Here is a 115,343-nt window from a genome sequence, read left to right on the forward strand (position 1 = left end):
ACCCATCACCTGAACACCAGCCTGCTGGAGGGCGTCAACAATCGCATCAAGGTCATCAAACGCATGGCCTACGGTTACCGGGATAACAGCTACTTCTTTTTGAAGATCAAAGCCGCTTTTCCCGGTATTCCGCGATGAACCTTTTTTTTGTGGTGCGCCAGGCATGGCGCGTAGCGCCTTGACGGGCGCTGTTCCGGTACAGGTGGTGCTGGCCGGATGACTTGGGGGTGCAAGTCCCCTGTGGACCCGGCAAGGGGAACCACTAGCCGAACGGCAAGGGTGTCCACCGCGAGGTGGAATCTGAAGGAAGCCGCAGGCAAAACACTGGCCCGACGAACAGAAATCGCATATGAGGCGGTCACACCGGGTAAGGCGGCCACTATCGCCAAAGCCCAGTACTTGCACGGAAGGTGTGGACGTAGATGCGGCGGGTATAAGTGTGAAGGTCACGCGTCTTACCCTGGGAAGTCTGGCACTCTGCCTCTGTGCTACCCACCTCGCGAGGGGTGGGGATGGGGGGCCAGAACTCAGCCGAAGTCATAGTAGGTACGTTACCGCGTACTGAAGGACTGAACATGGTTGGCCGCTAGTAGGCGGTAAGTTCTCGCAGTGTGCTTATGAAGACAGAAGTGACCCGGATGGGTCAGGGCATTCAGGAAGGGGCCGGGCGGAACCCGGCAGGTACTGAAGTCCGTGTCGAAGCAGACGCGGGGGCTCACTCGTGGACGAACGCGGAGCCGAACACGCAGATGGAACAGGTGCTGGAGCGCCCGAACCTGATGCGTGCGTATCAGCGGGTGGTTTCCAATAAAGGCGCGGCTGGTGTCGATCGGATGCCGGTGACCGCTTTGAAGAGCCACCTGCAACAGCATTGGCCAACGTTGCGTGACCGATTGTTGGCCGGAGACTACCATCCTCAGCCGGTACGCCGGGTCAGTATCCCTAAGCCGCAAGGCGGCGAACGGATACTGGGTATCCCCACGGTACAGGATCGTCTGATCCAACAAGCCCTTCACCAAGTGTTGAGCCCGATACTGGAACCGACCTTCTCGGACCACAGCTACGGGTTCCGTCCCGGTCGAAGCGCCCATCAGGCGGTCAAGGTGATGCAGCAGTTCATCAACGACGGCCACCGCTGGGTGGTCGATCTGGATCTGGCCCAGTTCTTTGACCGGGTCAATCACGATGTGCTGATGAGCCTGCTGGCCCGTCGCATCACCGACCGACGGATACTCACTCTGATCCGACGCTACCTGCGAGCCGGTATGCTCGACGGTGGGCTGGTCAGCCCGAGACGGGAAGGCACGCCGCAAGGTGGGCCCCTGTCGCCCTTGCTCTCTAATGTGCTTCTGACCGAACTGGATCGGGAGTTGGAACGGAGGGGGCACCGGTTCTGCCGCTATGCGGACGACTGCAATATCTACGTTCGCAGCAGAAGAGCCGGTGAACGGGTGATGACCAGCGTCACCCACTTCCTGGAAAGAGAACTGCGCCTGAAAGTGAACACAGACAAGAGCGCTGTGGATCGCCCTTGGCGCCGAAGCTTCCTGGGATACAGCGTGACCTGGCACAAGCAGGCACGGTTGAGGGTTGCACCGAAGAGCCTGAAGGCTTTTATGGCCAAGCTGCGACCATTGCTCAAACGATCAAGGGGGCAGTCACTGAATGCCACCATCCGATCCCTGAATCCGGTGCTGCGGGGCTGGGCGAATTACTATCGCCTGACGGCCTCGAAGCGCTCGGTGGAAGCATTGGATGGCTGGATACGGCGGCGACTGCGACTGATCCTGTGGCAGCAATGGAAGCGCCCCTATACGCGGGCGCGCAACCTGATGCGGCTGGGTCTGACAGAGCAGAGGGCTTGGATGAGTGCGACGAATGGTCGTGGTCCGTGGTGGAACAGCGGCGCGTCTCATATGAACGCGGCGCTGCCCAAGCGGGTGTTCAATGGCCTGTCTCTGGTAAGCTTGCTGGATACGATGGTTCGGCTTCAGTGCCGGCCGTGAACCGCCGTGGTACGGAACCGTATGCCCGGTGGTGTGAGAGGACGGGGGAGGTAACTCCCCCTCCTACTCGATTCTTTGGTTTGAGAACACAGACCAGACAGGCCGCCGGGGCGGCCTCGGGCAGAGAGATCAGTTGGCGTAGAACAGCAACGGCACAAAGGCAACCAGTATCAGGGAAATACCCATGGCAATCAGTGGCATGATGATGCGTTCGTGGCGCTGGTAGAAGGTTCCACCTTCCTGCTGGGCCGCCAGCACCTCAGCCTCGCCCACCACCTGGCGGGTGAGCAGATGATTCAGGGCTACAGGCGGGCTCAGGTAGCCAAGCTCGAAGGCTACCAGCGTCACCATCCAGAAATGCACCGGGTGAATACCGCTGGAGTAGGCTATGGTCGCCACCGTTGCGGTTACCAGAATCACCGCCCCGAAGGCGTCCATGATCATCCCCAGAATCACCAGGATCACTACCATCAGCAGCATGGCAGACCAGGGACTGTCGAACGCCTGAGGGAAAGTTTCCATGATGTGGGAGCGCTCGATCACACCACCAATGCTCACCGACAGCCCCAGCAGCAACAAAAGGGCGCCAATCTCAGCGGTGGTATCGTTGGTGGCCCCACGAACGCTGCGCTCCAGCCCCTGGTGATTGATCTCACCGGACGCCCGGCCCCGGCCATTTTTCAGGCTGATATGCTCATATACCAGAATGGCCAGCATGATCACCGGCAGCAACCGGGGTGCCGAAAATTCGTCCATCTTCACATCCAGGGCAAGCCGGTAGAACAGCACTACGGCAGCGATCACGATCACATAGGGAATCAATGGCCGCAAAGCCTGAATGGACGCCGGAAAGGCATCGGCCGCCGGGGCAAGGTCAAACTGGCTCTGCCGGTTCACCGTGAGAGCCACCATCGCAAACAGGGTGGCGGTCAGTACGAATACCCAGATGCCCCAGCCAAACAACTCATCGGTCGTCACCTCTCGGTTCAGGTAGGCAATCACCACCACCAGCAGACACGGCCGCAATACCACACCCAGGGAGCCCGACATGGCCGTGGCCGCCAGGGCCAGATGTCTGCGCGCGCCCGCCGCTCGGAGCTCACTGTAGATAACAGCACCGGCAGCAATCACAAAAATACCGGAAGCACCGGTATAGGCGGTAGGCACCGCCGCCACCAGAACAGCCACCACCGCCAGCATCTCCGGCGGCATACGCCAGGGCCGGAAAATATTGAAAACCAGTGTCGCCAGGCGCGTCTGCTTCAGCATCATGCCCACCCACACGTACAGCCCGACATTCAGGAACATGTCGGCCAGCTCCATCATCTTGCCCAGATAGATCCCGATACCGGAGGAATGACCGATCAGCGCGAAGTAAGTACCTGAAATCAGACACATCACGGTATAGAGCGGAACCGACAGAAACGCCTGGTTCAGATTGCCCCCCGGCGCCAGATTGTCGGACACGCGGAACAGGCGATAGAGGCTCGCCAGTGTCAGGCAGGCAAAGCCGACAATCCAGAAATTGTGCAGGAGCAGCTCCTCACCAGATACTGTGGTGCTGCTGGCCAGGCTGGATTGCCGGAAGATCACCGACGAGCCCAGCAACATGGCGTTGGCAATGGTTTGCAGGGTATAGGAGACGGTGTAGTCCAACCGGGTCTCCATGGCTCGCATGGCAATGTGATGGCGGGTGAGTGTGGCGGTCACCGCACACAGCATTACCAGAATCACCAGAACATAGCGTTGGGCTGTGAGCCCGAACGCGATCAGGTCGGCTACAAAAAGCTCTACCGCCCGATAGGCTTTCACACCGGGAGTCAGTTTGTCCTGCAGGTCTTCGTAACTGGCGTGAGCGGCCCGGCAATCCGCCACCGAGCGCTCTATGGCAAGACGGACTTCCCGGGGGTCTTTTTCATGGGCGCCAAGCAGTGCTGCCATCGGGTCGTCTGCCGGCGCTTGCTCAGCCAGCTCCCGGGCGACCTCTGCCTCAATATCCCGGTCGAGGTCGCACTCCGGTTGTACCGGGTCCATGCGCAGCTTGTAATAACCGCTCCAGAGCTGCTCACCAGCGCGCAACATCTGATTATGAATATCACTGCTGGTGGAGAACAGAACCACAGCCAGCAACAACAGACAGGCCGGCAGCGATGAAAACCACTCCAGACCACTACGACGAAAACCACCCTGGGGCATAACGGCTTACTCGGCTTGATGATGGTTACAACAGGTCGTCCAGATCCATGGTCTCGACCGGTTCACGCTGGTCATCCCAGAAGGCACCGAACTGCCCGATGGGAGTGCGGTGGCCGGTGTTTTCCACCCACAACCGATCCGAAATCGCCACCAGCATATTGGTCGCCATGGCATCCACAAACCGCCATTCCTCGTTGGCGGGATTGGCCTCAAGGGATTCAGCATGGTCCCGGATAACCGACTTCACCAGGGCTTCATCATTCTTGTTCATGGCCGCAATGGCCTGGAACACATGGCCCAGTCGGACGCCAGCTTCCTCACCCTGCTCCGCGGCAATGGCCAGGCGCTCGAAGGCATCTTCACCCTGGGGCTGGGTTCCCGGGATCATGGCCCAGACCGTGGCACGCAGGCCCATGGGGGCGCCCCACCATTTCTTGTTATCCAGACATTGGGTAGCACGGCCCACCACGGAGCCGGTATTGAACGGAACGCCCACCGAGGAAGTGGCCTGGATCTGGGCGTTAAGCGCCTGCAGCCCGGACAGCAAACCGGCCATGTACATGAACTCGTCCATGTCATCGTCGAAATCCGGGCACTCGGTTTCATCCGGGTTGCCATAGTGGCTATTGTGATGCTGCCAGCTTTTCAGATAGCGGCGAGCGGCCAGGGTATGGGCACGCTTCTGGCGAATAAAGGCGTCTTCCGCCGCGGTCGCGTCCATGGCGTACATGGCGGCCAACCCTGCCAGCTCATGCTCCCTGGCCTGCTCTTCCGCACAACTGCCCGAAGACAGGTAGAGCATCACAGCCAGTTGATCCGGCTCGCTGGTTACCCGACCAAACGACATCAACAGCGGCGCGGTAGCCTCGCTCATGGAACAGCCCATGGCCAGATCGTCCGACTCCATGAGGTAGGGGACGGTATGGTTGCGGGAGAAGCCCTTCATGACATCCCCCGTGGTCTTGTAGATCATGTTATTGACCGCCCCGCAGCCGCTCAGCAGGAGACCGGCAGTCAATGCCGCCACCATGCCGCGAAGCCCAGATGATGTTGTCGGGGATCTCCGGAAACCCTTCATACCTTTCAACCTTTTGTTCTTGTGTTTTGTCCAGAAGATGGGGGCGGACTGCACCATTTGTTACAGTCTGTAACCGACGCTCATTATGACGAACTCCGCCCCGGGTTTATGAGACCGATCCCGCAAATGACGCCTCCGGGAACATATCGTTACCGAAGAAGGTTTGCAGATTCAGCCCAAAGCCACTATAGATTGCTTCAGCCTCCGGCCTGGCCGGGGCAATAACCAACAACAATCAGAACGAATAATCAGGAGTATCCGATGCGCAAACCTGAACTTGCTGCTGCCATTGCCGACAAAACCGGGCTTACCCGGGAAAAGGCCGGAGAGGTAATCAACGCGTTTACCGACCAGGTATCGGCGGCTGCCGCGCGGGGAGAGGACGTGACACTGATCGGTTTCGGCACCTTCAATATCCGCAGCCGGGAAGCCCGCAACGGACGCAACCCGCAAACCGGCGCAAGCATCCAGATCCCTGCCAGCAAGACCGTGGGTTTCAAGGCCGGCAAGGCCCTGAAAGACGCCATCCGCTGATCACCTGCGGCCCGCTGTATGCGGGCCGCTCAGTGCCTCAGGAGGCGCACTCCGAACGGGAGCCATCCACCCGACAGCGAATCGCCTTCATCAACTTGATGGCGCGCTCGTCATAGACCCCGTCCTCCAACAGTGAGAGACGAACCTGGCGCAGCATCTTGTCGTACTCGGCCACGTCTTCCCGGGGCGGGTGCATCCAGACGTCGGCAGGAATCCCGGACTCCGCTTCTGCAATGATCTCGTAGGCCTGATCAATCCGCTTGATGGACTCATCCCGAACCATCTGGCCGGCGTCTTCCGGGAAACGGTCCCGATGAATAATGACCTGGAAGTTCATGTACGCCAGGGCATACTTGAACACCCCACCCTTGGAATTAACGCCCTTATAGAGTTCCAGAGGCTGATAGGCCACGGCTGGTGCATAGGCCAGGTCGACACTGCCATTATTGAACTTGCCGGCAAAGTTGGCGGAGTTGGAGCCAACCACCGATGCTCCGACATGACGGACCATGCGCACCGAGGCCGAGTCGTAATCCAGCGTTGCGATGCGTTTGCCCTGGAGTTTCTCGACCGAATCAATGGCCCGGTCGCGGGTATACAGGTAAATGGCCCCGGCAGGAAAGACACCGGCAACCTCATAGGGACCGTCAACCAGGAACGGCCGGGCCTTGGGCTGGCTCAGGGTGTTGTACAACAGGCGCATTTCTTCTTCACCCGGCACTGCCCCCATGGCTTCGAGACTGCCGGTAAACTTGTTGAATTCCCGGGCACGGGTGCCGGTCAGCAACACGGCATCGCACTGGCCAGCCTTGAAGTCTTCGGCCGCTACTTTTTCATCGGTGTAGGCACGCAGTTCCAGCTTGATGCCTCGCTTGAGGGCCACCGGCTGGAACTCCTTGGTAATGGCAAACAGCGGGCCATTGGCACCAACCGGGTCAAACACACAGAAACTGCGCTCAAGGATTTCATCCTGGGCCTGAACCAGGGAGGGTGCCACCACGCTGGCACACAGGACGGCCGCCATGGCGAGCCGGCGGGAAAAGCGGATTGATTTCACGGGATGACTCCTGAGTTTTTATTGTCGGGCCGGTCACATCCGGGTGACTGGCTCTCGTATTCTATGACCTGACCGTAGAGGGTCAGGTCATAGAATACGTTGGCTCAGGTGCCTGCCATCAAGGGTTTTTCAGCAAAACCGGCGAGTTCTGTGATGATGTCGACAGAGGCGGAGCCACCCCTGCCTCATTTTCAAAGTGGGGTTCCGGGAGCCTGCCAGGCGGTGCGACCTGCCACCAGGGTGAGTTTCACCTCCCCTGGCAGGGCTCGTTCCAGAACCGGAGCGTGCCGGCCAGCCGACAGCAGCGTTGCAGCGGAAGGCTGCCAGTGGCCATCCGGGTCAAACAGACAAAGATCAGCAGCAGCCCCGGCCGTCAGAGCCACTTCCCGGCCCAGGACAGCCGCCGGCCCGGCGGTCAGTGCCCGCAGCAAATCCGGCAATTCCAACTCATGATTCTGTACCAGCTCCAGACCCAGGGACAGCACGCTTTCGATGCTCGACAGCCCGGGCTCGGTCGCGGGCAGCGGGGCCTGCTTGGCCGCGGAATCATGGGGCTGATGCTGACTCACAATTGCATCGATAACGCCGTCCCGCACACCGGCCACCAGCGCCTGACGGTCGGATTCTCCGCGCAGGGGAGGCCGGACATGAAAACGACTGTCGAAGCCGGCCAGGGCCGACTCGGTGAAGACCAACTGGTGCATGGCAACATCGGCGGTAACCTTCACGCCGCGATCCCGGGCCTGGGCCAGCATCTCGACGCTGCGGGCGCAGGACAGCTGGCTCAGGTGCAGGCGCACCCCGGTCTCTTCTGCCAGCAGTAGCATTTCCATAACCGCGGCCGTTTCGGCCACCTCGGGAATACCCAGTAGCCCCAGACGCGTGGTGACCTGGCCATCATGGGCGTAGCCATCGGCCGCCAGTGCCGTATTTTCCGGACTGAACATCACGGTCAGTCCGAAGGTCTGGGCATAGGCCATACACCGGCGCAGAATGCGGGCATTGCGCACGCCCCGGGAACCATTGCCGACCGCCACGCAACCGGCTGCTTTCAGGCCGGCCATATCACTGAGCATATCGCCATCAAGGCCACGGGTGATGGCACCGATCGGCAGCACCCGAACCACACCTCGGGAGGCCACGCTGTCGAGAATCAGATTGGTCACGGCACCGGAATCATTGACCGGCGAGGTTTCCGGCGAGGCACAGACCGTGGTGAAACCACCATGGGCGGCGGCTCGTGTTTCCGAGGCAATATTGCCCTTCTGGCCATTGCCCGGCTCCCGGAGATTACAGCAAAGGTCGATAAAACCGGGCGCGATCACCTGCCCGGCGGCGTCCAGTGTTGCCGCGCCCTCGGCTGCCTGAGCCTGCGCTCCAACCGCCTCTATGCGACCATTGCGCACCAACAGCCCCGGGTTACTGATCAACCCCTTGCCCGGCTCAAACAACTGCCCGCCGGTCAGTTTCAGGCCGCCCTCATTCCAGTTCGCTGATGCTGTCATGCCCGACCCTCCTGCTGTTCCTGCTGTCTTTGCTGACGCTCCGCCATCTGACCGCCCATGGCCATGGACATCACCGCCATCCGGATAGCAATACCGTTGGTGACCTGATTAAGAATGACCGACTGGGGCCCATCGGCCACTGCCGACTCAATCTCGACCCCGCGGTTGATCGGGCCCGGATGCATGACGATGCAATCGGGCTTTGCCAGCCCCAGCTTTTCCTGATTCAGCCCGTACAGACGGTAAAACTCACGTTCACTGGGTAGCAGGGCACCTTCCATGCGCTCCTTCTGAAGCCTCAGCATGATCACCACATCCAGGTCTTTCATGCCGCGGGCCATGTCGTATTCCACGGTACAACCAAGATCCTCGACATCTCTGGGCAGCAGCGTGCCGGGAGCAATCACCCGTACCTCTTCCGCGCCCAGCACATTCAATGCGCGAATCTGCGAGCGCGCCACCCGGGAGTGCAGCACATCCCCGACAATGGCAACTTTCAGGCCTTCAAAGCGGCCCTTGTGCTGACGGATGGTCAGCATGTCCAGCATCGCCTGGGTGGGATGGGCGTGGCGGCCGTCACCGGCATTGATGATGGCGACGCCCGGGGTCACACTCTCGGCTATGAAATGCGGCGCGCCACTCTGGGAATGACGCACTACGAACATATCCGAGGCCATGGCCTCCAGATTAAGCAGGGTATCGGACAGGGATTCACCCTTGGAGGTAGCTGAGGTAGAGATATCCAGGTTCAGGACGTCGGCAGACAGGCGCTTGGCCGCGAGTTCGAACGTACTCCTGGTCCGGGTACTGGATTCAAAGAACAGGTTGACTACGGTGCGGCCTCTGAGAAGGGGCACTTTCTTGATACTTCTCTCTCCCACCTCAATAAAGGAGTCGGCGGTGTCGAGAATATCCGTGAGCAGTGGCTGGCCCAGGCCATCCAGCGTCAGGAAATGCCGCAACTGACCATCCCGGGTCAGCTGCAAGTGGTTCGGGGAAGGGTCGTTCGCGGTCATGGCTCGCCTGTTATCAGTTGGGAAGGTTTACTGCCCGGATTCCTGTACTTCAATGCGCAGTGGCTCGGGGCCACGCAGTTTCACTCGTTGATGGGCTTCCAGCGTCAGGGCCCGTCCCACCACATCCGGCTGGATTGGTAGTTCCCTGGCGCCCATATCGATCAGCGTGGCCAGTATGATACTGGCCGGACGGCCGTAGTCGAATATTTCGTTCATGGCAGCCCGGATCGTCCGGCCACTCATGATCACGTCGTCGATCAGGATGATGTCCCGGCCTTCGGTATCAAACGGCAGACTGGACGGCATCACCCGGGGGTTCAGACCAATGCGGCTGAAGTCATCCCGGTAGAACGAGATGTCCAGCTCTCCGAAAGGCTGGGCAATACCCAGGCGCTTCCCCAACACATCCGCCAGCCAGACACCGCCGGTCCTGATTCCGATCAGCACCGGGTCATCCACGCCACGCGCCTGGAGAATCTGACGCAGGCCGGATTCCAAGGTGTCGAGCAGCTGGTCTATATCAAGCAATGCGGTCATTACAGCCTCGTTTATCAGATCAGCCGGCCTGCTCCCGGCACCAGGTTTCCAGTATCAGCACGGCGGCACGGTCATCGACGCCGTGGCGGCCGAAATCGCGGCTGCCACCACCGGCCATCACCTCGCCCTTGGCTTCGTAGCTGGTGAGTCGTTCATCCACCATTTCGACCGTGACATGGTAGCGGCCGTGCAAACGCTTGCCGAACTTGCGGGCCCGCGCGCACATCTCATTTTCGGTGTCATCCATATTCAGAGGCAGGCCAACCAGGACAATATCCGGCTGCCATTCCGCCAGCAGCGCCTCGATCTGCTGCCAGTCGGGAATCCCGTCCCTGGCCGGAAGCATGGCCAGGGGCTGGCCGGTTCCGAGCATTTCCTGCCCTGACGCCACCCCGATACGCCGGGTGCCGAAATCAAAGGCCAGTAGTCGACGGTTACCGGGATCAGGCATGACCCACCGAATCACTGAGCTGGTTCAGATCAATGCCCATCAGGCGGAGTACTGCCTGGTAACGTTGGTCTGCCGGCGTGCGGAACAGAATGTCGGTACTGGCCGGGCAGGTCAACCAGGCATTGCTGCCCAGCTCTTCCTCCAGCTGACCCTCGCCCCAGCCAGAGTAACCCAGTGCCACCAGAAACGATTCCGGCCCCTCATCCCGGCCAATGCTTTCCAGAATATCCCGGGAGGTGGTCAAGAACACCCCATCGGTGACTCGCGCGGTATTCTTCCACTGCCGGCCCGGCGAGTGCAGAACAAAGCCGCGCTCTGGCTGAACCGGCCCGCCGGTGTATACCGGCAAGTCCAGTTCCCCGCCGTGCATGTCGAGCTGCTCGAGGATCTCACCCAGGTGGATATCCAGCGGCTGATTGATCATCAGCCCCAGCGCGCCCTCCTCCGAGTGTTCGCAAAGGTAGATCACCCCACCGTGAAAGCGGGGATCAGCCAACCAGGGCGAAGCCACCAGGAAGTGGTGCCTGAGACTGCCTGTGGTGTCGTGTTCGGCCGTCATCCTGATGTAAGCCCCCGTCTCTGAAATGACCAGGTGCGTATGATTTCCAGTTCGTCCACGTCCTGACGCATTTCCTCCGGGAAAGGCGCAAACGGAGCGGCCATACGCACAATTCGGATTGCGGCATCATCCAGCACCGTGCTGCCGGAGGACTGGAGGATTGCCACTTCCTTGATTGTGCCATCTTTCTTCAGCGAAACCAGCATGCGCAGGGTGCCGTAGATGCCTGCCTGCCTGGCTTCGGTGGGATAGTTGATGTTGCCCACCCGGGTCACCTTGCTCACCCAGTTCTGCACATACCAGGCGTTGCTGGACTTCAGGGTCGAGGCTGCCGTTACCCGCATTACCCGGGGTTTGCGGGCATAGGCCCGCTGCTGTGCGTCAAACCGCGCCTCCAGGCTGGCAATCTCCAGGCTGCGCTCCATCAGGCTCTTTTTCTCGCTCTGGGGCAAGGGCTCTTCCTGGGGCTCGGTTCGCTCCTCGGGCCTTGACGCCTGGCGCTCGGTGCGAGTCTCGGTCTGGACGACCGCCCGCTCCTGTTGAGGCTGAGGCCGGGTGGTGGTCTGTGGCTCGGGTTGCACCTGGGCCAGCTCCGGCTGACTGATCTCGGAGGGATTGGGCGAGGTCATTTCCATGGCCTGCTCTTCCGAGCCACTGCCCTGTTGACTGGTCTGGGCCAGAAAATCGGCTTTCTCCGGCGCCTGCTCATCGTCGAACCGGGACAGGGTAATTTCCATGGTCTGAGCCGAAGACCGGGGCGATTCCGGGGCAAAGGTAATCCCCAACACCAACATGGCATGAACGGCCAATGCCATAAACAGGGTGAAGGAAAACCGATCGAAATCGCTAACCTGGGTTGCCATGACGGTTCCTGAGTCTCCTTGTGCGCTCAAAAGCTGTGATCGGTCTTCAGTCTCTGGCCAGACGTCGCTCGATGGCGTCCATCAGCATGCCGGCAATGTCGATGCCAAACGCCGCATCCAGCTCACGAATGCAGGTGGGGCTGGTGACGTTGATTTCCGTGAGATAGTCACCAATGACATCAAGCCCCACGAACATCAGACCCTTTTCCTTGATCACCGGCGCTACCCGGGCACAGATCTGACGGTCACGCTCGGTCAGCTCCCGGCCCTCACCACGACCTCCGGCGGCCAGGTTGCCGCGATTCTCACCGTGTGACGGAATGCGTGCAAGGGCATAGGGTACCGGCTCGCCCTCAATCAGCAGAATACGCTTGTCACCTTCGGTGATTTCGGGGATGAATTTCTGGGCCATGGCCTGATGGCTGCCGTAATTGGTGAGGGTTTCGATGATGACCCCGAGATTGGCATCGTTTTCCTTGACCCGGAATATCGAGCGGCCACCCATGCCGTCCACTGGTTTCATGATGATGTCACCATGTTCGGCATAGAATTCCCGGAAACGCTGGGCAGAGCGGGTCACGATCAGCGGCGGTGTCAGGTCTTCAAACTGGGTGGCAAACAGTTTTTCGTTGCAGTCCCGCAGAGTGGCCGCCGGATTGACCACCAGAGCGCCCTGCTGCTCCGCCGATTCCAGTATATAGGTGGCCATCAGGAATTCCCGGTCCACCGGTGGGTCCTGCCGCATCAGAATCACGTCCAGATCACCGAGCGCACGATCCTGACTGGCGCCGAAGCTGTACCAGTTGTCCGGATCCATGTGCACAGTCAGCCCACGGGTGTGAGCCCGGGCCTGGCCGCCCGCAAGATAGAGATCCGGCAGTTCCATGTACTCGATTTCCCAGCCACGTTTCTGGGCGGCATGCAGCATGGCCAGAGAACTGTCTTTCTTGAAGTGAATATCCTGAATGGGATCCATCACGATCCCCAGCCGGATTGTCATAGCGTCTCCTGGAACTGTCGGTAAGAAAACACGAACCGGTCAGCAGAGCGAACCGGTTATTAAGTGCTATGCTGAGAGGTCAAATGGTATTGTACCCGAGCCGCGAATGCATCCGGAGAAATCCGCAGATAAATCCGTGATGGCAGCGGCAGAAGTACATTTGGTCACAAACTAATACTTTTTATCCAGCCATGGATACTCTATAAATGAGCGGGGTTTATAGAACAACCTTAACGTTTGTGTTAAAACCCCCGTTCGAAAATAACGACAGTCGCTAGAGCGCAAGGCAGTTGGACAATGGATGACAACTTCGAGAACCTGAAGATCATGGTGATTGACGACAGCAAGACCATTCGTCGCACCGCGGAAACCCTTCTTAAAAAGGTTGGCTGTGAGGTTATCACTGCCACAGACGGCTTTGACGCTCTGGCCAAGATTGCCGACTCCCAGCCGGACATCATTTTTGTCGATATCATGATGCCCCGCCTGGACGGCTACCAGACCTGCGCACTGATCAAGAACAATTCCTCTTTTAAAAAGACGCCGGTTATCATGCTTTCGAGCAAGGACGGCCTGTTCGACAAGGCAAAAGGCCGAATCGTAGGCTCGGACCAGTATCTGACCAAACCGTTCAGCAAGGATGAGCTGCTTAACACCATCCGCCAATACATGCCTCAGGCGGAACAGTAACCCCTGCTGACACACAGAACCATCGAGGAAACCATGGCCCGCATTCTGATTGTTGACGACTCGCCAACTGAAGTTAAGAAGATTTCCACCATTCTGGAAAAACACAAGCACGAAGTGCTGACCGCAGATAATGGCGCCGATGGTGTGGCCAAGGCCCGCGCGGAAACTCCGGATCTGGTGCTGATGGATGTTGTCATGCCCGGCCTGAACGGCTTTCAGGCGACCCGCCAGCTGACCCGTGCGCCGGAAACCGCTTCCATCCCGGTTGTGATCGTAACCACCAAGGATCAGGAAACTGACCGGGTGTGGGGAACCCGCCAGGGTGCCAAGGGTTATCTGGTCAAGCCAGTTAACGAAGACGACCTGATCAAAACAATCAACAGCCTGATTGCCTGATCCCCAACCTTGGAGTACGCATGTCCGCCCAGGCCGCCCCTTTTGCCGTTCTGACGGATATCGCCCAGCGCAGCCGGTCCATGGCCGCCGGTCTGCCGGAACAACAGGAAGCCGTTGAACTCTGGAACGGCATCGGTTTTATTCTCTCGGGCGAGCGCTATGTTGCCCCCATGGGCGAAGTTACCGAAATCCTGCATGTACCCCGGTTCACCCATGTTCCGGGGGTTCGGTCGTTCCTGATGGGAGCGGCCAATGTTCGCGGCCGCCTGTTACCCCTGGTCGATCTCGCCACCTTTTTCGATGTGCCCCGCTCTTCCCGCAGCCTGCGTGAACGGCGGGTTCTGGTGGTTGAGCAGGGCGACGTATTCAGTGGCCTGGTCGTCGACAGCGTACTGGGCATGCAGTACTTCGCCAAAGACAGTTTCAGGGCCACCCCCGACGGGGTGCCCGACAGCGTTCGTCCGTTTGTGAGCGGCGGTTACGAGCGTAATGAGGAGGTCTGGAAAGTGTTCTCAGCCACCGATCTGGTGGAAGACGAACGCTTTCTTGATGTTGCACAGTGGTAAGGGTGATGGTACTGGCAGGAACATCACCCTGACCGTCTGAAACCCGCTACACATACTTGCCATTTCCAGAAGAAAGAGGCCGGGAGCCAGAAAATGAAAAACAGAGCCGGAAGACTCAGTATGGGACAGGGAGGCAACAAACTGGTTGCCGGCCTGATCGCAGCGCTGATTGCACTTACCGTCCTGCTCGTTGTGGTACTGTTCATCATTAACCAGGACAGTCAGCACGACCAGCAGTACATCGCCAACACCGCGGAAATGCGGGTACTCTCCCAGGAGATCGCGAAGAACGCGACCGAGGCCGCCGGTGGTACCGCCGAAGCCTTCGACCAACTCCGTCGTTCGCGGGATGAGTTCCAGCAGCTCTGGACCAACGTTACCGAGGGCAACCCGGAAACCGGCCTCCCGCCCAGTGAACTGGCCCAGCAAAGTGGCGTACAGGAACACTGGAACACCGTTCGTGAAAATGCCGACAGCATCCTGTCTACCCGTGATGCGGTACTCGGCCTGCACGAAGTAGCCCGGACCCTGAACGAAACCATTCCCCAGCTGCAGGTGGAATACGACGACATCGTTCAGATCCTGCTGGATAACGGCGCCCCTGCCGAGCAGATTTCCCTGGCCCAGCGCCAGTCGCTGCTGGCAGAGCGTATTGTCCGCTCCGTTAACAACGTACTGTCCGGTGACGAAGATGCGGTTATCGCGGCCGACCGTTTCGGCCGGGACGCCAGCCTGTTTGGCCGGGTACTTGACGGCCAGCTTAACGGCAACCCCGCCATGGGCATCTCCCGCGTAGCGGACGAAGACGCCATCTATGGTCTGGAAGCGGTTGACGAGCTGTTCCAGTTCGTTTCCCAGAACGTAGACGCGATCCTTGAGGCCTCTCCCGACCTCTTCAAGGTTCGTACCGCCGCAAGTGACATCTTCCAGAACTCCGAGAACCTGCTGGCCGAACTGTCGACTCTGGCCGACAACTTCGCTACCCAGTCCAGTTCCCGTCTGATCAGCCCGACCCTGGCCTTCGCCATCCTGGCCGCCATGGTTGCGATTGTTGTCTTTATCGGTCTTGCCCTGTACCGCGACGCCCAGGAGCGTCTGGCCACCACCCAGGAGCAGAACGAACAGAACCAGAACGCGATCCTGCGACTGCTGGACGAACTGGCCGACCTGGCCGATGGTGACCTGACCACAGAGGCCACGGTAACCGAGGACTTCACCGGTGCCATCGCCGACTCCATCAACTACGCGATCGACCAGATGCGCGGCCTGGTACAGGCCATTCGTGGTACTGCGGTACGAGTAGCTTCCGCCGCCCAGGAAACTCAGGCCACGGCCATGCACCTCGCCGATGCATCCGAGCACCAGGCCCAGGAAATTGCCGGCGCCTCTGCCGCGGTTAACGAGATGGCCGTGTCCATCGACCAGGTATCCTCGAACGCCGCCGAATCCTCCGCGGTTGCGGAGCGGTCGGTTGCGATCGCGAAGAAAGGCGCAGAAGTGGTACAGAACACCATTCGCGGCATGGATAACATCCGGGAGCAGATCCAGGAAACTTCCAAGCGGATCAAGCGTCTGGGTGAATCCTCCCAGGAAATCGGTGACATCGTATCCCTGATCAACGACATTGCCGACCAGACCAACATCCTGTCCCTGAACGCGGCAATCCAGGCCTCCATGGCCGGTGACGCGGGCCGGGGCTTCGCGGTGGTTGCGGACGAAGTTCAGCGCCTGGCGGAACGTTCCTCTGCAGCAACCAAGCAGATCGAAGCCCTGGTTAAGACGATCCAGTCGGATACCAACGAAGCGGTTATCTCCATGGAACACACCACCGCCGAGGTGGTCCGTGGTGCCCGACTGGCCCAGGACGCGGGTATCGCCCTCGAGGAAATCGAGAACGTATCCATGTCCCTCGCGGAGTTGATCCAGAACATCTCCAACGCCGCCCGTCAGCAGTCGTCCTCTGCGGCGCACATTTCCAACACCATGAACGTTATCCAGGAAATCACCTCCCAGACTTCCTCCGGTACCAACGCTACCGCGAAGTCTATCGGTAACCTGGCAGAAATGGCCTCCGAGCTGCGGTCCTCCGTTGCCGGCTTCACCCTGCCGGATGAGGAAATGGCCAATCAGGAAGAAGAGGAAAACAGCGACGTACCGGTGGTCAGCTGATCACCGGCCCGGGGCAGATGACGGTCTATGGCGCATACGCATAACCAACTGTCACCCGCCGAAGGCATCTGGTCACTGCGCCGTCTTCCGGATATGGACGACGCGCAGTTCAGCCAGTGGCAGACCTTGCTGGAGCACCGCACCGGCATAACCCTGACCACCGAACGGCGCTCATTTCTGGAAACCAATCTTGGCATCCGGATGCGCGAAATCGGTTGCAGCAGCTACCAGGCCTATTACGAGAAAATCGTCTCCGGCCCGGATGCTGTCAGGGAGTGGGCCACACTGGTAGACCGGCTCACTGTTCAGGAAACCCGGTTTTTCCGGGACCCGGACGCCTTCCGGCTGGTGGCGGATTATGTGCTTACACGTCCCCGGGAACAGTTCAGGAAGCGGGCCCTGGAGGCCTGGAGTGTTGGCTGCTCCACCGGCGAGGAGCCTTACACGCTCGCGATGATCCTGAACGAGGGCATGGCTCAGTTGGGCGTGCAACCGCTCTTCGGCGTAACCGGCTCGGACATCAGTCAGCCGGCCATCGAAAAAGCGCGCCAGGGCCGGTTTAATGCCCGCAAGTTGCTGGGAATGGAAGAAGACCTGAAAGCCAGGTATTTCCGCCCCTCGGAGCGGAATACCGTAGAAATTGTGAACAGCATCCGTGACCGGGTGTGCTTTACCAGGCTCAATGTTCTGGATCTGGATAAAGCACCCATGCACGGGATGAACATTATCTTCTGCCAGAACCTGCTGATCTACTTCCGTCGCTGGCGCCGACGGGAGATCGTCAAACGGCTCGCAGAGCGTCTGGCACCGGGGGGGTTACTGGTGCTTGGCCAGGGTGAACTGACCGACTGGCAGCCACCGGGCCTGCAGAGGGTTCCCTCGGAACATGTACTGGCGTGGATCAAGCGCCAGTCCGACGAAGAATAACCGGAGTGGTTATGGGCAATCACCATGACAGCATCGCCCTCGACTGGGTTCGGGGAGAGATACAGGACACGCTGACCCAGGGCCAGCATGCACTTGAAGCGTATGTCGAGAATCGCGACGACACTGCGCGCCTGCGCTTCTGCCTGAATTACCTTCACCAGGTACACGGTACCCTGCAAATGGTGGAACTCTACGGTGCAGCATTGCTCACCGAAGAGATGGAAAAACTGACCCAGGCCATTCTCAACGAAAGCGTGACCAGCGTTGACGATGCCGTCAACGTGCTGATGCAGGCCATTCTGCAGCTGCCACAGTATCTGGAGCACATTGGCAGCAGCAGCGATGACTTTCCCATGGTTCTGCTGCCGCTGCTCAACGATCTCCGGGCCGCCCGGGGCGAATCCCTGTTGTCCGACACCTCCCTGTTCAAGCCGGATCTCTCTGCTTCACAGATGAAGGTCAGCGGCAAGGTGTCTGAACGCCTGCACGATCCAAAAGTCCTGGGCCACCTGCGCAAGCTGCGCCAGATGTACCAGTTTGCCCTTGCTGGCGTGGTTCGCGAGGCGGACCTCGACGCCCATTTCGATTACATGCAGAAGGTAATCCAGCGGTTGGTGCGCCTGTGCCAGAAAACGCCCCGGGGCGAACTCTGGAAAGCGGCCAGTGCCTTTGTCGACACTCTGCAGGCCCGGGTCAACCCGGTGAACACCGCCGTCAAATCCCTGCTCAGAGAACTGGATTCCGAGATCCGCCGGCTCACCGACGAACATACAGACATCCTTCAGCAGCCGGTTCCGGAAGCGCTGTTCAAACACCTGTTGTATTACGTCGCCCGCGCCCGGGATCTCGATCGCCCTCAGGTTCAGGCGCTGCGTCAGGCCTATCAGTTGGACAGCGCCCTGCCCTCGGAAGACGACGTGGATGCGGCCCGCAACCGGGTATCCGGTCCAGGCCGGGACGCCATCCACTCCGTGGTCAGTGCCCTCAACGAAGAACTGGCTCGACTGAAAGATCAGCTTGACCTGTTTGTGCGGGCCGAATTTCGTCAGAACAGCGAACTGGACGAGTTACTGCCCGGCCTGCGTCAGGTTGCCAACACCCTGGCCGTTCTTGGTCTTGGCATTCCCCGGAAGGTCGTCACCGAACAGATTGAACTGGTAGAAAAACTCTGCCAGCAGGCCGAAGTGGTCGACGACGGCACCCTGATGGACATTGCCGGTGCCCTACTTTACGTGGAGGCCAGTCTGGCTGGTCTCGACAGCGAGCGACGCCCGGAGCAGTCGTCCGGCTCGGCCGAGGAAGCCTCCGCCATCAACATGGGCTCCCGTGAACTCGGAGAGGCCAGCGAAGCGCTGATCCGCGAATCCCGGAATACCCTTGAGCAGGTTAAATCCGCCATCGTTAATTTCATTGCCTCCCAGTGGGATGCCCGTGAAATCGAACACGTACCCGGACTCCTGCACAGTATCCGTGGCGGTCTGAGCCTGGTGCCACTGGATCGCGTTGCCGATATGCTCGCCTCAGCCGAGCGTTACGTCACCGACGTATTGCTCAGCAACAAACAGGTTCCGGACTGGAAACAGCTCGACACCCTGGCCGATGCCGTTACCAGTATCGAGTATTACCTTGAGAGACTGGCAGATGGCATCAGCGATAACGACGCAATCCTGCGCGTGGCCGAAGACAGCCTCGCCAGTCTCGGCTTCCCGGTCGGACAGGAGCCCACCTGGAGCCTGACGGAAGAAGCTGAAGAGGCCCCGGCTGAAGTACCCGTTGCTGAAGAACCTGAGGCAAGCGCCGAAGAGACCACCGCACCAGAGGCCAAAACCTCTGATGCCGAGCTGCTGGATGATGAGATCCTCGGCATTTTTGTTGAGGAAGCGGAAGAAGTTCTGCAGACCATCCACGAGTTCTATCCGAGGTTGCGCCAGGATCACGACGATCGCGAAGCTCTGACGGAAGTTCGCCGGGCTTTCCATACCCTCAAAGGCAGTGGCCGCCTGGTCGGCGCCACCAGCATTGGCGAACTGGCGTGGTCGGTGGAAAATCTGCTCAATCGGGTCATCGATCAGACCATCAAACCGACCGATGACATGTTCACCCTGGTGGACCAGGTCAACGCCCGTATTCCTTCCCTGATTGAGGACTTCCGGAACGGCGAGACCAGTGGCGACGTCAACGAGCTGATTGAACAGGCTGAAGCGCTGGCAACGACCCGACGCGCAGAAACCGGACCGGCTGCCGAAGAGACCACAGGCGAAGCAGAAACTGCAGACGAGGCCGCCGCCGAGCACGAAATCGAAATTCCCGAAACACCCGCTACCGCACCAACGAGCGAAGTTGAGGAAGCGGACGACAGTGACGATCTGATTGATGACGAAATCCTCGAGATCTTTATTGAGGAAGCTGGCGAGGTACTCGACACCATTCGCGAATACCTGCCTATGCTGCTACGTCAGCACGATGACCGCAGTGCCCTGGCAGAAGTTCGGCGGGCCTTCCATACCCTGAAAGGCAGTGGCCGGATGGTTGGCGCTACCGTGATCGGGGAGCTAGCGTGGTCGGTCGAGAACATGCTGAACCGGGTGATCGACGGCAGCGTGTTCATGAATGATGATATTGCCCAGCTGCTTCAGGATGTCACCGATTCGGTGCCGGCGCTGGTCACCGATTTTGAGAAACGCCAGGCGCCGAGCCTGAACACATCTGCCATGGAGGCGCGGGCCAATGCCCTGGCCAATGGCGAAATTCCCGATGCCACCGCCATGCCGCTGGTGGACACCGACACAGAGTCTGCAGAGGAAACAACGGCCGGTACCGTCACTCCGGAAGACAGCATTGAGTATGATGCCCTGCCCGGAGAAGACGAAGTGGATCCGGTGCTGCTGGATATCTTCGAGAACGAAACCGAAACCCATCTGCAGACCATCAAGGAATACCTGGAGGCTGCGGGCGACAAAGCCACCGCCGCCTACACGGACGATCTCTCTCGGGCGTTGCATACCCTGAAAGGCAGTGCCAACACCGCCGGTATCGCGCCGATTGCGGAAGTCATTACGCCGCTTGAGCGCTTTATCAAAGAATCCCGGGCTCAGAACAAACGGGCAGACCGCGACGTACTGGCGCTGATCAGTGATGCGGCGGGCTTCCTGACCCAAGGGCTTGCCCAGATTCGGGAGAATCCCCAGGCACCGCTGGCAGGCACCGACGAGTACCTTGAGCGCCTGCACCAGGTGTGTGAGCAGACACTCACCAGCCATGCCCAGGCAGACGACGAACAACCCGCCAGGAAATCGTCGTCACAGCTGGTACAGCTGTTCCTGGGTGAAGGCCTGGATATCGTTCTGGATGCCGAAAGCATTCTCGATCGCTGGTCTGAAAACCCGCAGCAGGACGAGGCACTGGCAACCCTCCGTGCCGAACTGGAGCAACTGACCCAGGGTGCGACGGACGCCAATCTGCCCGATGTTGCCGAACTGACCGCCGCTTTGACCCGCACCTACACCGCGATTTCAGAGCAGGGCCTGCCGCCGGGCGATAATGTATTCCAGACCCTGCGCGCCGGCCATGAGCAGTTGATTAACATGATGGATCAGGTGGCGGCCGGGCTGGCTACTGAACCCAGCCAGGAACTGATTCAGGAACTCGAGGCGCTGGCACAGGCAACCGCAGCCGAGCCCGCAGAACCGGATGAGTTCGAGCAGCAGTTCACCGACGACCTGGAAGAGATCGACCTCAGCCTGGAGATGGATGAACTGGAGCAGGCAACAGAAGAACCTGAGCTGACAGAAACGCCGCCACTGCCGGAAACGTCTGAAGACGATCAGGCCATGGACGACGAGCTGGCAGCAATCTTCCTGGAGGAAGCCCGCGACCTGATTGACAGCACCGCGGAAGCCCTGCACAGCTGGAGCGAGGATACATCAAACCTGGACCTCCTGCGGTTGCTCCAGCGTGACCTGCACACCCTCAAGGGTGGCGCCCGACTGGCCGACATTCCGGCCGTGGGTGATCTGTCCCACGAACTGGAAAACCTGTTTGAAGGACTGACCGAGCAGAAATTCTCGATCAATGACACTCTGTCTGACCTGTTGTTCCGCTGCCATGACCGGCTTGCCGGCATGGTCGAGGCACTTGAAGCCGGTGAGCCGCCGAGGCCCGCGCCGGATCTGATCACCGAGATTCATGCCTACATCGATGGCGCCCGTGGCACTCGCCCGGTAACCGATGTACACACCGACGACTCGACAGAACCGGAAGACGAAGAGCTGACCCTGCCGGAGCCGGAGCTCGAGGAAAGCACCGAAGAAACTGCAGGTGCAGAGGAGGAAGAGCTCCAGGCCACCGATCTGTCCCATCTGGACCCGGAACTGGTGGGCATTTTCCTGGAAGAAGCCTACGACCTGATCAACTCAACCGGCAGTGCCCTGCATACCTGGAGCGAAGACCCCTCGAACCGGGAGGTTGCTGCCGAACTGCAGCGTGATGTGCATACCCTCAAGGGTGGCGCCCGCATGGCCGGAGTCGAGGCCATCGGCGATCTCACTCACGTGCTTGAGGATCTGTTCGAAAAAGTGGCCGAAGGCCAGCTTGAAGCCAGCGGTCAGATGACCGACTTGCTGTTTGCCTGCCACGACCGCCTGGCCCAGATGGTAGAGCAGGTGGCGACCCAGAAGCCGTGCCCGCCAGCCGAAGAACTGGTGCATCAGGTTCAGGCCATTCTGCGCGGCGAATCCCTGCCTTCGGAGGCACCGCCGCAGTCAGAGCCGGGTGAGCCCGACGTTAGCGAACTGGAAGAACTGGAAATCAGTGAACAGCCGGCGACGGAATCCGAAGAATCCGCGTCCAGCCTCAGCGAGAGCCTGGAGGACGCCACCGACGACGATCTGGTTGGCATCTTCCTGGACGAAGGCCTGGAAATCCACGAGGCCATTACCGAATGCCTCGACCAGTGGCGCGAGGAGCCGGAGGAGCTGGCTGGCATTACCCGCCTCCAACAGGAACTGCACACCCTGAAGGGCGGCGCGCGACTGTCGGATGTCGACCCGATTGCGGATCTGGCCGAAGCCTGGGCCGACGCCCTGGACCAGCTGATTGCCGGCGACCGGGACCAGTCGGCCATGCTTGGCCTGAGTGACCGCGCCGCGGCCGGCCTGAAATCCATGCTTGATGCGCTGGAAGACAGCCGCAAGCCCGACGCCGACGCGGCCCTGATCAACGCGTTGCGTACTGCCGCGCCAGCAGAAGATACGTCCGGAACCGAATCACCGGAGGCTGAAACGGCGGAAGCGGACTCCGTAGACCCTGAAGTGCTCGAGATCTTCCTGGAAGAAGCTGGCGAAATCATGGACCAGCTGGAGCAGCTACTGGATGACTGGCGTCGTGAGCCGGCCAACGAGCACTTCAACCGGGAAGCTCAACGGGCACTGCATACTCTCAAAGGCGGCGCCCGTCTATCCCAGCTCTCCGAGCTTGGCGACAAGGCTCATGCTTTCGAGACCCGCCTGATTGATCTGGGCGGTAACGCGCCAACCGAGGAGCAATGGCAGGCCATCACCGGCGATCACGATGCCATCATCGCGCTGGTGGCGGATATCCGCAAACGCTTTGAATCCGGCGCACCGGCACCTGCCGCGCAGCCGGAAAAAGCACCCGAACCGGTTCGCGACGAACCCGCGCCGGTGCCAAAGGCCACCACTGCGGAGCCAGCCCCGACCAAACCGGTTCCGGCACCAGCGAAACCGGAGAAGTCCGCGGCCCAGACACGCAAGAAAGCGGCCGATGCACAAAGAGCCGCCCAGGAAACCATTCGGGTATCGGCACCGCTGCTGGATGAGCTGGTTAACCTGGCCGGTGAAACCAGTATTACCCGGGGTCGCCTGGAACAGCAGAGCAGTGATTTCAGTTACACCCTGGACGAAATGGCCGCCACCATCGAACGTCTGCGGGAACAGCTGCGGCGCATGGATATCGAAACCGAAGCGCAGATCCTGTTCCGGGCCGAGCAGGAGCACGGGCCGGATTACGGCGACGATTTCGATCCGCTGGAAATGGACCGCTACTCCTCTATCCAACAGCTGTCACGGGCCCTGAGCGAATCCACTTCGGACCTTGCTGATTTGCGTGAAACCCTGTCCGAGCGGGTTCGGGACACCGAAACCCTGCTGGTTCAGCAATCACGGATCAATACGGAACTCCAGGAAGGTCTGATGAAGACCCGGATGATTCCGTTCTCCTCCATGGTGCCCCGTCTGCGCCGCATCGTGCGCCAGATCAGTGGCGAACTCGGCAAGAAAGTCGATTTCGACGTGCGCAATGCTGAAGGGGAAATGGACCGGAACATTCTGGAGCGGATGGTCGCGCCGCTGGAGCACATGCTCCGCAACGCGCTGGACCACGGCATCGAAACGCCGGAAGACCGCACCAAGGCAGGAAAACCGGCCACAGGTGAAGTGGTTCTGTCCCTGACCCGGGAAGGCGGTGATGTGGTGTTGAGGATGATGGACGACGGTAAAGGCATTCCGTCCGACGTTATCCGCGACAAGGCCGTTCGCCAGGGCCTGATGCGCGCCGACGAAGACCTCTCGGAAAGGGAAATCCTGCAGTTCATTCTGCAGCCGGGCTTCTCCACCGCCCAGCAGGTTACCCAGATTTCCGGTCGTGGTGTGGGCATGGACGTGGTTGCCAGCGAAATCAAACAGCTCGGCGGCAGCCTAGACATCGATTCCGCCCTGGGCCGTGGCACCACCTTCACCGTACGCCTGCCGTTCACCGTGTCGGTCAACCGTGCATTGATGGTGTCCACCGGGGAAGACTTCTACGCCATCCCGCTCAACACCATCGAAGGTATTGTCCGGGTCAGCACCTACGAGCTGGAAGAGTACTACAAGCCAGATGCCCCCATGTACGAGTATGCCGGCCAGCAGTATCGCCTGCAGTACCTGGGCAGCCTGCTCAACAGTGACCACCAGCCCAAGCTTCAGGGCCAGGCCCTGCCGCTGCCGGTCATTCTGGTGCGCGGCGCCGAGCAGCCCATGGCTCTGCAGGTGGACCAGCTGATGGGTAGCCGTGAAATCGTGGTTAAATCCCTCGGGCCGCAGTTCAGTTCCGTCCGGGGCGTTTCCGGTGCCACCATTCTCGGTGACGGCAACGTGGTTGTGATCCTCGACTTGCCGGCGATGATCCGCTCCGACATCCTGTCCGAACGTCAGCGCCTGGCGAACCTGGAAAAGGCACGGGACAGCGCCCGCTACGAGGAAAAAGCCACGACGGTTATGGTGGTGGACGACTCCGTTACGGTGCGCAAGGTGACCTCCCGTCTGCTGGAGCGCAATGGCATGGAAGTGGTGACCGCCAAAGATGGTCTCGACGCCGTTGCCCAGCTTCAGGACCACCGGCCGGACATCATCCTGCTCGATATCGAAATGCCCCGTATGGATGGTTTCGAAGTGGCCAGCTTTGTGCGCCACGACGACAACCTGAAAGATACGCCGATCTGCATGATCACCTCACGGACGGGCGAGAAGCACCGGGAACGTGCTCTGGCCATCGGGGTCAACGAGTACCTTGGCAAGCCGTTCCAGGAAACCGAGCTGCTTGACACCATCAAGCGGCTGACCGGGAACCGGTGATGGCCGGCCCTAACGGCCGGCCTGGCGTCGGGATTGTGTCCGATGTGGTGCTTCAACGGCATCGGCTGCAGGCGGCGACCGGAAAATTTGGCCTGGACGTCAGCTTCTCGGGAGATCCCGAGCGGCTGATGGACTACCCGGCGTTTCCGGACGCGGCGCTCTGGCTGGTGACCCTGGAAGACGAAGCGGACCACCCGGCACTGTTCGAGCATCTGCTGGAAAATACAGAAGCACCGGTCTTATTCGGCCTGGACCAGGCTCCCAAGCCCGGCACCACGGAATACTTCCGCTGGGAACGCCGGCTGCTCGACAAGCTGGAAAAACAGCTCGGGCATCTGGAGCAGCTGGATACCGCCAATGACATTGAAGAGCTGGCCGAGACCACGCCAGATGCGGTGGACGCGCCTACGCTGCCACACTGGATAACTCCGGCGGCGCCGGGTTCGGTGGCTGAGGAAGTCTGGATTCTCGGAGCCTCGCTGGGCGGTCCTGCAGCGGTGAAGACCTTTCTCGATCACCTGCCGCCAAGGCTACCGGTCGGGTTTATCTACGCCCAACATATTGATGGCAATTTTACCGAAGTCCTCACCCGGGTTCTGGGCCGGCACGCCCACTATTCGCTGAAGCGGGCCGAGGAGGGCTATCGGGTACGCAATGGCGATGTGGTGCTGATGCCCGTAGAAAGAGAGTGGTCCTTTGATCGCCAGGGCCAGCTGACGGAACTGAATCATCCCTGGCCGGGCCCTTATGGCCCATCGATAGATCAGGTGTTGCTGAACGTGGCGGATCACTATGGCAAACACTGCCATGCCATCCTGTTTTCCGGCATGGGCAACGACGGCGCTATCGCTGCACCCATGCTGAAGGCCTATGGCAGCCGCATCTGGGTTCAGGAAAGCACCAGTTGTGGAAACAGCTCCATGCCCGATTCGGTGGCCGCCACCGGCTGCGCCAGCTTCTGTGGCACTCCGGAGCAACTGGCCAGGGAACTGGTAAAAGTCATTGAGAACAACTGCCTGCTCAAGGGCCGGCAAAAACGGGATTCCGCCTGAGGTAACAAGCAATGAGTGAAAACAGCCAATCCCTGTCCTGCGTCATGATACCGGTCTCGGACCGCCAGCTTCTGCTGCCCAACGTCTCTATTGCCGAGGTGGTGGATTTCACCAGCAACGATGCCGGGGCTAATACACCGGACTGGCTGGCCGGATTCCTGGACTGGCGCGGGCTCACACTGCCGGTCATTTCCTACGACGCCGCCAACGGCAACAAGCTCACCATCCCTGGTGACAACCGTGGCCGCATCATTATCCTCAATACCATCGGCCCGAATCACCAGAGCACCCCGTTCATGGCCCTGGTCACCCAGGGCATTCCCAGCCAGGCGCGCCTGATGGAAGACCAGATCCGACAACTGGACGGCGACCCCGGCCCTGCGGATCTGATGCAGGTGGAAGTAGACGGCGAGCCAGCCTGGATCCCGAATCTGGAATACCTGGAATCCCTGGCCGTCGACGCACATCACTGAGCCTCCGGTCGGCATGGCGTGGCCGCCTGCAAATGTTATAATGTTGCAAATTTTGCAGGATCCACGCCATGCCGGAACGCGCACTTCCCTACCGTCCCCATAACCATCAGGCCTGTGTCGCCCAGGCATTATCCGATGCCCATGCCATCTGCCGCGATGATAACGCCCGCCTGACTCCGATCCGTGAACGGGTACTGGAGTTGATCTGGCAATCCCACAAGCCGCTGGGCGCCTACGATATTCTGGCCAAACTGTCCTCGGATGGACATAACGCCGCCCCCCCCACGGTCTACCGGGCCCTGGACTTTCTGCTTCAACATGGACTGGTTCACCGGATTGCCTCGCTCAACGCCTTCGTCGGCTGTTCCCATGCCGGTGAACATCATCGCGGTACTTTTCTGATCTGCCGACAGTGCGGCACGGTGCTGGAACTGGCCATGCCGGAACTCAATCAGGCCATCGAATCCGCGGCGCGCGCGGAAGCCTTCCTTCCTGACGACGTTACCCTCGAAGTGGCTGGCCTCTGCCCCCGCTGTCAGGGGGAGCAAACGAATGACTGACCCCCTGGTCCGGCTAGAACAGGTTACGGTGGCATTTGACGACCGGCCGGTGGTTGATCGGGTCAACCTGACCGTGAGCCGGGGCGATATCGTCACCATCATCGGCCCGAACGGTGCCGGCAAAACCACGCTGATCAAAACCGTTCTGGGGATTCAGCGGGCGACCAGCGGTCAATTATCGGTGGCGCCCGGTCTGGTGATCGGTTACGTACCCCAACACCTGACTCTGGAGCCCACTCTGCCACTGAGTGTCCGGCGCTTCATGCTGCTCAGCGGACGTGCACTGTCAGACTGCAAGGCAGCGCTGGAAAGGACCGGGGTCGCGCATCTACTGGATGCGTCCGTCCACCACCTGTCCGGCGGCGAAAAACAACGACTGCTGCTCGCCCGGGCACTGGCCCGGAAACCCGATCTGCTGGTGCTGGACGAACCCGCCCAGGGGGTCGATATCAATGGCCAGGCCACACTCTACGATCTGATTCGCCAGCTTCGGGATGAGCTGCACTGCGGCATCATCATGATCTCCCATGATCTGCATCTGGTGATGGCGGCCACAGACCGGGTTATCTGCCTTAATCAGCACGTATGTTGCAGCGGATATCCGGAGGATATTTCCCAGGACCCGGCTTTTGTGGAAACCTTCGGTCATCAGGTTGCCGAGTCTCTGGCGGTCTATCACCACCATCACAACCATCGCCATAACCTCCATGGCGATGTGGTCTCTACCGCGGACGCCCACGAAGGTTGCAGCCATGACCATCATTGATGCGGTGCTGGGCGACTTCTTCTGGCGGGCGCTGCTCGGCGGCCTGGGCGTGGCTTTGGTGGCCGGTCCCCTCGGCTGCTTCGTAGTCTGGCGTCGCATGGCCTATTTTGGAGATACGCTGGCCCATTCGGCCCTGCTGGGCATCGCGCTTAGTTTTCTGATCAGCGTGCCTTTGAATCTGGGTGTGGTGATTACCTGTGTGCTCATTGCGCTGGCCCTGGTGCTGCTGTCCCGGACCCGCACCCTGGCTACCGATACCCTGCTCGGCATCCTGGCGCACAGCGCGCTGGCCATTGGCCTGGTAACACTGAGCTTCATGCCGGATGTCAGGGTGGACCTGACCGGCCTGCTGTTTGGCGATCTGCTGGCCATGACCCGACAGGATCTGGTCTGGATCTACGGTGGCGCCGCCTTTGTCCTGTCTCTGCTGGCGCTGCTCTGGCGCGGCCTGCTGATGAGCACCATTCATGAGGAACTGGCACGGGTAGAAGGGATTCCGGTGGAACGCCTGCGGCTGGCGTTGATGCTGATGTTTTCGCTGGTGATTGCGGTGGCCATGAAGATTGTCGGCGTCCTGCTGATTACCGCCCTGCTGATTATTCCGGCCGCAACCGCACGCCGACTGGCCCACAATCCCGAACACATGACCGCCCTGGCAGTGGTCTTCGGGGTGGTGGCGGTGTCCGGCGGACTGACCCTGTCCTGGTACCTGGACACGCCGGCCGGACCATCGGTGGTGGTCACTGCATTTCTGGTGTTCCTGATGGTGTATGCAGGTGCCCGCCAGAGCCGGCACTGACCGTCCGCGCCACCAGTCAGCACAGGGCGGCGCCCGAATTGCCGGGCCGGTATTGCTGGTCTAAAGTTAGGCGGTATCCGAGCAGCAAAGGCCTCGCGGGAGCACACCAGCATGGACAGCGACCTTCGTAACACACCCGGCACCCGATTCCGGCTCTGGCCGGGTCTCTGGATGCCTGGGGTTATCCTGGGTATCGGCATACTGGTGTCAGTGGCACTGGCCAACACCCTGGCGCGAACTATCGCTGACCTTGGTCTTGAGGCCTACCATGCCAGGCATCAGGCTCTGGTTGCGACGATCGCAGCCCGACTACAACACACGCCGGGGCAGCAATTGCCTGCATCGCTGACCTCAGCTTTGGCGACAGATCTGCCCGAGGGCCTGCAGCTTCGAATCGATACTCTCGCCAGACACACCAAACAGGCTGTGCTGGAGCTCGGCAACGTAGACGAGCCCCGGGATTCCGAGGCCCTGCGTACCGAGCTGACACTGCCCGGCAGGCACTGGATGGTCACCACCACGCCCAGCGCAGGGTGGATAGACCGGGCCTCGAACCAGGCGCGCTGGCAGATTCTGACAGCAGGTGCCGGTATCTCGGTACTCGCAGCCTTACTGATGCTGGTCGCCTGCCGTCGACTGGCCATCCGCAATGCCAGAATCCGGCAGCAACAGGCACAACTCGATCGCGATCAACAACAGATTACCAATCTGCAGGTGGAGAAGTCTGTGCTCCGGCATGCGCTGAACGACAGCGAAGCAAGAAGCCGGGATCTGGTTCGGCTGGGGGGAGCGGTAATCGCCGAACTGGATCACCAGGGGCGCATCGGGTTTGTGTCCGCCCAGATTGCCGACGTGCTCGGTCGCGCGCCCTCCGACCTGACCGATCAGCCGTTTGAACAACTGGTATCCGAACAAGACCGCAGCCGGTTCCGGGAAAGCCTGGACAGCGCCCGCAGCGAGGAAGACCTGACCCGAAACGACCTGGCACTGATCGGGGCCGAGGACGCCCGGCCAGTGCGGGTATGTCTGCGCCTGAAACCCATCAAGGATCCCGTCCACGGCATTACCGGCTTTCGGCTCAGTGCTACGCCGAACTAGGGCCCGCATAGACGGCCAGCGCGATCTACCAGCGACTCACAAGGGCCGAATCCGGTCCAGCAGCCGCCCACTCTCAACCAGCTCAAGAAACTCATCACCCAACCTGTCACTCTCCAAGATCGCTCGACGCCAGGCTCGTTCGCGACCGGCATCATCGCCGACGTACTTCTCGAAGTCCTTTCGATCCGGCAGTTTGCGATCCGGCAGGGTTGCCAGGTAATCCGGTGACGGCGATACCAGCACGACATCCTGCAGTCGACTGGCATCGCCCCGACGCCAGGGCAAGGTTTTATCGAACCAGCCGGGAACCACACGATCCGTAAAATGCGGATAGAGGATAATGCCAGGCTGCTGGTAAGGCAGGTCGAGGTGATAATCGAGCAGTCCGCCATCCCGGTATACACCCTCTGGCGCGCCCGGAATATTGCGGACTCCGGACATCACCAGAGGAATGGAAGCGGACGCCAGCAGGGCCGGCAACAGGTTATCCCGGCTCAGGGGCACTTCATGACTGGGGAAATCCACCAGGCTTGAGACCGGCGCGCGGCCCCGGGCATCGTGCACAATGCCACGTTCCATAAAACGACCCAGGTGCCGGCGGCTGACCATGTTGGCGCTGATAGCCCGCATCAACCCGAGGCTCAGCCTGCCACGGGTATCGTGTTGCAACAGGCCAAGACTGCGCACTACTACAATGCTCAACCGGTACCAGGGATGGCTGAGCAGAAAGTCTTCCCGGCCCCCCAGCAGCTCCTCCAGAAACAGTATGCTTTTGCGGGAGATTTCCGCAGCGCTGACGCCTTTGGCAAATCGCTGACTGGTGTACAGCTCGGCCAGGCGGGCCAACTGGGCCTTGGGATCATCTGAAGAGGCAATGGCGGCAAACCGCCAGCTGCCGATGGAAGATCCGATCAGGGCCCTTTCCTGGGGAGCCTGCGGCAACCAGTCACCAAAAATGGCCTTGTCCAGGCCACTGATTCCCAGCGCCTTCGGGCCACCGGCTGCCCCCGGAATCACGTGAACATCTTCGGGCCCCAGCGGTTTTTGCTGCAGGCGCTGCAAAGCCCGGCGTCCCGCTCGGATGGTCAGTGCCGGCATCCGGCTGTGAATGGCAGTCATTCCTTTCTCCCCTGAAGTGTCCGGCGAGTGTATCCGACCGGCTGGAGACGGCCAACTGAACAGAATTCATGACGGCTATGTATATTCTGAATAACAGGTGCCTCCGGCATAGTTTTTACGAATTACGTCGATCCGTGGTTTTTGCTTTCGCCCATCACACTCCGTGCTAGACTGGAGCCATCGATTACAAACGGAAACATGCCGGTTATGAACAGCGGGAGTAGGCTGTGAATCTTTTTGCCTCGCCAAATACCCTGGCAACCAACCCGACCCTGGCTGTTCTCGGGTTCAAGCGGCAGCTGGTCTACCATCTGCACATCTGGGCCTTTATTGCGGTCGCCCCCCTGGTCATGGTGCAGTGGCAGCATGGCAACGTGCTGCTGTCATCCCTGTTGATTCTGTTCTGCGCCAACGCGGCCCTCGTGATCGCATTCCTGCGTTTTCGAAGCACCTATTTCTTCAAAGGCCGCCTGTTCCCAATTCTGGCCGTGGTGTGCGCCGCCTATTCCACTCTCATCAATGGCCACGCCGGGCTCTACTGGGCGTATCCTGCGGCCATTGCCCTGTTTTTTCTGCTTCCCCTGCGTGAAGCCATTTTCTGCAATGTCGTGTTTGTCTCGGTCATGGCGGTGGTGTCTTTCCTCAAGTTTCCAGAGGCAGACTTCTGGCGCATTACCTTTTCACTCGGTCTCAGTTGCCTGTTTGCCATGATCTTTGCCTGGCTGGTGGGGCGCCTGCAGGCCGAGCTTACCCGCCTGGCGACAACCGATCCACTGACCGGCTGCCTGAATCGCTCGCAGCTGGCCGACATCCTGAACAGCCAGATTCAGATGCGGGAACGCTATGAACGGGTGTCCAGCCTGGTACTGATTGATCTGGATTATTTCAAGACCATCAATGACCGCTGGGGCCACCTGGCCGGAGACAAGGTGCTCAAGGAAATGGCGCTGCGGGTACGCAAGCGGTTGCGGGAGAGCGATCAGCTGTTCCGTATCGGCGGCGAAGAATTCATGGTCGTGCTCCCGGAAACCCGGCAGAAAGACGCCGACACCCTGGCGCATCAGTTGCTGACCAGCATCAGCGCCCGGCCGTTTCTGGATGACATCCGGGTTACCGCGAGTGCCAGCGTGGCGGAAGTCACCCAGGGCGAGACCTGGTCAGTATGGCTCAACCGGGCAGACCAGGCTCTGTACGAAGCGAAATCCCGTGGCCGGAATCAGGTGGTGAACGCTCCCAGGCTCGCGAGCCAGGAGGACATCCCGGATCCGGCACCAATGGCAGACCCGGCCACCGGCGGCACCACACCGGCCTGAGCTGGCTACTGCGCCTTGCGAAACTCCCTGTAGGCGCTGTAGACATCCCAGGGTTGCTCAAAGTGGGGGTAATGCCCGACATTGCGCAACATCACCACATCGGCCTGAGGGATCAGCTCCCGATAGCGCCGGGCCATGGCGGCGCCGGACACCGGGTCGGCACCGCCGGAAATCAGTCGCATGGGCTGCTCCGCCTTTTGCAACGCTCCGACCCAGCGGTTGCGGTGACAACGACGCTCCTCCATGAACTGGATCAGGCGGTGCAACACGCCCCGGCCGTTGTTGTAGTTCAGCAAATGCCAGAAGTCGTCCATGTCCTGCCTGCCCGGCGGATTACGTGACCCGAACAGACGTCGAAAGTTGCGTTCGAAGAGCGATCGGCTGAGCCCCCGGCCAATGAGGCCACCCAGGGGGCTGCGCAGAATCTTCTGGATAAACAGGGGATGGTGAACTTCCGGAAACAGACCACCGTTTAGCAGGCAGACACTGCTGATGGCAAACGACAGCTCGCCCTCCTGCTCGCGGGCCAGCAGTTCCTGGACGACGGTGGTGCCGTAGTCATGGCCGAACAGGTGGACCCGCTCCAGACCCAGCCCCTCAATCCAGCCCTGAATCAAATCCGCCTGATCTTCGATGCTGTAGGAATAATGCAAAGGTTTATCGGAAAAACCGAAACCGAGCATGTCCAAAGTCAGCAGGTTATGCTCGCGCACCAGCATGGGCCAGATCCGGCTCCAGTCCCAGCTCGCGGTTGGGAAGCCATGCAGCAGAACGAGCGGCTCACCCTGCCCTCCCATGCGGCTGAAGATGGCATGCCCCTCGTAACAGAACCATTTGCCAGCCTGTTGCCAGGCTTCCAGCGTAAATGTCTCCTGGCGACCAGATGCCGCCACTTCTGAACCCGGTATCACCTGTTCCATGTGCAATCCATGACCGTACCCGAAACTCCTCATACTTTAGTGCAAAGCTGCGGCCGGGGCCATATCGCCTTCGGCGGCCTGTGCGGTGGTCCTTTTCTACGCCACAGACGTAAACCATGGAGATACCCGGCGAATTGCCTTAAGCTTTGGCCTTTTTCAGACACCCCAAACCGGAATCGATTATGTCTCTACCCCTTGATGATCTGGCCGATCACTACCGCACTATTATCCAGGGCCTGGGCGAAGACCCGGATCGAGAAGGCCTCCAGAACACGCCCATGCGTGCAGCCAAGGCCATGCAGTTCCTCACCCGCGGCTACCAGCAGGACCTCGAAGAGCTGGTCAACAACGCCGTATTTGAATCCGCCATGGACGAAATGGTGGTGATTCAGGACATCGAGCTGTACAGCATGTGCGAACACCATATGCTGCCCTTCATCGGCAAGTGCCACATCGCCTATTTGCCCCAGGGCAAGGTGCTGGGCCTGTCCAAGTTTGCCCGCATTGTCGACATGTATGCCCGCCGGTTACAGATTCAGGAAAACCTGACCCGGCAGATCGCCGAGGCCATCGAGAGCGTTACCCAGGCCAAGGGTGTTGCGGTGGTCATTGAAGCCCAGCACATGTGCATGATGATGCGCGGCGTCGAGAAGCAGAATTCGCGCATGAAAACCTCCATGATGCTCGGGCAGTTCCGCAAATCCCAGGCAACCCGGACCGAGTTCCTGAATCTGATTTCAAGCAACCGCTAACATCCGACTGACCCCAGGGAGTTGTTATGGCAAACGCCCAGAAACCACTGGCCCGTGTCCAGATCAAGAATCTTCTGCTGCGTGCCTATATCGGCATCAAGGAAGAAGAGATCAACAACCAGCAGGATGTGGTGATTAACGTTTGCCTGACCTACGATGCCTCGGAGGCTATCGAGCGCAATGAAATCTCTGCTGCGCTCAACTACCGGACCATTACCAAGCAGATTATCGCCCATGTGGACGGCCAGCGGTTCGCCTTGCTGGAGCGCCTGACCCACGAAGTATTGACCATCGTCATGGAACATGGCGCCGTGCGTTGGGCCGAGGTAGAAATCGACAAGCCCCATGCGCTACGTTATGCAGAATCGGTTTCCGTGACTCTGGAAGCCAGTCGCGACTAGGAGAATCTGCATTATGCCCAGCAACAGCCCCGAACAGATCCGGGAGATTCTGGAATCGGTTAATACCATCGCCCTGGTGGGTGCCAGCGAGAAGACCAACCGGCCTTCCCATGAAGTGATGGAATACCTGCAGCACCAGGGCTATCGGGTGATTCCGGTTAACCCGCGCCTGGCCGGTCAGCAGGTTCTGGGCGAAACCGTCTATGCAGACCTCGCCACACTTCCAGAGCCAGTGGATATGGTGGAACTTTTCCTGGCTCCTGAGCGTACCGATGCCGTGATCGATCAGGCCATTGAGCAGAAGGTTCCGGTGCTCTGGCTGCAGATTGGTGTGATCAATGAAACCGGCGCCCAGCGTGCCGAAGCCGCCGGCCTGACGGTGGTGATGGATCGCTGCCCCAAGCAGGAAATACCGCGGCACGGCCTACGCACCCCGGCCAAACGCTGACCTGTCTTACTGTCCCTGGTGCATGACTGATATCGGTAGCCGGCATGAAAACCGGCTGCCGAAGCTGAGCTGGATCAAGAGCCAGATCACAGTTTCAGATCGTAACTGTTACCAATTGCGACAGTCTGACATACTCTCTGAACAATAATTCGAAGACTGGCAGGACCATGTGGTTCCGAAGTAAACCAGGCAAGTCCAGAGCCGCCGCTAAAGGCCGCGATGTTCAGAGCACTCCCAAGGCGTCTGCAGACGTTGTACTGGAACGGGTGCGTCTGCCCGTGGACCTGCTTCAGTCCGGCATGAAAGTGGTCAAGCTTGACCGCCCCTGGACCGAAGTGCCGGTTCTGTTCCAGGGTTTCACCCTGCAGACAGAGGCCGAAGCCCGGGTACTGCGCCAGTATTGCGCCTGGGTCGTGGTCGAGGACGAGGCCGAGAGACTGGCTCCGGTTCTGGATCAGATCCCCCACCTGAAGCAACGCACCACCGAGCCCCTAGAGGAAACCCGTACCCTCGAACAGGAACTGCCCAGGGCTGCCGATGCCTGGGGCCGAACCCAGCAGTTCGTGGAAAAGGTGATTCGCGACATCGAACAGCATAACGATCTGGAACTGGCGTCTGCCCGACCGCTGATCCGCTCCTGCGTGGACAGTATCAGAGCCAACGCCAGTGCCATGTTCTGGATGGCACGAATCAAGAACCGCGATGCCTACACCGCCGAACATTGCCTGCGCGTCGCCATTTTTACCGTAGCCTTCGCCCGTTTCCTCGGTCTGCCGGAAGACGATCTGGAAGTGGCCGGCATGTGCGGGCTGCTGCACGATATCGGCAAGTTACGGGTACCGGACGAGATCCTCAACAAACCCGGGCCTTTGTCCCCCCGGGAATATGAGTTCATGCGGAAACACACCACCCTGGGCCATGAGCTCCTGAAGCAGGACCCAAGCCTGGACCCGATCATCAGCGATGTGACCCTGCATCACCATGAACGCATCGACGGCCGGGGCTATCCACAACAGTTGCCGGAGTGGCAGATCAGCCGGTTTGCCCGCCTGATTGCCATCGTCGACGCCTACGATGCCATGACCAGCGACCGGTGTTACCGCGACGGCATGTCACCGGCCGACGCCGTAAGGATTCTGTTCAAGAACCGGGGGCAGCAATTCGACGCCGATATGGTCGAAGCCTTTATCAAAATGATGGGTATCTATCCCCCGGGCAGCCTGGTCGAACTGAGCACAGGAGAAGTCGCGTTGGTAGTAAGTACGCACCCCGGACGCAAACTCAAACCGAGCGTTGAGATACTGCTGGATCCCTCGAAAAAGCCGGTCACGCCGCGAGTCGTGGATCTCGGTGAGCAGATGGGGCTTGAGCACACCACTCGGGAAATCGCCAGGGCTTTACCTGACGGCGCTTTCGGGATATCCCTTAGGGGTCGGATCGAACAGCTAATGGCAAAGAGCGTTGCAAATCATTCATAATCAGCGCGAGCCTGCCGTTAACCCAGGTATCCCGAACCCACTCACTCCGGAGCATGATGTGGAGAAACCCGAGACATCCATCAGACTGGTCGTACGCGCGCTGATGAGCCCGGTTTTCCCGGTTCTGATCTTCCTGGTGTTTCTGGGTATTGCCTCCGGGCTCCGGGTTGGCCTGATCCAGCAGAATACCCACCAGATCCAGACCAATCTCAGCAATGAAGCCAGAGCGCTCGCCAACAACCTTGAGCGCGAATTCATGGTGCACCTCGATGCCATCGGTCGTATGGCCATGCGCATGCAGGCCAATCCATCCCAGACCGAGGCGCTCTGGCGTGAGGATGCGCGCAATTATCTGAGAGACTTCGGGGTTTACCAGGCCATTGAATGGATTGACCGCAACTACATCATCCGCTGGCTGGAACCCCTGAGCGGCAACAACGATGTCATCGGTTTCAATGTCGCCTTCAATGAACAGCGGCGAGCGGCGCTATCGCGGGCTGCAGCCTCCGGACAGTACGATATTTCCGGCATCATTGACCTCCGACAGGGCGGAGAGGGTCTGGTGATCTATCATCCTGTCGGGCGGGGTGATGCCAATAACGGTTTCATGGCTGGCGTTTTCAGAATGAATACGCTGGCAGAGCAAATGTTGACCCGGCGGGTCCTTGAACAGTTCCAGGTCACCATCACCCAGAGTGACCAGACCAGTTATCTGCTGAACACCTCGTCCGACCTTGATAACTCGCTGAACCACACCGTACCGATCAACCTGCCGTCCCTGGACTGGTCACTGACACTCACGCCTTCGAGACAGTGGGTCGAAGGCCAGCGCAGCAGCTGGCCTACCATGACCTTTACCAGCCTGCTTCTGATGGGCCTGCTCACCAGCCTTACTACCCTGCTGGTGCAACTCATCCTGAAACGCAACCAGGCTCTGCTCAAAACCCGTAAAGAACTGGAACAGGAAATCGATCAGCGAGTAGCCATGCAGGTGGACCTGGAACGGCTGGAGTCGACCGACACCCTCACGGGTCTGGCCAATCGCCGCTTCTTCATGGAAGACCTCGCGCATACCATCAACATTGCCGATCGACAGCTGCGCCAGATCGCCCTGGTGATGCTGGATCTTGACCGCTTCCAGATGCTTAACGATTCCCTCGGGCATCAGTTCGGGGATGAGCTTCTGATCAAGGTGTCTGAACGCCTGAACGGGTTGAGCAATGAGCGGGTACTGGTCGCCTACTCCGGTGGTGACGAGTTTATGGTGTGTCAGCAGCAGGTCGATGACATTGACGATGTGATTCACCTGCTGGGCCAGATCAAGCAGTGTTTCGCCGCGCCGTTCGAGGTGCAGGGCGAGGCTCACAGTATTACCGCGACCATGGGTGTGGCGGTTTACCCCCAGAGTGGTCTGGACGCGGATGCGCTGTTACGCAATGCCGATATTGCCCTGTACCGGGCCAAGGAGCAGGGCCGTAATACCTACCAGTTCTATACCGAGGGCATGCAGGACCGCGAAGTGCTGCGTCTTGAGCTGGACCGTGACCTGAGCCAGGCGCTGGCCAATGATGAATTCGTGCTTTACTTCCAGCCCCAGCTCAATCTCGACACCGGCCAGATCAACAGTGTCGAGGCGCTGATTCGCTGGCAACACCCGGTTCGCGGGCTCCTGCCTCCGGTGGAGTTTATTCCGCTGGCTGAGGAAAGCGGCCGGATTACCGAGATCGGCCGCTGGGTGGTACTGGCCGCCTGCCGTCAACTGGCACGCTGGAAAGGTACGCCCTGTGAGCACCTGAGAGTCGCGGTGAATCTGTCTGGCCGCGAACTGGATGACGATTCCCTGATTGACCATATCCGTTCAACCCTGGCATCGGAGGCGGTGGATCCGTCGAGGCTGGAGGTGGAACTGACTGAGGAAATCTTTATCCAGAACATCGAGCACAACCTCAATCAGTTATCCCAGCTGCACCAGTTGGGTGTGCATCTGGCGATTGATGACTTCGGGGTTGGTTACTCGTCGCTGGGCTATCTGAGAGATTTCCCGGTCGACCTGCTGAAGATTGACCGGTCGTTCATTACCGACGTCACTGAGCGCCACGATGATGCGGTGATTACCCGGGCGGTGATCAATCTGGCCCACAACCTGGGCATTCAGGTAGTGGCTGAAGGCGTCGAGACGGAGGAGCAACTGAACTTCCTGAAAGCGCACCGATGCAATCTGGCCCAGGGCTATCTGATCAGCCGGCCGATTCCGGCGGCCGATCTTGAGCGGGCGCTTGCGGAAGGCATTCTGATTCCGGGCCTGCCCGTCGGTTCCGGTTTGTAATTACCGGGCCAGAACTCCACACTTCACTTTCAACGGTTTGTCACGAGAGCATTATGTCGGCCAGATATCTGACTTCGGAGCAGGATGCACAGCTTCGCCGCTGGGAGCGGTGGAACCGAAATTATTTTGTGTTTGCGTTTGTGGCGTTGATTGTAGTGCTGGTGTTCAGCAGTCAGTTGGGGCTGTCGTCCGGCGATGACTGGGGGTCGCTGGGGGTGTTGCTGGCGTTGCTGGTGGCGCCGATTGTGGTTCTGCAGTTGCGGCTGAGGTGCCCTGCCTGTGGCGTGAAAATTGGCTGGCAGGCGAAGCTTATGGCGCCGGATCAGTGCAAGTCCTGTGGTGTGTTTCTGCGTTCGAAAAGCTCTTCTTCCTGATGTTCTCTCCGAAAACCTTTGACCTGTGAGTTGGTCACAGGTTTTAGTCTAATCTTCAACGTAATGAGTTTGCCGTGCCGGCACGGGGGTAGCCCTTCCGAAAACCGCTGCGAGTACATCCCTGTACGCTTGTCTCCGCCATCCATGGCTCCGAACATTTTCGGAAGGGCTACCCCCGCACCAGCACTCCGCTGACTTGATTCGTGGATTCCCGGTATCTGGTTTTCGTTTTTTGCTGGACGTTGCTTATGAAAGTCAAAGAAATCGCCACCGCCGCCGGGGTTAACCCGGATACCGTCCGGTTTTACACCCGGGAGGGTTTGTTGCGCCCTACTCGCAATCCGGACAACAACTATCAGCAGTACGATGCCGAGGATCTGCGACGGTTGCGGTTTGCCCGCAAGGCACGGCAGCTAGGCTTTTCTCTGCCGGAGATACGGCAGATTCTGGAGCAGGCGGACGATCATCATTCGCCCTGCCCGATGGTTCGGGATGTGTTCCAGCAGCGGTTAGCGGAAGTCGAGAGGGAAATTTCGGAGTTGCAGAAGTTGCGGGCGCGGATGGTGTCGGCCTTGTCCACCTGGCAGGAAATGCCCGATGGAACGCCAGATGGACATACGATTTGTCGGTTAATCGAACATTGGGATGATCCTTCGTCATCATCCTGCTGTGAGGAGTCTTGAGTGATGAGTGATGCATCGGTTCTGAAAACAGCGCTGAGTATTTCCGGCGCCTCTTGTCAGGGTTGTGCGAAAAAGATTCGTCATGCTCTGGAACCGCTGACCGGGAGCACCGAGCGGGTGGAGGTGAATCTTGAAGAACAGACCGTGGCCCTTCCAGAGGACGTGGATAGCGCCGAGGCGGCACGGATTGTGACAGAGGCTGGCTACCCGGCGGAGCCTTTGGTTCATAACGAACCCTCCGGCAGTTGCTGCGCATCCAAAAAAGGCAAGTCCGCCGCTGATAAGGCGCCGGACCCGGATACACCGGCCGCCTCGACCGACGTCGAGCCATCGGATGCCGGCGACGGGCAGATCGCGCTGGCGGTCAGTGGGGCCACCTGTGCATCCTGTGTGAATACCATTGAGAAGGCGTTGATGTCGGTCCCCGGTGTCACTCACGCTCATATGAATCTGGCGGACAGCACCGCGACCGCCAGCGGTGATGCCGATCCGCAGGCGCTGGTGCAGGCGGTGGAGAGTGCGGGTTATGGTGCCCGGGTGATTGAAGACGCGGATGCCGCCGACGACCGCAAGCAGGAAGAGGACAAGAAGCAGTACAAGGTACTGCTGGTGAAGATGGCCATTAGTCTGGGGCTGGGCCTTGGGTTGATGATCTGGGGCATGGGCTTCGGGTCGATGATGGTGACCGAGGCCAATCAGCTTACCTGGATTAATCTGGGCATTCTCACTCTGGGGGTGATGATTGCCACCGGCGGGCATTTCTACACCGGTGCCTGGAAGGCGTTCAAACATCATAACGCCAATATGGACACGCTGATTGCTCTGGGTACCGGCACCGCCTGGCTATATTCGATCGTGGTGGCCAGTGCGCCGGAGGCGCTGCCGGAGATGGCTCGCCATGTGTATTTCGAGGCTTCGGCGATGATCATTGGCCTGATCAATCTGGGCCAGGCCCTGGAGTTGCGGGCCAAGGGCAAGACCTCGGAAGCGGTGCGCCGGCTGCTCGATTTACGGGCGAAAACGGCCCGGGTGATCCGCGACGGCCAGGAGCAGGATATTCCCGTTGAAGAGGTTCAGAAAGGCGACCGCATCCGGGTGCGCCCGGGCGAGAAGCTGCCGGTGGACGGGGTGATTGCCGAAGGCACCACCCGCATCGATGAAAGCATGCTGACCGGTGAGCCCATGCCGGTGGGCAAGGGCGAAGGCGATGAGGTCTCGGCCGGTACTCTGAACACCCACGGCTCGATTATTTATGAAGCTACCCGGGTGGGCAGCGAGACCGCGCTGGCCCAGATCATCAAGCTGGTGAAAAAGGCCCAGGGCTCGAAACCCGCCATTGGCCGGCTCGCAGACAAGATCTCTTCGGTGTTCGTGCCCACGGTGATGCTGATTGCCGTGGTGTCGGCGCTGGTCTGGTACAACGTCGGGCCGGAGCCGGCGGTGGTGCACATGATGGTGGCCGCCACCACGGTACTGATCATTGCCTGCCCCTGCGCGTTGGGGCTGGCCACGCCCATGTCGGTGATGGTGGGTGTCGGCAAGGCAGCAGAGTACGGTGCGCTGATTCGCCAGGGCGATGCCTTGCAGACTGCCGGAAAAATCGATCTGGTGATTCTGGATAAAACCGGCACCATTACCGAGGGCCATCCCGCGGTAACCCGGGTGCACGCGACAAACGGCGATGAGAAACGCCTGCTGGCATTAGCCGCCGGGCTGGAGCAGCATTCCGAGCATCCGCTGGCAGAAGCCATTCTGGACCGGGCCCGCGAGAACGATATTGAGCCAGAACTGGTCTCCGGCTTTGAAGCGCTCAATGGCAAAGGTGTGCAAGGCAAGCTTGATAGCGAACCGGTACGCCTGGGCAATCGGCGCTGGCTGGAAGCCGAAGGGCTGTCTGTCGAGGCTCTGGATGATGCCGCCAAAACCATTACCCGGGAAGCCGGCACGCCGCTGTTCCTGGCGGTGGGCCAGCAAGTATTGGGTGTCATCGGCGTGGCCGATGCCATTAAACCGGATTCCGAGGCTGCCATCCGGCGCCTTCACGACGCTGGCATCAAGGTGATGATGGTCACCGGCGATGTCGATGCCACCGCCAAGGCCATTGCGGCCAAGGCCGGCATCGATGACTACCGGGCCGAGGTGTTGCCGGAGGACAAAGCCGAAGTGGTCAGCGAAATGCGGGGCAAAGGCTACACGGTGGCCATGGTGGGGGATGGCATCAACGATGCCCCGGCGCTGGCAGCTGCGGACGTCGGCTTTGCCATCGGAACCGGCACCGACGTGGCCATTGAAAGTGCGTCCATCACCCTGATGCGCGGTTCCCTGCACGGGGTGCCAGACGCCATCGAGATCTCCCGGGCAACGGTGAAGAACATTCACCAGAACCTGTTCGGGGCCTTTATCTATAACTCCTTGGGTATTCCGGTGGCCGCCGGCCTGCTCTACCCTGTGTGGGGCATCCTGATGAGTCCGATCCTGGCCGGCGCCGCCATGTCGCTGTCTTCAGTGACGGTGGTTTCCAACGCCAACCGGCTGCGGCTGTTCAAGACCAGCCAACCCCAGGTATCAGCAGAGGAGCGGAACTGATGACAACCTTTCTGGTCAATGCCGGTGGTCTCGCCCTGATGGCTGCCATTGTCTGGTGGTTCTGGCTCTCCGGCTCTAACTCGGACAACTCCGATCAACATCACTGAGGTAATCACCATGAGAAAACACACCCTTGCCCTCGGCCTGATGGCTGCCCTGGGATTCAGCACCACCGCCCTTGCCGGCGGTGCGGCCCAGAGCATTCACGTGTACAAATCCCCCACGTGCGGCTGCTGCGGCGACTGGATCGACCATCTGGAAGAAAACGGTTTTGATGTCACCGCCACCAACAGCGACGACATGGGCAGGATCAAAGCCGAAGCCGGGCTGATTCCGGGTCTGGGCAGTTGCCATACCGCCTTTGTCGACGGTTATGTGATTGAAGGCCATGTGCCGGCAGACGACATCAAGCGCCTGCTGGCGGAAGCCCCCAAGGCCACCGGCCTGAGCGTACCGGGTATGCCGGCGGGCTCTCCGGGTATGGAGATGGGCGACCGGAAAGATCACTACAAGGTTATTCTGTTCAACGACCAGGGCCAGACGCGGGTGTTCAACCAACACAACTGATGGTTCCCCTGCGGGGCTATGAAAGGGCGCAGGTTGCAGGTCTGCGCCCAAAGTCTGCCTATTTTTTCTACACGAGAGCCCCGCACTGTTCTATGATGGAAGATAGATTCGGAACACATTAGGCAAGGAAACATTTTGAGCCTCAAAACCCGCTTTCTCGGGCTGGCCGCGGTGCTGATCGTCGCGGCGGGTACCGCTTCCTGGCTGGCCTACCGGGCGTTATCGGAAGATATTATTGAACGCTGGGGCCAGCAGGTGGCCGAAATCCAGGTGCGCTATGACAGCGCCCGGCTGCTGCAGTCCCTGGAACGGGAAATCGGGCTGGCCCGGCAAATGGCCAACTCTTCTGCCTTGATTCAATGGGCCCAATCCCCCGATGACCCAACCCTGAAAACCCTTGCCATCCGCCAGATGGAGAGCTTCCGCAGCAACTTCCGGGATAACAGCTACTTTGTGGCCCTTCACGCCAACGGTCATTACTACTACAACAATGCCAATAACGAGTATGCCGGCCAGCAATTCCGCTATGTACTGAACCCCGGCAAACCCGACGATGCCTGGTTCTTCCAGCTCATTGACGAGGGCCGCGACTTTCACCTGAACGTCAATCCCGATACCGAACTTGGCGTTACCAAGCTGTGGATAGACGTGCTCATGCGCGATGCCGACAACAACATCGTCGGCATGGTGGGTACCGGCCTGAATCTGGACGACTTTCTGCAGGACATTGTCGACATCGGCCAGGACGGCATTACCACCCTGTTCGTGGACTATAACGGCGCCATCCAACTGTACCGCGATCGCAACTACATCGATTTTGCCACCATCATCAAACCCGAAGGCCAGAAAAACACCGTGGATCTGCTGTTCGACGATCCCCAGGACAAACAGCAGATTCTGGGCATGCTGCAGATGCTCAAACAGCGTGATGGCGAAGATGGCGCGGTGGAAAGCGGGTTTGTGTCGGTGGATGGCCGCAAGCATCTGGCCGGCGTGGCCTTTCTGCCCGCCATTGGCTGGTTTGAGATTACCCTGCTGGACCTGGATACGCTGATTCCCCGAAGCTACCTCTGGCCCCTGATCGCGGTGTTCCTGCTCAGCCTGCTGGTGACCCTGGTGCTGTTCCACCAGATCATACAGTCCCGCATTCTGCGCCCGGTCATCAGCCTCGAGGAAGCCGTGCATCGGCTGCGGGACGGGCGCTTTGATCTGCCCTACCTGCCAAAACCGGACAACGAGATCGGCCGCCTGGTGGATCATTTCGAAAAAATGTCCCACTCCCTGCAAGATACCACCCGCGAGCTGGAACAGAAGGTGGCCCACCGCACCGAAGAGCTGCAGCGCCTGGCCCGGGTCGATGCCCTGACCGGCCTGAAGAACCGGAGAGGCCTGGACGAGGTGATGAATGAAGAGATCCAGCGCGCGGAAAGGGAGCAGAAGGGCTTCGGGCTTCTGTGGCTGGACATAGACCACTTCAAAGCCATCAACGACAGCCAGGGCCATCAGGCCGGAGACGAGATTCTGTGCCGGGTTGCGCTCTGGCTGAAAGCGGCGGTTCGGCCCTACGACCACCCCGGTCGCTGGGGTGGCGACGAGTTTGTAGTCCTGCTCTCACCCTGCGATGCCGCCACGCTGGAGCAGATCGCCTGTCGTATTCGCGCCAGCGTCGAGCAGGAAAGCCAGCGCACCGGAACACCGGTAACCATCAGTGTTGGCGGCTATTTTTGCCAGCCCGGTGAAGATCTCGATGTCCTGCTGCGCAACGCAGACCAGGCTCTGTACGAGGCCAAGCGAAACGGCCGGAATCGGGTCTGCATCCGCACGGGCACCGGCGAGGCCATTCATCCGGCCTGACAGATCTGACTCGCACTGGCAGAACCGTTATACTCCGCTGCAACACACTTTTTTATTCAGGTTATCTCTTCATGCTCAACGCCGACGCTCTCAATCAGTTGCGCCAGCTGAAAACCGACATCAAACAGAACAAGGTGGTCTTCCCCGGTACCGTCAAGTCCACCAACGGTCGTTTCGGCTTTGTGGCCCTGGATGAAGGGCGGGATGTGTTTCTGCCTCCCGAGGAAATGCAGAAAGTCCTGCCCGGTGATCGGGTCAATGTCACCGAACACGAAGTGGAAAAAGGCAAAACCCAGGGCGTTGTCGACGAGCTGCTGGAATCGCACCTGACCACCTTCGTGGGCCGCTATCTGATCAAGGGCAAAGGCCACTTTGTGGCACCGGAAACCCCGGGCATCAACCGCTGGATTTTTATTCCGCCGAAAGAACGCAAGGGCGCCCAGCCCGATGATTTCATCTACTGCCAGATTCACCGCCATCCGATCAAGGACGGCAAGGGCCAGGCGAAGGTGCTGCGGGTGATCGGCAAGGCCGGTGAGCCGGGCATCGAACGGGCCTTCACCCTCGCCAACTTTGATTTGGCCGATGCCTGGCCGGAAGAAGTGCAGAAGCAGGCCGACACCCTTACTGAGGAATCCGTTACCTCACACCGCGAGGGCCGGGAAGACCGTACCGAACAGCCCTACGTGACCATCGACAGTCCGGGCACCCAGGATATGGACGATGCCCTGATGGCAACCCCGAATGCCACTGGCTGGACCCTGTCCATCGCCATCGCCGACCCGACCGCGATGATCGAGCCGGGCAGCCCGGCCGAAGAAGAAGCCTTTAACCGCGCCACCGCCATCTATTTCCCGGGTGAGCCACTGCCGATGTTACCGGACGCCATCAGCACCCGCCTGTGCTCGCTGATGCCAGAGGTACCCCGGTTGGCCCTGGTGTGCGACCTGCAGGTGAACAACGATGGCAGCCTGGGCGACTACAGCTTTCGCCAGGCCGTCATCCGCTCCCAGGGCAAGCTGAGCTATGAGCTGGTGTCACACCTGATTGAAGGTCGGGAAGACGATGACATCAAGGCCTTGCCCGAAGCCGTCGCCAACAGCCTGGACCAGCTGCATCAGGCCGCCACTGCCCTGCGCAAATGGCGCTCGGAGCACGCGTTACTGAGCAATGATCGCCCCGAATTCCGGTTGCGTCTGGACGAAAACAAGCGGATCCGGGTGATTGAACCGGCAGTGCAGAACGAAGCCCACCGGCTGGTGGAAGAATGCATGGTTGCGGCCAATCGTTGTGCGGCCGATTTCCTGCAAAAGCAGGGGCAAGGCCTGTTCATCCAGCATCCGGGGCTGCGGGACGACCGCGCCGACAATATCCGTAAACTGCTGGAAGGTTACGCCCCACATCTGGCCGAACTGGATGCCACCAGTGCCGAAGGCTTCAAGGCGTTGATGAAACACACCGATGGCCTGCAGGCCGATGTGCCGGTCAAGTCCATTCTCTCGCGCCAACTGGCCCGGGCCGAACTGGGCTTCGAGCCTGCTCCGCATCAGGGTATGGGACTGGCGGCCTACACCACCTTTACTTCACCGCTGCGCAAGTTCTCGGACTTCTACGTGCACCGTCTGATCAAGGCCGCACTCTGGGATCAACCCATCAAGGCCCTGAACCCGCAGCAGCTGGAGAGTCTCCAGACCACCCAGTTCCGCGCCCGCATGGCTGCCAACACCCTGGAGGCCTGGCTCAAGAGCGATTACGCCAAAGGCCTGCCGGCAGATCCGATGGAAGGCACCATTACCCGCACCATGCCGTCGGGGTTTTTCGTCCGCCTGGATTGCAACGGCCTGGAAGGCTTTGTCAGTTGCAAGGATCTGGAGGGCAAGTTCAGCTTTGATCCGGTTACGCTGCGCCTGGTGCACAACAAGAACGGCCGGATCTTCCAGCTGGACCAGCGGGTAACCGTGAGTTTTTCCGGTGTGGACGAAGAGCGTCGGCAGATCAACTTCAAACTGCTCGAGGCCGAGGACATTAATCCCGGAACCGACGACAAGGGTTGAAAACCAGCCGGGCAGACACACCGTATCTGTTCAGAGGTCTTCTGTTTTCAGGAGGTGTGTTATGCCCATCAGTCCTCAGGAATTTCTGCGAAAGTACGGCTTCGACAAGGAAGAAGAAGAGCCCGACCACAGCCTGCGCCACAATGCCATGGAGCATGCCAGGCATTTGAAACGGCCCCATGCCGGCACTCCCCATGACTGGGAAGAGTGGGAAAGGTTCAAGAAGGAACACCCGGATCAGGTCGAAGACGACGACTGACCCGGGACGGCATCAGCTAGGGTTCTGGTCCTGCCGGGCCAGCATTCGCCCCAGCCGCTCGTCTTTGGCACGCCACAGATCGCCCAACCAGTCCTTGACGTTGCGGCGGTGCTCGGCGTCCTCAGAGTAATCCCTGCCCTTGAGGTGTTCCGGAATGGTCTGGGTATCAATGCTCATCCGGATCTCCGGCACCCGCCCACAAATGAAGTCCCAGAACGTTGGAGCGCCATCGGGATAGGCAATCGTGACATCCACCAGGGTATCAATGGAATCCCCCATGGCATCCAGCACAAAGGCCACTCCACCGGCCTTGGGCACCAGCAAATGCTGGTACGGTGACTTCTGCCGGTCGTGCTTGGCCGGTGTAAAACGGGTGCCTTCGACAAAGTTCATCACACTCACCGGCGTGTAGCGGAATTTCTCACAGGCCTTACGGGTCGCCTTCAGGTCATCGCCCCGTTTTTCCGGATGCTTGATCAGGTACTCCCGGGTGTAGCGTTTCATAAACGGGAAATCCAGCCCCCACCAGGCCAGGCCGATCACCGGGACCCAGATCAGCTGTTGCTTGAGAAAGAACTTCAGAAACGGCGCCCGCCGGTTGAACACCCGCTGCATGGCGAGGATATCCACCCAGCTCTGATGATTGCTGAGCACCAGATACCAGCTCTCGCGCTTGAGCTTATCAGCGCCTTCCACGTGCCAGCGGGTATTGTGGGTGAGCTTCATCCAGCCCGTATTGCAGGCCACCCACGACTCCGAAATCCAGATGATCACGCGGGTGCACAACACCCGGAAACCCTTATGCGGAATAACCAGCTTGAGCACCGCGGGGATATAGAGCAGCAGGCACCAGAACACGGTGTTCAGGCCTAGTAGCAGGGAATTAAGCACGCCAATAACGGGGGCAGGCAGGAAACTGAGCATGGGCATCCTGTTGTGGTTGTTGTTTCCGAAGCCCGCAATCATAGCAACCTGGCAGCCGCTTGGGCAGTGGCCCGAAGTGACCAAAACGCCGACCGGATGTGACAGTCTTGCCATGGCTGGGGGAATGAATCCACTCTATTATCTGACTCCACACGCACCGCAGCTACACCGGACACCCTATGCGCAACCCCCTGAAATCCGCTATCAAGACCTCCTCCGGCCTCGCCCGCCAGAGCGCACTCTACGCTGGCAATGCCTTCGACCGGATTTTCCGGGCGGCCAGCCTGGTACAGGCAGGCCAGACCCCGTTCGAGACCTTGCACAGCAATGGGCTGGTGAGCCTGCGATACTATCCGCCGCTGGAGGAGGATTTCATTGAACTGGATGGCATGGTGATCCCGGTAGAACGCAAGACCCACCGCACGCCGATCGTCATCATTCCTCCTCTGGCCGTGAATATGCTGATCTATGATCTGTTTCCCCAGCGAAGTCTGGTGCGTTTCCTTCGAGCCAGAGGATTTGAGGTCTATCTGATCGACTGGGGTATGCCGGGCCGGGAACATACCCACTACAACATGCATACCTATGTTGCCGAATTCCTGCCGGAGTATCTGAATCGGGTCCGGGAACACAGTGGGGAACAGGAACTGTCACTGCATGGCTGGAGCATGGGCGGCATGTTCACGCTGTTCTACTCTGCCCTCAGCAAGGACCAGCACATCCGCAACGCCATCGTCCTGGGCCTGCCCATCGACAGCCATGCTTCCGGCCTGATTGGCTGGATGTATCAACGAATTGCAGACGTTGCAGAACTAGTGCGCAAGCGAACCGGTTTCCGGCTCCACGACATGAAACCGCACTGGTTCCACACCCCGGGCTGGGCCAACACCATCGGCTTCAAGTTAACCAACCCGGTTGGCAGTGTGATGGGCTACTGGGAGTTGATCGTGCGACTGGGCGACCGCGAATTCGTCACCAACCATGCCACCACCTCGGCCTTTCTGGACCGAATGGTGGCCTACCCCGGCGGTGTCATTCAGGACACCGTGGTCCGGGTCTGGATTGATAACCAGTTGGCCAAAGGCCAGATCCAGATTGGCGACGACTTCGCTCGACTGGAGAACGTAAACGCCAACTTACTGGCCATCGCCGGCCAGGAGGACACCCTCGCTACACCCGGTGCCGCCAAGCGAGTGATGGACCACGTCAGCTCCACGGATAAGACCTTCCGGGTGGCCCCCGGCGGGCACATGGGGATACTGGCCGGAAGCAAAGCGCCCCGGGCGTCCTGGCTTGAGCTGGCCGACTGGTTGGCTGCAAGGTCTGACTGATACTACTTTCACAAGCGGCAGGTGGCAGGGAGCGCTTTCCACCGCTGACTTTCCGTCTTCCCTGCTTTAAACTGCCACCCATGAAACCTGTTGATATGTTGAGCCTGGATCTGCGATCCCTGGCAACGTTTGTGGCGGTTCTGGATGAGGGCAGCGTGTCCCGGGCGGCGGTTCGCCTGGGCGTTACCCAATCGGCCGTGAGCCACACCCTCGAGCGCCTGAGACAGGCCTTCGGCGACCCCCTGTTTGTGAAATCAGGGCGCGGCATTGTACCCACCGACTACGCCCTGCGCACCGGCCCCCACATCCGCCAACTGCTGGATGATCTGCGCACCCTGCCCTCCGGGCCGCCCTTCGAACCGGCGTCGGCGGAATTCACCTTCACCATTGCCGCCAACGATTACCAGCGGGATCTGCTTCTGCCCGGGCTGCTCCGAATCCTGCGGCAGCAGGCCCCGGGCATCCGGCTACAGGTGATTCCCTCCGGCATCCCCAACGCCGACATGCTGCGCAAAGAAGCCTGCGACCTGATCATCAGCCCGCACGCACCGGAAACCACGGACATCATGCAACGGGGCCTGATGGCGGACCGCATGGTAGTGTTCTATGACCCAAACCAACGCAACGCGCCGACAGATCTGGCCGAATACCTGAAAGCCGATCACATCGCCCTGATGTTCGCCACCGGCGAACGACCCGGCTTTGAAAACACCCTGCACGCCAAGGGCCTGGACCGCCGCAACGTGGTCACCGTCTCCAACTTCTCCGGCCTGCCCGAATTCCTCCGCGGCACCGACATGCTGGCCACCGCCCCGGAACGCATGAGCGCACAACTCATGCGGGACTTCGCCTGGGTTCCACTTCCCTTCGACTACAAGCCCTTTACCCTGCTGATGCTATGGCACCGAAGGCACCAGAATGACCCGGCCCACCGCTGGGTACGCAACCAGGTGAATTCGGTTGCAGCGACCATGAACGGGCTGAACGATTAATCAATCAGTTTTGTTCATGTATTGCATGAGGCTACAAGCCGTTATCCAAACGCACCATAAACCCTAGACTTCACGTCAATCGTCGACCTAGCGCAACTCTAAAGTCAGGACAAATAGTGTTAGCACTCACAAGCATCTGGACAACCATACTGCTGGCCGCCGCCGTCGCCCTCGGGCCACTGGCCGTGGACATGTACCTGCCAGCATTGCCCCAGATCGGCGCCGACTTCGATGCCGGCACCGATCAGGTCCAGCTGACTCTGAGCGTCTACCTGGCCGGCTTCGCCATAGCACAACTCATCTGCGGGCCGCTGGCCGACCGCTTCGGCCGCAAACCCATCATGATCGGTGGCTTCCTGCTCTTTACTGTTGCGAGCATCGGCTGCGCCCTGGCCAACAACATCGAAACCCTGCAGCTGTTCCGGTTCCTGCAAGCCCTGGGCGGCTCCGCTGGCCCTGTGCTGGGTCGCGCCATCATCCGCGACATCTATACCCCTCGGGAAGCCGCCAAAATCCTCGCCCTGCTGGCCAGCATCATGGCCCTGGCACCGGCGGTGGCCCCTACCCTGGGCGGCCTGATGGTTAGTGGTCTCAGCTGGCACTGGATCTTCATCGCCATGGGCGGCTACGCCCTGGTCATGGCCGCGGTCACCGCCTTTGGCATCCCTGAGCCCCTGAAACCGGAGTATCGCCAGCCCCTGCGCCTGTGCCACCTGTTCGCCAACTACCGGCGCATCAGCACCGACGCCAGCTTCATTGGCTACACCCTGACCAACGCTGCCATCTACGGCGGGCTGTTTGCCTTCCTGTCCGGCGCGTCCTTCGTGCTGATTGACGTACTGGGGGTTCAGCCGGAGCACTTCGGCTTCTACTTCGCCGCCATCGTGGTGGGCTACATCGCTGGTAATCTGGGCTCCATCCGACTGGCGCGTTACCTGGGCCCGGATCAGATCCTGTTCTACGGCCTGGTCACCGCCCTGGCCGGCGGCGCCATCATGGCGCTCCTGGCCTACCAACAGGTTTACAGCCCGTGGGCGGTGATGATTCCCCAGGCCATCTTCATGGCCGGTACCGGCCTGGTACTGCCCCAGTGCATGGCCGGCGCCCTGGCCAACTTCCCCACCATGGCTGGCTCCGCCTCCGCGCTTTTTGGATTTATCCAGATGAGCGCCGCCGCCATCGCCGGCGCCATCGTCGGAGCCCTGCACAATGGCACCCCTCTGGTGATGGCCACCGTCATCGCCACCTGCGCCGGACTGGCCATGATCGGCTACCTGCTGCTGGTACAGCGCTACCCGGCGAAAGCCTTCGAAACCGGAAAAGCCAGCGCCTGAAAGGCTCGCACGAGCATGATCTAGCTAAAGTCGGGGATGAAAAGTCATCCAAAGTAAGCTACACAGAGTAAGTTGCAGAACATAAAGCCAAGGAACTCTCAACAAACTCAGGAGCAGCATATGAGCAACGTCACCCTCGACGGCAACCCCATTGAACTGAGCGGAAAATTCCCCCAGCCGGGCGACAACGTACCGCCCTTCACTCTGACCAGCAGCGGACTGGAAGAAGTCAAACTCGATAACTGGGCCGGCAAACGCAAAATCCTCAACATCATCCCCAGCATCGACACCGGTGTATGCGCCGCCAGCACCCGCAAGTTCAACGAAAAGGCCGGCAGCCTCGACAACACCGTAGTACTCGTTATCTCCGCCGACCTGCCCTTCGCCGCTTCCCGTTTCTGTGGCGCCGAAGGCCTGAAAAACGTGGAAACCCTGTCCACCTTCCGTAACTACAGCTTCCAGCAGGACTACGGCGTGGCCATCCAGAACGGCCCCCTCGCCGGCCTCTGCGCCCGCGCGGTGGTGGTGCTGGACGAGAACAACAAGGTAATCCACAGCGAACTGGTCAACGAGATCAAGAACGAGCCGGATTACGATGCGGCTTTGAGTGTGCTCTGATATTCATTGAACCTCCAAACCCCTGTTGATCGATAGAGTACAGGGTATTGCACCGCCGTCCGGGTGACCGGGTGGGGTGGGCTTTCCAAAAATTTGCGGAGCCAGGGATGGCGGAGCAGAAGCGCCACATGGATGTGCCGAAGGAGCGTTTTTTGGAAAGCCCACCCCGCTCGGTCGCTTGCATCTGAGCCGAGTGCATGCACCCGACACAAGAACTGCTAGAATCCCCGCCACACTCAATACCAAGGCCCTCAAGCTAACGTGCAAAACCACCTGCAAAACGCCTCCCTGGGCCGCCAGCTCTACCACATGACCTGGCCCATGCTCTTCGGCGTGCTCTCGCTGATGACCTTCCAGCTCACCGACAGCGCCTTCGTCGGCCAACTCGGCCGCGACCCGCTGGCAGCGCTGGGCTTTACCGTGCCCATGCAACAACTGGTCAGCGGCATGTACGTAGGGCTGGGCATCGCCACCACCGCCATCATCTCCCGCACACTGGGCCAGGGCGACGACATGCGCGCCCAACGCCTGGGCGGCCTGGTGGTCGCCATTGGGGCCGGCCTGGCTTTCCTTCTATGCCTGTCGGTCTGGCTCCTGCAAAACCTGATCCTGGACCTGCTCGGCGCCGAACAGGCCCTGCGGCCAGTCATCAGGGAATACTGGGCACCCTGGCTACTCTCCGCCTGGACCGGCGCCATGGTCTACTTCAGCTACGCTGTGTGCCGCGCCAATGGCGACACCCGCCTGCCGGGCTACATGATGATCATCACCAGCCTGCTCAACATCGCCCTGGACCCGCTGTACATCTTCGTCTTCGGCTGGGGTCTGCCCGGCGCCGCCTGGGCCACCATCACCGCCTTCGGCATTGGCGCGCTGATTGTCTACCCGACCCTGCTCAAACGCCAGTGGCTAAGATTCGACCTGCTCCAATTGCAACTGGCTCAGGCCGTACGCCAGCTCGGCGGCATCATGGCGCCGGCCATGGTCAGCCAACTGATGCCACCTATCTCAGCCATGCTGGCCACGGCACTGGTGGCAGGGTTCGGCTCTGCTGCGGTGGCCGCCTGGGGCCTGGGCACCCGCCTGGAGTTCTTCTCCATTGTGGTAGTGCTGGCCCTGACCATGTCCATGCCGCCGATGATCGGCCGAATGCTGGGGGCAGGAGAAGTCGAGAAGATCCGCAAGCTGGTTCGCATTGCGGTGCGCTTTATCGTGATCTGGCAGCTGGCCATCGGGCTGATCTGGCTGGCCGCCTCCGGCTTCGTCTCTGGCCTGTTCAGCCGCGATGCCGGAGTACAGGACATTCTGGTGAGCTATCTGCTGCGAGTGCCGCTGAGCTACAGCGGGCTTGGCGTGTGTATTCTGATGGTGTCAGTCAACAACGCACTGGGCATGCCCATGCGCGCACTGCTGATTTCCACTCTGCGGTTATTCGCCTGCTATCTGCCCCTGCTCTGGATTGGCGGGCAACTGGCCGGGCTGACCGGGCTGATGTCCGGCGCTCTGGTGGGCAACCTGCTGGCCGGCACCATGGCCTATAGCCTGTATCGCCAGGGTATGAGCCGGTTGCGCCAGCAGGGGTAATACTCAGGCAAACCGGGCGCGGAAGCTCTCGGGCATGGGGGTTACTTCCCGGCTCTGGTAGTTAAAGAACACGAAACCGTACTTGGCCAGCGCCACTGGTTGCCCGCTGTCGGCCTTGGTGACCCGGAACACGAAATCACCGCCGTATTTGTTGAAATCCATCAGCCCCACTTCAAAGCGCAGCAGGTCCGGGTAGAAGGACTCTCCTTGGTACATGGTAGCAAGATCCGTGACGATGATGCCCACACCATCGTGGCCCGCCTCTTCAATGCCATGCTCTACCAGGAACTGGGCGCGCGCTTCAGACAGCATGGAGATCAGCGCGTCGTTGCCCAGGTGGTTGGCGCCGTTGATGTCGGTAATGCGGACCGGCAGGCGGGTTTCGAAGGTGAAGGCGGTGTCGGGAAAGTCGAGTTTGATTCTGGCCACTTTGGGGTCCCCTGGGGTGCGCTTGGTGCGATTGAGTGATGGGGGTGCATCATACTCCGACCTTTGTCGCTTCTCATCCTGTGGGTTGTTCGGGTATCTTGCTGTAAACGTCGTAGCGCCGCGAATGCTGGTTCGGTCGGCCGTAGAGATAAGCTTTCCAAAACACGCTGTGTATACATCCCTGTACGCTCTGCTCCGCCATCCATGGCTCCGCAAGGTTTTGGAAAGCTTATCCCTACGCCCTCATCCTGGCCTTGAACGCGCACCATAAAAACAGCAAAAAGACAGAGAGCCTTATGAACATCCGCCCCGCCGCCACCCTGGTTCTGACCCGTGATACCGATAACGGTATTGAAGTCCTGCTTCTGCAACGCACCTGGGATGCGGTGTTTCTGCCGGGTTATTACGTGTTCCCGGGGGGTGCGGTGAATGCGCAGGAGCCTGAGGGGCGGGCTCATGTGGTGGGTGTGGAGGATGCCGACATCAGTCAGACCATGAGTCTGGATGAAGGCGGGGCGGATTACATGCTGGCGGCGGTTCGGGAGTGTTTTGAAGAGGCGGGGATTCTGCTGGCTCAGGATGCATCCGGTCAGTTGATTGGCGCCGATCACGGGGTGCACGGTGAGCGTCTGGCGTTGTTTCAGGAGGAGATTTCGCTGGCGCAGTTGTGCGCGAAGCATGGTTTGACGGTGCCGCTGGACCGGTTGGCGTATCTGAGCCACTGGGTGACGCCACCGGGGCCGCCGCGCCGGTTTGATACCCGGTTTTTTGTGGCCGTGGCGCCGGAGGGCCAGGTGGCGAGCCATGATGGTACGGAAACTATTGATCACGTCTGGATTGCGCCGGCTCAGGCGCTTGAGGAACATCGGGCCGGTGCCCGGTTGCTGGGGTTACCGACGATCCGGACCCTGCGGGTACTGAGTGAGTTCGGCACGACCGGCGAGCTGATGCGTTATGCCCACGCCAATCCCCCGGCGGCGTTTCCGGATCAGCCCTGGCCGGCAGTGCGCAAGGGCAAGCCGGTGATGCTGGAACCCAACGCTCCGGCCTATGACGAGGCAGTCAAGCTGGACCCGGAAGGTGAAGGGTCAACCCGTGCGGAGATTGTTCCCGGGGAGCCGGTGGAGGTTGCCGCCGGGGTGGTGCGGCTGACCGCGCCGAACCCCGGGATGATGACCGGCCCGGGCACCAACACCTATATTCTCGGCCATGAGCGCTTTACGGTGCTGGATCCGGGCCCGGCGAACGAGGCGCATATCGAGCGAATTCTGGAGTTTACCGGTGGTGTGGTGGATCAGGTGGTGGTTACCCATACCCACATGGACCACTCCCCAGCGGTGGTCCAACTCAAGGCCCGCACCGGTTGCCGGGTATTTGGCTGGCCAGCGCCGGAGGGCGCGGGGCAGGATTCGAGCTTCACACCGGATGATCAACCCGGGCACGGCGATCTGATTGTGACCGAAGCGGGCATCCTGAAGGTTTTGCATACCCCGGGCCACGCCTCGAACCACCTGTGTTATCTGTTGCTGGATCAGGAATTACTGTTTTCCGGGGATCACATCATGCAGGGGTCCACGGTGGTGATTAACCCGCCGGACGGCGATATGAAGGCCTACATTGATTCCATGTACGATCTGCTGGCCGAGCCGGTGCGCTTTATCGCACCGGCCCATGGTTTTCTGATGGGCCAGCCTGCGGCGGTGATGGATTACCTGATTACCCACCGGCTGTCCCGGGAACACAAGGTGTGGCGAGCTCTGGAGGCGCTGGCACCGGTCAGTCTGAAAGACCTGACCGCCAGGGCCTATGACGATGTCCCGGCCGCCATTCACGGACTGGCAGCCCGCTCAGCGCTGGCGCACCTGCTGAAGCTGGAAGCCGAGCACCGGGCGTTTGCCGACGACGGGCTCTGGCACGTGGTCGCGCCAAACTGAGCCTACTTCTTGGCGATCACCCACACCGCATGCACGATGCCCGGAATGTAACCCAGGATGGTCAGCAGGATGTTGATCCAGAAATGCTTGCCGATACCAACCTGTAAAAAGACGCCTAACGGCGGTAACAGAATTGCAACCAGAATTCGCAAAAGATCCATTCAGTTCTCTCCTTGACGGGCGTAAAACAGTCATATCACTGCAAGATAGCAGTGATATGACATTTCACCATATCGAACCGTGTAAATTCGGCCCGGTTTCATGAAAGAGGCATTAAACCTCTGTCACAGCCGTATTCATGATCGAGACTCGTCCCTATCCTTGGGGCCACATCGTCAGGTAGTTGAGGACTTATGCTGCGAGCAAGGCTCAGATATTCCATCACTAGCGCACTCACATCATCACTCCTGGTTTTGGCGACGCCCGCCGTGCTGGCCGAGGCAGTCAGTTCCAAGGCAGACGCCACCGCCCTGTTGGTGGCCGATCTGGCGGAAGATGAAAACGTTGAGGATGTTGAGCACTCGGAACCACGCCGGGGCTCTGCCCAGGCCCGCGCCCAGGCTGAGACAACCAGCGAACAGAGCAGCCCGCAGGACCCCCCGGTGGAGGCACCGGAGGCAGCCAACAAGCCCCGTGAAATTGCACCCAATATCGACCTGAAAGAAGTGGCCCCGCTGCCGGAGCCGGAGCCCGAGGCAAGCGATTCCGGGGATTCTGCCGCGCAGCCGGAACCTCAGGCAGAAACACAACCTGAGACGGTCGATGCGACCGGTAGCAACACCCCGGCTTCCCCGGACGATATTGCCGAGAAGGAGCCGGAACCGGCAGCACCCGTGCCCGCAGAGAGTTTCACACTGCTGGGCAAGGAAATTCTACCCGGTACTGCGACACGACTGGCCTGGTCGCCAGGCATTCAGATTGCCGGGTTGTCCCAGATTACCCCGGTACTGGTGGTCAATGGCGTTAACCAGGGCCCGACCCTGTGCCTGACCGGCGCGGTTCATGGTGACGAGCTCAACGGCATCGAGATTGTCCGTCGCAGCATGTACGACCTGAACCCGGAAAAACTCAGTGGCCGGGTTATCGGCGTGCCCATCGTGAACCTCACCGGCTTTCAGCAGGGCAGCCGCTATCTGCCGGATCGTCGCGACCTGAACCGGCATTTCCCGGGCAGCCCGGGCGGCACACTGGCAGACCGCGTTGCCCATTCCCTGTTTACCAACGTTATCCGGCACTGCGACATGCTGGTGGATATTCACACCGGGTCACTCAAGCGCACCAACCTGCCGCAACTCCGGGCCGACATGAACAATCCCGATGTCGCCGAATTCACCCGGGGCTTTGACCGGATGGCCGTGGTTCACAGTTCCGGTTCACCCGGTATGTTGCGTACCGCGGCTACCGAAGCAGGAATCCGCACCGTGACACTGGAGGCGGGTGAATCCCTGCGCATCCAGGAACACCAGATCGAAGCGGGGGTAAACAGCCTCAATAGTCTGATGGAAAAGCACGGCATGATTTCCCGCATGTTTGTCTGGGGCGATCCGGAGCCGGTGTATTACGACTCTACCTGGATCCGGGCCCAGCATGGCGGCATCCTGTTCAGCGAGATCAAGCTGGGAGCGACGGTATCCGAGGGCGAGGTACTGGGTTATGTCGCCGATCCAATCACCAACGAACAGCATCCGATTCGAGCCACCTCAGACGGCCGGGTGATCGGCATGGCGGTGGATCAGGTGGTGATGGCAGGGTTTGCCGCCTACCACATAGGTACGGAGGCACAAGTACCCGGAGAGTAGTATGCTAGGCGTTTTCCATGGGCGCGGAACCAGCAGGAGACGGTTTGTCTGACCTGAACGCCACAACGCAAAACTCCCGGCAAACCCTGGCCTACGTCGGTCTGGTGCTGACACCGCTGTTCTGGGCCGGCAACGCCGTGGTGGCCCGGGGCACGGTCGAGCACATTCCGCCCTTGTCCATGTCGTTCTGGCGCTGGGTACTGGCGCTGGCCATTATCCTGCCGTTCGGCTTACCCGGCATCTGGCGCCACCGGCAGATCATTCGTCAGCGCCTCGGGTCCATGATTGCACTGGCCACCTTCAGCGTTGCCGCCTTCAATTCCCTGCTCTACGTCGCGGCCATGACCACGACAGCCACCAACATCGCGCTGATCAACGCCACTATCCCGATTTTTGTCGCGCTGCTGGCCTGGCTGTTGTTGGGTGACCGGACCCGCCTGATTCAGATACTGGGCATTGCCATGGCCCTGGCCGGCATTCTGTGCGTGATTGCCCGGGGAGATGTGTCGGTGCTGACTGGTCTGCAGGCCCAGCCCGGAGACCTGGTAATGGTGGCGGCGGTGTTCAGCTGGGGCCTGTTCTCGGTACTGCTGCGCCGGCAGGCGGTGCCACTGCCGGCACTGACCTTCCTCACCACGCAGATCCTGCTGGGCACCCTGATTCTCGCGCCGGTTTACCTGCTGGACTTTCTGTTTTTCAGCGGCGGCTTTGCCCTGTCACAAAGTACCGCCCTTCCTCTGATCTATTTTGCGATTTTTCCGGGCATTCTCGCCTACGCCTTCTGGAATCATGGCGTACACAGTATTGGCCCTGCCCGGGCTGCCATTTTCATGTACCTTACGCCGGTTTATGCCTCTGTGCTTGCGGTGGTTTTCCTCGGGGAAAGCCTCAGCCTGTTTCATCTGGCGGGTGGACTGCTGATACTCGGAGGCCTGATACTGGCGACCCGAACCGGCCGGCGTCTGTCCCGCCCGCCTGTCACTGCACTGGATAAAGGAGAGCTGAATGACTAGGCAAACCGCCGCTGCATATTCCTGGCCGGCCATCATTACCCTGATGCTGGCCGCTCTTTCCCTGAACGTCGCGGCAGCCCCCTGCGACCCGGATGAGTCCAAATGGGCGCCATCCCGCTACTACCCGGCCGGAGCGGTAGTGCACCATGACGGCGAGTGGTACCAGTCCCGGGAGCTACACCAGGGCCTGGAGCCGGGTATTACCTTCGACTGGAAACAGCTTGATTCTGCACCCGAATGCTCCGGCGAGGCAGCGCCCCCGGCCCCGATCGACAAGTCCGATGTAGAAACCGGGCGAACTGCGCAGACAGGCACGGTCACCGGAAGCCCGGATTCACCAGCCTCGGAATCGTCCAGTGACAACGAACTGTGCGAGCAGCCCGACCAGTGGCTGTTCTCGGAGAGCTACACCGTGGGCAGCGAAGCCAGCCATGGCGGCAAGATCTGGAAGGCGATCCGCCCGACCAGCGGCGATATGCCCGGGATGAATACGCCGCCGCACTGGCAGCTGGTTGAAGATCACTGCTCCCTGGAAAATCAGCTGCCCTGAAGGGCCGCCTCAATACGGTCGAGAATCTGCGCCAGTACCGCTCTCGGGCAGCCGATGTTCAGCCGCATGAAACCGCTGCCCTGGCTGCCGAAACTTAGCCCCGGATTGAGGCCAACCCCCGCCCGTTGCACGAAGAAGCGTTTCAGGGCGGTGTCGTCCAGCTGCAGGCCCCGGCAATCGAGCCAGATCAGGTAGGTGCCTTCCGGCGCCGCGGTTCGGATGCCCGTGAGTCGGCGGTCAACCTCCTGCACCACGAAATCGCGATTGCCCTTCAGATAGGCCATCAGATCATCCCGCCAGGGACCGCCATGGCGATAGCCTGCCTCGAACCCGGCGATACTGAACGGGTTGCACTGGGGCAGGTGCAGCCTTTCAAACACCGCTTTCATGGCCTTGCGGCGCTCCGGATCCGGAATCACCAGGGCCGACAGGCCCAGCCCCGGCATATTGAAGGTCTTGCTCGGCGCAACCGCCGTTATCAGCGCATCATCCCCTTCGGCCAGGGTCGCCAACACCCGATGAGCAGGCTTGTCTGGATAGGTAAGATCGCAGTGAATCTCGTCCGACAGCACCACCAGGCCATGACGGCGCGCGATGTCCAGCACCTGAACCAGTTCCGCCTCGCGCCAGACCCGTCCCACCGGATTATGGGGCGAACACAGCAGCAATACCTTGGCCTCCGGCCGGGCGGCGCATTGCTCCAAATGCTCCAGATCCATGCGGTAGTCACCGGTTTCGTCTGCCATCAACGGATTTTCAATCACGGTCCGGCCGGTATCCCTGACCGAGCTGAAAAACGGCGGGTACACCGGCGGCTGTATAATCACGCCCTCTCCGGGTTGGGCAAAGGCCAGGCAGGCAGCGTTGAGGGACGGCACCACCCCGGGTGCCATGACAATCCAGTCTCGCTGGATGCCCCAGCCATGACGGCTTTCAAACCACTGGATCATGGCCTCATAAAGGCTGTCCGGGAAAAGGGTATAGCCATATACCGGATGCTGCGCCCGCTCGGTCAGAGCACGGGTGACCGCTTCCGGGGCCGGGAAGTCCATATCGGCGACCCACGCCGGTATCACATCGTCACGGCCGAATACTGCCTTGCGGGCGTCGAACTTGACCGAACAGGTGTGCTCTCTGGCGATGGGCTGATCGAAAACGCTGCCATTCATGGGGGCTCCGCTTGCTGTCTCCGTGAAAACGCTATTGTGGTGGCCCGGTGCCGCCGTCGCAACCGACGCTTTGGCTCCGGCTTTGGTCGAAGAGCCATGAATTTCGCTTGCCCAATCCACCCGATGCTTGCGAACCTAACGGATTAGTCACCTGCGTTGACCAAAAACAATAATCGGAGCCCTTCCATGATTGGCCAGATTCTTTCCACCATGCTGCCGGTATTCCTGATTGCCGGCAGCGGCGCCTTGTACGGGCGCTACCGGACACCGGATATTCAGGGCCTGAACGTGCTCAACATGGAATTGTTCGTGCCCATGCTGGTGTTTGCGGTACTGGCAGACCAGCAGGCACCCTTGCAGGAATACGGTTGGCTGGCGCTGGCCGCCACGGTGGTGGTTCTGGGGTCCGGTGTGATTCTGTATCCGGTGGCCAAGCTGCTGAAGTTGAACCTGAAAACCTTCCTGCCACCGATGATGTTCAACAACTCCGGCAACATGGGCATTCCAATTCTGGTGCTGGCATTCGGGGATGCGGCGCTGCCTGCGGCCATCGTGCTGTTCATCGTGGAAATGCTGCTGCACTTCTCGGTAGGCCTGTACATGCTGGACCCCCACACCTCCATTATCCGCCGGCTACGGTTGCCCATCGTTTTCGCCAGCATCGCCGGCCTGGCGGTGAACCTCAGTGGTATCCCGCTGCCGGGTTGGCTGCTGGAAACCCTGAACATGCTTGGCGGTGTGTGCATTCCACTGATGCTGTTTGCCCTGGGCGTCCGCATGCTGGATGTCGATTTCAGTGACTGGAAACTGGGGCTGATCGGCGCCATCGCCTGCCCGCTCTCCGGACTCATTCTGGCCTGGCCAATGATTGCCCTGCTGGATCTGCCGGGGCTGCAGGTTGCCAGCCTTTGGGTCTTTGCCGCCCTGCCACCGGCCGTACTGAATTACATGGTGGCCGAACAGTATCAGCAGGAACCCCACGCGGTGGCCTCTCTGGTGCTGCTGAGCAACCTGGGCAGTCTGGTGGTAATGCCCATTGTGCTGGGCTTGGTATTCGCGGCGGGCTACGTGTAAGCTTCTCCGCAATCCGGAGAGTTGATCAATGTCAGAAACCCTTGCGGTGGTCCGCGCGTCCCGCCCGAACTTTTTACTGCTTGCCCCGTTGTGTGCCGGCCTGGGCCTGGCCGTCGCCTGGCAACAGGGCCAGGCGCCCGAACTTTTACACACCTTTCTGGTTTTCCTTGGCGCCGTACTTGCCCATGCGGCGGTGAATCTGCTGAACGAATACGACGATTTTCGCTCCGGCCTCGACATGATCACCGAGCGCACCCCGTTCTCCGGTGGCAGCGGCGCCCTGCCCGAGGTGCCGTCTGCAGCCCGGCGCGTGCTCTGGGCAGGTCTGGGCACACTCGCGGTGGTGGTTACCATCGGTCTGTATTTTCTCTGGCTGCGGGGTCTGCCTCTGCTGGTGCTCGGAGCGGCCGGTGTGGTGCTGGTGCTCACCTATACCCGCTGGATTACCCGCTCCCCACTGCTGTGCCTGCTGGCACCGGGCATGGGGTTTGGTCCCATCATGGTGCTGGGCACCGTTATCGCGCTTGGGGCAAGCATCGATACCACCGCCCTGCTGGTGTCTCTGGTGGCGCTCTTGATGGTCAGTGAGCTGTTGCTGATCAACCAGATACCGGATGCAGAGGCCGATCGAGCGATTGGCCGGCGCCATTTGGTTATTACCCTTGGCCCCGAAAAAGCCGCCCATCTGGTGGCTGGCCTGTTGCTTGCCAGCTATGGCGTCATCGTGGCCGGTGTGGTCAGTGGCCACCTCGATATGACCGGACTTATCGCCCTGGCGCCGCTACCGGCAGCCCTCTGGATCAGCCTTCGACTGCCTCGGGTACTGGCGACGCCAGACCAGCTCAACCGGGTGCTTGGCGCCAACGTGGCGGTACTGCTGTCCACACTGGCGCTGCTGGTAACCGGGCTCAGCCTTTGAGCCTGAACCGCTGGGGCTCCGTAAAGAATCTGTAAATCAAGAATTCGATTCTCCCACGGGCTTTTACCTCGCTAACCGCTTGCAACTGACTGAACTTTGACCGATGGTAAGAATCAAATCTGTCTGATTTCATTCATGATATGGAGGTCTGCCCATGAGCGTTCTGCTCCTCGTTCTCAGTGCCCTGGTACTGATTTACTTCAGTATCGGTGGCAAAACTGCCGCCCTCATCATGTCCGTCGCTACCCTGATTGGTGTCGCCCAGGACGACTGGCACATTCTGAGTTTTCTGATCGGCGGCATCCTGCTGGCTTTGGCACTGATCGTAACCCTCCCTGGCGACCTGCGCCTGGATAAACTCAGCCGGCCACTGCTGGGCTGGGTTCGCAGTCGCTTACCAAAACTGTCTCCCACCGAACAGGAAGCGCTCAATTCCGGCTCAGTCGACTGGGACGGTGAGCTGTTTTCCGGCCAGCCTGAGTGGAACAAGCTGCTGGATGCCGCGCCCGCCCACCTGACCAGTGAAGAACAGGCGTTTCTTGATGGCCCGGTGGAAGAGCTGTGCAAGATGCTGGACGACTGGCAGATCACCCACGAACACTACGATCTGCCAGACAAAGTGTGGAAGTTCATTCGCAGCAAGGGCTTCTTTGGCCTGGTGATTCCCAAAGAAGACGGCGGCCTGGGTTTTTCCAACACAGCCCATTCCGAAATCGTCATGAAGATCTCCACCCGCAGCGTGTCTGCGGCGGTGACCGTGATGGTGCCCAACTCCCTCGGTCCTGGCGAACTGCTGATGCATTACGGCACCGAAGAGCAGAAACAGCACTACCTGCCCCGCTTGGCCGGGGGTGAGGAAATCCCCTGCTTTGCCCTGACCTCCCCGGTCGCCGGCTCCGATGCCGGCGCAATTCCGGACAAAGGTATCGTCTGCAAGGGCGAATGGAACGGCAAGGAAGTGCTGGGCCTGAAAGTGACCTGGAACAAGCGCTACATCACCCTGGCGCCGGTCGCTACGCTGATCGGCCTCGCCATCAAGGTTTACGACCCCGAGCACCTGCTTGGCGAGCAGGACGAGATCGGTGTCACCTGTGTGATGGTGCCGCGGGATACCGACGGCGTAAATGCCGGTGCCCGCCACCTGCCCATGAACACGGTCTTCATGAACGGCCCAACCTGGGGCACCGAAGTATTCATCCCCATGGAACAGGTGATTGGCGGCCAGGACATGCTCGGCAAGGGCTGGAAAATGCTGCTGGAATGCCTGTCCATCGGCCGATCCATCTCCCTGCCCGCTCTGGGCACCGGCGCGGGCAAACTGGCCAGCCTGGCGACCGGTTCCTACGCCTACACCCGGGAGCAGTTCGGCCGCTCCATCAGCCAGTTTGAAGGCGTACAGGAAGCCCTGGAACCGATTGCCGGCTACACTTACATGATGGACGCCGCCCGCCTGCTGACCGCCGGCATGCTGGACCGGGGGGTGCGCCCGTCGGTACCTTCCGCGGTGCTGAAATACCGCAACACCGATCTGATGCGGGAAGTGATCAACCACGCCATGGACGTGGTCGCCGGCCGGGGTGTGATCACCGGTCCCCGCAACTTCCTGGCCCGGGCCTACCAGGCCGTGCCCATCGGCATTACCGTCGAAGGCGCCAATATCCTGACCCGGAGCCTGATGGTCTTCGGCCAGGGTGCCATCCGCTGCCACCCCTTTATTGTTGAGGAAATCGAAGCGGCGGGCATGGAAGACCAGGATCAAGCCGCGAAGAAGTTCGACGGCATCTTCTACCGCCACCTGGCCCACACCACCCGCAATGCCCTGCGTGCATTCGTTCTGGGCCTGAGTAAAGGCTGGCTGGAAAGCGCACCCCGCCAGGGTGACATCCAGAAATACTACCGCCAGCTGGGCCGTTTCTCGGCCGCCTTTGCTCTGATGACCGACGTGACCCTGCTCACCGTCGGCGGTGGCCTGAAAGCTCGCCAGCGGCTGTCTGGCCGCATGGCCGACTGCCTGGTGCAGCTCTATTACGCCACCGCCGTGATCAAGCAATGGCATGAGGAAGGCTATCCGGACGACCAACGGGACCTGGTGGAATGGTGCCTACAAACCTGCCTGCACGACCTGCAGGACTCCATGAGAGAAGCCATCATCAACTTCCCGGTACCCGCCCTGCGCTGGCCGCTGCGGCTGATGGTCTTCCCGCTCGGCGCTACAGGCCTGAACGGCCCGGATGACAAGCTCGGTGCAAAAGTGGCGGCCACCATCGTGAAAGACACGCCTGTGCGCCAGCGCATCAGCCGGGGAACCTTCATCAATGCCGATCCCAGCGACCCGCTCGGACGCGTCCTCAATGCTTACCGACTGGCGAACGAAACCGAGGAATCCCGCCACAAACTGCACGAAGCGATCCGCAGCCGGGACGAAGACGAAGTGGATGGCATCGCCCTGCTGATGGGCCACCAACGCAAGGAACTGGTGGACTGGGCCTGTGCCCAGGGCATTGTCAAAGCAGAGGAGTGCCCGAAACTGGAAGAAGCCCTGACGGCACTCTATGACGTCATCCGCGTAGACGCCTTTGATGCCGGCGGATTGAAATCCCTCGCCAAAAGCGCCAAAGGCAAGCGCAAGGTGGTGGAGCGGCCATCCAAAGGCTGAGCTTCGCCACCCTCCCGTTGAGGGGCGGTCACTCGCCCCTCAAGCCACCCCGAATCGCCTCATCCACCAACCACCGGCGCAGCGTCTGAATCCCGCGCTCCCGCCGGCGGCTGGTCTTCCAGGCAAAGTAGAACTTGTCACCGGTTACCACCGAATGCGTCGGCAACCGCACGAAATCTTCAGAATCCTTCCGCGTACTCAGCATGTAGTCATTGGTCAGAGCAATCCCCTGATGAAACCGCGCCGCCTCAAGCGCCAACAGCATGTGGCTGAAGTGCTGCACGCGAGTACCCATGGGCATCAATTCACCTACCGCGCTGTACCAGGCCTCCCAGTCTCCGGCCGGTCGGTCGAAAATGCTGTGAGTGGATAGCAGCGGAAACCCCGCCATCTCACCCGGCGACACCGGTTGCTCATCCCGCCGCTCCGGCTCCACATCCCGGCCCAGTTCCCGGCGCATACGTTGCCAGTAATCCTGACTACAGACCGGAAACAGCCGCTCCTCGTACAGCAAATCGTAACTGTAGGCCCGGGAATCCCGGTGAATGGTGATGAAACAATCCGCCACCCGATCCGACAACACCGGGTTCTCGCTACTCATCTCCAGCGCCAGATCAATCTGCGGATGCAGCCGCTGCAAATCCGGCAACCGGGGCACCAGCCAGCGCACGGCGAACGAACTGAACACCGACAACCGCAACCGACTCTCCTCATGCCCCAGCAACTGCTCACTGGCCCGCTCAATCTGAAGCAGAGCCGAACCAATGGCATCGAAATACTGCCGCCCCTCATCGGTCAACGTCACCCGACGACCGGAGCGCCAGAACAACCGCTCGCCCAGATAGGTTTCCAGCTGTTTGATCTGATGGCTGACCGCGCTCTGGGTGATGGCCAGTTCTTCAGAGGCCGCTGAAAAACTGTTCAGCCGGGCGGCGGCTTCAAATACTGGGAGAGCTTTTAGAGGTGGGAGTCTCATCGTTGCTTTTTATCTAATTTTCTAATGAATGGGGAATATTGATCATTTTATCGGATAGTTAAGCACGCCTAGAATCCACATCCAAGGTCAGGGGGTGTGTCGGCGGACTTGCTTCCGAAAATGTTCGTAGCCATGGATGGCGGAGACAAGCGTACAGGGATGTACTAGCAGCGGTTTTCGGAAGCAAGTCCGCCGACACACCCGTGCACTCAAGTTAGCGGATTTCAGGAAAAGGAGCACCACAGTGTCAGGCAAAACCGTCAACAGCGCCATTCTGCTGCTGGTCATCGGCAACGCCATGGCCATACTCTCAGACGTCTTCATCAAGCTCCTGGACCCCGGTGCCCCCGTCTTCCAGTTCGCCTTCCTGCGCTGCGTCCTCACCCTGGCGTTCCTGCTCCCGCTCGCCCGCAAACTCGACCGCAACAACCTCTTCGGCGGCCTGAAAATCCACGCCATCCGCGCCCACATCCACCTGGTCGGTATCGTCTGCATGGTGGTGGCCCTCACCAACCTGCCACTGGCCACCGCCAACGCCCTGTTCTACGCCGCGCCCATCCTGGTGATGGTGCTGTCCGCCGTATTCTTCAGCGAAAAACTGACCCCGCTCAGTGTGACTGCTGTGTTCAGCGGCTTTGCCGGCATCATCGTCATCCTGCGCCCGGTGGACTTCAACTGGGCCGTCATCGCCGCCCTGGGCTCTGCCTTCGCCCTGGCCATCAACGCCGTCATGGTGCGCCAGCTACCCAAGGAGCAAACCACCGTCCACAAACTGTTTCTGAACTACCTGCTGATCGTCCCGGCGGCCGCCGCCCTGGCACTCTGGGAAGGCGCTGCCTGGAACCCGCAAATCCTGATCAGCGCCGCCGGTTCCGCCCTGTTCATCCTGGGCTACAACATCACCGTGTTGCTGGCCTACCGGCAGGTAGATGCCAACCAGGTTACCAGCGCCGAATACACCGGGCTGATCTGGGCGGTCGCCATTGGCTGGATCTGGTTTGGTGAGGTGCCAGACCTGTGGTTCCTGGCGGGCAGCCTGATGATCGTCGTGCCGCTGGTACTGATTGGCCTGCGGCACCGGAAACGGTCACCCGCCCGTGGCTTCAACCCGGCCGAGCAGGCAACAACTCAAGGGGTTGGCAATTCGTCAGCCCGGAGACAGGCCTCGATGGCAAAGGTGTGTGAACAATCATCGCCCAGCTGACGCAGCGAATCTGCCAGCCTGAGCAAATACTCCGAATTGGGGCCGCTAGGCCCCGTCGCCAGGGCAATCTGGCGCGCAATGTCCGCTTCCGGTGCCTCGCCCAGAAAGGCCTCATTGTCTTCCGTGGCGATGTACACCAGCCCCTCGGCATGGCTGCCATCGTCAAAGGTCATGGTGGTACTGAAGCGCAGATAGCCGTTCTTTTCCCGCACATCCAGGTACTCGAAGACGTTGGGTGACACCCGGTAGGCCACGCCCCTGCATACGGCACCGGGCTGCTCAATCAGCGTGACCACCCGCCCGGGCGCTTCGGGGGTGCCACGGTGATCATGAGAACCCTGCCAGAACCGCCGAGCCCAACCGCGAATGGCTGCCGGGCGTTGCTCCAGGAACGGGAAATCCACTTTGTAGATCAGCGAGCCATAGCCAAAGAGCCAGATGGCCTCGATGCCATCAAAATTGAACCGGCTGCGATTATGCTCAATGGTGTTCGCGGGCATGATTCATCCCATCCAGAAATAACGACCGGATTGTCTCAGGCGCCCGAGGTGCTGGCAATGAAGCCGGCAATACCGGTTAGCACGATTTCTGCCGCCATCGCGGAAAGAATCAGGCCACTGATCTTCGACATAATGTTCAGGCCGGTCTTGCCCAACGCTTTCTCCAGATAACCGGACAAGCGAAGCAATCCCGCCAGAATCAGCAAGCCCGACACCAGGCCCAGCAAACCGCCGGCCACTTCCGGCACCGCTTTAAGTTCGGCGCCGTAAACCATGATGGCACCAATGGTCGCCGGACCAATCATGACAGGAATGGCCAGGGGCACGACCGCAATGTCATCCCGGTCCTCTTCAGGCAAGCCGGTGGCGTGGTTGCGGGTGCCGCTGTTCACCAGGCTGATAGCAGTGAGGAACAGCAGGCTGCCAGCGCCGATGCGGAAGGAGTTCAGAGTGATGCCAATCGCGTTGAACAACAGCGGGCCGGCGAAGAACAGAATCACACCCAGAATAAAGGCCGAGACACAGGCCCGACGAATGATGGAGGTTTTCTCCGCCATCGGGAGCCCCCGGGTGAGGGCCAGGAACATGGTGACCACGAAAAACGGCGCCAGCAGGAACAGGAATCGGATGGTGCTGCTGAGATAGGTAGAGAAAAACGTTTCAAACATTCGGGCAAATCCGGCACAGGGTTAAAGCCGGTAAGCATAGCGCCCGAAAGGCTTTTTTGCCGTAAGGAAGAGAACCTATGGGTACTCAACGCTTCTTGATGGACGGCTTGCGGGGCTTGCCCGGTTTCGATGGCTTACCTTTGGATCCCGGACCACGACCACCCGGCTTTGGGCCGCCACCGGGTTTACCAGAGGGCCGTTTACCGGGCCCGGTACCAGGGCCTTTTCGCCCTTTACCAGCCGGTGGCTTCCCGCCAGATTTTGCGCCACCCCGCGCCGGTTTACCACCGGGCCCCGGGCGAGCGCCCCTCGCACCCGCAGGCTTCTTGCGGGATTTGTTGCCAGCAGGCTCCGCAGCCTCGGACGAGGAATCCCGGATGGCATCGAACAGTACCGCCAGTTCCTTCTCCGTCAGATCCCGCCAGGCGCCCACCGGCAACCCCTGCAGACTGACATTCATGATGCGCACCCGCTCCAGCCTGGTCACCTCGTAGCCAAAGTACTCCGCCATACGGCGAATCTGGCGATTCAGGCCCTGAACCAGAGTAATGCGGAACACAAACCGGGACACCTTTTCGACCTTGCAGCGCTTGGTCACGGTACCCAGAATCGGCACACCGTTACTCATTCCCTCTACGAATTCCCGGGTGACCGGCTTATCCACCGTCACCAGGTATTCTTTCTCGTGGTTATTCCCGGCGCGCAGGATCTTGTTGACCAGATCGCCATTGCTGGTCAGGAAAATCAGCCCCTGGGAATCCTTGTCGAGCCGGCCAATGGGGAAAATCCGTTCACTGTGGCCGACAAAACGCTGAATGTTGTCTTTCTCCGCCCTGTCGGTGGTGCTGACAATACCCACCGGTTTGTTCAGGGCGATGAACACCAGATCTTCTTCGTCTCTCGGCTCCACCACCTGGCCGTTGACCTTCACCACATCCCCGGGCAACACCTGATCGCCCACCTGGGCCCGGCGGCCGTTGATGTGCACGTTGCCCTGCTCGATGTACCGGTCGGCATCCCGACGGGAGCACATGCCGCTCTCGCTGATGTATTTGTTCAGTCGGGTTGAGGTTCGGTTGGCCATGACATCCTGCCGGTTTCAGATGATGGGTGAATGCGGGCCAGGCAGCACGCAATCCGCGCATCATCCCATTGCATCACCGTGACGGCAACTGCCGGTCACCGCCTGCGGAACGGATAGAACAGCTGCCCCAGATAGGAACCCGGCAGTTTCTGGGTCGTGCCATACTCCGCTGGCCAGTGCGCTTTCGGGAAATGATAGGTACCGAACAGCCGGTCAAAGAGCACCGTGTGTGCCGAGTAATTGGTATCGATGGCCGGCTTCTCTGAGCTGTGGTGCCAGTGGTGGAACTGCGGCGTTACCAACAGGTACTTGAGCGGCCCCCAGGGCACATTGAGATTGCTGTGGATAATGATGGCCTGCAGCGCGGCAAACGTGACGTAGATATCCAGCGCTTCCTTGCTGGCTCCGAGCAGATACAACGCCAGCATCACCAACCCCCGCTCAATAAAAATCTGAACCACATGCGCGCGGGAGCCCGCCAGCCAGTCCATGGTTTCCACCGAATGGTGAACCGCATGAAACAGCCACAGCCGCCGGACTTCATGGAATACCCGATGCTCCCAATACAGCACGAAGTCGGCCACCAGAATCAGCAGAACCACCTGCAGCCATAGCGGCGTGCTCTGGATAGCCGCCTGAAGACTGTCGCTGGCCACCCACTCAAAGCGCGTTACCAGGAAGTTGCCAAACAGCAGAACCGCTGAGATCAGCAGGTGATTCAGGCAGAAGTAAAAGAAATCCAGCCCCCACTGATCCCGCAAGATGACCTGCTCCCGATACTTCGGAAAGAGCTTCTCCAGGCTGGTAAAGACAATGGTGGAACCCAGAAAGGCCAGAATCAGCCAGTCCACGCCAAGAGACAGAGGTTTCGGCTCCACCGGCCCGACCGGCACGTTGTAGCCACCCAGGGCAAACGCGATCAGCGTCATGGCAATACCTGCAGCGCCAAGTCGTTTACGACGATCAAGAATGAAGGTGGTAATGCCGAAAAACAGGGAGAACCACATACCGTACTTCAGGACATCCTGAAGCGCCTCGGCATCATACGCGGCACGAAGATCGGTGGTGGTCAGGTACGAAGGGAACAGGTAGGCAAGCACCGCCGCCAGGCTCAAGCCTCCGAGAAATATCGAAAAATACCCGGGGATTCGTCCGTTCCGAAAGCGAAGTTCTTTGTCCGGGCGGGGCACTACCACCCGCTCGCGGTACTGGTAATCGGTATCCTGTTCCGTATTCATGCGTTCCCTGCTGAAATTTCAGGCTTAGCAACAAGCGCCGAATAACCAAGGGCGCCAGTTCATGATCCGTGTTCCAGTGGATCGGGGTGCTTATGGTATTTCAGGAACGCGAAAACTACCAACCACTCGTTGGGATTCCGTGTTGATCCAGGAAATCCCCATGTTGTTCCAGATACTCTTCGGTGTTTACACGGTAGATGTCGGGGTCCCGATCCAACTCGTTCGCCTGGAATCGGGCGAGCTCTACTTCATTGCCGATCTGGTTCATCATCCAAACCACCACTTCACCGCCGGGAGCGAGGCCAAACACAATGAAATTTCTTGGCTTCATTACGCCACCGTGCAGCTCGGTTTGTAATAGTGCAGGCTCTCGCATTCTGTCCTGCCAGGCTCGGGGAACCTTAATGATTCGCTGATAGAACTTTTGCTCTGCAAATGAAAACCATTGGATGGCTACATAATCAGGAAACAGATCCATTCGACCGGCTATTCCGGCTGGGCCGGACGGTCCTTTCCAGCAGCAGCTCATTGAGCCAGCTGGATGATACCAACTACGTTCACCTGATCGCTCGAACTGGAGATGCTCAACCCAGACATCGTAGTGTTTCGGTGTGGCGAGTGAGAAATACCAGGAGATGTCGTTCTCCGCGATTGGCTTATTACTGCATCCGGCTACGGAATAAATAGCCAATATAAATAGAAGTTTAAGAAAGTTGTTCCGGCTCATGCTTTTCCGATTCCCTGTTGGTAATGGACCGTTCTCTTTCTCGTTGGGGTTGGTCGCAATGGATGCCCCCAAGGCTGGAAAGGAAACTCCATCGAAACCTCCTGTTCACCAAGCATAAACCTGATAGGGTTATAGTGGCTTGAGCAGTGGGTATAGCGCTGCTTTAGCAGCATTCGTTGTTTTGGGACCAGTTGGGGAGCGTCTACTCCGTTCACTATCTGCGATTTGAGGCTATCACAGATAGCTGCAAGCTCTTCCGGATAGCTCCAAGAATCCTCATCCGGGATCGCATCAAATAGTAGTCCGGCTTCCTTGGCCATTTCATACATCAAGTTCAAACAAAGATTGGAGTATTCACCACTGACTCTTCTCCTCATCTTCAAAGCAAGATCAACCCGGCCATCGGGCGCTGGGTGCTCACTGCGTTTCTGTGTAATTTCGAGGGTGGGTGCGGTGCCATCACGCATTGGCAGGCTGTAATCCCCAATCCAGCCCTCGGACTGGATCTCGACCATGAGAGCCTCAAGGTTATCCCATTTCATGGTTTGCTCTGGTCGTTGAGTGTCGGAGCCTCTGATCTCCATAACGGGTGCAAGAAGCAACTCCTCATCCTGAAGCGAATGGTACCCTCCCCCCACATCAGAATGAGCGCCCGGCAAGCTTATCTCACGAAAGTTTTCGGGTAGTCGGCCATCAGAATCTCCAACGCTATTTAGGGCAAAATTAGCTCTTATTTCATCGCGCGCGACAAAGTGAACTACCTTCCCAATCTTGGACGAATCCAGCTTGAGTTCAACAGGATCGTTTTCTCCGTCTGAAGCGGAGAAATCTCCGGCTCTGAGATTCACAATTCCGGCAACGGTATCAAATAGTCCTAGAAAGCGAACCTCAACCTGCTCAGGCCAGCCGATCCCTTGTTTAGAGAGTGCCCTACCAAATTTTCCCGCACGACCTCGAAGAATCGAATTTGCCGCATGACGAGCCGCCGCCGCACCTCTGCTGAAGCCAAAGAGATCAATAGAGAGCTTGGTCACGGGTCGACCACGCAGTCGAAGATTCGCAATCGCTGCTGTGGAGTCGAATAGACGATTAACCTGTGAAACTACACCCGTTTTACCCAACCCTGTTGCCGAATCGAGCGTGGAGTCTTCACCCCCATTTTCAGTACCCACTCCATGGCTATACGTTTTCATCATCAGGCTTGTCATTTCGCCATCTTGTGTCTCGCCCTCCCTGTACAGATCAAACAACTTAACCACATTGGTCGGCGCATTGGCGTAGCTGTCACCTAATTCCAAAGCAAGCCGATCAGCGCACGCTTTGGCCGCCTCTGGATCCGTTTGTTCGAGAACTTCGCATTCTCTTACCTGCTCCCGAAAGAGTTCGATATTATCGATATTGTTCAATGTCCCATCGGTGAACAGCCCCATTACGAGGTGCACTCCTCGTTCCGGAGACGTGGAATTATGCTGCTCTCTCATTGGCAGAGGCGCAATGTTGGCGGAGCCCCCTATCGGAAGAGATAAGCGATGTTCATCCTGACGAGGTTGGTCTCCGCCAACGGATTCTGCGAACTGGTTCCACTGTTCAATCTCATTAAGACTGGATGCCCCGGTGGCAGACATTTTCTGAAGTGTCTGCGGCGTAATCCGGCGTCGATTCATTTCAGCGACGAGTTCCTCTAATCCAGGAATTCCCCGGCCAAAGGTCCCGGCACAGCTCCAAAGGTCCGATTCCTCCGCCTCGCTACCTGGCCTCCAGGCGACTAATGGAGCCGAAACCGACCCACTTTCGATGTCGGAATAGACAAGGCATAACTCACCGGCCTCAATCTTCGAGACCAGTTCCTGATAATGGATATCAGATCGGCTATGCGTAAAAGGGGGGGAATAATGAAAAAAGAGGGATGCTGGAATAGGGGTTCCCCTGCGGAACAACTCCCGGATTTTTTCTGCGGCAAAGAATGGACTCTCCAACCGCAACAGATCCTGCGGTTGGAGATCATAGTGATACTTAAGAAACATGACCTTCCTTGTCCTGGACAATAGCGGTAGCGCTATCTGATAAAAAGTGAGCGCAATCCCTGGCTCACGACGCCGTATAAAACTAAGTCATTGGATTTCGTTGAACAAGGTATTCTGTCTCAATTCAACTTCATAGCGACCGAAGCTTCCTGACTCGGGCGCCCGATTATCTCTCGTTTTAACTCGCCAACGCCGGCTCCGCACCCTGCTCCATCACCTCCGCCGATTCACACACATACTGCTCGGCATCAAACCGCCGGGTCTGCTGCCGGAACTGCCAGGTGAAGCCTGGCCACAAGGTGGTGTTCTTGCCGTTCTCGTTCACATACCAGCTCTTGCAACCGGTCTGCCACACGGAGTCGCCGAGTTTGGCGTGTATAGAGGCGTTGTATTGGCTGTAGGCATCCTCTTTCACTTCCACGCTCTTCCAGCCTCGGTGGTCCATCTTCTTGATGGCATCCAGCACGTACTGCACCTGGGACTCGATCATGTACACCATGGAGCTGTGGCCCAGCCCGGTGTTGGGACCCATCAGCATGAAGAAGTTTGGAAAGCCGGCCACGGTGGTGCCTTTGTAGGCTTCCGCACCCTCGCGCCAGGCGTCGAGCAGATCCTGGCCACCACGGCCGAAGATCATGCCCCGGGGGATGGGTTCCTGGGCCTTGAAGCCGGTGCCATAGACAATGCAATCCACCGGGCGCTCGGTGCCATTGTTGTCGATGATGGTGTTACCTTTCACTTCGCGAACGCCGTCTGTCAGTACGTCCACGTGTTCCTGGTCCAGGGCCGGGTAGTAGTTGTTGGAGATCAACACCCGCTTGCAGCCGAAGTGGAAATCCGGCGTCACTTTCTTGCGCAGTTCCTTGTCCTTGATCTGGTTGCGGATGTGTCGACGGGCCTGCAACTCACCGACTTTCAGAATGCGCGGGTTACCCACGAAGCCAAGCACCCGGGCTTCCAGCATCCAGTAAATGCTCTGGCGGAACGCATTCAGGGTTTGCGGGAACCGGCGGAACATGGCCCGCTCCAGTGGCCGGATTTCCCGGTCAGGCTTGGGCATGATCCAGGGCGGCGTACGCTGGTAAAGGTCCAGATGGGCGGCGTCTTTGGCAATTTCCGGCACGAACTGGATGGCCGAGGCACCGGTGCCGATAACCGCCACCCGCTTGCCACGAAAATCGTAGTCATGGTCCCAGTTCTGGGAATGGAAACTGGCCCCTGTGAACGTGTCTATGCCCTTGATCTCCGGATACGCGGGGGTGCTCAGGCCGCCCATGCCGGACACCAGAATCCCACTTCGCAGCTTGCGGATTGGCGGCAGGGCCTTGTCGCTGCGATCCAGTTCATCCCCGGGCTTCAAACCTTTCTTTTCCATGTAGTCCCAGAGTTTTGCACTGTTGCAGGTTTCCACAACCCAGCCCGAGGTGGCCTCATCCCAACGGGCACCCGCCACGTGGGTATTGAAACGAATGTGATCCATCAGGCCGTATTTCTCGGCGCAATGCCGCAGGTACGCCTGAATCTCCGGCTGGGGAGCAAACATGCGGGTCCAGTTCGGATTCTGCTCAAAAGAGAAGGAATACAGCGCAGATTGAACATCGCAGGCGCAACCCGGGTAGTGGTTATCGTGCCAGGTGCCCCCGACATTGTCGCTCTGCTCCAGAATCACGAAGTCGTCAAAGCCGGCCTCTTTCAACTTGATGGCCATGCCCAGGCCGGAAAATCCGGTGCCGATAATGGCGATCTTGGCGGTTTGTTTCATTGCTGCACTCCTGTGTGGCCTGAAGGGCCTTGCCTGTTGTTGTCGGTGTGGTCATCATGACCAGTAGACACATGTATACCGGTCAAAGTAGACACCTGTATACCCACTCGCACAGGAATGGCCCTGAGTGACAGGTTGTTGGCCCAACGCCCAAAGGAAACACGACTCGATGCAACGACTTGCCGGCGGAAAACTGAAACTGGTCCAGGCCGCTCTAAGGCTGATTACCCAAAGCCGCAGCCTGACCTCCCTGGGCCTGCGGGAACTGGCCCGGGAGGCGGGGTTAAACCCGAACACCTTTTACCGGCACTTCCGCAATCTGGACGAATTCGGTTTGCAAGTGCTGGGGTATATCGCCGAGGACATGAAAGCCGGCGTGCGGCAGTTGCGGCAGATGGCGGATTCCTCGGAACAGGCCTCCCACGACACCGTCACCTTTGTGTACCACTACTTTCTGGCCAACCCCGCGGCAACCACGGTGGCGGTCAGGGAACTGCATGGCCCGTCGCCCGTGTTACGCCGGGCTCTCGAAGCACAGCTGGACGCCAGTGCCCGGGAAATGGCCGAGGATATTCTGGAACGCGGGCTGGTGCCCGGTGTCGATGAGGTGGTGGTACAGGAGATTTCCAACATGACCATCCGCTACATCCTGTTCCGGGCCATGGACTATATCGAGAAGCCCGGGCAGCGGGAGCGGATTCAGGTGGAAACGGAGCGGTTCATCAACCGGCAGTTCCGGGGGGCATTAATTGAGGAACTGGATTCCGGGCAGATTCTGGCGCTGAAACAGGCGCCGGCCGCTGACTGAGGTCAGGCCGGCGCCCGGGAGCTTTTATTCGGTGGTGTTGTATACGTAAGAGGATACGGTGCCGTCGTTATTGAAACGGACCACCAGATCCGTGGTTTCATCGTCACCAAAGGCGGACCAACGATACTTGCCGTAAGTCCAGGTGCGCTTGCCGTCTTCAATACCGGTGCGCCAGGGCTCACCAAACATCTCCTGTATCTCGGCGCGGGTCGTCTCACCGATCGTTATCTGGTCGACATTATGAGTCGCAAAATCCCGGCCAACGCTGGCGCAACCCACCAGGGTGACCAATACCGCAGCCAGCCCAGCCAGTTTAAGATGACGCATCAAAGCCATATCCAACTCCTTGTCTGGTGAATAGCAACAATCTGCCTACAGCATAGCGTTTCTGGCGATTGCTGCGATTACGAACCGGACAGATTTCAGACCCAAAAAAGCCGCGGGCCCGAGGGCGCGCGGCAGGCACGATCGAAGGGGTAAGTTCGATCAGTAGAGTTTGGCCAGAGACTTCCTGGCGAAGGCTTCCACTTCGTTCAGGCGGCCTTCTTTCACTTTCACCAGCCACTCAGGGTCTTGCAGCAGGGCACGGCCAACGGCGATCAGATCGAATTCACCGTTGTTCATGCGCTCAACCAGCTCATCAATGCCAGACTGCTCGACCGACTCTTTCTTGCTGGCGAAGGTGCCGCTGATGAAGTCTTCGGTCAGGCCCACACTGCCAACCGACATGGTCGGTTTACCAGTGATCTTCTGGGTCCAGCCGGCCAGGTTCAGATTGGAACCTTCGAACTCCGGTTCCCAGAAGCGGCGGGTGGAAGCGTGGAAGATATCGACACCGGCCTCCGCCAGAGGCTTCAGGAAGCGCTCCAGTTCCTCGGGGCTATTCACCAGTTTTGCTTCGTAGTCCTGCTGCTTCCACTGAGAGAAGCGCAGCATGATCGGGTAATCCGGGCCCACGCGGTGGCGCACTTCCTCGACGATTTCCACCACAAAGCGCAGGCGGTTTTCCAGGCTGCCGCCGTACTCATCGTCGCGCTGGTTGGTGCCTTCCCACAGGAATTGATCCAGCAGATAGCCGTGGGCGCCGTGGATTTCCACACCGTCGAAGCCCAGAGCCTTGGCATCCTGGGCGGCATCACCGAAAGCCTTGATCACGTCCTGGATGTCTTCCCTGGTCATGGCCTTGCCGTTGGGCTTGCCAGGCGCAAACAGGCCTGAAGGGCTGTAACCGGGAACAGAGGGATCCGGCTCGATACCTTCCTTGCGTACCGCGCCCACGTGCCACAGTTGCGGGAAAATGGCGCCGCCGGCTTCGTGCACGGCATCCACCACTTTCTTCCAGCCCGCCAGGGCTTCGTCGCCATAGAAGGCCGGTACGTTCGGGTAACCGTTGGCAGCCGCGTGGTTCACGACAGTGCCTTCGGTAATGATCAGGCCAACACCGGCCTCGGCGCGGCGGCGATAGTAGTCCACCACATCCTGACCGGGTACACCCTTAGGCGAAAAATTGCGGGTCATCGGCGCCATGGCTACGCGGTTGCGCAGCTTGAGGTTATGAAGTTCAAACGGCTCGAACAAAGGACCAAGATTCATACTCATGTGATGTGCAACCTCATCAATTTGGTTTCGTAAAGCAACCCTATTAAATCCGGTTTCAAAATGCAACCCTATTCGGTACACTCCCCTACATGGCCAGAAAACGTTTTGATGACTCCAACTGCTCCGTCGCCCGCGCCCTGAATGAAGTGGGGGACTGGTGGTCGCTGCTGATTGTGCTGCACGCCATGTACGGCACCCGCCGGTTTGTGGATTTTCAGCAGCAACTGGGGATTGCCAAGAACATTCTGTGCGACCGACTGGCCAAACTGGTCGACAACGAGGTCTTGCGCAAAGTGGATGTTGGCGAGCACGGCTCACGCTTTGAGTACCGGCTCACTGAGAAAGGCCGCGACCTGTTCCCGGTGGTGGTGGCTCTGCGCCAGTGGGGCGACAAGTGGAACCCGTCTCCGGACGGCCAGCCCCTGGACCTACGGGACCGCGATAGCGGCCAGCCAATACAGCCAGTCACCGTGCAGAATACCCAGGGTCAGCCCCTGTCCATTCGGGACGTATTTGTGCCCAGCGATGAAGACAATCCCCTCGACGAAGCCCAGGGCTGACCATCCGCAATAGCCGCATTCCCACCTTTTCTTGAGTTGAATCAAGACTTATTGGCCAGTCGCGCTGCCTTCCGCCATTTCTTGCGCTAAATCAAGATTGCCTGTCCGGATGTCATTACATTTAAGCCATCGATCTTTCATGGATAAGGAGATGGCTATGTCTCGTGGTTTTAAACTCAGTGTTCTGGCTGCGGCCGTAATGGCAGTGGCTCCTGCAGCTCAGGCTTTTGAAGCGGGTGATTTTGTTCTGCGTGCGGGTGCGGTTCATGTCGCGCCGGATGACTCCAGTGATTCCATCACCGTAGGCGGCGCACCGCTGCTGGGAGCTGGCGTGGATTCCAAGGTCAGCGTTGACACCAACACCCAGCTGGGCCTGCGTGCAACATACATGGTGACCAATCACCTGGGCCTGGGCGTACTGGGTGCAACCCCGTTCAAACACAACATTAACGGTGGCGGCGACCTGCCCGGCGACCTCAAGCTTGGTGAGACCAAGCATCTGCCACCTACCCTCACGCTGCAGTATTTCCCGATGGCGAGCTCTTCCGCTTTCCAGCCGTACGCAGGCGTGGGTGTGAACTACACCGTGTTCTTCGAAGAGAAAACCAGCAGCAATCTGGATAACGCGTTGGGTGTGGCATCCAGCGAACTGGAACTGGACGACAGCGTTGGCGTCGCCGTTGAAGTAGGCATGGATTACATGCTGAGCGAGAACTTCGGTCTGAACGCCGCGATCTGGTGGGCCGACATCAACACCGACGCCAGAGTCGATGTGTTTGATGCCAACGGAACCAAACTGGCAGAAACCGATGAATTCGAAGTCGAAATCGACCCCATGGTCTACATGGTAGGTTTCACCTACAAGTTCTGATCCGCACTCCCGGTAGCTCCCACGGTCTGTCGGCTACCGGATGGTGCGTTCTCCTGCGCGGGGCTTCGGCCCCGCCTTTTTTATGTCAGGAGAAACGGTTTTCAGGCGCTCTGGCGTTGAGCCGGGCGACCACTTCTACCCTGCCCCTGGCCACGGCCCTGTCCTTCGCCCTGACCACCACGGCCACGACCGCCGCTACGACCAGTCGGCTTCGGGCCAAAGCTCTTACCATTGCCACCCTGAGGGCGACGATTCCGCGCCTTGCTCGGGTCTGCTTTGGCCTTGGGCTTCAGCGGCAGGTTGTTTTTCGGCTCGAAGCCTTCCACTTCCTTGCGCGGAAGCTGCTTCTTGATCAGCTTCTCGATACCCGCCAGCAGCTTGCCTTCGTCAGCACTGACCAGTGACAGGGCATGGCCACTTTCACCGGCACGGCCGGTACGACCAATGCGGTGCACGTAATCTTCCGGCACGTTCGGCAGTTCAAAGTTCACCACTTGCGGCAGCTGTTTGATATCCAGGCCACGGGCAGCAATGTCGGTGGCGACCAGTACGCGCACTTCACCGGCTTTGAAATCCGCCAGGGCACGGGTACGGGCACCCTGGGACTTATTGCCGTGAATGGCGGCAGCCGTGATACCGTCTTTCTCCAGCTTCTGGGTCAGGCGGTTGGCGCCGTGCTTGGTACGGGTGAAAACCAGTACCTGATCCCAGTCGTTGTCACGCACCAGCTTGCTCAGCAAGGCTGTCTTCTGGCTCTGGTCAACCGGGTAGACGGACTGCTTCACTTTCTCGGCGGTGGTGTTACGGGCCGCCACTTCCACCTGCACCGGGTTATCCAGCAGGCCCTGGGCCAGGGTACGGATTTCGTTGGAGAAGGTGGCGGAGAACAGCAGGTTCTGGCGCTTGGCCGGCAGCAACGCCAGGATCTTGCGAATATCGCGGATAAAGCCCATGTCGAGCATGCGGTCGGCTTCGTCCAGCACCAGGATTTCCACTTCGTTGAAGCGCACCGCGTTCTGCTGGTACAGGTCCATCAAACGGCCCGGTGTGGCCACCAGTACGTCCAGGCCCTTGCGCAGCTTCATCATCTGCGGGTTGATCTTTACACCACCAAAAACCACAGCGGCCTTGGTGGGTACGTATTTGCTGTAAAGGTTCACGCTATCGTGTACCTGGGCGGCCAGCTCACGGGTGGGTGTGAGAATCAGGGCGCGGGGGCCTTTGCCAGTGCGGGGATTTTCCGCCAGGCGCTGCAACAAAGGCAGGGTAAAACCAGCGGTTTTACCGGTGCCGGTCTGGGCCGCGGCCATTACATCTTTGCCAGACAGCACCGCAGGAATCGCCTGCTGCTGGATGGGAGACGGGGTTTCATAACCCTGATCGGCGGTGGCACGGACCAGCTGCTCGGACAAACCGAGAGAAGAAAAACTCATATACGATGTACTCTTGATTGATTCTGCCTCCACGAACACCGTCGTCGGCGAATGCGGGCAGATGCCATGAAAGTCATGGAATAAAAGACGACTACGGTCACTCGCCGGGTTCGGGGTGACGTCCTCTGACAGGTCGTATGAAATGGTTCGCAAGGCGGCTTTAAGCCGGAAACTGCGGAATCCCTAGAGGCAGGATGCAGGCACGGTAACAGAGCACCCGGCAAATAGCTATAGGTGGTTTTATTGGCCGGCCTTCATTTTCAGGGTGATAAATGGAACTCTGACAGGGCCCGGCGGTCATTAGCCGCCGTATGCTACTAAAAACTCACCGATTTCCGGAGATTCCATGCTCAGCGTAGGCATCGGCCCCCTCAGCCTGTCCATCGGACACCTGCTTCTCGTTCTGGCCTTCGTGGTTGCCCTGGTGGTTGGCGGCCTGATCGGCCGGAAAGAGAAAACGCCGGTGGCCGGTACCCTGGCCGATATCTTTCTAGTGGCCATGGTCAGTGCCCGCATCGGTTTTGTGGTGCGCTACTTCAGCGAGTACCAGGGCGACTGGCTGGGCATGATCGACATCCGCGACGGCGGGTTCGACCTGGTGACCGGCCTGTTTGCTGCGTTTGCCTTCACCGGTTACCTGATGTGGAAACGGGCGGCCATACGCCGGGCGCTGGGCTCGGCGGTCGCGGCTGGCCTCATCATCTGGGGCGGTATGTCTGGCATTATTGCGCTGATCAACCAGCAAACCCGGGGCCTGCCGGAAGTGGCGCTGACCGATCTGAACGAACGCCCGGTAGACCTGGCCAGCCTGGCCGGTGACAAGCCCACGGTGGTCAATCTCTGGGCCACCTGGTGCCCGCCATGTATCCGCGAGATGCCTGTGCTGGAAGACGCCCAGCAACGCTACCCGAACGTGAACTTTGTGTTCGCCAATCAGGGCGAACATCCGGCAACCATCCGCAAGTTCCTGATGGCACAGAATCTGAACCTGAGCCACGTACTGAGCGACAGACAGAACCGGTTTGGCCGGGTAGTCGGCAGCCACGGCTTGCCCACCACCCTGTTCTACAACGCCGAGGGCCAACTCGTGGATACCCATATGGGCGAACTGTCCCGCGCCAGCCTGGCCCGAAGCATCGAGCGCTTCAACCCGGCTTACCTCAGGCCAGCCACAGAGTCAGACTGAAGCCCAGAAGACTGGCGGCGCAAAGACCCGACAGCGACAATGCCAGGCTCCAGCGAAACGAGGCATCCCTTGTCCGGTATCCGGTCAGCCGTTCCATAATTAACGCATTGGCCGCAAAGGGCGTGCCGAAGGCGGTAATACCCCAGCCAGTAACCATGGCGATGGCCAGGCCGAGCTGAGCTGCGCCCGGCCACAGCGAACCCAGAATACCGCCAATGAGGGTAGCAATAATAATCGGGTTCATACCCGCCAGTCCGGCAGCAAAAAACACCCAGGGTACACCGGCCGCCAGCAGCGCCCAGAGCCACACCGGTAATTCCGGCTGACCGCTGATCTGGCCCAGTACCACACCACTGAGCACCGCCCCGATAAACGCCGAGCCACCAACAATGGCCAGCTCATTGCTGACATTGGCCATGCTGGCCAGGGGCGGATTTTCCCGCTTTAACCAACCCAGAATCCGGTACAAGAGCACCGCTGCCAGACAGCTCAAGGCCACCGCATGGGCATAACTCAACCCGAACCGGTGGCTGAGCCAGAGTACACCCACGCAGATTGCCAGAATCAGCCCACCAAAACGCAACCAGCTACCCGCGCCAGCACGGTTAACGCTCCGCTCTGTGCTTTGCAACGGTTCCGGTTCTCGCCAGTGCAGCCCCGCCAGCACCATCACCACGGAAAACGGTACCGCCAGCAACAACAGCGAAAGCAGACTCACCTGCGGCAACAGCGTCAGGGTCAGCACCACTGAAATGGACAGGGGCGAAAACATGGGGGCGACGCCAAACCCTCGCAAAACAGCCCGGGTGGCATTGCGGGTAGACTCGGAATCGCCGTTGCGACGGATGCGCTCGCCCACCAGGCTGCCCACCACCGCCACCGAACCAAAGTTCAGGGGAACAGACACCAGCGAAGTGCCAAACGCGAGGCTGAGGTATCGGGCCAACGGCTCACCACCAAACAGACTGACGGAAATCTGTTGCAGGTCCTCCGTACGGGCCAACACATTCGACAGCAGCATCACCGCCAGCATCAGGCCGGCCAGCCGGGTCATGTTGCCGGAGGCGGTCTCAATCAGCTCCGGGTCATAGCCCAGGGCGAAAACGAACATGGCCAGGGCCACCACAAACACCACCCGGGGCACATTGCGCATGTCCTGCCAGCCCAGCAAGACGGTCGCACCCGCGGCGGCAGCACCCAGATAGGTCATACCCGGCAGGCTCGCCAGAATGGCAGAGAGTAAGGCAACGTAGGCTAACGCAGAGCGAAGTGGCAGCAAGACCGTTTCCCGGACAGATCAAAGGAACCCGAATAGACCACCTATGTTAAGGAAGCTACTTTTACCGCGCCATCAGCAATTATGAGGATGGCCATCAAACCAGCCCATGCTCCCTGGCACTGGCCTCCAGGCGGGCCTGCTCCTGTTTCAATAACGCGCTGACGGCCTTCAGTTCGCGAATCCGGGCATCCACCAGAGCCCTCTTGCGGGCCATCACCGCCGCACCCTGCAGGCAATCAATCCGGTCCGAGCGAACCGCATCCAGCAACTCACGGATTTCGTTCAGCGAAAAACCCAGGCTCTTGAGTTGCCGCACCATCGCCACACGCGCGACGGCCTGCTCCGGGTAGTCCCGATAGTTGTTTCCGCTGCGGCCCACCTCCCGGATCAGCCCCTGTTTTTCGTAGTAGCGCAGGGTATCCCGGGTCACCCCGGTGCGCCTTTCCAGTTCCGATATCCTCATGCCAAGCACCCTCCCTGTTGACCTTCGAGCATACTCCATACTTTAGGCTGCGTTCGACTCAATGAACAAGGAACGCACCATGACCATCCTGATCACCGGCGCCACCGGTTTTATTGGTAAATATCTTTGCCTCACCCTGATGCAGCAGGGGCATGACGTGAAAGCACTGACCCGCTCCAAGTCCAGCCTGACACAGCTCACCGGCTTTCTCGAACAGCAGGGCGTCGCCATGGAGCGGTTTTCCGCCCTGGAAGGCGATCTGGAAAAGCCGGACCTGGGGCTGGTCACCTTACCGAGCGGCATCGAATGCATCGTGCATCTGGCCGCCCGGTTCGCCTGGAACCTGCCCGAGCACGAGGCCCGTCACACCAACGTTACCGGCAGTCTTCGGGTGGCGGAACTGGCCCGCCACCTGGACTGCCGGCTGGTGTTTATCACAGGGTTCATGCTCGCCAACGAGGCACACCTGTCACGCCAGGGCATTCAACTGAGTCACCCGGAGCAGACCGACTGGAGCCAGGTGTACCGGCAAGCCGGTGGCTATGAGGCCAGCAAACTGGAATCCGCATTCCGCTTGCGGGAATTCGTGGCAAAGCACGGGCTGGATGCGGTCGAAGTACAGCCGGCGACGGTGGCGGGCCACCGTTCAACGGGGGACCTGGACCCGGCCCAACCGCTGTACAGCTTGCTCGACAACCTTTACCACGGGCGACTGGCCATGATTCCGGGGTCGCCAGAGCACTGGTTGCCATTGATTCCGGTGGATAGCCTGGCGCAACTAATTGCAGCGGCCTGCACGGCCAATCGGGTGCCCGATACGCTGTTGGCGCTGGACCAGAACACGCCCAACCTGGCGGGACTGTTACAGGCCGCTGCGCAACTCCTGGGCAAGCCTGGTCCCCGCAGGCATCTTCCTATCGGCGTGATGAAAGCTCTGCTGGCCATACCTGGCTTGCCCGGGCTGCTGAAGGTGGCCCCGGAGTCCCTGGCGTTTATTCAGACCTGCCGTTTCGACACATCCCGTACAGAGCAGTTTCTGGCGCAGCAGAACGTGCATTTACCGCCGTTCGCTCAGTACCTGGAGGCAAGCTGCCGACACTACTGCCAACGTCTCGGTGTCGGCGGAGGAGCGGTAACAATCGGGGCCTGACTCAGGCCCCGAACAGAGCCGAACGCAGCGGGCGAAGGAAACCGGATGAACGGCCTTCGCTCGCGCGACTGGGTTGGCCATCAAACTCAAGATAGCCGTCTTCGATGGGATCGAAGCGCAGGATCTTCACATCCTGCAGATAGTTCTGGGAGGCTTTCCACGGGCCGTGGGTGCCCTGACGCGGCAACCGGTCTTCTGCCCGCTTGATGTAACCCGCGTCGAGGGAACCGAGAATGGTATCGTCTCCTTTACTGTTCTCGGTATCTCGTGCCACGGCCACCTGATGGCCGTTACGATCCATGTGGTTGATCAGCCGGCACAGGTACTCACTGGCAATATCGGCTTTCAGGGTCCAGGAAATGTTGGTGTAGCCAAAGATCATGCCCGCGTTGGGTACGCCTTCCACCATCACATTCTTGTAGATCACCTTGTCCTTGAGCGCCACCTCCTGGCCATCCACCCGGGGCGTGATGCCGCCCAGCATCTGGATGTCCAGGCCGGTAGCCGGAATGATGATGTCGGCTTCCATCTCCTCACCGGACTTCAGGCGAATGCCGGTTTTGGTGAAGCGTTCGATATGATCGGTCTTGATGGAGGCGGTGCCGGCTTTAATGGCCTCAAACAGGTCGCCATCTTTCACTACACACAGACGCTGGTCCCAGGGGTTGTAGTCCGGGCTGAAGTGGCGCATGTCGGCCTTGCCCTTGAGTTGGCGCTTGATGATTCCCAGGAACAACCGGCGCATGGCCTTCGGGCTCTTGCGCGAGCGCTCATACAGCAAACGGGAGATGGAGATATTACGGGCACGGGTCAGCCGGTAGGCGGCCTTTTCCGGCAGGACTTTCTGCAAGGCCAGGGTGACTTTATCGGTAGATGGCAGCGGCATGAGATAAGTGGGCGAACGCTGCAACATGGTAACGTGTGCGGCCTTCTCCGCCATGGTGGGCACCAGAGTAATGGCCGTGGCACCGCTGCCGATCACCACCACCTTCTTGCCCGTGTAATACAGGTTTTCCGGCCAGTGCTGGGGCTGGACAATCTGCCCCTTGAAGTCGGCCTCGCCCGGAAAATCCGGTTTGTAGCCCTGATCATAATTGTAGTAGCCGGTACAGCCCACCAAAAAGCTGGCGGTGAAGGTTTCCCGATCACCGGTCTGCTCGTTCTCGGCCGTCAGGGTCCAGCATTTGTCGGCACTGGACCAGTCCGCAGTTTTCACGGCCACGCCATAACGAATGTGGCGCTCGACATCGTTCTCTTTCGCGGTTTCCGCCACGTAGTTCTTGATCGAAGCGCCGTCCGCCAGCACCTTGCCCCCGGTCCAGGGCCGGAAGTTATAACCAAAGGTGAACATATCGGAATCCGAGCGAATACCCGGGTAACGGAACAGGTCCCAGGTGCCGCCGAGGGACTGGCGGCGCTCCAGAATGGCGAAACGCTTGCCAGGGCATTCCCGTTTCAGGTGGCAGGCCATGCCGATGCCGGATACTCCGGCGCCAATGATCAATACATCATAATGCTGTTTAGCCATATCCTGCCCTCTCGGAATCCGATCCGTTTCTTGTAATCACGTGTAGAGAATCACGATAGCGCAGGCCGACAGCTCCGGGAATTGGCCAATCTGCGCTCAGGATATGGCTGTTTGAGTCAGTCGTGGTGACCGATTGGCCCCTCTTTGAACAGGAATTCCCGAAGGTACTTGTCCATGGTCGGATCCTTCCGCCGAATCCACTCAAGCACCATGGCCGCGTGTTCTTTCTCCTCGTCGCGATTATGTTCAAGAATCGCTTTGAGTTCCGGATCCTTGCAGGCATCCACCCGCTGGTTGTACCAGTCAACGGCTTCAAACTCTTCCATCAGCGAACTGACGGCCCGGTGCATATCACGGGTGTCGTCTGTCAGTTCACCCACCGGCTCATGATAACTGTCGTTTGCCATGCATCACTCCTGATTGGCGGTTACTAGGTGCCCGTTGGCACCCTTAGACCATAGCCAAAGCCAGCGACGACGACAAACTTACCCGCGCTCTTCTCCCGACCGTGGCGCCTGCAGATCAAGCCCGGGATATTGTTTCTGCAACCGGTACAGCCGGATGATGGTAATGATGTTGGTAACCAGCACCATGCCCTCAGCCAGAGTACCGCCGACGGATCCGATCACCAGGTTATTGAGCATCCAGGCCAGCGCCGCCAGCCCCAGAACAATACGAAGGGGAATACCCCGGAGCATGAACATGCCCACGGTGCCGAGAACGGCGGCGGTGAGGGGAAACACATCGGTAGCAGACGTCCAGGTTGCCCAGGCCACCAGCAGATTGACCACCAGCATGACCGCCATGATCAACCCGTTGCCCTGGTACCGGCGCGCCAGGGCGATGCGCAGGATCACCAGTACCGTCAGGGCCGCCGCCGTCCAGCTCTGAAAGAACGCGAACATCAGGGCGAAGGCCACATTGGCCGAAATCAGCAGTACCAGGAGGCGGTCGTCGTTCTTGTTGGCAAAACCGGCAATACAGAACCCCAGGGCCACCAACCCACACAGCTGCCCCAGCCCCTGGCTGAGCGTAAGCCCGGCAACCAGTTCTGTCATAGCGGTAATCCCCTCTCCCGATGCTGCACCCCAGCCTGCCACACTTACCGGGTTTGAGCCATGCACAAACCTGTGCCAGAGTGCTTCCACGTTGATATCAAGGACCCGCGCCCTATGAAAACCGTCTTCTCCCCGTTGCACAGCCGGCGCCATGTACGCACCGAACTGGATGGCGGCCTGCTGATCGAACCCCATGAAAAACCCTCAAGAGCCGAGACCATCCTGGCCAGGGTGAAAGACCAGGCCCTGGGCGAGATTCTGGAGCCGGAAGAATTCGGGCTGGCGCCGATCCAGCGCGTGCACACACCGGATTACGTGGCGTTTCTGGAGACCTGCTGGCAGGACTGGCTGGCTGCGGGCAAGCCCGGCGAAGCCATTCCCGCGGTGTGGGCAGGCCGGGGCATGCGCCACCGGATTCCCAAGGACATTGATGGCCGCCTGGGCTATTACAGCTTTGCCGCCGAAACCTCGATCTCGGAGGGCACCTGGGAAGCCGCCCGCGCTTCCGCCAACGTGGCCCTGACCGCCCAGAAACTGGTGGCCGATGGTGAGCGCGCTGCCTTTGCCCTGTGCCGACCACCCGGGCACCACGCCCACGCCGACCTGTTCGGCGGCTACTGCTTCTTCAACAACGCAGCTATCGTGGCGCAGGCGTTCCGGGACCAGGGCTACGGCAAGGTTGCTATCCTGGATGTGGATTTCCATCACGGCAATGGCACCCAGGCCATTTTCTATGACCGGGCCGATGTCCTCACTATCAGCCTGCACGGCGACCCGGATCTGGTGTTCCCGCACTTCCTAGGGTTTGAAGACGAGCTGGGGGAAGGCACCGGCGAAGGCTACAACCTGAACATCGTCTATCCGCCGGGAACGCCCTACAGCACCTGGAGCCAGGGCCTGGAAACCGCTTGCGAGCGCATTGAAGTGTTCAAGCCCGATGCCCTGGTGGTGGCGCTGGGCGTGGACACCTTCGAGCACGACCCCATCTCGTTCTTCAAGCTGGCCTCGGAAGACTACCTCAGCCTGGGGCAGCGCCTGGCGCAGCTGGGTTTGCCCACCGTGTTTACCATGGAAGGCGGCTACGATGTGGACGCCATTGGCGTAAATGCGGTCAATGTCATGCAGGGCTTTGAGGGAAAATCCTGAGTAATACTGGCGACCGGAGGGAGCCCCTTCCTCCGGCGCGCTATCTGCCACCCTGTTTCATCAACGCCGCCGAAAAGCCGTCCATTAATCGCTCGGCACTCACAGGCACCTCGCGGAGCTGCGAATTGAACACCCGACTGAAAGCCCGGAAATCGACAGCTTTCCAGTTTTCCGGCGCAAGCATGTGGGCGATGTCGTCCACGTTGTCGGCAGTCGCAGCCTTAAACTGGTAGTGCATCGAGGCCGATTGTCCGCTATCTGCAAAATCGTATCCCCGGTGATAGTCGTGCACCAGCAATAACGCCAGCCCTCCACCCATGAAATGCCGGCCAAGACTGACATACAGATCGCCCGCGCGAATCGCCGCAAGCGCTTCCGGCTCCCAGTCAATGCCACCCACTACCAAGTCATTGCCGGGACGTAAGCCCGCGCGCCTGGCAGCATCCATGGCGCCAAGCGCCATGCCGTCGCTGGCGCTCCAGATTGCAGCCGTATTCGGATACCGCCGCAACAGCACCGATGTTTTGTCTCTCGCCTCCAGCTCGCTCCAGTCGGCACGAACAGACTGCAACAGTTCCGAGCCTGCCCCATCCGTCGCCTCAAGCAGCCCGAGACTGCGATCACGAGCTGCAGAGGAATCCAGGGTGCCAGTCAGTGCAACAACAGGTACCGGCTCATCAGACCTGACCAGGTTGAGCACCCGTGCTCGCTGGTCGAGCATCCTGGCCAGTAGTTGACCACCGGAGACATTATCGACCCCCAGATGGCCAATCCAGTTCTCCATTTTTTCTCTGGGCGCAGAACCCACCTTCTCTCGCGCGGCCTCTGGCACCGCAGTGTTAAACGAGAACACCTTAACGCTTTGCCGGCGCGCATAATCCAGGATCTGCGCGGTTACCTGCTCCTTCCACATGATGATCAGGTAATCGGGTTTCTCCTCCCGACTGAGAACTTGCTGGACCAGCTTCAGATAACTGAGCCGATGCCGCCCCTCATCGAACAGGACGTCAAACTCAACCTCCAGGTCCGCAGCCACCTGCTCCATGAAACCTGCAACCATGTGCCAGAAACGGGATGTATCCGGTGACAGGAACACCACATTCGGGAGCGTGTCCGACGCACTCGGGTTTGGGAGCGTATCCGCATCCGCCACCCGACTAACGGTGCCCAGAAACAGGCTGATCATCAGTACAACACGTAAAACCATGCAGCTCCTTAGCCGTCGGCAAATCTTGCCGGTCAGTATAACGAACAATACGGTATCCGCATCGACCTCTCCCCAGCCGATCGAACCCGGTGCCTCTGGTCACCCGGATTGGTGGAAAATGTCATTGCCTGTAGCTTGCTAATCGGGAGATCATCAGCCAACCATGCGCAAACTCTGGATGCCCGGAATGGAAAACTACCTGAGAGCCACCCCCTTCTTCGACTACGACCATCCCGCCGTCGAGGCCTGGGTTCAGCAGCACCTGGCCGGCGTAGCGGACGACCCGGTGGCACAGATCAAGGCGCTGTATCTGGCGGTGCGCGACAGCATCCAGTACAACCCCTACGTGTTCAGAACCGAGCCACGCACGCTCTCGGCCAGTTACGCGCTGGAATCGGGCGAAACCTACTGCATTCCCAAAGCCGTGCTGCTGGGTGCCGCAGCCCGCTCCATCGGCATTCCCAGCCGGCTGGGCCTGGCGGATGTACGTAACCATCTGTCCAGCCCGAAGCTGATTGAGTGGCTGCGTTCCGACATTTTCCGCATGCACGGCTTTATCGAGCTGTATCTCAATGGTCGCTGGGTGAAAGCCACACCGGCCTTCAACCGACAGTTATGCGAGCTGATGAAGGTAGAGCCCCTGCCATTTGATGGGGTGAACGACTCGGTCTTCCAGGAATTCACGGAAGACGGCCAGGCGCATATGGAATACATCAATGATCACGGCGTGTTCGACGATGTGCCCTTCGATTTCATCGTTGACGGCGTTCGCCGGGCCTATGGCCACCTGTTTGAAGCGGATGGCCAGCCCCAAACCATGACGGGCAGCCTGGAACAGGACATCTCGGACCGTTCCTGAAGCCATAAAAAAACCGGCAGCCCACTTCCCGTGGGCGCCGGTTTCAGGGGTCAGCCTGAATTCAGGCTTGTGTGAACAACTTACTCAGCAGAATTACGGATCAGGAAATCGAAGGCGCTCAGGGCAGCCTTGGAACCTTCACCCATAGAGATCACGATCTGCTTGTAGGGCACGGTGGTGGCATCGCCTGCCGCGAACACACCCGGGATCGAGGTCTCGTTACGATCATTTACGATGATCTCGCCGTGCTGGCTCAGTTCGATGTCGCCTTTCAGCCACTCGGTGTTCGGCACCAGGCCGATCTGAACAAACACGCCTTCCAGTTCAACGTGATGCGACTCACCGGTGGTACGGTCGGTGTAGTTCAGGCCGCTGACCTTGCCATCGGTACCCACCACTTCCGTGGTCTGGCCAGACGTAATGATCTTCACGTTGTTCAGGCTACGCAGTTTCTTCTGCAGCACTTCATCGGCACGCATCTGCTCGCCAAACTCGATCAGCGTCACGTGGCCGACAATACCTGCCAGGTCGATGGCCGCTTCCACGCCGGAGTTACCACCGCCAATCACCGCTACGCGCTTGCCTTTGAACAGCGGGCCGTCGCAATGCGGGCAGTAGGCCACGCCCTTGTTGCGGTACTCTTCCTCACCCGGCACACCCATCTGACGCCAGCGGGCGCCGGTGGACAGAATCACCGTGCGAGCTTTCAGAGAGCCGCCGTTGGCCAGGCGTACCTCGTGCAGGCCTCCGGTCTGCTCGGCCGGAATCAGCTTCTCGGCACGCTGCATGTTCATGATGTCGACTTCGTATTCGTTGACGTGCTGCTCCATGGCCGCCACCAGTTTCGGGCCTTCGGTGTAAGGCACAGAAATCAGGTTTTCGATGCCCATGGTGTCGGCCACCTGGCCACCAAAACGCTCAGCCGCGATACCGGTCGCAATGCCCTTTCGTGCGGCATAGATAGCCGCAGCAGAGCCTGCCGGGCCACCACCGATCACCAGAACGTCAAACGCATCTTTCTGGTTGATCTTACGAGCTTCTTTTTCAGCCGAGTTGGTGTCCAGCCTGGCCGCAATCTCTTCCAGCGTCATCCGGCCCTGGCCCCAGGGCTGGCCATTCAGGTAAACACTGGGTACCGCCATCACTTCACGCTGCTCAACTTCGTCCTGGAACAGGGCACCGTCAATGGAGGTGTGCTTGATGTTCGGGTTCAGCACGCTCATCAGGTTCAGGGCCTGAACCACGTCCGGGCAGTTCTGGCAGGACAGCGAGAAGTAGGTTTCAAACTCGAACTCACCTTCCAGCTCCTGAACCTGCTGGATCACTTCCTGAGACGCCTTGGATGGATGGCCACCCACCTGCAGCAGGGCCAGCACCAGCGAAGTGAATTCGTGGCCCATGGGAATACCGGCAAAGCGAACGCCAATGTCGGTGCCTACACGATTGATGGCGAAGGACGGACGACGCACCTCAGTCGATTCCTCGGTCCGCAGGCTGATCTTCTCGGACATCGGCTCGATTTCTTCCAGCAGCTGCTTGAGCTCCTCGGACTTCTTGCTGTCGTCATAGGCTGCCACCAGCTCAATCGGCTGCTGCAGCTTTTCCATATAGGCCTTCAACTGTCCTTTGATATTGGCATCCAACATGTTTGGTATTCCCCTTTATGTCGTGAAACTAAGTTTCTGAATTCAATAATGAATCGTTATCTGAAGTTATGATTAAGATACGGCCAGACGGTTCGTTGCTCAAATTGATTGACCCAAACCTTCTGATAGGCCATACCTATAAAATTCAGTCGTAACGATTGATAGATACAAAAAAGGCCCGCAGTGCGGGCCTTTCTGTAAGTTTCACCGAATCGGGGAAACTTAGATCTTGCCAACCAGGTCCAGAGACGGAGCCAGAGTTTCTTCGCCTTCTTTCCACTTGGCCGGGCAAACTTCGCCAGGATGGTTGCGAACGTACTGGGCGGCTTTAACCTTGCGCAGCAGGTCGTCTGCGTCACGGCCGATGCCTTCGGCAGTGATTTCAACAGCCTGGATGATACCGTCCGGATCGATCAGGAAAGTGGCGCGGTCTGCCAGGCCCTGGCCTTCACGCATAACACCGAAGTTGTTGGTGATGGTGCCAGTCTGGTCGCCAACCATGTAGTAGTTGATCTTGCCGATGGTCTCGGAAGTGTCGTGCCATGCTTTGTGGGTGAAGTGAGTATCAGTAGATACAGAGAACACTTCTACGCCCAGCTTCTGCAGCTCTTCGTACTTGTCAGCCACATCGCCCAGCTCGGTCGGGCACACGAAGGTGAAGTCGGCCGGGTAGAAGAAGAAGATGGCCCACTTGCCTTTAACGTCGGCTTCAGAAATTTCTACGAACTCGCCCTGCTTGAATGCGGTGGCGTTGAACGGTTTGATTTCGCTGTTAACGATACCCATCTCAGAATAACTCCTGTCGGTTCATTTAACTGATGGTTTGGAAACGATGCACAAGATACGGGTTTGACCATCTGAGTGAAAATTGATTATTTCCAATCTCAGCATAGGCATAGCCTATATACAGCCATCAACTTCGGCTAAACATGGCGGCCAAAAGCCTTCCGGGCCTTCAGCCACCTGCCATTGATATGGGGCCTTAACCTGCAAGTTCAATCTTGCGGAAGTCCAGAATATTTTCTTTTGGTGACGTTTGGATGGCAGCCACCTCTGAACGTTTCCTGAGCAGTATATAACCAAAGCAACCAAAGTAGAGTGCAATGACCAGCGCACCCACCCACTGAATCCGCAGGAAATCCAGCTTGAACAACATGGTCAGCCCGACCATGGCCACCAGGTTGAAGAGCACATAATTCACCCGCCCCAGGCGTTGCGCCGTCAGGTTCAGGTTATCGGTGTAGAGCCGGATCAGGGAATCCAGGGAGTTGATGACCATCAACACGCCCACCGAGATCATGGCGATGTTGGTGAAGGCGGCAATCTTCAGCCCCTCCGCGTGATAGTAATAGAGCACGCTGAACCACACGCCAATGGCAACGGACGGCACGACCAGCATGGCAATCAGCAGCTGCCAGGTTTTGATACCACTCACGAAACGCGCGGTGAACTGACCAATCATGATGCTCCAGGCAAACCACCAGAACAGATAAAACTCGTGGTAGTCGTTGATGGGCAGGACAAAGTGATGGATGTTGGCAAAGTACTCACCGAGCATGCCGGCGGTGCCAAAGAAATCTGCCGGCGAGCCTTTACCCAGAACAAATGCCCGGAACCACATACCCGCAATCAGGGTAATGAAAAGCACACTGGAACCAACACTCAGAATGCGGATGTATTTGACCTTGGAGCTGGAATACACCGCCAGCGCAATGGACAGGAACACGATGATGTAGAACGCCGGCACCACCGATTCACCATCGCCCAGTTGCGGCAGATACCAGGGCAGATTCACCAACAGCAGGTAAGCGGTGAACGCGCAGGTGCCGATAATCACCACGTTGTTGACCAGCTTCACCATCGGAATCTCGAAGAACTTCACCCGCGGCTCAATGATGGCAAAGTAAAAGCAGGTCAGGAAATAGAAGCCCCAGATCAGGAAGGCCCAGAACCCGAACTCAATGGCCAGCGGGTTGGCAAAGGCGTATTCCGGGTTTTCAGAGACATTGCCGTAACCACCGAACTCGGTGAGAGGGAACATGATCAGCCCCACATCCAGACCGGAGGTGAACAGGATGGCAATGAAGGTCAGCGTGCGAACCGGCGTAACGCCGATGCACTGCATGTCCCACCACCGATACAGAATCAGGGCGATGGCGGCGAAGGTAAAGATCAGGCCTGTGGATAACCAGAGTGTCATGCGATCTCCCTCCGGTTGTTCCTTGTCATTGTAGTGCACAGCATGGGTGTTCCTCCTCTACTTTGTAAGCGCTGCTTCTTTCGAATCGGACACAAACCCAGGACTTGCCTATCAGTCGCCCGAAAACGGCGGGATGCCGTCGCGCTGATAGGGAAATCCTGAGGGCTTGCTACCCGGGCACCTTGCGTACCCGGGCCGGGACTGCGGTCGCTAGGCCAGCGACCGTTTCGCTTGTCCCGGACGTTGGCGCGCCTGCCATTGGTCATCCATGAAGACCGGCGCGTCCGAAGGTTGCAGGGGCTCCCTGCCCCGGATAAGGTCGGCTGCCCGCTCGGCCACCATGATGGTGGGCGCGTTCAGGTTGCCATTGGGTATGGTCGGGAAGATGGACGAATCCACCACCCGCAGATTCTGGATACCGCGCACGCGGGTTTCCGGGTCTACCACCGCCAGCGCATCAGTGCCCATCTTGCAGGAACAGGACGGGTGATAAGCGCTCTCCACCGCCTGGCGCACGAAGGCATCGATCTGCTCATCGCTCTGCACATCCACACCGGGCTGGATTTCCGCACCACGGTACTCGTCCATGGCCGGCTGGTTGATGATCTCCCGGGTCAGGCGCACGCAGTCGCGGAAGCCTTCGCGGTCGGCTTCGTGTTCCAGGTAGTTGAAACGGATGCGCGGGGCCTGTTTGGGGTCGGCAGATTGCACATGCACAAAACCCCGGCTCTTCGGCTTGTTGTGACCGATGTGGAGCTGGAAACCGTCGCCATCGAACGCTTCGCGACCGTCGTAGCGCATGGCCGCCGGCAGGAAATGGTATTGCAGGTCCGGCCACTCAACGCCGGCCTTGGAGCGGATAAAACCACAGGACTCAAAATGGTTGGTGGCCCCCAGGCCATCCTTGCGCAGAATCCAGCGCACCCCGATCTTGAGCTTGTTCCACCAGTCCAGTTTGCCATTCAGGGAGACCGGCTTCTGGCAGCGGAACTGGAAGTAGAACTCCAGGTGATCCTGCAGGTTCTCACCCACGCCCGGCAGCTCATGCTTAACCTCAACACCGGCCTGCTCCAGCACTTCGCGCTTGCCAATACCCGAAAGCTGCAACAAATGTGGCGAGCCAATAGAACCGGCCGACAGAATCACTTCCTTGGCGGCTTTGGCCTCATGCACCTGACCACCCTGCTCATAACGCACGCCGGTGGCGGTTTTGCCCTCCAGAAGGACCTTATGCACCAGGGCATGGGTGACCACCGTCAGATTCGGCCGCGCCATGGCCGGGCGCAGGTAGGCGTTGGCGGTGGACCAGCGGCGACCGTTCTTCACGGTCATGTGCATGGCACCAAAACCTTCCTGGCGGGCACCGTTGTAATCATCGGTCTCCAGATAACCGGCATCGACGCCGGCCCGGATGAACGCTGTATACAGCGGGTTGCGCATGTTATTGCCGTTGTTCACACCCAGGGGGCCGGAATTCCCCCGGTAGGCATCGCCGCCGAAGGCCCAGGTTTCCGCCTTCTTGAAATAGGGCAGCACGTTACGGTAGTTCCAGCCGTCGGCACCTTCAGACTGCCACTCGTCGAAATCCCGGGCATGGCCACGGACATACACCATGCCATTGATGGATGACGAACCACCCAGCACCTTGCCCCGGGGGCAATGCATGCGGCGATTGTCCAGATACGGCTCCGGCTCGGTCTCGAACTGCCAGGCGTACTTCTTGGTGTTCATGGGAATGGACAGCGCGGTGGGCATCTGGATGAAGATGCTCTTGTCACTGCCACCGGTTTCCAGCAGCAGCACCCGGTTTTCACTGTCCTCGGTCAGACGGTTAGCCAGCACACAACCGGCTGAGCCCGCACCCACAATGATGTAGTCGTATTGGTTTTCTTTCATACGCGTTCTCCTCTGTGGCCTGCGGGGTTAAAACGGGGCGTCGATGTCTTCCATGCCCACATACACCGACTTGACCTGGGTGTAGTGCGCAATGGTTTCGCGCCCGTTCTCACGGCCGATACCGGAGAGTTTGTAGCCACCCACCGGCATTTCCGCCGGCGAAGCACCGTAGCTGTTGATCCAGCAGATGCCGGCCTGGATCTGGTGAATCACCCGGTGTGCCCGGCGGATATCATTGGTGAACACACCCGCGGCAAGTCCGGTATCGGTATTGTTGGCCCGGGCAATCACCTCGTCTTCATCGCGGAAGGTGAGCACAGACATCACCGGCCCGAAGATCTCTTCCTTCACGATGGTCATGTCGTCGGTGCAGTCGGTGAAAATGGTCGGTTCCACGAAATAGCCGCCCTGAGAATCCTCCGGCTCAAAGGCCCGACCGCCGTGGCTGAGCGTGGCGCCTTCGGCCAGCCCTTTGCTGATGTAACCCAACACCAGTTCCTGATGCTTTTTGGAGATCAGCGCGCCGAAGTTGGTGTCCGGGTTCATCGGGTCACCGGCCTTGATGTTCTTGCGGGTGCGCTCCAGCAGGCGCTCGATAAAGCGCGGGTAGAGATCCTCGTGCACAAACACCCGGGTACCGTTGGTGCAGATCTCGCCCTGGGTGTAGAAGTTACCCACCATGGCGGCGGAGATGGCGTTCTCCAGGTCGGCGTCGTCGAAAATGATCAGCGGCGACTTGCCACCCAGTTCCATGGTCACGTCTTTCAGCGACGACGCGGCGGCGGCCATCACCTTCTTGCCGGTGCCCACCTCGCCGGTGAACGACACCTTGGCAATCTCCGGGTGATGGGTCAGCCACTGGCCCACTTCGGCAGCGCCCTGCACCACGTTGAACACGCCCGCCGGCACACCGGCTTCGATAAAGATTTCCGCCAGCTTCACCGCGCCCATGGGCGTTTCTTCGGATGGCTTGAAGATCATGGCGTTGCCGCAGGCCAGGGCCGGGGCCGACTTCCAGCAGGCGATCTGGATCGGATAGTTCCAGGCACCAATGCCCGCACAGATGCCCAGCGGCTCCCGGCGGGTGTAGTAGAAATCGCCACCCAGATCCTGCTGGTTACCTTCGATGGACGGTGCCAGGCCGGCAAAGAACTCAATGGCATCGGCGCCGGTCACCACATCCACAGCTTCCGCTTCCTGCCAGGGTTTACCGGTGTCACGCACTTCCACTGCCGCCAGCTCGTCGTTGCGCTCGCGGAGCAAGGCCACCGCTTTCAGCAGAATACGGCTGCGCTCAATGGCGGGTGTGGCGGCCCACTGGGCAAAACCGGCGCGGGCGCTCTCGATGGCGGCCTGTTGCACAGACTCATCCGCCACTTCCACTTCATAGATCACCTGGCCCGTAGCCGGATTCACCACCGGGAAGGTCTCGCCGGTGCTGTTGGCCAGAAACCGGCCGTGGACAAAGTTCTGAACCACAGGAAGAGATGCAGACATAGCGCGTTGGTAACCTCTGTTCGGTGTCTTCAGGCCTTGTGGGCCGTGGAATTCAAATTGGCTCAGGCGCCAGCCCGGGCCAGTGTCTCGTGGACAAACTGCTTGCACAGCCGCTCGCCGGCTTCAAAGCTCTCGGCCGGGTCCAGGCTCAGGGCACTGCGCAACCAGAACCCGTCGATCATCGCCGCCGTTTGCCGGGCCGCCGCTGTCGCCTCGGCCTGCGGCAGCACCTGCGCGAAGGAATAACGCAGGTTGCTGTACAGCCGGGCGTTGTTGATCTGCTGCAAACGCTTCAGCCCCGGCTCGTGCATTGAGCGGGCCCAGAAGCTGAGCCAGGTTTTCGCCGCCAGCGCCGAACGCTGGAACTCCGAAAAGTTGGACTCGATGATGCAGTCCAGCCGCTGGGCCGGGGAGCGATCGGTTTTCGCCATGCGCTCCCGCAGCTCCTTGCCTAACTGGTCCAGCAGGTAGCGCAAGGCGGCCTCAATCAGCCCCTGCTTGCCCCCGAAATAGTGGCTGATGATGCCGGACGACATTCCCGCCCGCTTGCTGATGCTCACGATCGTGGTGTTCTGCATCCCCAGTTCAGCGATGGACTCCATGGTGGCGTCGATCAGTTGCTGGCGGCGGGTGTCTTTCATTCCGACTTTCGGCATGGGCTTTCCATCCAATCTTTATTAATTGAACGTTCAATTAAATTAAAGGCTACAGAAACGTGACAGGGATTTCAAATTTGATCAGAAAACCACCACATCACCTCATTACACTGGATGCGTCTTCCACCAAAGGTTGCTGGCAACCGCCGGCCAGTCAGGACACAATCGGGGCAACCGCGAACAACAAGGAGCCACTATGAGTACCCTGCCCCAACTCACCGATGCCCTGCTGACTCTGGAAAACCGAGTGGCCACGCTCACCATGAACCGCAACGACCTGCGCAACGCGCTTACCGGCTCCCATCTGATCGACGATATAGTTGCCACGGCCGAGTGGGTAAACAGCTGCGAGGAGATATCCGTGCTGGTGATCACCGGTGCAGGCTCGGCCTTCAGTGCCGGGGGTAATATTCGCGATATGGCCGAACGGGGCGGGGACTTCGCAGGCGATCCGGCGGAATGCGCCGAGCGCTACCGAAAGGGCATCCAGCGTATTCCCCTGGCACTGGACGCCGTGGAAGTGCCAGTGATTGCGGCGGTGAACGGCCCCGCCATCGGCGCAGGATTTGATCTGGCCAACATGGCGGATCTTCGCCTGGCCGCAGACAACGCGAAGTTTGGCGAAACCTTCCTGAATCTGGGCATTATTCCCGGTGACGGCGGGGCCTGGTTCCTGCAACGCCTGATCGGCTACCAGAAAGCGTTTGAGCTGACCCTGACCGGCCGCGTGATCGACGCCAACGAAGCCAGACAGCTTGGTATCGTGATGGACGTGGTGCCTGCCGATCAGCTAATGGACGCGGCCATGACACTTGCCCGCAGTATCGCCCAGCAGCCCGCCAAGGCCACCCGGCTGACCAAGCGCCTGATGAAAATGGCCCAGCGCACGGAACTGCGGGATTTCCTGGATATCTGCGCCTGCTTCCAGGGCATGAGCCACAATGAGCCGGAACATCTGGAAGTGGTGAACCGCATGCTGGATACCCTGGCCCGAAAGCAATGAGGCAAACGCCCAGCCACGTTAATTACTTAGAAACCTGACACATTTTGCTGCATTAAAACCCACAACAACGGCTTTTCTCGCCCGCCAGCATTGCTAGACTGACAGAGTTAAGAAAACAACAAACAGTCTCGGGTTGACGAGCGAGGTCGGCTTTCGGTGAACCTGCTACACACGTGTCGCATTCTCCTGTTGTTGCTGCTTTTGTGCAGCCAGGCCGCCTTTGCCCGTTCAGCCACCGTCGTCATCGGAGCAGACCAACCTATCGCCAGCCAGTTCCAGTACTGGGAAGACAGCGATGGCCTCGCATCTCTGCAGGACGTGCTCTCACTGCCGGCCGGCGACTAGCAACACCAGCCCGACGGCAAAGCTACCCTTGGCATTACGTCATCGGCCTAATGGCTGCGCGTGCCCACAGAGAACGCCACATCGGCCGGGCTCAACCTGGTGGCCGAACTCGGCTACTCCCAGTTGGATGATGTCCGCTTCTACCTGCTGGACGGCTCGACGGTTCTGCGAACACTGGAAACCGGCGATGACCAGCACCAGAATACCGCTCCAGACCAACAGGCCCTTCAGCAAAACCGTCATCATTATCCGCCGTCCTTCCACCCGATAGCCTGCATCAAGTCGCCTTTGGTAAACCGGAGAACTCCGGCACATCGCCCAGCGCGCGATCCCAGGCTGCCCGGCTCGACGTGAAAAGATGCGCGGTAGGCACCCGGGAGAGCTCCGAGTCCAGACACCCGGCAGGCACTACCAGCAAACCCGGAATATGGGTGTTGGGCACTGCCGAACCACAGGTCCGGCAAAAACACTTTTGGTGCCGGGTGCCCGGGAGCGTAAAGGAGGCCACGGCCTCCTCACCCGACAGCCAGACCAGCCGGGCCGACTGGGAGAACAGGTTTGCCGCGTGGGCAGACCCGGTGTCCTTCTGGCAATACCGGCAATGACACAGGTAAAAGCTGTCGAAGTCTCCGTGCACCTCGAACTTCACGGCGCCACACAGGCAAGAGCCAACATAATCCGTCATCGCATTTCCTCCCATCAGTATTCAAGGTATCAACCGGTGTTCGCGTGCATGCAAAGCTTCGGCAAAGGCACCACCAACTGGCTGCATGGCGCAGGCTATTTTCTGATCGGCGGTGGCTGTGTGCTGCTCGGCCTGCGCCATGTAATCTACGATTTCCTGTCCATCGTGATTGCCAATATCGCAATCATTATGGGCGTTGTGCTGATTTACCGGGGACTGTTTCGTTTCCTGGGTATCACGCTGCGCCATGAGCGTTGGCTAAGCACCACACTGGTGGTCCTGCTTGCTGCTTTACTGTATTTCTATACCTTTCATATTCCAGATATAAATATCCGTATACAGGCCTTCTCTATGGTCTGTGCAGCGATCTGCCTGATCGGTGCCAGCGGACTGCTGAAACACCGGGACATCCGCAACCGCATGGTCGCCAAAATGCTCATCGCCATGTTTTTGCTGATGAGTAGCTTGTTTATTTTCCGCTTTTTCTGGTCGTTCTACGCCATACCGCCTCAAGATTTCATGAGGGCTGGGTTGCTCAGCGCCTTGACGATCATTGCCGGAGAACTACTGGTTATTCTGTCATCCTTCTGCACGATATGGATGGCGTCCGATGAGTTGCAGGATGAACTCTCCGAAATCGCCAGGATTGATCCTTTAACGGGGCTCTACAACAGGCGGGCATTCGACGAATGTTGTGACATTGAGTTCAGCCGTGCGCAGCGTTCAGGTGCGCCCTTCGCCATTATCATGTGCGACCTGGACCACTTCAAAAACGTGAATGACGAGTATGGCCATCATGTAGGCGATGAGGTATTGAGGCGCTTTGCCAATACGCTCAAAGAGCACATACGAAAGCATGACGTGGTGGCGCGTTTCGGGGGCGAAGAATTTGTTCTGCTGTTGCCTGGTAAAGACACCGAGCAGGGATTAGAGGTGGCGGAGAAACTCAGAGCCAAAACGGCAGACACCCAGATCACGATTGGTGATGATGTCTGTTTAACGCTCTCGGCCAGTTTCGGAGTGGCTCACTACGATTCCAGAGACCGCGAGTGGAGTGCCGTGCTGCACCGTGCGGACAACGCGCTGTACGCCGCCAAAAAACAGGGGCGTAACTGCGTTGTCGATCTGGCAACGAAAAACCCAGGCGAGGAATGCCTTTCGCGAACACCCACCGTCATTCGTATTTAACGGGACTTCCGGGCAATAAGAAAAAGGCGTCTCTGCTGCCCAAGCCCGACAGGCTTGCCATCATGGTGACCAGTACGGCATCCCGTAGCATCGAATAAAAAGCTGTGGTCAGGTCAACCGCGTTGGGAAACGGCTCCGCTTACGCTACTGGCTATCAATTCTACGAGTGTAGATCGTCCTGGTTCCAAAAACGGATTTCCGGTTCACTATTAGAAACGGGACAGTGGGGATCGCAGACAGGAGTATGAAAGTGCAAAAATCGTTGATGTAGGAGTTTGAACTGACCGGAATCTGAACCACCTCTCCAATGACCACCAAAAACACCAAAATCATGGCCAGATAATAGACCGGGCCGAACCGTAGATGAAGGATGTCGTCCGACTCACCTGCCTCACTCAAATTGGCGCTGCAAAAAGGACAGAGAAAGCCTTTCCGAAAACCCTGATCACCGCCATCAACAGCCTCTCCTGTAGGGAAGAAACGTTCACAGGAAACACAGAGATATTGCTCTTTCAAAGCTCACCATCCTCATGGTTGGCCTCAACTCACCAGATCTTACAAGATGGCTATGTCTTTGGACCGGCCTCGTTCCCGGTACTACTGTCCAACAGGAGGACTCTGAAGACACTGACGCTCAAAAACCGGACAATCTAAACTGATAAAAAGCGGTCAAACTTCGCTGTTGTTGACACCGGGAACGGGTTAAATGCCGTAGTCGCGCTCAACCCTCGCAATACGAACCCGAAAGGTGGAGTACCAGGTTTGGTGGCCAAGCCTCTGAGCTTCTCGGTGCTCTGCGTTCTTTTTCCAGTTGGTGATGGACTCCAGGCTCTCCCAGTAGGAAACGGTGATGCCTAATTCCTCACGCACCGATTCCATTCCCAGGAACCCTGGCTGGCTTGCAGCCAACTCAACCATCCTGTCTGCCATTGCCTCGTAGCCATTGTCGCCCTCAGTGCGATGGCTACTGAAAATAACCGCGTAATACGGCGGCTCAGGGGTTTTTGCTATCTCCGACATAGATCCCTCTGGCATTTAACGCCCGGCGTAACCGGCTGGCGTTGGAGCATCAGCGGACAATCACATTCGCATTGACGCCACAGTTAGGCACTTATTCATGAAGCCATGGCGCATAACTCAGGCCAATCAACACACCCTCGGGGCTCATAAACCGTGCCACCGTCTGCCCCCAGGGTTCAGTGCGGGTTTCATGAACGAATTCCTGCCCTCTTTCCTTCATCTCTTGCACGGCCGCCTCTACAGCCGCTGCATCCGGCAACTCAAATTCGATGGTCGCCGTCGGCTCCGGAATATAATCGGGCCATTCCTCCTGGCCAAAACAAGAGGTAGCTGCCATCGAAAGGGGCCATACTCCGAAATGGTTCGCTCCGGGGAATTTATCCATGAAACGATAGTCGTCCATCTTCTCCAGCGGCAGGCCCAGCGCATCCTCATACAGAGACGCACTGGCCGCAGGGTCTTTGGTTATGGACGCAAAACCTGAAATGCACTTGATTTCCATACAATCCCTCCGTGGTTTATGGAGCACTTTGAGCCAAGGGCTTCCCTAGCTATAGAAGGTGTTTACTGAAGTGGGGGAAGTCCAGCGTCCCGTTGACCACCTTGTTAACCCCTGAGTTCGAGGTCTTCCCGAATAACCTCGGGATGACGAAACGCAATCTCGATGAGCGCCTTTGCCGGCCCTGAAGGTTTACGTCGCCCCTGCTCCCATTCCTGTAACGTTCGCGGAGAAATATGGAGTACCTCGGCAAACTCCCGCTGTGTAAGGCCAGTCTTGCCACGCGCCTCTGCGACCTGATTTGGCTCCACACGACTGACGCGCGCAGCCTTGCCCGCTTTCATTTCTTTAACAGATTGGAGGAGCTTATTGCCAAGCTCCTCAGCACTCAGAGTCTCATTACTCATTTTCCAATACCTCACGAATCGACTTCAGGATATGCGCGGGTATGTTCTCCTTGACGGCCTTCTTGTAGATCACCAATAACCAGATCTCACCATTTGCCAATCTGGTGAAGTAGATGACTCGCACTCCACCACGGCTACCGCCGGAGTTATACGCCCGTGTTCGAGCCACCCCTGCTCCATGTTGGGGGCGTATAACTCCGCCCGCCCTGTTTTTCCTTTTCAAACTTATCAGAAGGTTAGCAACAATTTCCGGAGGCTGCCCGGGGTTTTGCGAACGCGTTCGTATAACTCCGGTTTTTAGGCTGGTTTTAGCTGTAGTGCGCGGCCCAGAGAATGGAAGTAGGTTCGGAGGGCGGCGTTTATCCGGTCGCGCTGTTCGCCCTGTGGGTAAAGCCCCAGGCGGGCTTCTTCACTCTCTTTGGTGCCCTTCACCAGAAAGGCGTTCTTCACTGCAGCGTCCTGGATGAAGGCTTCGAAGGCTCGGGCACAGAGTTCTTCTGGCTGGCTGTAGTAGTGAACGCCGGCGGCTTTGTCGGCTTTTGCGGAGTTCCGGAACAGAGGGCTGGGGTTTTGGCCGCTGTCGTCCAGCAGGATGGCCTGGTAACAGGCTTGCAGGCGCTGGTTCAGCGGGTGCTGGATGGCGTCCTGGCGGGTGAGCCATTGGCGCGAGGCGAACTGGCCCCGGGGTATGTTGGGGAACAGTTTGTCGCCGATGTAGTGGTCGAAGGCATGAAACCATTCGTGGGCGATGCTGCCGGGGCCGGCGTTTTTGGCCAGGGCGAAGCTGCGGGTGGCGGGGGTGTAATGGGCAGACACCCCCGGGCGGCCGCCAATGCCGTATTGCAGGGCCAGGGTACCGCGCAGGGAGATCAAGCTTTCTGTGCCGCCGAGGATGGTCATCAGGTCGCACAGGGCATCGTAGAACAGGGCGGCACTGCGCTGTTTTTCAGGCTCGGTTACCCAGCGGCCAATCTCGACGGATCGAAACTGGAACCGCCGGCGCACGTCTAGAAAGCTGACCGGTGCCCCGGCGCGGTGGTCGGGGCCGGTTCTGTAGAAGGGTCTGGGCATGGCGGCATTGTACGAAGGCGCAGGCGGCATGTCTCAGTTCAGGTGCTGCCGTTGGCGGCCAGCACCCGGTTGGCACATTCGCCGCCAGTTTCCAGGTCCGTCAGGTTGCTGAGTGTTGTGTGTGCAATGCTTTCCAGGGCGTTGCGGGTGAAAAACGCCTGGTGGCCGGTGATGACCACATTCGGGAATGTGAGCAAACGGGCGAACACGTCGTCTTTCAGCACGATATTGGAGAGATCTTCGAAGAACAGGTCGCTTTCTTCCTCATACACATCCAGCCCCAGGTAGCCCACCTGGCCGGATTTCAGGCCTTCGATGATGGCGGCGGTGTCCACCATGGCGCCCCGGCTGGTGTTGATCAGCATCACGCCTTTTTTCATTTTGGCCACGGCTGCGGCATCAATCAGGTGATGGGTGTCCGGGGTGAGCGGGCAATGCAGGGTCACAATGTCTGCTTTCCGGAACAGTTCGTCCAGGCTCACATATTCCGCGCCCAGCGTTTGCGCCTCCGGGTTGGCGTGCAGGTCGTAACACAGCACGCGGCAGCCGAACCCGCGCATGATGCGTACCACTTCCACGCCAATCTGGCCGGTGCCCACCACACCCACGGTGCGGCCCCGCAGATCGAACCCCAGCAGGCCGTCGAGCGCAAAGTTGCCATCACGAATGCGGTGGTAGGCCCGGTGGATCTGCCGGTTCAGGGTCAGGATCAGGGCGGCGGTGTGTTCGGCCACCGCATAGGGGGAATACGCCGGTACCCGTACCACGGCTATACCCAGGCGTTCGGCGGCTTTCAGGTCGACGTTGTTGAAGCCGGCGCAACGCAGGGCCACGGCCCGGGTGCCGCCGGCGGCCAGCTGTTCCAGTACGTTGGCGTCCACCTGGTCGTTCACGAACACGCATACGGCGTCGAAGCCTTTGGCCAGTGCCGCAGTGGCCGCGTTCAGGCGTGGTTCCAGGAACACCAGTTCATGCTGGTGGCTGGCCTGGTTCGCCTGTGCCAGGAACTGTTCGTCGTAGGGTTTGGTGCTGAAAACCGCCACTTTCATGGGATTGGCCTCATCCGGTCTGGGTGGGTACGGGGTTCTTCAAACATAAATCAAATGCCCGGCGGCGAGCCACCGCAATTTTGTTCAATACCGGTTACAAGGCTCCGGGCACACTGGGCGCCTCCGTTGGTTCACAGAGTGCTGATGCTATGAGTCTGTCCATTATCCTGCCAATGTCGGCCTTCGCCCTGGTGGCTTCGGTATCGCCGGGGCCGGTCAATCTGGTGTGCCTGAGCAGTGGCACGCGCTATCCGGTGTCTCAGGGCCTGGTGTTTGTCACCGGGGCCACTCTGGGGTTTATCGCGCTGTTTATGGCGGTGGGCCTGGGTCTGCACTCGCTGTTGGAACACGCGCCCGGGTTCGAGCGCTGGTTGAGCTGGGCTGGCGTCGCCTTCCTGCTGTACTTGAGCTATCAGCTGGCCACCGCCGATGGCCATCTCAGTGAGGATGAGGCACGCCCGGCCCCCGGCTTTGTCACCGGCGCCCTGATGCAATGGTTGAACCCCAAGGCCTGGCTTGCTTCGGTGGCGGGTATCAGTGCGTTTACCGAGGGCGGCGATAGCACCCTGCTCTGGCTGTTTGCGGGGCTGTATCTGCCCATTTGCTGGCTCTCTCTGGCCAGTTGGGTGTATGTCGGGGTCGGGCTTCGCCGGCTGGTGCAGCAGCCGCGAATCTTGCGCGGGTTCAACCGGGTTCTGGCGCTGTTACTTGCCGGAAGTTGCGTGTTCCTGTTGCTGGACTGAGGGCTGGCGATACTGGTTCGGGGTGGCCGCCACCACGCGTTTGAAGGTTCTCTGGAAATGCGCCTGGTCGGCAAAGCCGGCGTTGAGGGCGGCTTCGGCAATACTGGCACCGCGCTTCAGGTCGTTCTGACCATGCTGAACGCGGCGCCAGAAGATAGGTGTGCGAGGGTCGGTCATGGTGGTTGCCTCAAAGCGAATCGGCCAGGCCGGTGCGTATGGCACTAGCCTAGCAGAAGCTCATCCAATCAACCGCAACCGGTAACCCTTTATTGGCTTTCTGCCCTGGCAAGCAACTCATAAAAACTCACGTTGCGTTCCAGTGCCTGCCTGGCAAGGTCGCATCGTTCTCTTACCGCCACCTTGCCGGCTCCGGCTTCACAAAGCTTTTCCTTCAGCGCACTCACGCCAGGAACCTGATACCGTTTGGACAAGTAGTATTCATCGGCCACGTAGGCATCTGGCAGGTCGAGATCCGCGAGCCTGGACACTGCGTCGTGCATGAGCCGTTTTTTGTCGGTATCCGAGAGGCCAGATTGCTGGTCCAGAAACCGGGTGGCCTCACTGAGCACACTGAAACTGGCATCGGGTCTTGCGATGAAGGCTTCCGCCATTTCCCGGGCTTTTTGTTGCTCACCCCGGGCCAGCAGAGCACGAAACTTCAACAGTTGCAGATGGAGATTCTCGGGCTCGCTTGCCAGGGCACGGTCAACCAGTTGCGCGTAGTCTTTACTGGCGGGCGGGTAGGTGTGGATCGTTTTCAGGGACGTCACCGGCGCCAGGGCGTCGACATCGATCTGAAGGTCCGTAAACGAGCGTGCCAGTATTGCGCCATCCAGATCGTAGATCACCATCCGGACAATATTCCGACGCTCTTCCGATGACAGATACTCGCGACCGCCCATATCGCTGGCGACAGAAGAGAGCCATTTCTGGAGCTGGTTATCGCTGACTTCCGCCTCCTGTTTTCTGGCTTTCAAGGCAGCTACGGTCATCATCTCTTCGTAGGCACTGCCGGCTACGGGTATTCCCTCTTTGTCATTCTTGAGCTTGGTTAACAGCGCAATCATGGCCATTGGGCTGTATCGGGATTTTTCCAGAATCTTCACCGCCAACAAATCCGCTTCGGTTTCCTGCTGCCGGTTCCATTGGGTGAACCCTGCTGCCGCTACCAGGGCATCGGTCGATCCGCCCATCCGCAGGGTGGTCTCACGGGCTTTGTCGTCATTACCGAACAGGGAAATGGCCTGGGCCAGATCGGTTATGCCTTTTGTTGTGCTTTGCAGTTCATTCTTCTGGTGATGATTCAGCCATAGATGAGAGAGTTCATGGGCCAGCAGTGCGGCCACTTCATCACGGGTATCCAGGTATTCCAGGGTTCCGGCCTGAATAACAACGGTACCCTCGGGGTAGGTGAACCCGCCGAAACTGTAGCTCGGGCCCACCCGAACCTGACAATGGCAGGGTCCGCCGTACCAGTTTTCTGCCAGTTCCTCGGCAATGGCCTGCAATGCCGGGGTGACATCACGGGCATTCAATGGCGCCACGCTGTCGCTGCGCAAACGAACCGCATCTTCGGAAGGATCCTGCCCGGCCGCCTGGTACTGATCGGCCTGGACAACAAGCTCGTTGATTTGCTGCTGCCGCATCTCTTTGTTGGTGCTCCAGTCTTTCGACTGGTAAGGCGATGAGCTGCAGCCGATCAAGCCGAAACACACGGCGACTAAAACAAGCGCTGTTTTGTTATGATAGTTCATGGGCAGTCCTCCCCTACGCCACGGGCACTAGCCACCTGGTGGTCATCCGCAAACACCACCTGTGATTTATCGCAGTAAATAACCGGCTGTTTGGAATCGCTTGTAATCACCTCCGGAACAAACACCCGATAGGTGCCCCCCGGCCCTTCAAACAGGTACTGGCCCCGCTCCTTACCACTGATCGTGACGGGCAATTGCAAACCGAGCTCACGTGCCGGTACAAGCGAGCCATCCGGTTTGCTGACGAAGGCATTCTCCGGGTCATGAAAACCCTCAATGGACTGAGCCTCTGCCAAGGCCGAACTGCACAGCAGTGCAAGCAGCCAAAGCCATCGCTTTCCGTTCATTTTCCATCTCCTTTCTTTCTTTTCTGACTGCGATCAACAGTAACGGTGTCAAACCGATCAGCTCTGCCAGGAAGCCAGGGGTGCGGTGAAACAACAGTAAAACGCTGTAGAGCACACAAAGGCTGAGGACGATGATGATCAACTCAGCCAGCTCCACCGCCAACTCTGGCCATTCCGCTCGACGCTCGTCGCGCCAGCGCCATGCCAGAACCCAGCGCGCGAGCATGAGGATGAGAAAAAGGATCAGCGGCCAGGACAGCAACAGATCGACCGGAATGGTCCACCCTGGCAGGCCAATCCCGGCGAGATTCCATTCCACCCCGATCGGTTTCAGATAGTCCGCGCCGTAATGCAGTAGGTTGCGAAGTGCTTCGGCATGCAGATAAACGCCAGGCAACTGCCCCGCAATTGGTGGGTTAAACAGATCTCTGGCCGAGGGTAAAGACACACCCACAATCGCAATCCGATTATGCAGGGGCATCTCGGTGAAGAAATCATCGCAGTTTGGCGCCAGGCAAAAGACATCCCGAAGGGTGGCAGTCGGCACCGGCGGGCATGGCTTGGCACCGTTGTTACTGACGGATTCTGCGCGAAGGATATTCCTGGCCCAGTGCCAGAGTGAGCTAAATCCGCCATTGTTTTCGGGCGTTGCACGGCAATCCAGCGTTGAGGTGATACGCTGCGCCGGCATTCCCCAACTGAGATGCATACCGGGAGGCTGGGGTACCATCCAGGCCTCCGCTGCCTTCGATAGATCACCGCAAGGCCTGGACCGCGGTTGCTGGCAATAGATCTCATATCCGGCAACAGCCAGCGTTGGAACCTCACCGTATTCAGGCAGTGCTCGCCTTATCGGATAGTGTGAGCCATAGCCGGACCAGCCAACCAACCCGATATCAGAAGCCGCTGCAATGAGTGGCTGAATTGAGGGTTCAAGGTGGCCCGGATGTTCACCAGCACTCATGACCAGGGCCAAACCCGTGTGCTCCCGAAAGTACTGCAATCGGGCCACAAGTAGCGGAAAGCTGTCATCCAACTGGCGCGCACGATAGAAGGTGATGTCGAGAATAATCGTGCCATACCCCAGGCGGCGAAGGGCGTCGATCAGAACCAGGTGGTCGCTGTAGGCCAGAGGCCAGTCATTGGCGCTCAGGTAACCATTTTCTTCGTGGGAGAGCCGGCGGATGGAGGCGTCATCAATCAGAATGACATCGACCAGGTCGGCACCGCTGGTCGTCACCGCCTGATCATAGAACGGTGAAAACAGCCGATCAAATCCGTCACTGATCGCTTGGGTGCTTCTTGAGCTGATGCCAAAAGGATCGGCAAAAACAAGAAAATAGCCCACCACCAGGAGCGCCCAGTGGCGGCGAATCATTCCGGCTAGCGATGTGCCTGCATGTAACGTCTGCACTCTGGCCTCCGCACGGGGATGCAATCCCACGCTGCCCGCACTGCGGAAGCGAGCAAGTTATGAGTACTTACTCACGCAACAATCAGGCCTATCCTCAAAAAACGGGGTTGATCTGGTCACTTAATATACAGACTAAATACGGCTCTAACCGGTCGCTGTAAAGAACCCTGACAGGTGCCCGGCTCATACTGCGGACACCTGCCGACGCTATTACCACTCCAGCTGCGCGCCGGTCTGATACTCAATCACCCGGGTTTCGAAGAAATTCTTCTCCTTGCGCAGGGTGGCCTGCTCGTCCAGCCAGGGCGACACGTTCTTCGCCCCCGGGAACGGTTCTTCCAGGCCCACGGTACGGGCCCGGCGGTTGGCCACAAAGCGGAACTGTTCGCTGTGGTATTCCGCCGAGTAACCCAGGATCGGGTCCCGCAGCACGTAGTTGGCGTAGGCCATTTCCGCGGCTTCGGATTCGTCCCACATCTCGCGTACCGCTTTCGGGTCCAGGGTGATTTTCTCTTCCTCGAGAATCTGGTTCACCACTTTCAGGCCGAAGGAGAAGTGCATGGCTTCGTCCCTCAGGATGTACTGCAACTGTTCGCCCGTGCCCCGCATCAGGCCCCGGCGCTGCAGGGCGAAGATGGGGCTGAAGCCGTTGTAGAACCAGCAGCCTTCGAACACGGCGGCGAAGAACAGGTAAGACATCACGAAGTCCTGCAGCTCATCCGGGTTGCGCAGGTTCATGTCGGAGCGCATGGCGGCGTCCAGCCGGCGGTTGGCCAGCTGGATTTTGCCGTTGATCTCCGGCACCACGCGGTAGCGGTTGTAGATCTCGCTCTGGTCCAGGTTCAGGGTTTCGATGCAGTGCTGGTAGGTCCAGGTGTGCAGCGCTTCCTCGTACACCTGGCGGGCCTGGTAGATCTGCAGTTCCGGCGCGCTCATCTTTTCCATCACCGCCAGGCCGATGTTGCGCATGGCGAGGATGTCCGAGGTGGTCAGGTACGCCAGCACGTTCTCGTACACGTGTTTTTCCGCCGGCGTCAGCCGGTGGTGGTAGTCGTGAACGTCCTGCGCCATGTTCACATCCAGCGGCGTCCAGTGGTTCTTGTTGGCGTTCATGAAGTACTCCCAGGCCCAGGGGTACTTGAACGGTGCCAACTGGTTGATGTCGGTCTCACCGTTAATCACCCGCTTGTCGTCGACATTCACGGGCGCCGGGCCGCCGGTGGCGGCGGCAGCGGTTTGCGCTTTTGGTTCGTCGTCCCAGTCCAGCATGTGGGTGCCTCCCAAATAAGTAAATGGTTACTGACAAGCTTCGCAGTCGGGATTGTCGATGCTGCACACCTGCGGCTGTGGCGCCGACACCGGCGCGGTCTTCTCGGCGCCAGTGGCGCCCAGGGAGCGCAGGTAGTAGGTGGTTTTGAGGCCACGCTCCCAGGCCAGCTGATACAGGGCATCCAGCTTCTTGCCGCTGGGCTCGGCCATGTACAGGTTCAGGCTCTGGGCCTGGTCGAGCCATTTCTGACGGCGTGAGGCGGCTTCCACCAGCCAGCGGGCATCGATCTCAAAGGCGGTGGCGTAGCGGGCTTTGAGTTCGGCGGGAATGCGGTCGATCTGCTGCACGCTGCCGTCGAAGTATTTCAGGTCGTTCACCATCACGTTGTCCCAGAGGCCTTCGGCCTTGAGGTCGCGGACCAGCGAGGGGTTCACTACGGTGAACTCGCCGGACAGGTTCGATTTCACGAACAGGTTCTGGTACGCCGGTTCGATGGACTGGGACACGCCCACGATGTTGGAAATGGTCGCGGTCGGGGCAATGGCCATCACGTTGCTGTTGCGCATGCCGTTTTTGGCAATCAGCTCCCGCACCGGGGTCCAGTCGAGGCGGCTGTTGGTGTTCACCGAGAGGTCACCCTCACGGCGAGCATCCTTCAGATTCTGAATTGAATCGATTGGCAATATACCCTGGCTCCATAGCGAGCCTTCGTAGGTGTCATAGGCACCCCGCTCACCCGCCAGCGTGGCGGAGGCACGCAACGCGAAGTAGCTGAGTTGCTCCATGGCGACATCGGCAAATTCCACCGCTTCCGGGCTGGAGTACGGCAGGCCCAGCTGGTACAGGGCGTCCTGGAAGCCCATCAGGCCCAGGCCCACTGGGCGATGCTTCAGGTTGGAATTGCGCGCCTGCGGTACCGCGTAGAAGTTAATGTCGATGACGTTATCGAGCATGCGCACGGCGGTGTTCACGGTGCGCTCCAGGCGCGTGACGTCCAGCTCGCCATCCCTGATGTGGGCAGCCAGGTTCACCGAGCCCAGGTTGCACACCGCAATCTCATCGGCGCTGGTGTTCAGGGTGATTTCGGTACACAGGTTGGAGCTGTGCACCACGCCCTGATGCTGCTGCGGGGAGCGCAGGTTGCACGGGTCCTTGAAGGTGATCCAGGGGTGACCGGTCTCGAACAGCACAGTCAGCATCTTGCGCCACAGCTGTTTGGCCGGAATTTTCTTGAACAGCTTGATCTTGCCCTGCTCGGCCAGGGCTTCGTAGTGCTGGTAGCGCTCACGGAAGTCGTTGCCGTACAGGTCGTGCAGATCTGGCACATCGCTGGGGGAGAACAGGGTCCAGTCGCGGTCTTCGCGCATGCGCTCGATCAGCAGATCCGGCACCCAGTTGGCGGTGTTCATGTCGTGGGTACGGCGACGTTCATCGCCGGTGTTCTTGCGCAGTTCCAGGAACTCTTCGATGTCCAGGTGCCAGCTTTCCAGATAAGCACAGACCGCGCCCTTGCGCTTGCCGCCCTGGTTCACCGCCACGGCGGTGTCGTTGACCACCTTCAGGAACGGCACCACGCCCTGGCTCTGGCCATTGGTGCCCTTGATGTGGGAGCCCAGGGCCCGCACCGGGGTCCAGTCGTTGCCCAGACCACCGGCCCATTTGGACAGCAGGGCGTTATCGCGAATGGCCCCGTAAATGCCTTCCAGGTCGTCGCCTACCGTGGTCAGGTAGCAGGACGACAGCTGGGAATGCCGGGTGCCGCTGTTGAACAGGGTGGGCGTGCTGGCCATGTAATCGAAACTGGACAGCAGCTCATAGAATTCGATGGCGCGGGCATTGGGGTCGTCCTCACGCAGTGCCAGGCCCATGGCCACCCGCATGAAGAACACCTGGGGCAGTTCCAGGCGGGCCTTGTTCCAGTGCAGGAAGTAACGGTCGTACAGGGTTTGCAGGCCCAGGAAGCCGAACTGGAGATCCCGCTCCGGTTTCAGGGCGTTGCCAAGGCGTTCCAGGTCAAAGGCCGCCAAGGCTTCGTCCAGCAGTTCGTAGCGGATACCGGCGTGAACAAAGGCGCTCAGGGCCTGTGGATAAATCTCTGCCAGCGGAAGACTGCGGGGCAGGTCCAGGGCTTCCGCTGTTTCCAGCCGGAGCTGTTCCAGCAGCAAGCGGGCGGTTACGGCGCTGTAGTCGGGTTCCCGTTCAATGCGACCCCGGGCAGTCATGATCAGGGCAGACAGCACTTCGGTCTCTTCGATGCCGTCGTAGAGGTTGCGCAGGGCGTCTTCCACCAGCGAATCGCCGTTGATGCCGTCCAGGCCGGTGGCGGCCTGTTCCACCTGCTGCTTCATCAGGCCCAGGTCCAGCGGGGCGATGCTGCCATCGGCTTTTTTCACGGTCAGGTGCGGGTGCGCTTCCACCGGCTCGTCCACGGCGCGCTGGCGGGCGTGTTCTTCACGGTACAGCACGTAGGCCCGGGCCACTTTCTGTTCTTCGGCCCGCATCAGGGCCAGTTCCACCTGGTCCTGGATGTCTTCGATGTGCACCTTGCCACCGGCTTTGAGGCGGCGGCTGATGGCCTGCACTACCTGTTCGGTAACCCGGTGCACGGCGTCGTTGATGCGGGCGGAACCGGCTGCCTGGTCCCCTTCCACCGCCAGGAAGGCTTTGGTCACCGCGACACTGATCTTGGCCGGGTTGAAACTCACCAGGGTGCCGTTTCGTTTGATAACTTGCAGGGATTGGGTATCGGTCGCGGGGGCCGGGGGTTCGGCAATGGCAGTGGCTGTCATGGTGCTCTCCTGAATTCGCGTTGGTTCCGTTTCACCCTCGCGAACGCAGTGGCACACCTTGCCCCGAATACGGGCAGGCCTGACCAATCTGCTCACCCTTGAATCGCGAAGGTGCAGTCCAGAAACCCATGGGGGGCTTCTGATCCCTGGCAGGTCTTCGGACTCAGGGGCGTGAACCTTTCAGCTCTGCCTAACGTGGCGACTTCCCGGCTTGCGCCAGTGTCATCTTGCCACGCTCGTTCCCCAATACCGCTGCGCGTCAGTTCCGGATTCTCACCGGATTCCCGACTACCCTGCGATCAAGATGATCAGAGTTTGATCACAATATATGGTAGTTAACCAAGGACCCGGTCACTATATAGGGCCGAATACACCAAGACAAGGCACTTTTTGCAACAGAGCCTGTCCATCTCCAGACCACCGGATTTGAGGAATGAATGTGAGAATTTCGCTGCTTTTGGCCAGTACCCTGATGCTCGGTCTCGCCGCCAGCCCGGTGTGGGCAGACACAGACCGGCTAACCCGGTTCTCCACCATGACCTCACTGGAGGACGGCTGGGAACCTCTGACCTTTCCGAACATCGAGACGCACACCCGCTACACCCTGGACACGGACGACGGCCAGCAGGTGGTCCGTGCCGACGCAGACGCCAGCGCTTCCGGGCTGATTGCCCGTGTTGAGCTGGTGCCCGGCGACTCGCTCACGCTGTCATGGCGCTGGAAGGTGTCGAACATCTACGAAGCCGGCAACGCCCGCGAAAAGTCCGGTGATGACTACCCTGCCCGCATCTACGTCGCCTTTGAGTTTCAGCCGGACAAGGCCGGCTTTTTTGAACGGGCCAAGCGCAAGACCGTGGAAGTGCTGTTCGGCGAGACCCTGCCCGGCAACGCCCTGAACTACATCTGGGCCAATCAGCTACCGGAGCAGAGCATGGTCGCCAACGCCTACACCGACAAAACCATGATGATTGCTGTCAACTCCGGGCCGTCGCGGGTGGGCGAATGGGTGACCGTTACCCGGGACCTGGTGGCAGATTACCGGCAGGCCTTCGGCGAAGAACCGCCCGCCATTGTGGGCGTGGCCATCATGACCGACGCCGACAACACCGGCGAGCAGGCCACGGCCTGGTATGGCGACCTCACCC

Annotated in this window: 107 protein-coding genes and 1 riboswitch (1 of these 108 running past the window's edge); of the genes, 54 read left to right on the forward strand and 53 right to left on the reverse strand. The window is 59.4% G+C overall.

Annotated elements, in window-relative coordinates; genetic code table 11:
• Both JIF53_RS04220 and ltrA read left to right on the forward strand, forming a co-directional pair.
• Window positions 1–138, forward strand: a 138-nt coding sequence (locus tag JIF53_RS04220; protein ID WP_199451900.1) for a transposase, incomplete at its 5' end; no start/stop codon positions are given.
• Between the two features lie 479 nt (window positions 139–617).
• Entirely contained in the window at window positions 618–2,006 is a 1,389-nt protein-coding gene (gene ltrA / locus JIF53_RS04225; RefSeq protein ID WP_199451901.1) for a group II intron reverse transcriptase/maturase, read from the forward strand.
• A gap of 129 nt (window positions 2,007–2,135) precedes the next feature.
• On the opposite strand, the gene JIF53_RS04230 is transcribed toward ltrA, so the two are convergent.
• Both JIF53_RS04230 and JIF53_RS04235 read right to left on the reverse strand, forming a co-directional pair.
• Complete coding sequence (locus tag JIF53_RS04230) at window positions 2,136–4,202, reverse strand: TRAP transporter large permease subunit (protein WP_011787159.1); 2,067 nt, start codon at window positions 4,200–4,202, stop codon at window positions 2,136–2,138.
• A 25-nt stretch (window positions 4,203–4,227) separates the two neighbouring features.
• Entirely contained in the window at window positions 4,228–5,280 is a 1,053-nt protein-coding gene (locus tag JIF53_RS04235) for a hypothetical protein (protein ID WP_011787160.1), read from the reverse strand.
• Between the two features lie 261 nt (window positions 5,281–5,541).
• Between JIF53_RS04235 and JIF53_RS04240 the strand changes: the two genes are divergently transcribed.
• Complete coding sequence (locus tag JIF53_RS04240) at window positions 5,542–5,814, forward strand: HU family DNA-binding protein (RefSeq protein ID WP_011787161.1); 273 nt, start codon at window positions 5,542–5,544, stop codon at window positions 5,812–5,814.
• Window positions 5,815–5,851: 37 nt separating this feature from the next.
• On the opposite strand, the gene JIF53_RS04245 is transcribed toward JIF53_RS04240, so the two are convergent.
• The 8 genes from JIF53_RS04245 to gshB all read right to left on the reverse strand — a co-directional run bounded on the left by JIF53_RS04245 (window position 5,852) and on the right by gshB (window position 12,802).
• The gene (locus JIF53_RS04245; protein WP_014422989.1) at window positions 5,852–6,871 is read right to left on the reverse strand and encodes a putative solute-binding protein; all 1,020 of its coding nucleotides are present in this window, start codon (window positions 6,869–6,871) and stop codon (window positions 5,852–5,854) included.
• Window positions 6,872–7,062: 191 nt separating this feature from the next.
• On the reverse strand, window positions 7,063–8,376 hold the full coding sequence (locus JIF53_RS04250; protein WP_199451902.1) for a dihydroorotase: 1,314 nt from the start codon (window positions 8,374–8,376) through the stop codon (window positions 7,063–7,065).
• Window positions 8,373–9,392: an aspartate carbamoyltransferase catalytic subunit gene (locus tag JIF53_RS04255; protein WP_022991331.1), complete on the reverse strand. Its 1,020-nt coding sequence runs from the start codon at window positions 9,390–9,392 to the stop codon at window positions 8,373–8,375. Before JIF53_RS04255 ends, JIF53_RS04250 begins: the two co-directional genes overlap by 4 nt.
• Before the next feature lie 27 nt (window positions 9,393–9,419).
• Entirely contained in the window at window positions 9,420–9,929 is a 510-nt protein-coding gene (gene pyrR / locus JIF53_RS04260; RefSeq protein WP_011787165.1) for a bifunctional pyr operon transcriptional regulator/uracil phosphoribosyltransferase PyrR, read from the reverse strand.
• Window positions 9,930–9,948: 19 nt separating this feature from the next.
• A complete protein-coding gene (gene ruvX, locus JIF53_RS04265) occupies window positions 9,949–10,380 on the reverse strand; it encodes a Holliday junction resolvase RuvX (RefSeq protein WP_153739614.1) in 432 nt (143 codons plus the stop codon).
• Window positions 10,373–10,939 (reverse strand): YqgE/AlgH family protein, encoded by a 567-nt coding sequence (locus JIF53_RS04270; protein WP_153739615.1) that lies wholly within the window; start codon window positions 10,937–10,939, stop codon window positions 10,373–10,375. The genes ruvX and JIF53_RS04270 overlap by 8 nt, the downstream gene beginning before the upstream one ends.
• Window positions 10,936–11,802 carry an energy transducer TonB gene (locus JIF53_RS04275; protein ID WP_153739616.1) on the reverse strand — a complete coding sequence of 289 codons (867 nt, stop codon included), beginning with the start codon at window positions 11,800–11,802 and terminating at the stop codon, window positions 10,936–10,938. Before JIF53_RS04275 ends, JIF53_RS04270 begins: the two co-directional genes overlap by 4 nt.
• Before the next feature lie 46 nt (window positions 11,803–11,848).
• The gene (gene gshB, locus JIF53_RS04280; protein WP_011787169.1) at window positions 11,849–12,802 is read right to left on the reverse strand and encodes a glutathione synthase; all 954 of its coding nucleotides are present in this window, start codon (window positions 12,800–12,802) and stop codon (window positions 11,849–11,851) included.
• A gap of 297 nt (window positions 12,803–13,099) precedes the next feature.
• Between gshB and pilG the strand changes: the two genes are divergently transcribed.
• The 12 genes from pilG (at window position 13,100) to JIF53_RS04340 (ending at window position 29,929) form a co-directional block, all read left to right on the forward strand.
• Complete coding sequence (gene pilG / locus JIF53_RS04285; RefSeq protein ID WP_011787170.1) at window positions 13,100–13,492, forward strand: twitching motility response regulator PilG; 393 nt, start codon at window positions 13,100–13,102, stop codon at window positions 13,490–13,492.
• 33 nt (window positions 13,493–13,525) lie between these two features.
• Window positions 13,526–13,888 (forward strand): twitching motility response regulator PilH, encoded by a 363-nt coding sequence (gene pilH / locus JIF53_RS04290; RefSeq protein WP_011787171.1) that lies wholly within the window; start codon window positions 13,526–13,528, stop codon window positions 13,886–13,888.
• A gap of 20 nt (window positions 13,889–13,908) precedes the next feature.
• Window positions 13,909–14,454 carry a chemotaxis protein CheW gene (locus JIF53_RS04295; protein ID WP_011787172.1) on the forward strand — a complete coding sequence of 182 codons (546 nt, stop codon included), beginning with the start codon at window positions 13,909–13,911 and terminating at the stop codon, window positions 14,452–14,454.
• Between the two features lie 93 nt (window positions 14,455–14,547).
• Entirely contained in the window at window positions 14,548–16,623 is a 2,076-nt protein-coding gene (locus JIF53_RS04300) for a methyl-accepting chemotaxis protein (RefSeq protein WP_011787173.1), read from the forward strand.
• A gap of 27 nt (window positions 16,624–16,650) precedes the next feature.
• Entirely contained in the window at window positions 16,651–17,550 is a 900-nt protein-coding gene (locus tag JIF53_RS04305) for a CheR family methyltransferase (protein ID WP_011787174.1), read from the forward strand.
• Window positions 17,551–17,561: 11 nt separating this feature from the next.
• Window positions 17,562–25,181: an Hpt domain-containing protein gene (locus tag JIF53_RS04310; protein WP_199451903.1), complete on the forward strand. Its 7,620-nt coding sequence runs from the start codon at window positions 17,562–17,564 to the stop codon at window positions 25,179–25,181.
• Window positions 25,181–26,233 carry a chemotaxis protein CheB gene (locus JIF53_RS04315; protein ID WP_113879315.1) on the forward strand — a complete coding sequence of 351 codons (1,053 nt, stop codon included), beginning with the start codon at window positions 25,181–25,183 and terminating at the stop codon, window positions 26,231–26,233. Before JIF53_RS04310 ends, JIF53_RS04315 begins: the two co-directional genes overlap by 1 nt.
• A gap of 11 nt (window positions 26,234–26,244) precedes the next feature.
• Entirely contained in the window at window positions 26,245–26,706 is a 462-nt protein-coding gene (locus JIF53_RS04320) for a chemotaxis protein CheW (protein ID WP_011787177.1), read from the forward strand.
• A 68-nt stretch (window positions 26,707–26,774) separates the two neighbouring features.
• Window positions 26,775–27,266: a Fur family transcriptional regulator gene (locus JIF53_RS04325; protein WP_199451904.1), complete on the forward strand. Its 492-nt coding sequence runs from the start codon at window positions 26,775–26,777 to the stop codon at window positions 27,264–27,266.
• Window positions 27,259–28,032: a zinc ABC transporter ATP-binding protein ZnuC gene (gene znuC / locus JIF53_RS04330; RefSeq protein ID WP_022991335.1), complete on the forward strand. Its 774-nt coding sequence runs from the start codon at window positions 27,259–27,261 to the stop codon at window positions 28,030–28,032. Before JIF53_RS04325 ends, znuC begins: the two co-directional genes overlap by 8 nt.
• The gene (znuB, locus tag JIF53_RS04335) at window positions 28,019–28,831 is read left to right on the forward strand and encodes a zinc ABC transporter permease subunit ZnuB (protein WP_041655189.1); all 813 of its coding nucleotides are present in this window, start codon (window positions 28,019–28,021) and stop codon (window positions 28,829–28,831) included. Before znuC ends, znuB begins: the two co-directional genes overlap by 14 nt.
• A 111-nt stretch (window positions 28,832–28,942) precedes the next feature.
• Window positions 28,943–29,929: a PAS domain-containing protein gene (locus tag JIF53_RS04340; RefSeq protein WP_199451905.1), complete on the forward strand. Its 987-nt coding sequence runs from the start codon at window positions 28,943–28,945 to the stop codon at window positions 29,927–29,929.
• Window positions 29,930–29,965: 36 nt separating this feature from the next.
• On the opposite strand, the gene JIF53_RS04345 is transcribed toward JIF53_RS04340, so the two are convergent.
• A complete protein-coding gene (locus tag JIF53_RS04345) occupies window positions 29,966–31,048 on the reverse strand; it encodes a patatin-like phospholipase family protein (RefSeq protein WP_199451906.1) in 1,083 nt (360 codons plus the stop codon).
• Between the two features lie 227 nt (window positions 31,049–31,275).
• On the opposite strand from JIF53_RS04345, the gene JIF53_RS04350 reads away from it, so the two are divergent.
• Window positions 31,276–32,361: a sensor domain-containing diguanylate cyclase gene (locus tag JIF53_RS04350; RefSeq protein ID WP_023010903.1), complete on the forward strand. Its 1,086-nt coding sequence runs from the start codon at window positions 31,276–31,278 to the stop codon at window positions 32,359–32,361.
• Between the two features lie 5 nt (window positions 32,362–32,366).
• Here the strand turns inward: JIF53_RS04350 and JIF53_RS04355 are convergent, their stop codons facing one another.
• Window positions 32,367–33,281, reverse strand: a complete 915-nt coding sequence (locus JIF53_RS04355; RefSeq protein WP_199451907.1) for an alpha/beta fold hydrolase — start codon at window positions 33,279–33,281, stop codon at window positions 32,367–32,369.
• A 182-nt stretch (window positions 33,282–33,463) separates the two neighbouring features.
• Between JIF53_RS04355 and folE the strand changes: the two genes are divergently transcribed.
• The 12 genes from folE (at window position 33,464) to JIF53_RS04415 (ending at window position 47,063) form a co-directional block, all read left to right on the forward strand.
• The gene (folE, locus tag JIF53_RS04360; protein WP_011787185.1) at window positions 33,464–34,033 is read left to right on the forward strand and encodes a GTP cyclohydrolase I FolE; all 570 of its coding nucleotides are present in this window, start codon (window positions 33,464–33,466) and stop codon (window positions 34,031–34,033) included.
• A gap of 26 nt (window positions 34,034–34,059) precedes the next feature.
• Entirely contained in the window at window positions 34,060–34,434 is a 375-nt protein-coding gene (folX, locus tag JIF53_RS04365) for a dihydroneopterin triphosphate 2'-epimerase (RefSeq protein ID WP_014423006.1), read from the forward strand.
• Between the two features lie 13 nt (window positions 34,435–34,447).
• Complete coding sequence (locus JIF53_RS04370; protein ID WP_014423007.1) at window positions 34,448–34,882, forward strand: CoA-binding protein; 435 nt, start codon at window positions 34,448–34,450, stop codon at window positions 34,880–34,882.
• Between the two features lie 167 nt (window positions 34,883–35,049).
• Window positions 35,050–36,360, forward strand: a complete 1,311-nt coding sequence (locus tag JIF53_RS04375) for an HD-GYP domain-containing protein (RefSeq protein ID WP_199451908.1) — start codon at window positions 35,050–35,052, stop codon at window positions 36,358–36,360.
• A 58-nt stretch (window positions 36,361–36,418) separates the two neighbouring features.
• Complete coding sequence (locus JIF53_RS04380) at window positions 36,419–38,686, forward strand: putative bifunctional diguanylate cyclase/phosphodiesterase (RefSeq protein WP_153739629.1); 2,268 nt, start codon at window positions 36,419–36,421, stop codon at window positions 38,684–38,686.
• 53 nt (window positions 38,687–38,739) lie between these two features.
• Window positions 38,740–39,060 (forward strand): hypothetical protein, encoded by a 321-nt coding sequence (locus JIF53_RS04385; protein WP_199451909.1) that lies wholly within the window; start codon window positions 38,740–38,742, stop codon window positions 39,058–39,060.
• A gap of 248 nt (window positions 39,061–39,308) precedes the next feature.
• Window positions 39,309–39,743: a MerR family transcriptional regulator gene (locus tag JIF53_RS04390; RefSeq protein WP_011787191.1), complete on the forward strand. Its 435-nt coding sequence runs from the start codon at window positions 39,309–39,311 to the stop codon at window positions 39,741–39,743.
• 3 nt (window positions 39,744–39,746) lie between these two features.
• Complete coding sequence (locus JIF53_RS04395; RefSeq protein ID WP_199451910.1) at window positions 39,747–42,329, forward strand: heavy metal translocating P-type ATPase; 2,583 nt, start codon at window positions 39,747–39,749, stop codon at window positions 42,327–42,329.
• A 117-nt stretch (window positions 42,330–42,446) separates the two neighbouring features.
• Window positions 42,447–42,896, forward strand: coding sequence for a DUF411 domain-containing protein (locus JIF53_RS04400; protein ID WP_014423038.1), 450 nt, complete (start codon window positions 42,447–42,449; stop codon window positions 42,894–42,896).
• A 135-nt stretch (window positions 42,897–43,031) separates the two neighbouring features.
• Window positions 43,032–44,750: a sensor domain-containing diguanylate cyclase gene (locus JIF53_RS04405; protein ID WP_153739632.1), complete on the forward strand. Its 1,719-nt coding sequence runs from the start codon at window positions 43,032–43,034 to the stop codon at window positions 44,748–44,750.
• Window positions 44,751–44,821: 71 nt separating this feature from the next.
• Window positions 44,822–46,804: a ribonuclease R family protein gene (locus JIF53_RS04410; protein WP_153739633.1), complete on the forward strand. Its 1,983-nt coding sequence runs from the start codon at window positions 44,822–44,824 to the stop codon at window positions 46,802–46,804.
• Between the two features lie 61 nt (window positions 46,805–46,865).
• The gene (locus JIF53_RS04415; RefSeq protein ID WP_011787196.1) at window positions 46,866–47,063 is read left to right on the forward strand and encodes a hypothetical protein; all 198 of its coding nucleotides are present in this window, start codon (window positions 46,866–46,868) and stop codon (window positions 47,061–47,063) included.
• Between the two features lie 12 nt (window positions 47,064–47,075).
• Here the strand turns inward: JIF53_RS04415 and JIF53_RS04420 are convergent, their stop codons facing one another.
• Entirely contained in the window at window positions 47,076–47,987 is a 912-nt protein-coding gene (locus tag JIF53_RS04420) for an acyltransferase (protein WP_194841868.1), read from the reverse strand.
• Window positions 47,988–48,166: 179 nt separating this feature from the next.
• Between JIF53_RS04420 and JIF53_RS04425 the strand changes: the two genes are divergently transcribed.
• The 5 genes from JIF53_RS04425 (at window position 48,167) to JIF53_RS04445 (ending at window position 53,846) form a co-directional block, all read left to right on the forward strand.
• On the forward strand, window positions 48,167–49,318 hold the full coding sequence (locus JIF53_RS04425) for an alpha/beta fold hydrolase (RefSeq protein WP_011787198.1): 1,152 nt from the start codon (window positions 48,167–48,169) through the stop codon (window positions 49,316–49,318).
• A gap of 80 nt (window positions 49,319–49,398) precedes the next feature.
• Entirely contained in the window at window positions 49,399–50,310 is a 912-nt protein-coding gene (locus tag JIF53_RS04430) for a LysR family transcriptional regulator (RefSeq protein ID WP_031210070.1), read from the forward strand.
• A gap of 116 nt (window positions 50,311–50,426) precedes the next feature.
• A complete protein-coding gene (locus JIF53_RS04435) occupies window positions 50,427–51,644 on the forward strand; it encodes a Bcr/CflA family multidrug efflux MFS transporter (RefSeq protein ID WP_153739634.1) in 1,218 nt (405 codons plus the stop codon).
• 120 nt (window positions 51,645–51,764) lie between these two features.
• Complete coding sequence (tpx, locus tag JIF53_RS04440) at window positions 51,765–52,262, forward strand: thiol peroxidase (protein ID WP_011787201.1); 498 nt, start codon at window positions 51,765–51,767, stop codon at window positions 52,260–52,262.
• Between the two features lie 261 nt (window positions 52,263–52,523).
• Entirely contained in the window at window positions 52,524–53,846 is a 1,323-nt protein-coding gene (locus JIF53_RS04445) for an MATE family efflux transporter (RefSeq protein WP_022991351.1), read from the forward strand.
• A gap of 3 nt (window positions 53,847–53,849) precedes the next feature.
• On the opposite strand, the gene JIF53_RS04450 is transcribed toward JIF53_RS04445, so the two are convergent.
• A complete protein-coding gene (locus JIF53_RS04450; RefSeq protein WP_014423046.1) occupies window positions 53,850–54,275 on the reverse strand; it encodes a thioesterase family protein in 426 nt (141 codons plus the stop codon).
• A gap of 296 nt (window positions 54,276–54,571) precedes the next feature.
• Here JIF53_RS04450 and JIF53_RS04455 point away from each other — a divergent pair, with 296 nt between their 5' ends.
• A complete protein-coding gene (locus JIF53_RS04455; RefSeq protein ID WP_199451911.1) occupies window positions 54,572–56,209 on the forward strand; it encodes an MBL fold metallo-hydrolase in 1,638 nt (545 codons plus the stop codon).
• 2 nt (window positions 56,210–56,211) lie between these two features.
• Here JIF53_RS04455 and JIF53_RS04460 read toward each other — a convergent pair whose 3' ends face one another.
• Window positions 56,212–56,370 (reverse strand): YqaE/Pmp3 family membrane protein, encoded by a 159-nt coding sequence (locus JIF53_RS04460; protein WP_014423048.1) that lies wholly within the window; start codon window positions 56,368–56,370, stop codon window positions 56,212–56,214.
• Between the two features lie 192 nt (window positions 56,371–56,562).
• Here JIF53_RS04460 and JIF53_RS04465 point away from each other — a divergent pair, with 192 nt between their 5' ends.
• The 3 genes from JIF53_RS04465 to JIF53_RS04475 are packed head-to-tail and all read left to right on the forward strand — an operon-like array spanning window position 56,563 to window position 59,571.
• Window positions 56,563–58,008 carry a succinylglutamate desuccinylase/aspartoacylase family protein gene (locus JIF53_RS04465; protein ID WP_199451912.1) on the forward strand — a complete coding sequence of 482 codons (1,446 nt, stop codon included), beginning with the start codon at window positions 56,563–56,565 and terminating at the stop codon, window positions 58,006–58,008.
• A gap of 17 nt (window positions 58,009–58,025) precedes the next feature.
• The gene (locus JIF53_RS04470) at window positions 58,026–59,021 is read left to right on the forward strand and encodes a DMT family transporter (RefSeq protein WP_199451913.1); all 996 of its coding nucleotides are present in this window, start codon (window positions 58,026–58,028) and stop codon (window positions 59,019–59,021) included.
• Window positions 59,014–59,571: a carbohydrate-binding protein gene (locus JIF53_RS04475; protein ID WP_153739638.1), complete on the forward strand. Its 558-nt coding sequence runs from the start codon at window positions 59,014–59,016 to the stop codon at window positions 59,569–59,571. Before JIF53_RS04470 ends, JIF53_RS04475 begins: the two co-directional genes overlap by 8 nt.
• Here JIF53_RS04475 and JIF53_RS04480 read toward each other — a convergent pair.
• Entirely contained in the window at window positions 59,559–60,740 is a 1,182-nt protein-coding gene (locus tag JIF53_RS04480; protein WP_199451914.1) for a MalY/PatB family protein, read from the reverse strand. The genes JIF53_RS04475 and JIF53_RS04480 overlap by 13 nt on opposite strands.
• A 186-nt stretch (window positions 60,741–60,926) precedes the next feature.
• Here JIF53_RS04480 and JIF53_RS04485 point away from each other — a divergent pair, with 186 nt between their 5' ends.
• The 3 genes from JIF53_RS04485 (at window position 60,927) to JIF53_RS04495 (ending at window position 65,389) form a co-directional block, all read left to right on the forward strand.
• Window positions 60,927–61,814, forward strand: a complete 888-nt coding sequence (locus JIF53_RS04485) for an AEC family transporter (protein ID WP_199451915.1) — start codon at window positions 60,927–60,929, stop codon at window positions 61,812–61,814.
• Window positions 61,815–61,842: 28 nt separating this feature from the next.
• The gene (locus JIF53_RS04490; RefSeq protein ID WP_199451916.1) at window positions 61,843–62,733 is read left to right on the forward strand and encodes a prenyltransferase; all 891 of its coding nucleotides are present in this window, start codon (window positions 61,843–61,845) and stop codon (window positions 62,731–62,733) included.
• 154 nt (window positions 62,734–62,887) lie between these two features.
• Entirely contained in the window at window positions 62,888–65,389 is a 2,502-nt protein-coding gene (locus JIF53_RS04495) for an acyl-CoA dehydrogenase (protein WP_199451917.1), read from the forward strand.
• Between the two features lie 28 nt (window positions 65,390–65,417).
• Here JIF53_RS04495 and JIF53_RS04500 read toward each other — a convergent pair whose 3' ends face one another.
• Window positions 65,418–66,365, reverse strand: a complete 948-nt coding sequence (locus tag JIF53_RS04500) for a LysR family transcriptional regulator (protein WP_199451918.1) — start codon at window positions 66,363–66,365, stop codon at window positions 65,418–65,420.
• Window positions 66,366–66,609: 244 nt separating this feature from the next.
• Between JIF53_RS04500 and JIF53_RS04505 the strand changes: the two genes are divergently transcribed.
• Entirely contained in the window at window positions 66,610–67,569 is a 960-nt protein-coding gene (locus JIF53_RS04505; RefSeq protein WP_199451919.1) for a DMT family transporter, read from the forward strand.
• On the opposite strand, the gene JIF53_RS04510 is transcribed toward JIF53_RS04505, so the two are convergent.
• From JIF53_RS04510 to JIF53_RS04540, 7 genes are all read right to left on the reverse strand, one after another.
• Window positions 67,494–68,069 carry a gamma-glutamylcyclotransferase gene (locus JIF53_RS04510; RefSeq protein ID WP_199451920.1) on the reverse strand — a complete coding sequence of 192 codons (576 nt, stop codon included), beginning with the start codon at window positions 68,067–68,069 and terminating at the stop codon, window positions 67,494–67,496. The two genes, JIF53_RS04505 and JIF53_RS04510, sit on opposite strands and share 76 nt — an antisense overlap.
• Before the next feature lie 35 nt (window positions 68,070–68,104).
• Entirely contained in the window at window positions 68,105–68,737 is a 633-nt protein-coding gene (locus JIF53_RS04515) for a MarC family protein (protein ID WP_114434948.1), read from the reverse strand.
• Window positions 68,738–68,822: 85 nt separating this feature from the next.
• Window positions 68,823–69,821 carry a 23S rRNA pseudouridine(2604) synthase RluF gene (gene rluF, locus JIF53_RS04520; protein ID WP_199451921.1) on the reverse strand — a complete coding sequence of 333 codons (999 nt, stop codon included), beginning with the start codon at window positions 69,819–69,821 and terminating at the stop codon, window positions 68,823–68,825.
• Window positions 69,822–69,916: 95 nt separating this feature from the next.
• Window positions 69,917–71,059 (reverse strand): sterol desaturase family protein, encoded by a 1,143-nt coding sequence (locus JIF53_RS04525; protein WP_199451922.1) that lies wholly within the window; start codon window positions 71,057–71,059, stop codon window positions 69,917–69,919.
• Between the two features lie 115 nt (window positions 71,060–71,174).
• Complete coding sequence (locus JIF53_RS04530; protein WP_199451923.1) at window positions 71,175–71,786, reverse strand: DUF2931 family protein; 612 nt, start codon at window positions 71,784–71,786, stop codon at window positions 71,175–71,177.
• Entirely contained in the window at window positions 71,783–73,810 is a 2,028-nt protein-coding gene (locus tag JIF53_RS04535; protein WP_199451924.1) for a T6SS phospholipase effector Tle1-like catalytic domain-containing protein, read from the reverse strand. Before JIF53_RS04535 ends, JIF53_RS04530 begins: the two co-directional genes overlap by 4 nt.
• Window positions 73,811–73,988: 178 nt before the next feature.
• A complete protein-coding gene (locus tag JIF53_RS04540) occupies window positions 73,989–75,572 on the reverse strand; it encodes a flavin-containing monooxygenase (protein WP_199451925.1) in 1,584 nt (527 codons plus the stop codon).
• Window positions 75,573–75,741: 169 nt separating this feature from the next.
• Here JIF53_RS04540 and JIF53_RS04545 point away from each other — a divergent pair, with 169 nt between their 5' ends.
• Window positions 75,742–76,380 (forward strand): TetR family transcriptional regulator, encoded by a 639-nt coding sequence (locus JIF53_RS04545; protein WP_022991366.1) that lies wholly within the window; start codon window positions 75,742–75,744, stop codon window positions 76,378–76,380.
• Window positions 76,381–76,404: 24 nt separating this feature from the next.
• Here JIF53_RS04545 and bamE read toward each other — a convergent pair whose 3' ends face one another.
• Window positions 76,405–76,716 carry an outer membrane protein assembly factor BamE domain-containing protein gene (gene bamE, locus JIF53_RS04550; RefSeq protein WP_041655220.1) on the reverse strand — a complete coding sequence of 104 codons (312 nt, stop codon included), beginning with the start codon at window positions 76,714–76,716 and terminating at the stop codon, window positions 76,405–76,407.
• A 150-nt stretch (window positions 76,717–76,866) separates the two neighbouring features.
• Window positions 76,867–77,979 (reverse strand): NADH:flavin oxidoreductase, encoded by a 1,113-nt coding sequence (locus JIF53_RS04555; protein WP_036148773.1) that lies wholly within the window; start codon window positions 77,977–77,979, stop codon window positions 76,867–76,869.
• A gap of 89 nt (window positions 77,980–78,068) precedes the next feature.
• Between JIF53_RS04555 and JIF53_RS04560 the strand changes: the two genes are divergently transcribed.
• Together JIF53_RS04560 and JIF53_RS04565 are read left to right on the forward strand one after the other, a co-directional pair.
• Complete coding sequence (locus JIF53_RS04560) at window positions 78,069–78,539, forward strand: winged helix-turn-helix transcriptional regulator (protein WP_113879339.1); 471 nt, start codon at window positions 78,069–78,071, stop codon at window positions 78,537–78,539.
• 157 nt (window positions 78,540–78,696) lie between these two features.
• Entirely contained in the window at window positions 78,697–79,410 is a 714-nt protein-coding gene (locus JIF53_RS04565; protein WP_014423066.1) for an OmpW/AlkL family protein, read from the forward strand.
• A 101-nt stretch (window positions 79,411–79,511) separates the two neighbouring features.
• On the opposite strand, the gene JIF53_RS04570 is transcribed toward JIF53_RS04565, so the two are convergent.
• Window positions 79,512–80,843 (reverse strand): DEAD/DEAH box helicase, encoded by a 1,332-nt coding sequence (locus tag JIF53_RS04570; protein ID WP_113879340.1) that lies wholly within the window; start codon window positions 80,841–80,843, stop codon window positions 79,512–79,514.
• A 346-nt stretch (window positions 80,844–81,189) separates the two neighbouring features.
• Between JIF53_RS04570 and JIF53_RS04575 the strand changes: the two genes are divergently transcribed.
• The gene (locus tag JIF53_RS04575; protein ID WP_199451926.1) at window positions 81,190–82,029 is read left to right on the forward strand and encodes a TlpA disulfide reductase family protein; all 840 of its coding nucleotides are present in this window, start codon (window positions 81,190–81,192) and stop codon (window positions 82,027–82,029) included.
• Here the strand turns inward: JIF53_RS04575 and JIF53_RS04580 are convergent.
• Entirely contained in the window at window positions 82,004–83,308 is a 1,305-nt protein-coding gene (locus tag JIF53_RS04580; RefSeq protein ID WP_199451927.1) for a hypothetical protein, read from the reverse strand. The two genes, JIF53_RS04575 and JIF53_RS04580, sit on opposite strands and share 26 nt — an antisense overlap.
• Before the next feature lie 94 nt (window positions 83,309–83,402).
• On the reverse strand, window positions 83,403–83,771 hold the full coding sequence (locus JIF53_RS04585; protein WP_199451928.1) for a MerR family transcriptional regulator: 369 nt from the start codon (window positions 83,769–83,771) through the stop codon (window positions 83,403–83,405).
• Window positions 83,772–83,850: 79 nt separating this feature from the next.
• Here JIF53_RS04585 and JIF53_RS04590 point away from each other — a divergent pair, with 79 nt between their 5' ends.
• Window positions 83,851–84,921, forward strand: coding sequence for an SDR family oxidoreductase (locus JIF53_RS04590; RefSeq protein WP_228285465.1), 1,071 nt, complete (start codon window positions 83,851–83,853; stop codon window positions 84,919–84,921).
• Between the two features lies 1 nt (window position 84,922).
• Here JIF53_RS04590 and JIF53_RS04595 read toward each other — a convergent pair whose 3' ends face one another.
• From JIF53_RS04595 to JIF53_RS04605, 3 genes are all read right to left on the reverse strand, one after another.
• Window positions 84,923–86,449, reverse strand: a complete 1,527-nt coding sequence (locus tag JIF53_RS04595; RefSeq protein WP_199451930.1) for a flavin-containing monooxygenase — start codon at window positions 86,447–86,449, stop codon at window positions 84,923–84,925.
• Between the two features lie 116 nt (window positions 86,450–86,565).
• Window positions 86,566–86,856, reverse strand: coding sequence for an encapsulin-associated ferritin-like protein (locus JIF53_RS04600; protein WP_011787234.1), 291 nt, complete (start codon window positions 86,854–86,856; stop codon window positions 86,566–86,568).
• 78 nt (window positions 86,857–86,934) lie between these two features.
• Window positions 86,935–87,507, reverse strand: a complete 573-nt coding sequence (locus tag JIF53_RS04605; protein WP_113879346.1) for a YgjV family protein — start codon at window positions 87,505–87,507, stop codon at window positions 86,935–86,937.
• Window positions 87,508–87,621: 114 nt separating this feature from the next.
• Between JIF53_RS04605 and JIF53_RS04610 the strand changes: the two genes are divergently transcribed.
• The gene (locus tag JIF53_RS04610; RefSeq protein WP_023008741.1) at window positions 87,622–88,653 is read left to right on the forward strand and encodes a histone deacetylase family protein; all 1,032 of its coding nucleotides are present in this window, start codon (window positions 87,622–87,624) and stop codon (window positions 88,651–88,653) included.
• Window positions 88,654–88,693: 40 nt separating this feature from the next.
• On the opposite strand, the gene JIF53_RS04615 is transcribed toward JIF53_RS04610, so the two are convergent.
• Window positions 88,694–89,860: an ABC transporter substrate-binding protein gene (locus tag JIF53_RS04615; protein WP_199451931.1), complete on the reverse strand. Its 1,167-nt coding sequence runs from the start codon at window positions 89,858–89,860 to the stop codon at window positions 88,694–88,696.
• A 187-nt stretch (window positions 89,861–90,047) separates the two neighbouring features.
• Here JIF53_RS04615 and JIF53_RS04620 point away from each other — a divergent pair, with 187 nt between their 5' ends.
• The gene (locus JIF53_RS04620) at window positions 90,048–90,719 is read left to right on the forward strand and encodes a transglutaminase-like domain-containing protein (protein ID WP_228285468.1); all 672 of its coding nucleotides are present in this window, start codon (window positions 90,048–90,050) and stop codon (window positions 90,717–90,719) included.
• An 80-nt stretch (window positions 90,720–90,799) separates the two neighbouring features.
• Here the strand turns inward: JIF53_RS04620 and ahpF are convergent, their stop codons facing one another.
• From ahpF to betI, 6 genes are all read right to left on the reverse strand, one after another.
• Window positions 90,800–92,365 (reverse strand): alkyl hydroperoxide reductase subunit F, encoded by a 1,566-nt coding sequence (gene ahpF, locus JIF53_RS04625; protein ID WP_199451933.1) that lies wholly within the window; start codon window positions 92,363–92,365, stop codon window positions 90,800–90,802.
• A 222-nt stretch (window positions 92,366–92,587) separates the two neighbouring features.
• Complete coding sequence (gene ahpC, locus JIF53_RS04630; RefSeq protein ID WP_011787240.1) at window positions 92,588–93,151, reverse strand: alkyl hydroperoxide reductase subunit C; 564 nt, start codon at window positions 93,149–93,151, stop codon at window positions 92,588–92,590.
• A 196-nt stretch (window positions 93,152–93,347) separates the two neighbouring features.
• On the reverse strand, window positions 93,348–94,565 hold the full coding sequence (locus JIF53_RS04635) for a choline transporter (protein WP_023008745.1): 1,218 nt from the start codon (window positions 94,563–94,565) through the stop codon (window positions 93,348–93,350).
• Window positions 94,566–94,775: 210 nt separating this feature from the next.
• Window positions 94,776–96,461: a choline dehydrogenase gene (gene betA / locus JIF53_RS04640; RefSeq protein ID WP_199451934.1), complete on the reverse strand. Its 1,686-nt coding sequence runs from the start codon at window positions 96,459–96,461 to the stop codon at window positions 94,776–94,778.
• Between the two features lie 27 nt (window positions 96,462–96,488).
• Entirely contained in the window at window positions 96,489–97,958 is a 1,470-nt protein-coding gene (gene betB, locus JIF53_RS04645) for a betaine-aldehyde dehydrogenase (RefSeq protein ID WP_199451935.1), read from the reverse strand.
• A gap of 62 nt (window positions 97,959–98,020) precedes the next feature.
• On the reverse strand, window positions 98,021–98,614 hold the full coding sequence (gene betI / locus JIF53_RS04650; RefSeq protein WP_023008748.1) for a transcriptional regulator BetI: 594 nt from the start codon (window positions 98,612–98,614) through the stop codon (window positions 98,021–98,023).
• Between the two features lie 196 nt (window positions 98,615–98,810).
• Here betI and JIF53_RS04655 point away from each other — a divergent pair, with 196 nt between their 5' ends.
• The 3 genes from JIF53_RS04655 to JIF53_RS19400 all read left to right on the forward strand — a co-directional run bounded on the left by JIF53_RS04655 (window position 98,811) and on the right by JIF53_RS19400 (window position 100,316).
• The gene (locus JIF53_RS04655) at window positions 98,811–99,617 is read left to right on the forward strand and encodes an enoyl-CoA hydratase-related protein (protein WP_199451936.1); all 807 of its coding nucleotides are present in this window, start codon (window positions 98,811–98,813) and stop codon (window positions 99,615–99,617) included.
• Window positions 99,618–99,773: 156 nt separating this feature from the next.
• A complete protein-coding gene (locus tag JIF53_RS19395) occupies window positions 99,774–99,962 on the forward strand; it encodes a hypothetical protein (RefSeq protein WP_226538070.1) in 189 nt (62 codons plus the stop codon).
• A gap of 99 nt (window positions 99,963–100,061) precedes the next feature.
• On the forward strand, window positions 100,062–100,316 hold the full coding sequence (locus tag JIF53_RS19400; RefSeq protein WP_264766288.1) for a hypothetical protein: 255 nt from the start codon (window positions 100,062–100,064) through the stop codon (window positions 100,314–100,316).
• Here JIF53_RS19400 and JIF53_RS04665 read toward each other — a convergent pair.
• Window positions 100,240–100,647, reverse strand: coding sequence for a GFA family protein (locus JIF53_RS04665; protein ID WP_153739668.1), 408 nt, complete (start codon window positions 100,645–100,647; stop codon window positions 100,240–100,242). The two genes, JIF53_RS19400 and JIF53_RS04665, sit on opposite strands and share 77 nt — an antisense overlap.
• 48 nt (window positions 100,648–100,695) lie before the next feature.
• Here JIF53_RS04665 and JIF53_RS04670 point away from each other — a divergent pair, with 48 nt between their 5' ends.
• Entirely contained in the window at window positions 100,696–101,835 is a 1,140-nt protein-coding gene (locus JIF53_RS04670; protein ID WP_227548770.1) for a GGDEF domain-containing protein, read from the forward strand.
• A gap of 144 nt (window positions 101,836–101,979) precedes the next feature.
• Here the strand turns inward: JIF53_RS04670 and JIF53_RS04675 are convergent, their stop codons facing one another.
• The 7 genes from JIF53_RS04675 to JIF53_RS04705 all read right to left on the reverse strand — a co-directional run bounded on the left by JIF53_RS04675 (window position 101,980) and on the right by JIF53_RS04705 (window position 105,881).
• Window positions 101,980–102,351, reverse strand: a complete 372-nt coding sequence (locus tag JIF53_RS04675) for a hypothetical protein (RefSeq protein ID WP_199451937.1) — start codon at window positions 102,349–102,351, stop codon at window positions 101,980–101,982.
• 186 nt (window positions 102,352–102,537) lie between these two features.
• Window positions 102,538–102,855, reverse strand: coding sequence for an antibiotic biosynthesis monooxygenase family protein (locus JIF53_RS04680; RefSeq protein WP_153739670.1), 318 nt, complete (start codon window positions 102,853–102,855; stop codon window positions 102,538–102,540).
• Window positions 102,856–102,946: 91 nt separating this feature from the next.
• Window positions 102,947–103,357, reverse strand: a complete 411-nt coding sequence (locus JIF53_RS04685) for a VOC family protein (protein ID WP_153739671.1) — start codon at window positions 103,355–103,357, stop codon at window positions 102,947–102,949.
• Window positions 103,358–103,461: 104 nt separating this feature from the next.
• Window positions 103,462–103,761, reverse strand: coding sequence for a helix-turn-helix domain-containing protein (locus JIF53_RS04690; RefSeq protein WP_153739672.1), 300 nt, complete (start codon window positions 103,759–103,761; stop codon window positions 103,462–103,464).
• Window positions 103,754–103,930, reverse strand: a complete 177-nt coding sequence (locus tag JIF53_RS04695; protein ID WP_199451938.1) for a hypothetical protein — start codon at window positions 103,928–103,930, stop codon at window positions 103,754–103,756. Before JIF53_RS04695 ends, JIF53_RS04690 begins: the two co-directional genes overlap by 8 nt.
• Window positions 103,931–104,058: 128 nt before the next feature.
• The gene (locus JIF53_RS04700) at window positions 104,059–104,832 is read right to left on the reverse strand and encodes a CLCA_X family protein (protein ID WP_199451961.1); all 774 of its coding nucleotides are present in this window, start codon (window positions 104,830–104,832) and stop codon (window positions 104,059–104,061) included.
• Between the two features lie 38 nt (window positions 104,833–104,870).
• Window positions 104,871–105,881, reverse strand: a complete 1,011-nt coding sequence (locus tag JIF53_RS04705) for a 2-hydroxyacid dehydrogenase (RefSeq protein ID WP_011787254.1) — start codon at window positions 105,879–105,881, stop codon at window positions 104,871–104,873.
• 149 nt (window positions 105,882–106,030) lie between these two features.
• On the opposite strand from JIF53_RS04705, the gene JIF53_RS04710 reads away from it, so the two are divergent.
• Complete coding sequence (locus JIF53_RS04710; RefSeq protein ID WP_031209933.1) at window positions 106,031–106,624, forward strand: LysE family translocator; 594 nt, start codon at window positions 106,031–106,033, stop codon at window positions 106,622–106,624.
• Here the strand turns inward: JIF53_RS04710 and JIF53_RS04715 are convergent.
• The 6 genes from JIF53_RS04715 to JIF53_RS04740 form a co-directional block, all read right to left on the reverse strand.
• Window positions 106,586–106,801 carry a helix-turn-helix domain-containing protein gene (locus tag JIF53_RS04715; protein ID WP_416234181.1) on the reverse strand — a complete coding sequence of 72 codons (216 nt, stop codon included), beginning with the start codon at window positions 106,799–106,801 and terminating at the stop codon, window positions 106,586–106,588. The genes JIF53_RS04710 and JIF53_RS04715 overlap by 39 nt on opposite strands.
• Before the next feature lie 89 nt (window positions 106,802–106,890).
• Window positions 106,891–108,378: a M48 family metalloprotease gene (locus JIF53_RS04720; protein ID WP_199451939.1), complete on the reverse strand. Its 1,488-nt coding sequence runs from the start codon at window positions 108,376–108,378 to the stop codon at window positions 106,891–106,893.
• Window positions 108,375–108,674, reverse strand: a complete 300-nt coding sequence (locus tag JIF53_RS04725) for a hypothetical protein (protein ID WP_014423113.1) — start codon at window positions 108,672–108,674, stop codon at window positions 108,375–108,377. The genes JIF53_RS04720 and JIF53_RS04725 overlap by 4 nt, the downstream gene beginning before the upstream one ends.
• Complete coding sequence (locus JIF53_RS04730) at window positions 108,652–110,139, reverse strand: CHASE2 domain-containing protein (RefSeq protein WP_199451940.1); 1,488 nt, start codon at window positions 110,137–110,139, stop codon at window positions 108,652–108,654. The genes JIF53_RS04725 and JIF53_RS04730 overlap by 23 nt, the downstream gene beginning before the upstream one ends.
• 210 nt (window positions 110,140–110,349) lie before the next feature.
• Window positions 110,350–111,408 carry a ribonucleotide-diphosphate reductase subunit beta gene (locus JIF53_RS04735; RefSeq protein WP_022990159.1) on the reverse strand — a complete coding sequence of 353 codons (1,059 nt, stop codon included), beginning with the start codon at window positions 111,406–111,408 and terminating at the stop codon, window positions 110,350–110,352.
• Window positions 111,409–111,435: 27 nt separating this feature from the next.
• Window positions 111,436–114,198 carry a ribonucleoside-diphosphate reductase subunit alpha gene (locus JIF53_RS04740; protein ID WP_199451941.1) on the reverse strand — a complete coding sequence of 921 codons (2,763 nt, stop codon included), beginning with the start codon at window positions 114,196–114,198 and terminating at the stop codon, window positions 111,436–111,438.
• A gap of 130 nt (window positions 114,199–114,328) precedes the next feature.
• A riboswitch (cobalamin riboswitch) is annotated at window positions 114,329–114,526 on the reverse strand.
• 144 nt (window positions 114,527–114,670) lie between these two features.
• Between JIF53_RS04740 and JIF53_RS04745 the strand changes: the two genes are divergently transcribed.
• Window positions 114,671–115,343: the 5' portion of a DUF3047 domain-containing protein gene (locus JIF53_RS04745; protein ID WP_081496595.1), read on the forward strand. Its footprint extends 17 nt past the window's final position; the window shows 673 of its 690 coding nt (coding positions 1–673); it begins with the start codon at window positions 114,671–114,673; its stop codon lies beyond the right edge, outside the window.

It is taken from the genome of Marinobacter sp. bablab_jr008, from assembly GCF_016464145.1.
GTDB lineage: Bacteria > Pseudomonadota > Gammaproteobacteria > Pseudomonadales > Oleiphilaceae > Marinobacter > Marinobacter nauticus.

Coding starts and splice junctions, on each gene's coding strand:
- ltrA (WP_199451901.1), top strand. CDS start 618: ATGAAGACAGAAGTGACCCGGATGGGTCAGGGCATTCAGGAAGGGGCC.
- JIF53_RS04230 (WP_011787159.1), bottom strand. CDS start 4,202: ATGCCCCAGGGTGGTTTTCGTCGTAGTGGTCTGGAGTGGTTTTCATCG.
- JIF53_RS04235 (WP_011787160.1), bottom strand. CDS start 5,280: ATGAAGGGTTTCCGGAGATCCCCGACAACATCATCTGGGCTTCGCGGC.
- JIF53_RS04240 (WP_011787161.1), top strand. CDS start 5,542: ATGCGCAAACCTGAACTTGCTGCTGCCATTGCCGACAAAACCGGGCTT.
- JIF53_RS04250 (WP_199451902.1), bottom strand. CDS start 8,376: ATGACAGCATCAGCGAACTGGAATGAGGGCGGCCTGAAACTGACCGGC.
- JIF53_RS04255 (WP_022991331.1), bottom strand. CDS start 9,392: ATGACCGCGAACGACCCTTCCCCGAACCACTTGCAGCTGACCCGGGAT.
- pyrR (WP_011787165.1), bottom strand. CDS start 9,929: ATGACCGCATTGCTTGATATAGACCAGCTGCTCGACACCTTGGAATCC.
- ruvX (WP_153739614.1), bottom strand. CDS start 10,380: ATGCCTGATCCCGGTAACCGTCGACTACTGGCCTTTGATTTCGGCACC.
- JIF53_RS04270 (WP_153739615.1), bottom strand. CDS start 10,939: ATGACGGCCGAACACGACACCACAGGCAGTCTCAGGCACCACTTCCTG.
- JIF53_RS04275 (WP_153739616.1), bottom strand. CDS start 11,802: ATGGCAACCCAGGTTAGCGATTTCGATCGGTTTTCCTTCACCCTGTTT.
- gshB (WP_011787169.1), bottom strand. CDS start 12,802: ATGACAATCCGGCTGGGGATCGTGATGGATCCCATTCAGGATATTCAC.
- pilG (WP_011787170.1), top strand. CDS start 13,100: ATGGATGACAACTTCGAGAACCTGAAGATCATGGTGATTGACGACAGC.
- pilH (WP_011787171.1), top strand. CDS start 13,526: ATGGCCCGCATTCTGATTGTTGACGACTCGCCAACTGAAGTTAAGAAG.
- JIF53_RS04295 (WP_011787172.1), top strand. CDS start 13,909: ATGTCCGCCCAGGCCGCCCCTTTTGCCGTTCTGACGGATATCGCCCAG.
- JIF53_RS04300 (WP_011787173.1), top strand. CDS start 14,548: ATGAAAAACAGAGCCGGAAGACTCAGTATGGGACAGGGAGGCAACAAA.
- JIF53_RS04305 (WP_011787174.1), top strand. CDS start 16,651: ATGGCGCATACGCATAACCAACTGTCACCCGCCGAAGGCATCTGGTCA.
- JIF53_RS04310 (WP_199451903.1), top strand. CDS start 17,562: ATGGGCAATCACCATGACAGCATCGCCCTCGACTGGGTTCGGGGAGAG.
- JIF53_RS04315 (WP_113879315.1), top strand. CDS start 25,181: ATGGCCGGCCCTAACGGCCGGCCTGGCGTCGGGATTGTGTCCGATGTG.
- JIF53_RS04320 (WP_011787177.1), top strand. CDS start 26,245: ATGAGTGAAAACAGCCAATCCCTGTCCTGCGTCATGATACCGGTCTCG.
- JIF53_RS04325 (WP_199451904.1), top strand. CDS start 26,775: ATGCCGGAACGCGCACTTCCCTACCGTCCCCATAACCATCAGGCCTGT.
- znuC (WP_022991335.1), top strand. CDS start 27,259: ATGACTGACCCCCTGGTCCGGCTAGAACAGGTTACGGTGGCATTTGAC.
- znuB (WP_041655189.1), top strand. CDS start 28,019: ATGACCATCATTGATGCGGTGCTGGGCGACTTCTTCTGGCGGGCGCTG.
- JIF53_RS04340 (WP_199451905.1), top strand. CDS start 28,943: ATGGACAGCGACCTTCGTAACACACCCGGCACCCGATTCCGGCTCTGG.
- JIF53_RS04345 (WP_199451906.1), bottom strand. CDS start 31,048: ATGACTGCCATTCACAGCCGGATGCCGGCACTGACCATCCGAGCGGGA.
- JIF53_RS04355 (WP_199451907.1), bottom strand. CDS start 33,281: ATGGAACAGGTGATACCGGGTTCAGAAGTGGCGGCATCTGGTCGCCAG.
- folE (WP_011787185.1), top strand. CDS start 33,464: ATGTCTCTACCCCTTGATGATCTGGCCGATCACTACCGCACTATTATC.
- folX (WP_014423006.1), top strand. CDS start 34,060: ATGGCAAACGCCCAGAAACCACTGGCCCGTGTCCAGATCAAGAATCTT.
- JIF53_RS04370 (WP_014423007.1), top strand. CDS start 34,448: ATGCCCAGCAACAGCCCCGAACAGATCCGGGAGATTCTGGAATCGGTT.
- JIF53_RS04375 (WP_199451908.1), top strand. CDS start 35,050: ATGTGGTTCCGAAGTAAACCAGGCAAGTCCAGAGCCGCCGCTAAAGGC.
- JIF53_RS04385 (WP_199451909.1), top strand. CDS start 38,740: ATGTCGGCCAGATATCTGACTTCGGAGCAGGATGCACAGCTTCGCCGC.
- JIF53_RS04390 (WP_011787191.1), top strand. CDS start 39,309: ATGAAAGTCAAAGAAATCGCCACCGCCGCCGGGGTTAACCCGGATACC.
- JIF53_RS04395 (WP_199451910.1), top strand. CDS start 39,747: ATGAGTGATGCATCGGTTCTGAAAACAGCGCTGAGTATTTCCGGCGCC.
- JIF53_RS04400 (WP_014423038.1), top strand. CDS start 42,447: ATGAGAAAACACACCCTTGCCCTCGGCCTGATGGCTGCCCTGGGATTC.
- JIF53_RS04410 (WP_153739633.1), top strand. CDS start 44,822: ATGCTCAACGCCGACGCTCTCAATCAGTTGCGCCAGCTGAAAACCGAC.
- JIF53_RS04415 (WP_011787196.1), top strand. CDS start 46,866: ATGCCCATCAGTCCTCAGGAATTTCTGCGAAAGTACGGCTTCGACAAG.
- JIF53_RS04420 (WP_194841868.1), bottom strand. CDS start 47,987: ATGCTCAGTTTCCTGCCTGCCCCCGTTATTGGCGTGCTTAATTCCCTG.
- JIF53_RS04425 (WP_011787198.1), top strand. CDS start 48,167: ATGCGCAACCCCCTGAAATCCGCTATCAAGACCTCCTCCGGCCTCGCC.
- JIF53_RS04430 (WP_031210070.1), top strand. CDS start 49,399: ATGAAACCTGTTGATATGTTGAGCCTGGATCTGCGATCCCTGGCAACG.
- tpx (WP_011787201.1), top strand. CDS start 51,765: ATGAGCAACGTCACCCTCGACGGCAACCCCATTGAACTGAGCGGAAAA.
- JIF53_RS04455 (WP_199451911.1), top strand. CDS start 54,572: ATGAACATCCGCCCCGCCGCCACCCTGGTTCTGACCCGTGATACCGAT.
- JIF53_RS04460 (WP_014423048.1), bottom strand. CDS start 56,370: ATGGATCTTTTGCGAATTCTGGTTGCAATTCTGTTACCGCCGTTAGGC.
- JIF53_RS04465 (WP_199451912.1), top strand. CDS start 56,563: ATGCTGCGAGCAAGGCTCAGATATTCCATCACTAGCGCACTCACATCA.
- JIF53_RS04470 (WP_199451913.1), top strand. CDS start 58,026: ATGGGCGCGGAACCAGCAGGAGACGGTTTGTCTGACCTGAACGCCACA.
- JIF53_RS04475 (WP_153739638.1), top strand. CDS start 59,014: ATGACTAGGCAAACCGCCGCTGCATATTCCTGGCCGGCCATCATTACC.
- JIF53_RS04480 (WP_199451914.1), bottom strand. CDS start 60,740: ATGAATGGCAGCGTTTTCGATCAGCCCATCGCCAGAGAGCACACCTGT.
- JIF53_RS04485 (WP_199451915.1), top strand. CDS start 60,927: ATGATTGGCCAGATTCTTTCCACCATGCTGCCGGTATTCCTGATTGCC.
- JIF53_RS04490 (WP_199451916.1), top strand. CDS start 61,843: ATGTCAGAAACCCTTGCGGTGGTCCGCGCGTCCCGCCCGAACTTTTTA.
- JIF53_RS04495 (WP_199451917.1), top strand. CDS start 62,888: ATGAGCGTTCTGCTCCTCGTTCTCAGTGCCCTGGTACTGATTTACTTC.
- JIF53_RS04500 (WP_199451918.1), bottom strand. CDS start 66,365: ATGAGACTCCCACCTCTAAAAGCTCTCCCAGTATTTGAAGCCGCCGCC.
- JIF53_RS04510 (WP_199451920.1), bottom strand. CDS start 68,069: ATGCCCGCGAACACCATTGAGCATAATCGCAGCCGGTTCAATTTTGAT.
- JIF53_RS04515 (WP_114434948.1), bottom strand. CDS start 68,737: ATGTTTGAAACGTTTTTCTCTACCTATCTCAGCAGCACCATCCGATTC.
- rluF (WP_199451921.1), bottom strand. CDS start 69,821: ATGGCCAACCGAACCTCAACCCGACTGAACAAATACATCAGCGAGAGC.
- JIF53_RS04525 (WP_199451922.1), bottom strand. CDS start 71,059: ATGAATACGGAACAGGATACCGATTACCAGTACCGCGAGCGGGTGGTA.
- JIF53_RS04530 (WP_199451923.1), bottom strand. CDS start 71,786: ATGAGCCGGAACAACTTTCTTAAACTTCTATTTATATTGGCTATTTAT.
- JIF53_RS04535 (WP_199451924.1), bottom strand. CDS start 73,810: ATGTTTCTTAAGTATCACTATGATCTCCAACCGCAGGATCTGTTGCGG.
- JIF53_RS04540 (WP_199451925.1), bottom strand. CDS start 75,572: ATGAAACAAACCGCCAAGATCGCCATTATCGGCACCGGATTTTCCGGC.
- JIF53_RS04545 (WP_022991366.1), top strand. CDS start 75,742: ATGCAACGACTTGCCGGCGGAAAACTGAAACTGGTCCAGGCCGCTCTA.
- bamE (WP_041655220.1), bottom strand. CDS start 76,716: ATGGCTTTGATGCGTCATCTTAAACTGGCTGGGCTGGCTGCGGTATTG.
- JIF53_RS04555 (WP_036148773.1), bottom strand. CDS start 77,979: ATGAGTATGAATCTTGGTCCTTTGTTCGAGCCGTTTGAACTTCATAAC.
- JIF53_RS04560 (WP_113879339.1), top strand. CDS start 78,069: ATGGCCAGAAAACGTTTTGATGACTCCAACTGCTCCGTCGCCCGCGCC.
- JIF53_RS04565 (WP_014423066.1), top strand. CDS start 78,697: ATGTCTCGTGGTTTTAAACTCAGTGTTCTGGCTGCGGCCGTAATGGCA.
- JIF53_RS04570 (WP_113879340.1), bottom strand. CDS start 80,843: ATGAGTTTTTCTTCTCTCGGTTTGTCCGAGCAGCTGGTCCGTGCCACC.
- JIF53_RS04575 (WP_199451926.1), top strand. CDS start 81,190: ATGCTCAGCGTAGGCATCGGCCCCCTCAGCCTGTCCATCGGACACCTG.
- JIF53_RS04585 (WP_199451928.1), bottom strand. CDS start 83,771: ATGAGGATATCGGAACTGGAAAGGCGCACCGGGGTGACCCGGGATACC.
- JIF53_RS04590 (WP_228285465.1), top strand. CDS start 83,851: ATGACCATCCTGATCACCGGCGCCACCGGTTTTATTGGTAAATATCTT.
- JIF53_RS04595 (WP_199451930.1), bottom strand. CDS start 86,449: ATGGCTAAACAGCATTATGATGTATTGATCATTGGCGCCGGAGTATCC.
- JIF53_RS04600 (WP_011787234.1), bottom strand. CDS start 86,856: ATGGCAAACGACAGTTATCATGAGCCGGTGGGTGAACTGACAGACGAC.
- JIF53_RS04605 (WP_113879346.1), bottom strand. CDS start 87,507: ATGACAGAACTGGTTGCCGGGCTTACGCTCAGCCAGGGGCTGGGGCAG.
- JIF53_RS04610 (WP_023008741.1), top strand. CDS start 87,622: ATGAAAACCGTCTTCTCCCCGTTGCACAGCCGGCGCCATGTACGCACC.
- JIF53_RS04615 (WP_199451931.1), bottom strand. CDS start 89,860: ATGGTTTTACGTGTTGTACTGATGATCAGCCTGTTTCTGGGCACCGTT.
- JIF53_RS04620 (WP_228285468.1), top strand. CDS start 90,048: ATGGAAAACTACCTGAGAGCCACCCCCTTCTTCGACTACGACCATCCC.
- ahpF (WP_199451933.1), bottom strand. CDS start 92,365: ATGTTGGATGCCAATATCAAAGGACAGTTGAAGGCCTATATGGAAAAG.
- ahpC (WP_011787240.1), bottom strand. CDS start 93,151: ATGGGTATCGTTAACAGCGAAATCAAACCGTTCAACGCCACCGCATTC.
- JIF53_RS04635 (WP_023008745.1), bottom strand. CDS start 94,565: ATGACACTCTGGTTATCCACAGGCCTGATCTTTACCTTCGCCGCCATC.
- betA (WP_199451934.1), bottom strand. CDS start 96,461: ATGAAAGAAAACCAATACGACTACATCATTGTGGGTGCGGGCTCAGCC.
- betB (WP_199451935.1), bottom strand. CDS start 97,958: ATGTCTGCATCTCTTCCTGTGGTTCAGAACTTTGTCCACGGCCGGTTT.
- betI (WP_023008748.1), bottom strand. CDS start 98,614: ATGCCGAAAGTCGGAATGAAAGACACCCGCCGCCAGCAACTGATCGAC.
- JIF53_RS04655 (WP_199451936.1), top strand. CDS start 98,811: ATGAGTACCCTGCCCCAACTCACCGATGCCCTGCTGACTCTGGAAAAC.
- JIF53_RS04665 (WP_153739668.1), bottom strand. CDS start 100,647: ATGACGGATTATGTTGGCTCTTGCCTGTGTGGCGCCGTGAAGTTCGAG.
- JIF53_RS04670 (WP_227548770.1), top strand. CDS start 100,696: ATGCAAAGCTTCGGCAAAGGCACCACCAACTGGCTGCATGGCGCAGGC.
- JIF53_RS04680 (WP_153739670.1), bottom strand. CDS start 102,855: ATGTCGGAGATAGCAAAAACCCCTGAGCCGCCGTATTACGCGGTTATT.
- JIF53_RS04685 (WP_153739671.1), bottom strand. CDS start 103,357: ATGGAAATCAAGTGCATTTCAGGTTTTGCGTCCATAACCAAAGACCCT.
- JIF53_RS04690 (WP_153739672.1), bottom strand. CDS start 103,761: ATGAGTAATGAGACTCTGAGTGCTGAGGAGCTTGGCAATAAGCTCCTC.
- JIF53_RS04700 (WP_199451961.1), bottom strand. CDS start 104,832: ATGCCCAGACCCTTCTACAGAACCGGCCCCGACCACCGCGCCGGGGCA.
- JIF53_RS04705 (WP_011787254.1), bottom strand. CDS start 105,881: ATGAAAGTGGCGGTTTTCAGCACCAAACCCTACGACGAACAGTTCCTG.
- JIF53_RS04710 (WP_031209933.1), top strand. CDS start 106,031: ATGAGTCTGTCCATTATCCTGCCAATGTCGGCCTTCGCCCTGGTGGCT.
- JIF53_RS04715 (WP_416234181.1), bottom strand. CDS start 106,801: ATGACCGACCCTCGCACACCTATCTTCTGGCGCCGCGTTCAGCATGGT.
- JIF53_RS04720 (WP_199451939.1), bottom strand. CDS start 108,378: ATGAACTATCATAACAAAACAGCGCTTGTTTTAGTCGCCGTGTGTTTC.
- JIF53_RS04735 (WP_022990159.1), bottom strand. CDS start 111,408: ATGCTGGACTGGGACGACGAACCAAAAGCGCAAACCGCTGCCGCCGCC.
- JIF53_RS04740 (WP_199451941.1), bottom strand. CDS start 114,198: ATGACAGCCACTGCCATTGCCGAACCCCCGGCCCCCGCGACCGATACC.